Here is a 112,985-nt window from a genome sequence, read left to right as displayed (position 1 = left end):
CGGCGGCCTTGTTTTCCCCCCCCCCCCCGCGGGGGGGGGGGGGCGGGGGGCGGGGGGGGGGGGGGGGGGGGGGGGGGGGCCCGCCCCCCCCCCCCACTCCTCGGTCGATCAGGCGGGCACGGCTGATCAGACGCGCACGGGTTGGTCAGGCGTGCACGGCGGGGGCCAGGACGTTGACCACGTCACCGATGACGATCACGGCGGGGGGCTTGATCCGCTCCGCCTCGACGGTGGCCGCGACCGTGGCGAGGGTGGCGTCCACCCGGCGCTGGGCCGAGGTGGTGCCCTCCTGGACGACCGCCACCGGGGTGTCGGCCGGGCGGCCGCACTCGATCAGCTTGTCGGCGATCGCGCCGATCTTGTCGACGGCCATCAGCAGCACCAGGGTGCCGGTCATCCGCGCGACGGCCTCCCAGTTGGTCAGCGAGCGCTCGTCGGCCGGGCCGACGTGCCCCGAGATCACGGTGAACTCGTGCGTCATCCCGCGGTGGGTCACCGGCACGCCGGCCGAGGCCGGCACGCTGATCGAGCTGGAGATGCCCGGCACCACGGTGACCGGCAGCCCGGCCTCCGCGCAGGCCAGCAGCTCCTCGCCGCCGCGCCCGAACACGTACGGGTCGCCGCCCTTGAGCCGGACGACGAACTTGCCGGCCTTGGCGTGCTCGATGAGCGTCCGGTTGATCGCCTCCTGGGCCATGAACCGGCCGTACGGGATCTTGGACGCGTCGATCACCTCGACGTGCTCGGGCAGCTCGGCGAGCAGCTCGCGCGGGGCGAGCCGGTCCGCGACCACCACGTCGGCGTCGGCGAGCAGCCGGCGCCCGCGCACGGTGATCAGGTCCGGGTCACCAGGACCGCCGCCGACCAGGGCGACGCTCCCCGTGCCCGGCCGCCCGGCGGCGCCCCCGACCCCGTGCGAGCGGTACTGGCGGGCGGCCAGCGAGCCGTCCCGCAGGCCGTCCACGATGGCGTCGCGCAGGGCGGCGGAGTGCCTCGGGTCACCGGTGAGGACGGCGACGGTGGCGCCCGCGTCGCGGCCGCTGGCCGGGGTCCAGGCGGTGGCGGCGGCCGCGTCGTCGCTGCGGGCGCAGAACACCCGCTCGCGCTCCGCCTCGGCGCTGACCGCGGCGTTGACCGCCGGGTCGTCGGTGGCGACCAGCGCGTACCAGCTGTCGGCCAGGTCGCCGTCCCGGTAGCGGCGCTCGTGCCAGGTGAACTCCCCGGCGTCGGCCATCGCCTGGACGGCGGGCGTGGTGGTCGGCGATATCAGGTGCAGGTCCGCACCGGTGGCGATCAGCGCGGGGAGCCGGCGCTGGGCCACGTGGCCGCCGCCGACCACGACGACGCGGCGGCCGGCGAGCAGCAGGCCCACCGGGTACGGGGTCCGGCCCTCGGTGCCGGGGTGCGGGTGGGGCGCGGTCATGGGCAGGGCTCCTGAATCAACGTGAGGGTGCGGTGGGGGTACGGCGCGGCACCGCTCCGCGCGCCGGCGCGCCCTCGGGCCGGTTCACGGAGCGGTGCGGACGGTCGTCAGGCCTTCTCGGTGACCCCGGCGGAGTCGAACGTGGCTACATCGTGCATCGCCCGGGCCGCACTCTGCACCAGCGGCAGGGCCAGCAGGGCGCCGGTGCCTTCGCCGAGCCGCAGGTCGAGGTCGATCAGCGGACGCAGGCCGAGCTTGGCCAGCGCGGCCTGGTGGCCGGGCTCCGCCGAACGGTGGCCGGCGATGCAGGCGGCGAGCACCTCGGGCGCGATCGCCTTGGCGGCCAGCGCGGCCGAGCCGGCGATGACGCCGTCCAGGATGACCGGGGTGCGCAGCGAGGCGGCGCCGAGCAGGAAGCCGGCGATGGCCGCGTGCTCCAGACCGCCGACGGCGGCGAGGACGCCGATCGGGTCGGCCGGGTCCGGCTGGTGCAGGGCGAGCGCGGCGCGGACGACCTCGACCTTGCGGGCGTGCGTCGCGTCGTCGATGCCGGTGCCGCGGCCGGTGACCTCGGCCGGGTCCAGCCCGGTGAAGACCGAGATCAGGGCGGCGGAGGCGGTGGTGTTGGCGATGCCCATGTCACCGGTGACCAGGGCCTTGTTGCCGGCGGCGACGAGGTCGCGGGCGGTCTCGATGCCGATCTCGACGGCCTTGAGGGCCTCGTCCCGGGTCATCGCCGGGCCCTGGGTCATGTCCCCGGTGCCGGGCCTGACCTTGCGCGGCAGCAGGCCGGTGGTCCGGCCCTGCTGGATGGCGTCGGGGAGCTCGGCGGCGACGCCGACGTCGACCACGCAGACCTCGGTGCCGATCTGCTTGGCGAAGGCGTTGATCACCGCGCCGCCGGCCAGGAAGTTGCCGACCATCTGGGCGGTGACCTCCTGCGGCCAGGGGCTGACGCCCTGGGCGTGGACACCGTGGTCGCCCGCGAAGATCGCCACGCAGGCGGGCTCCGGGATCGGCGGCGGGCACTTGCGGGACAGCCCGGACAGCTGAGCGGAGATGATCTCCAGCATGCCGAGCGAGCCGGCCGGCTTGGTCATCCGCTTCTGGCGGTCCCAGGCCTCGCCGAGGGCCTTGGCATCGAGCGGGCGGATGCCGCGCAGGGTCTCGGAGAGCAGGCTGTGCGGCTCCTCGCCGGGCAGCGCGCGGTTGCCGTACTGCTCCTCGTGGACGACCCAGGAGAGCGGGCGCTTCTTGGCCCAGCCCTGCTGCTGGAGCTCCGGCTCGTCCGGGAAGGCGTCGACGTAGCCGACGCAGAGGTAGGCGACGACCTCCAGGTGCTCGGGCAGGCCGAGCTCGCGGACCATCTCCTCCTCGTCGAAGAAGCTCACCCAGCCGACGCCGAGGCCTTCGGCGCGGGCGGCCAGCCAGAGGTTCTCGACGGCCAGGGCGGCCGAGTAGGGGGCCATCTGGGGCTGGGTGTGCCGGCCGAGGGTGTGGCGGCCGCCGCGGGTGCGGTCGGCGGTGACCACGATGTTGACGGGCGTCTCGAGGATCGCCTCGATCTTGATTTCCTTGAACTGCTTGGCCCGGCCCTTGGGGAGCGAGTCCGCGTAGGCCTCGCGCTGGCGCTCGGCCAGTTCGTGCATCTTGCGACGGGTCTTGGCCGAGCGGATCACGACGAAGTCCCAGGGCTGGGAGTAGCCGACGCTGGGCGCGGTGTGGGCGGCCTCCAGGACGCGGATCAGCACCTCGTGCGGAATCTGGTCCGGGCGGAAGCCGTTGCGGATGTCGCGGCGCTCGCGGATCACCTGGTGGACGGCCTCGCGGCCGGCATCGTCGTAGCCGGGGGCGGCGGGGCCACGCGGCTCGGCGGGCTCCTCCGCGGGCTCCTCGGCGACGGGCTCGGCGGTGACGAGCTCGGCGGCTTCGGGCTCGGCGGCTTCGGCGGGGTCGGCCGCCTCGGCGGGCTCCGCGGCCTCGGTGCTTCCGGCCTCCGCGTCGGGGGCGGCGGCGTCGGCCCCGGCGGCCTCGGGCTCGGTCTCGGCGGCCGGCTGCTCCGCAGGGGTCTCTGGGGCCTCTGGGGCCTCTGCGGTTGCCTCGGGGGCCGTCTCGGGCTCCACCGGCTCCCCCACGGCCGCAGCCTCGGCGACAGCCCCCTCCGGGCCCGGAGCCGGGGCGGCGGCCTCGGCCTCCGCCGGGGCCTCCTGCGGCTGCTCGGGCTCCGCGACGGCGACGGCGACGGCCTGGCCGGACGGCATCTCGCCGGTGCCGACGGCGGTCTCGGCGGACTCCTCGGCGGCGGCCTCGGCCGGGCTCTCGCCTTCGGCAGGGGCCTGGCCCTCGGTGACGACCGACGCCTGCTCGACGGCGTCCGGCTCCTGGGGGGCCGGCGCCTGCTCGACGGCGGGCTGCTCGACAGCAGGCTGCTCAACGGCGACCGGCTCGGCGGCGGGCTGCTCCGGGGCGGTGTCCGGCACCGGCTCGGCGGCGGGCGCCTGGGCCTGCTCGGCGACCGCTATGGGGACGGCGTGCCGGCCCTCGCCCTCCGCGACGGCCTGGACCGGCTCGGTGCCCTCGACCTGCGGGAGGCCGTGCGGGGTCGGTGCGGCGAGGAAGGCGGAGATCCGGCGGGGCTGACCGGCCTGGGCGGCCGGCTGCTGCGGCGCGGCCTGGGCGGCGTCGGGCGCCTGCGCCTCGGCGGCCACGGGCTCGGCGACAGCGGGCTCGGCGACAGCGGGCTCGGCGGCAGCGACCTGATCGACGGCGACCGGCTCGGCGGCCACGGCCTCGGCGGGCAGGGCTTCGGTCTGCTCGGCGACCGGCACCTGCACCGGGACCTGCTCCACGACGGCCGCGGGCTCCACTACGGCGTCGGCGGCCGGCGCCGCGACGGGCGCCTCGGCGGTCAGCCCGGCGTCGGCGACCGGAGCGGCCACCTCCACCGCGTCCACCGGCTGCGCGGCCGGTTCGGCGTACTGCGGGGCCTGCGGGGCCTCCTGGACCGGCGGCACGGCCTGCGGCGGCTGGACCGGGGCCACCGGCTGCTGCGCCGGCGGGGCCTGCACGGGCGCGGCGGCCTGCGGCTCCGGCTGCCCGGCGAAGACCGGGATGCCGTGCGCGGGCGTGCCGCCCTGCGACGGGCCGCGGTCGGCGAGCGAGCGCACCGGGACCTGGCCGGTCATCAGCGAGGGGTCCGGGATCGGGGGCCCGGCGTGCAGCGGGCGGCGGGGCTGCTGAGCCGTCGTCAGCTGGTCCTGGCCCTGCGCCTGGAGCGGCGGCTGGACCTGCTGCGGCACCGCGGCCTGGAGCGGCACCGGCTGGACCTGCTGGGCGGCCGGGTCGGCCGCGCCGAGGACCGGCGGCTCCAGCGGCGGCCAGGACGGCTCGACCGGCGTACCGGGAACGGCCTGCTGCTCGGCGCTCTGCTCACCGGGACCGGCCGCCAGCGGCTCGCCCCAGGAACCCTGCGGACCGGGCATCAGCAGGACGTCGTCCTCGTCGTCGAGGGGGTCCGGCTGGTCCGGCTGGTCCAGGAAGTGGAACGCGGGGCGCGGGGCGCCCTGGTCGACCCCCCAGCCCTCGCCGGGCGCCTGGACGCCGTAGCCGGGCACGCCGAGCGGCTGCGGCTGACCGCCGGGGCCCTGCGCGGGAAACATGCCGATGCCCTGGCCCACCGCTCCGGGCAGGCCGTTCCCCGGCGCCGCCGGGTTCGGGATCAGGCCGCCGTCCGGTGCGACGCCCTGCCCCGGCGCGACAGTGGAGACGCCCTCCGGGCCGCCGAGAGGGTCGGGCCCGGCGAGCAGGTGCTCCGGCAGTCCCTCGTTCGGAACGTGGCCGCCATCGGTCATGTCAAAGCTCCTTCCAGGCCGCTGCCGCGCCCTTGGCGACGCGATCACCGACCGCAGCGCCCATCCGCACGGGCCGGGCCCTGGAACCGGACCCGCCCCTCAACCACATGCGGCCGCCGCGCCGAGGCGCTGCGGCCGAATTCCTTCCGGCGCGCTGCGGCACCCCGGCCCGCGCACCACCCGGGTGGGGAGGCGCGCCATCTGAGACAACGACAAGGCGGGGCGACCGGCAACGACCGCACCGGACCCTACGGCATTCTCCAGGTCCGGCACGCGGCCCGTCGAATTGCCCACACTCCGAGCCGTTCCGGGTTGCACCGCGTCAAAAAGGCGACAAACCGACCGGATCGGGCGGGCCCCCGGACGCCGCAGCCGTCCCGGACGCCACACTACCGGCCCGGCGCCGTCACCTCTCGAATCGGTGTCCGGATGCGACCTGGATCACCGCCGGACCCCGCAATCGCCACCGGGGCGGCCGGGCGACGGCACCCGGTCTTCACACGATCTGCTCACCCCAGAGCAGGAGCACGCCGGGCTCGCCCGCCGCGAGCCCCAGGCCGCCGTCCGCCCCGACCGGGTGCAGCGGCGCGGACTGGAGCAACGCGCCGTCGGCGCGGTAGCCAGCCCCGGTGACGGCGCGGCGGATCTCCTCGGCCTCGGCGAGGGTGCGGGCCACCGCCGCGAAGCGCTCGGGCCGGCGGGCCAGGACGGCGCGCACCACCTCGATGCCGCCGGCCTCGACGACGGCCGCGTCGGGCTCCGGCAGGCCGCCGAGCACCTCCGGGCCGGAGCCGTGGACGGTCTCCACCTCGACGCCGAAGCGGCGGGCGTTGACCGTCAGCCGGGCGCAGGCGGAGCGGGAGGCCTCGACCGCGACGACGGCCGCGCCGAACCGGGCGGCCTCCACGGCGAGGGCGCCGCTGCCCGCGCCGACCGACCAGACCAAGTCCCCCGGACGGACACCCAGACGGGCCAGTACGAGGGCGCGCGCGTGCGCGGGCAGCGCCTCCGGCGCGCCGGGCGCGTCCTCCGCGCGCCCGGCGCCCGTGTAGGCGTCGCCGGGGAGCGCCCAGCCGCGGTCCGGGCCGGGGTAGCCGACCGGGCGGCCGGCCAGCCAGCCGGCCGCCTCGCCCACCGCGGCCGCCTGCGGACCGCCGCCGTTGCCGCCGATGACCAGCACCACGTTGGGGTCGCGCCAGATGTGGTCGGCGACCCGGTCGGAGGTGAGGACGGTGACGTCCTCCTCGGGGGTGCCGAGGGCCTCGCAGACCACGAAGGTGCGGTGCACCCCGCGCAGCATCAGGGCGAGTTCGCTCGGTCCGGCGCCGGGTGCGGTGAGCACGGCGACCTTGGCGTTGGCCCGGCAGATGTTGGCGGCCCGGCGCAGCCGTCCGCCGTGGGCGCTGACCACCTGGGCGTCCTCCCAGGGCATGCCGGCCCGGGCGAAGGCGACGGCGACCGAGGAGACGGCGGGCAGGACTTCGAGTTCGAGGCCGTACTCGGGGCGGCGCAGGGTGCGCACGACGCCGAAGAAGCCCGGGTCGCCCTCGGCCACCACCACGGCGGCGCCGCGGTGTTCGGCGATCCGGCGGGCCGCGAGCCCGACGTTGCCGAGCACGAGCCGCTCCGCGCTCGGGGGCACCGGGAGGGCGTTGAGCTGGTAGGGGGCGCCGGCCACCAGGGTGGCCGCGGCGAGTGCCGCGCCGGCGGCCTCGGTCAGCGGGGTGCCGTCCCACCCGATGACCGTGATCCGGTCAGCCATCTGCGGCAGTTCTCCCTCGCCTCGGTGCGCCGACATGCCGCGCCCGCTTACGGCGCCGTGGGAGAGGCTACCGGGTGCGTTCCCCTCGGCGCCGACTTCTCGCACACATGTCCGCCGTTCGTCGGCCGCCGCTCCCCCGCCGGTCACCGTGCGGCCCACCGGTCACCGTGCGCCGGCTGGTCACCGTGCGGCCCGCCCGGGCCCGGACGACGGCGGGTCAGTCGCGCAGGACGTAGCGGTGGTCGTCGTGCCAGGCGCTCTCCGGCTCCGCCGGGTTCTCCATGTCCTCGGGGAGCAGGCTCCACAGGATGAGGTCGCTGCGGCTCTCGGCCGCGCTCCGGTGGCCGGACGGCACCTCCGCGGTGTGCGTACCGGCTCCGACGGACTCGGCCGGTTCGCCGCGCACTATCCAGGCGCTGCGCAGCACGCCCTCGCTGATGGCACCGACCTTCTGGGCGACCTGCTGGGCGGCGGTGTTGCCGGCGGCGGTGCGCATCTCCAGGCGCAGGAAGCCGCGGTCCTCGAACAGCCACTGGGCGGTGCCCAGGACGGCCTCGGGCGCGTAGCCCTCGCCGCGCGCCCAGGGGGCGGTGACGTAGGCGATCTCGGTGGAGCGCAGCCGCCAGTCGGTGTTGCGCAGCTCGACCAGGCCGACCAGGCGCTGGGTGAGGTGTTCGGTGACGGCGAAGACGATGCCGCGGCCGGCCGCCCGGTGGGCGGGGGCGAGGGTGCGGGCGAGTTCGGCGGCGTAGGCCTCGGTGAAGGGGTACGGGAGGTCGGTCCAGGCGAGGACGAGTTCGTCGGCCGTCATCGCGGCGAGGCCGGGGGCGTCGTTCTCCGCAAGGGGGCGCAGCAGCAGCCGCTCGGTGCTGATGGCGGTCTCGGGGAAGCTCGCTGCCATGCCGTCTCTCCTCGCCGGTCGTGGACACACCGTACGCCTCACCGGTACCCCGGATGTCGCGCGGTGCGCGGACCGCACGACGGTACGTCAGAACGCGGTCTGTCAGGGCGTCACTGGTGCATACTGCCCGACCGGGCCCCCGCCGAGGTGCGGCGGGGGCCCGGTCGTGGACGTGCGGTTCGGCGGTGCGGGTGGGTCCGCCGGTCAGAACGCCGGGATGACGGAACCCTTGAAGGTGTCGTCGATGTACTTCTTGACCTCGGCGGAGTGGAGCAGCTCGGCGAGCTTCTTGACCCGGGGGTCGTTCTCCTTGCCCTGCTTGACCGCGAGGATGTTGGCGTAGGGGTTGCCCTCGGCCTTCTCCAGCAGCAGCGAGTCGCCGGCGGGCTTGAGGCCGGCGTCGAGGGCGTAGTTGCCGTTGATCACGGCGGCGTCGAGGTCGTCGATGGAGCGGGGCAGCTGGGCGGCCTCCAGCTCCTTCCACTTGAGGTTCTTCGGGTTGCCGGTGATGTCCTGCGGGGTCGCGGCGGTGCCGACGCCGGCCTTGAGGGTGATCACGTTGTTGTCGGCGAGCAGCTTGAGCGCGCGGCCCTCGTTGGTGGCGTCGTTGGGCAGGCCGACGGTGGCGCCGTCCTTGAGGTCGCCGATCGCCTTGACCTTCTTCGAGTACACGCCCAGCGGCTCCAGGTGGACCGGCTCGACGGAGACGATCTGGGTGCCGTGCTTCTTGTTGAAGTCCTCCAGGTACGGCACGTGCTGGAAGTAGTTCGCGTCGGCCGAGCCGTCCTGCACCGCGGTGTTGGGGGTCACGTAGTCGGTGACCTCCTTGATGGTGAGCTTGAGGCCGGCCTTGTCCGCGAGGTTGTCCTTGACGAACTTCAGGACCTGCCCGTGCGGGGTGGGGCTGGCGACCACGGTGAGCGGGGCGTTGGGGTCGGAGGAGCCGGACGAGCCGGAGCTTCCGCAGGCCGCCAGCGAGAGGGCGATGCCGGCCGTGGCGAGGACGCTGGTGAACTTCAGGGCGTTGCGCACGAAAAGTGCCTTTCTGCGTGATACGGGGAGCCGGGTCCGGAATCGGACGCCGGGAGGTCTAGAGGGCGACGAGGTCCTCGTCGGGGGCGGCCGGGGTCGTGCCGCGCGGGCGGAGCAGACGGGTCCGGCCGCCGGTGCGCCCGCGGTTGGCGAGCCGGCCCACGGCCCAGTCGCCGAGCAGCTGCACCAGGGTCACGATGATCACCAGCTCCGCGACGATGATCCACATGAAGGCGGTCTCGAAGCGGAAGTAGCCGTAGTTGATGGCGAGGGTGCCGAGGCCCCCGCCGCCGACCACGCCGGCCATCGCGGAGTAGCTGATCAGCGTGATGACCGTGGTGGTGACGGAGGCGGTCAGGCCGGGCAGCGACTCCGGGAGCAGCGCCTTGCGGACGATGGTCCAGGTGGAGGCGCCCATGGCCTGCAGGGCCTCGACCAGGCCGCGGTCGACCTCGCGCAGGGAGGTCTCGACCAGCCGGGCGAAGAAGGGGATCGCGCCGATGGTGAGCGGCACGGTCGCGGCCTCCCAGCCGATGGAGGTGCCGACCAGCCAGCGGGTGAAGGAGATCAGGGCGATCATCAGGATGATGAACGGCACCGAGCGGACGATGTTCACGATCGCGCCGAGCACCTTGTTGACCGGCCGGTTCTGCAGCAGCCCGCCCTTGTCGGTGAGCACCAGCAGGACGCCGAGCGGCAGGCCGAGCAGGACGGTGCCGGCGGTGGCGACGCCGACCATCTGGAGGGTCTCCCAGGTGGCGGGCCACATCAGTTCCTGCATCTGGTCCCAGGTCATGCCACCGCTCCGCTCGCCTTGTCGATGCCGGTCGTGTCGAGCACGTCCACCTGCAGGCCCTGCTCGCGCAGGAACCCGATCGGCACCACGTTGTCCTGGTGGCCGCCGGGGAGTTCGACCCGCATCCGGCCGACCATGCGGCCGGCGATGGTCTCGACGGCGGCGCCGAGGATGTTGATGTCGATCTGGTAGGTGCGGGCGAGCTGGGAGACGAAGGGCTGGGCGGAGCTGTCGCCCTGGAAGGTGATCTCCAGCACGGTGCGGCCGGGGTGGCCGGTGCCGAACTCACTGAGCGGGAAGAGCTCGCGGGCGAGTTCCGAGCCGGGCTTGGCCAGCAGGTCGGTGAGCTCGCCGGACTCGACCACCCGGCCGCCGCGCATCAGGGCGGCGGAGTCGCAGACGGACTTGATGACGTCCATCTCGTGGGTGATCAGCAGGACGGTCAGGCCGAGCTGCTGGTTGAGGTCGCGCAGCAGCTTGAGGATCGAGCGGGTGGTCTCCGGGTCGAGGGCCGAGGTGGCCTCGTCGGAGAGGAGCACCTTGGGGTCGCCGGCGAGGGCGCGGGCGATGCCGACGCGCTGCTTCTGGCCGCCGGAGAGCTGGCCGGGGTAGCTGCGGGCCTTGTCGCCGAGGCCGACCAGGTCGAGCAGTTCGGCGGCCTTGCGGCGGCGCTCGGTGCGGTCCAGGCCGACGATCTCCAGCGGGAGCTCGACGTTCTGCTGCACGGTGCGGGAGGCGAGCAGGTTGAAGTGCTGGAAGACCATGCCGATCCGGCGGCGTGCCTCGCGCAGCTCCTTGCCGGCCCGGTTCTCACCGCCGGCGAGCGCGGTGAGCTCGACGCCGTCCACGGTGACGGTGCCGGAGCTGGGGCGCTCCAGCATGTTGACGCAGCGGATGAGGGTGGACTTGCCGGCGCCGCTGGTGCCGACGACTCCGTAGACCTCGCCGGGGCGCACGTGCAGGTCGACGCCGGCGAGGGCGGTCACCTCGCGGCCGCGGGAGCGGTAGACCTTGGTGAGGTCCGTGGTGGTGATCACAGCTGCTTCCGTGGGTCGGGGGCGGACGGCGTGGAGCCGCCGGACCGGGTTGCGGTCGGCGGGACGGACGGCGTCGCACCGGGGGGATCCGGACCTGCCACCCCTTGATCGTCGCCGCTGGGCGGCCGGGCCGCGCGACGGCGTGGCCCTAACGAGTCATCAGGGACGACCGCCGGCCCGTGGCCGGGCAGGCGGACGGAGCGGGTGGGGCTCCACAGGCTGGGGCGTGCTCGCACTGACGGGAGCAGGCCGGGCCTCGCTTCGGGGCGCGAGGGGGAGGGCCCCGGCCGACGGCCGGGGAGGGGACGGTGGCCCTCAGCGGTGACACATTCGACGACACATGGCGCGCTCACCTGCCGGCAGGGTGCCGGTGGGGGTCCATTTCGTCGTCGCAGTCATGTGAGCCAGTAAATCAGAAGGTTCGGTTTCGTCCCAACTATTCGGATTCGCTGTCCGCAATACGGACAGCCACCCCTGTGAGCTGCTGCGATGCACCTCGGCGCCGCCCCCGGATCGTCCGGATGATGGCGGCGCCGGGTAACGGCGACGGCGCGGGGCTCAGGCGGTCGCGGCGAGCGGCGCCACCGCGGGCTTCTCCAGGTGGACCAGGCCCGGCCCGCCGTCGACCTGCTCGACGGCGGTCTGGCGGTAGCCCTGACGGGTGTAGAGGCGCAGGTTGCCCAGGCTGCGGTGGCCGGTGAACAGGCGGTACGCCGTCACCGGGCGGCCGTCGGCGGCGAGGCGGCGCTCCAGGGCCTCCAGCAGGCGGCCGCCGAGGCCGTGGCGCTGCATCCGGGGGTGGACGACCAGGCGCCCTATCCGGCCGATGCCGTCGGGGCCGATCCGGCCGCGGACGGTGCCGACCACCTCGTCACCGAGCCGGGCGACCAGGACGTACTGCTCGGTGAGCTCCTCGCGCAGGCTCTCCAGGGTCTGCGTCAGCGGCTCCAGGCTCCAGTCGCCGTACAGCTCGGCCTCGCTCTGGTAGCCGAGGTACTGCAGCTTGAGGATCTGCTCCGCGTCCTCGGTGTCCGCCACCGAGATGATCACGCTCATGCCCATGTGCTGGGGCCTCCCCATCGTCGTGCCCGGCGCGCAGAGTGAGGGTGTCGCACCGGATGCCCTGCCGGAGATGTCCCGGCCGGGGATCGGTCCTGGCCGGGGGTGGCGCACGAACGCGCCCGTCGGGCGGCCCGGTGGGGCCACGGCGACGGCGACGCGCTCACGCTCAGTATCCGAGTGATCGCGCCGCCGTCAAGAGCCGCGTTCGCCAGCGCTCTACCCGCGCGTCAGCTGCTCTCAACCCTCCGGCCGTACGACGTGGCGAGGGTCACGTCGCACCGCCCGGGGCGACGGCCGCGGGCCCGGGCCGGCTACGGGAAGCGCTCGGCGTGCAGAACGGCCCGCAGGCAGGCGAGGCAGCGGGACCGGGTGGGGCCGATCGAGCCGCGCGGCATGCCGAGCCGCGCGGAGAGCTCGCGGTAGGTCGGCGGCGGGTCCTCGGCGAGGGCGGCGACGAGCTGCGGGCAGCGGCCCGGCAGGGCGGCCACCGCCGCCCGGACGGCGCGGCGCCGCAGCGCGGCGAGGACCTCGTCCTCGGCGGACGGGACGACGGGAAGGATGGTGCACATACCGTGCATGACCTGCTCCGGGCCGGGCCGGTTACGGCCGACCGGGCGTGAGCACCCGAAGGGGGCGCGGCGCTCGATCCGCCACGCCCCCTTCGAGGGGTACCGCTTCGGGGGTGTCAGCCCTGGACCCACTCCTCCTGGAGCGCCAGGTCGTCCTTCACCTCGGCGAGCTGGACGGCCACCGCCGAGGGGGCCGTGCCGCCGCGGCCGTTGCGCGAGGCGATCGCGCCGTGGACGCTGAGCACCGAGCGGACGTCGGGCGTCAGGTGCTCGGAGATCCGCGCGAACTGCTCGTCCGTCAGGTCGGAGAGCTCGATGCCCTGCTGCTCGCAGACCTTGACGCAGGCACCGGCGACCTCGTGCGCGACCCGGAACGGCACGCCCTGCCTGACCAGCCACTCGGCGATGTCGGTGGCGAGCGAGAAGCCCGCCGGGGCGAGCTCCTCCAGCCGGTCCCGGTGCACGGTGAGGGTGGCCATCATGCCGGTGAAGGCCGGCAGCAGCACCTCCAGCGTGTCGCAGGAGTCGAAGACCGGCTCCTTGTCCTCCTGGAGGTCCCGGTTGTAGGCGAGCGGCAGCGCCTTCAGCGTCGCCAGCAGGCCGGTCAGGTTGCCGATCAGCCGGCCGGACTTGCCGCGGGCCAGCTCGGCGATGTCCGGGTTCTTCTTCTGCGGCATGATCGAGGAGCCGGTGGAGAAGGCGTCGTGCAGGGTGATGAAGCCGAACTCCTTGGTGTTCCAGATGATCACCTCCTCCGCGATCCGGGAGAGGTTGATCCCGATCATCGCGGTGACGAAGGCGAACTCGGCGACGAAGTCGCGCGAGGCCGTCCCGTCGATGGAGTTGCCGACCGAGCCCCGCTCGAAGCCGAGGTCGGCGGCGACCGCCTGCGGGTCGAGGCCGAGCGAGGAACCGGCCAGCGCACCGGAGCCGTACGGGGACACGGCGGTGCGCACGTCCCACTGGCGCAGCCGCTCGGCGTCCCGGCCGAGGGCGTGCACGTGCGCGAGGACGTGGTGGGCGAAGAGCACCGGCTGCGCGTGCTGGAGGTGGGTGCGCCCCGGCATGGCGGTGTGCGGGTGCTCCTCGGCCAGGCCGACCAGGGCGTGCTGGAGGTCGAGGATCAGCCCGCCGATGATCCGGGCGTGGTCGCGCAGGTACATCCGGAACAGCGTGGCGATCTGGTCGTTGCGCGAGCGGCCGGCCCGCAGCTTGCCGCCCAGGTCGGCGCCGAGCCGCTCCAGCAGGCCGCGCTCCAGCGCGGTGTGGACGTCCTCGTCGGCGACGGTGCCGGTGAAGGTGCCGGCCTCGACGTCGGCGAGCAGCTGGTCCAGCCCGGCGAGCATGGCGTCGAGCTCCTCGGCGCTGAGCAGCCCTGCCTTGTGCAGGACGCGGGCGTGGGCCTTCGAGCCGGCGATGTCGTACGGCGCGAGGCGCCAGTCGAAGTGCACCGAGGCGGAGAGCCTGGCGAGCGCCTCGGACGGGCCGTCGGCGAAGCGCGCGCCCCAGAGGCGCAGCTCAGGAGAGTTACTGGCGGCGGTCTGGTCGGCAGGCATCGCTGGGCTCCTTACAAGGTGGCGGGTCGGGGGCGGCCCCGGCCGCGAGGGGGCGCGGCCGGGGCCCGGCAGGTGGTCGGACGACCGGGCGGTCGGCTCAGCCGAGGTCGCGGCGGGCGGCGATCTTCGAGGACATCCCGAAGATCTCGATGAAGCCCTTGGACATCGACTGGTCGAAGGTGTCGCCGGTGTCGTAGGTGGCGAGGTTGAAGTCGTACAGCGACTGGTCGGACTTGCGGCCGTCGACGACGGCCCGGCCGGCGTGCAGCACCATCCGGATCTCGCCGGTGACGTGCTGGTTGGCCTCGTTGACGAAGCCGTCCAGCGCCCGCTTCAGCGGGGAGAACCAGAGGCCGTCGTAGACCAGCTCGGCCCAGCGCTGCTCCACCTGCCGCTTGTAGCGGGCGAGTTCGCGCTCGACGGTGACGTTCTCCAGGGCCTGGTGGGCGGTGATCAGGGCGATCGCGCCGGGGGCCTCGTAGATCTCCCGGGACTTGATGCCGACCAGCCGGTCCTCGACCATGTCGAGCCGGCCGATGCCCTGGGCCCCGGCCCGCTTGTTGAGCTCCTCGATGGCCTGCAGGACGGTCACCTTGCGGCCGTCGATGGCGACCGGGACGCCGGCGTCGAAGGTGATGACCACCTGGTCGGCCTCGCGCGGGGTGGCCGGGTTCTGGGTGTACTCGTAGACGTCCTCGATCGGGGCGTTCCAGATGTCCTCCAGGAAGCCGGTCTCGACGGCGCGACCGAAGACGTTCTGGTCGATCGAGTACGGGGACTTCTTGGTGGTGGCGATCGGCAGGCCCTTGGCCTCGGCGAAGGCGATCGCCTTGTCCCGGGTCATCGCGTAGTCGCGGACCGGGGCGATGCACTTCAGCTGGGGGGCCAGCGACTGGATGCCGACCTCGAAGCGGACCTGGTCGTTGCCCTTGCCGGTGCAGCCGTGGGCGACGGTGGTGGCGCCGTGCTTCTGCGCGGCGGCGACCAGGTGCTTGACGATGGCCGGCCGGGAGAGGGCCGAGACCAGCGGGTACTGGCCCTGGTACAGGGCGTTGGCCTTGATGGCCGGGAGGCAGTACTCGTCGGCGAACTCGTCGCGGGCGTCCGCGACCTCGGCCTCGACGGCGCCGCAGTCCAGCGCCCGCTGGCGGATGACCTCCAGGTCCTCGCCGCCCTGGCCGACGTCGACGGCGACGGCGATGACCTCGGCGCCCGTCTCCTCGGCGATCCAGCCGATGCAGACGGACGTGTCCAGACCGCCCGAGTAGGCGAGTACGACGCGCTCGGTCACGGCTTTCTCCTTCACAACAGTGCGAACAGGCTTACGGCGATAGGCATAAGTATGCACTACACCGTATGGATTTCAAAACCCCTGCCGAGGAACGGGCGAACCGGGGTCACGGGGCGGTGCGTCGGGCGGGCGGAACGGGCGGGCCCGGGTCGGCCGGGCCCGGCCGGTGGCTACTGGGCCTTGGCCTGGGCGAGCTGCATCAGGTGGTCGGCGAGCGCCTGGCCGCCGGAGGGATCGCGGCTGATCAGCAGGACGGTGTCGTCCCCGGCGATGGTGCCGATGATCTCGAAGACCTCGGCCTGGTCGATCGAGGAGGCCAGGAACTGGGCCGCGCCCGGCGGGGTCCGCAGGACGACGAGGTTGCCGGAGGCGGTGGCGGAGACCATGAGCTCGCCGGCCAGCCGGGCCATCCGGCCCTCGCTGGCCGACTCCCCCATCGGTGCGCGCGGCGTGCGGTCGCCGCCCTCGGCCGGGACGGCGTAGATGAGCGCGCCGTCCCGGTTGCGGATCTTCACCGCTCCCAGCTCGTCCAGGTCCCGGGAGAGGGTGGCCTGGGTGACCACCAGTCCGTCGTCGGCGAGCAGCTTGGCGAGCTGGCTCTGCGAGCGCACGGGCTGGCGGGTGAGCAGGTCCACGATTCGCCGGTGGCGCGCGGTGCGGGTCTGCGGGACCTGCGGCGTCGGACCGGCGGCGGGCTGGTCGGCGTGGGGAACGGTCATGTGATTATTCTCCCGGACTACGCTCGGCTCGCATCGGCCGGGGCGTTCTCCCGCACCGTCCGGAGGATCTCCGGCAGCGCGGCCAGGAAGGCGTCCGCGTCCTGCTCGGTGAGCACCAGCGGCGGCGCGAGCCGGACGGCGTCCGGGACGGCGGCGTTGACCAGGAAGCCGGCCTCCTGGGCGGCGGCCTGGACCTTCGCGGCCACCGGCGCGGTCAGCACGATGCCGAGCAGCAGGCCGGCCCCGCGCACGTGCGAGACCAGCGGGTCGCCGATCGCCTCGACCCCGTGCCGCAGCCGCTCGCCGATCTTGCGGACGTGCTCCAGCAGGCCCTCGGACTCGATGGTGTCGAGCACCGCGAGAGCCGCCGCCGCGACCACCGGATTGCCGCCGAAGGTGGTGCCGTGCTGGCCCGGGGTGAGCAGCTCGGCGGCCTCCCCGAACGCGAGCACGGCGCCGATCGGCAGCCCGCCGCCGAGTGCCTTGGCGAGGGTGACCACGTCCGGCTCGACGCCCTCGACGGCCTGGTGGGCGAACCAGTACCCGGTGCGGCCGATGCCGGTCTGGATCTCGTCCAGGACGAGCAGGGTGCCGGTGGCCCGGGTGATCTCGCGGGCGGCCCGCAGGTAGCCGTCGGGCAGCGGGATCGCGCCGTTCTCGCCCTGGATCGGCTCCAGGAAGACGGCCGCGGTCTCCGCGGTCACGGCCGCGCGCAGCGCCTCGACGTCGCCGAAGGGGACGTGGGTGACCTCGCCGGGCAGCGGCAGGAACGGCTCCTGCTTGGCGGGCTGGCCGGTGAGCGCGAGGGCGCCCATGGTCCGGCCGTGGAAGCCGCCCTGGAGGGCGACCACATGGGTGCGGCCGGTCCGGCGGCTGATCTTGAACGCGGCCTCGTTGGCCTCGGCGCCGGAGTTGCAGAAGAACACCCGGCCGTCCCGGCCCGAGAGGGTCAGCAGCCGCTCGGCCAGCGCGATGGTCGGCTCGGCCATGAAGAGGTTGGAGACGTGGCCGAGGGTGGAGATCTGCCGGGTGACGGCCTCGACGACCGCCGGGTGGCCGGTGCCGAGGGCGTTGACGGCGATGCCGCCGAGCAGGTCGGTGTACTCCTTGCCGTCGGCGTCCCACAGCTTGGCGCCCTCGCCGCGGACCAGCGGGATCCGCGGGGTGCCGTAGTTGTCGGTGAAGGCGTGCTGCCAGCGGTCGGTGAGCCGCTCGTTGCCGGTCGGCTGCGCGCTGCCGCTGTGCTGTGCGTCGGTCGTCATGCCAGTCCCCCGGTCACGGTCGCTTCGTCGTCCGGCACGACCATCGTGCCGATGCCCTCGTCGGTGAAGATCTCCAGCAACAGGCTGTGCTGCACCCGGCCGTCCAGGACGCGGGCGGTGCCCACGCCGGATCGGACGGCCCGCAGGCAGCCCTCCATCTTGGGGAGCATGCCGCTGGCCAGCTCGGGCAGCAGCTCCTCCAGCTCGGTCGCGCTGAGCTGGCTGATCACGTCGTCGGAGTGCGGCCAGTCGGCGTACAGGCCCTCGACGTCGGTGAGGACGACGAGCATCTCGGCGCCGAGCGCCACCGCGAGGGCGGAGGCGGCGGTGTCGGCGTTGATGTTGTAGACGTGCCCGTCGGTGCCCCGGGCGATCGAGGAGATCACCGGGATCCGGCCGTCGGCGATCAGCGCCTTCACCGCGCCGGCCTCGATGTTGACGATGTCGCCGACCAGGCCGATGTCGACCTGCTCGCCGTCGACCACCGCGTACCGCTTGACGGCGGTCATGGTGTGGGCGTCCTCGCCGGTCATGCCGACCGCGAACGGGCCGTGGCCGTTGAGCAGCCCGACCAGTTCGCGCTGGACCTGGCCGGCCAGCACCATCCGGACCACGTCCATGGTCTCGGGGGTGGTGACCCGCAGGCCGTTGGTGAACGAGGACTCCAGGCCGAGCTTGTCGAGCTGGGCGCTGATCTGCGGGCCGCCGCCGTGGACCACGACGGGGTGCAGACCGGCGTAGCGCAGGAAGACGACGTCCTGGGCGAAGGCCGCCTTGAGGCTCTCGTCCACCATGGCGTTGCCGCCGAACTTCACGACGACGGTCTTGCCGTGGAAGCGCTCCAGCCAGGGCAGCGCCTCGATCAGCGTCATGGCCTTGGGCAACGCGGTGTTGTTGCGGGCCTGTTCGCCCTTGGGTGCGATCTGCACGTGTGTGGTCCCCGGCTCGGTCGGCAGGTGCGGCTGTGGCGGCTGTCAGCGGCTGTCAGGTGGAGTAGGCGCTGTTCTCGTGCACGTAGTCGGCGGTGAGGTCATTGGTCCACACCGTCGCGGCGGCCTCGCCGGCGTTCAGGCGGGCGGTGATGACGATCTCCCGGCCGGTCATGTCGACGAGGTCGCGGTCCTCCCCGACGCTGCCGTCCCGGCAGACCCAGACGCCGTTGATGGCGACGTCGAGGCGGTCCGGGTCGAAGGCGGCGTCGGTGGTGCCGATCGCGGCCAGCACCCGGCCCCAGTTCGGGTCCTCGCCGTGGAGGGCGCACTTGAGCAGGTTGTTGCGGCTGATGACCCGGGCGACGCCGACGGCCTCCGCCTCGGTGGCGGCGGCGGTGACGTCGATCCGGATGTCCTTGCTCGCGCCCTCGGCGTCACCGATCAGCTGCCGCGCGAGGTCGGCGCAGACGGTGCGGACGGCCTCGTCGAACCCGGCCTGCTCCGGGGTGATGCCGGAGGCGCCGGAGGCGAGCAGCAGCACCGTGTCGTTGGTCGACATGCACCCGTCGGAGTCGATCCGGTCGAAGGTGGTGCGGGTGGCGGCGCGCAGCGAGACGTCCAGGGCGGCGGCGTCGAGCGCGGCGTCGGTGGTCAGGACGACCAGCATGGTGGCGAGGCCGGGGGCGAGCATGCCGGCGCCCTTGGCCATGCCGCCGACCGTCCAGCCGTCCTTCGTCACCTGGGCGGTCTTGTGGACGGTGTCGGTCGTCTTGATGGCGATCGCGGCGGCCTCGCCACCGGCGGCGTCGAGCTGCCCGGCGGCGAGGGCGACACCGGGCAGCAGGATGTCCATCGGCAGGCGCAGGCCGATCAGGCCGGTGGAGGCGACGGCGATCTCGCCGGCGTTGAGCCCCAGCTCCTCGGCGGCCTTCTCGGCGGTGGCGTGGGTGTCCTGGAAGCCGAGCGGGCCGGTGCAGGCGTTGGCGCCACCGGAGTTGAGGACGACGGCGGAGACCTGACCGCCCTTGAGGACCTGCTCCGACCAGAGCACGGGCGCGGCCTTGACCCGGTTGCTGGTGAACACTCCGGCGGCGGCCAGCGACGGGCCGTCGTTGACGACGAGGGCGAGGTCGGGGGTGCCGGAGTCCTTGATCCCGGCGGTGACGCCGGCGGCCCGGAAGCCCCTGGCGGCGGTCACGCCGACGTTGACGTTCTTGGTCACGGTGCGACTCCGATCAGGGGAAGGCCGAGCTCCTCGGGCAGGCCGAGGGCGATGTTCATGCTCTGCACCGCGCCGCCGGCGGTGCCCTTGACCAGGTTGTCGATCGCGCTGATCGCGATGATCCGCCCGGCGCTCTCGTCCAGGGCGACCTGGACCAGGGCGGCGTTGGAGCCGTAGACGCTGCTGGTCTGCGGCCACTGGCCCTCGGCCAGCAGGTGGACGAAGGGCTCGTCGGCGAACGCCTCGGTGTAGGCGGCGCGCAGGGCCTCGCCGGTCACCCCGGGCTTCGCCTTGGCGGAGCAGGTGGCGAGGATGCCGCGCGGCATCGGCACCAGGGTGGGCGTGAAGGAGACGGTGACCGGCTCGCCCGCGACCGGGGTGAGGTTCTGCGACATCTCCGGGGTGTGCCGGTGCTGCCCGCCGACGCCGTAGGCGCTGACGTTGCCCATCACCTCACTGCCGAGCAGGTGGGTCTTGGCGGCCTTGCCGGCGCCCGAGGTGCCGGAGGCGGCGACGATCACGGCCTCGGGCTCGGCGAGCCCGGCCGCGTACGCCGGGAAGAGCGCCAGCGAGACGGCGGTCGGGTAGCAGCCGGGGACGGCGATGCGGTTGCCGCCCTTGAGCGCGGCGCGGTGGCCGGGCAGCTCGGGGAGGCCGTAGGGCCAGGTGCCGGCGTGCGCGGAGCCGTAGAACTGCTCCCAGTCGGCGGCGGCCTTCAGCCGGAAGTCGGCGCCGCAGTCGACGACCAGGACGTTCTGGCCGAGGGCCTCGGCGACGGCGGCGGACTGGCCGTGCGGCAGCGCCAGGAACACCACGTCATGGTCGGCCAGCACCTCGGGGGTGGTGGGCTCCAGGATCCGGTCGGCGAGCGGGATCAGGTGCGGCTGCAGGGTGCCGAGCCTGGTACCCGCGTTCGATCCGCCGGTCAGCGCCCCGATCTCCACCTCGGGGTGGCCGAGCAGCAGGCGCAGCACCTCGCCGCCCGCGTATCCGCTCGCACCGGCGACGGCGACTCGCAATGCCATGGCAGTTCCCTCCTTGGTCGGAGCATGAATATACGCATCACGGAACATTCATGCAAGGGAGTGCACGACGGACCGGCAGGCGGACCGCTCCACACCCGGGCGGCGGGGTGCGCCGTCCACCGCGGACGGCTCGCCACCCGTCGGCGCCATGAGCTTAGGTTACCCTTAGTTGATCGTCGGGCGGCGCGCTCCCGGCACCGTCGGCCCGGCCCCCGCCCGGGTCACCGGCGGACGGCCCGCAGCACCACGAACTTCGGGTTGCCCGCGACGACTTCGCAGTTCCCGAAGAGGCGGCGCAGCTTGACGTGGTAGCCGAGATGACGGTTGCCGACCACCCAGAGTTCGCCCCCCGGGCGCAGCGCCCGGCGGGCACCGGTGAACATCCGCCAGGCGGTGGCGTCGGTGGTGGCCTGGTGGGAGTGGAACGGCGGGTTGTTCAGCACCAGGTCGACCGAGCCGGCCGGGACGGCGTCCGTGCCGAGGGCGTCGGCGGTGAGGAACTCGGCGGGCGCCCGCGGGCCGAGGTTCTCCCGGAAGGTCGCCTCGGCCGAGGCGACGGCCTGGTGGGACTCGTCGACGAAGACCAGCTCGGCGCCGGGACTGGCGAGCGCCGCCGCGGTGCCGACCACGCCGTTGCCGCAGCCGAGGTCGACGACCCGGGCCCCGGGGGCGGCCACCGGCAGGTGACCGAGCAGGAAGCGGGTGCCGATGTCGAGCCGCTCGGCGCAGAAGGTACCGGCGTGGTTGACCACCGTGCGCCCGGAGGCCGGGCCGATGTCGCCGGGCAGCGCGTAGCGGTGCGGCCAGGGGTTGGGGCCGGGGTCGAGCGCCGGACCGGGGGTGCAGAAGATCAGCCGGGCCTTGCGGGCCGCGAGCGAGGTGCGGGTCGGGCCGAGGATCCGCTCGAAGAGCTGGAGGGTGGAGGTGTGGATCTCGGTGACCATGCCGGTGCCGATCACCACCGTGCCGGGGTGCACGGCGGGCGCGAGGCGGTGCAGCTGGTCCTCCAGCAGCGCGAGGCTCTTGGGGACGCGGACCAGCAGGACGTCGACCCGCCCGGGCGGGGTGTCGCGGGTGGTGAGCAGCCGGGCCGCGTCGGGGGCGGCGCCGGCCCGGGCGAGGTTGGCCAGGGTGGCCTGCCGGCCGAGGTGGGAGTCGCTGATCTGGACCGGCGCGGTACTCGGGGCGGGGGTCGGCGCGGTGGTCGGCGCCGAGGACAGCGCGGTGGTCAGCGCCGTGGTCAGCGCGCCCCAGCGGTCGCCGAGGACGACGACGGTGCGGCCGGTGAGCTCGGTGACCGCGCCCTGGGCGCTGTCCGCCTCCCCGGCGAGATGGCGCAGCAGGTACTCGTCGGCGGCGTCCCAGGCGCGCAGCCGCTCGCGCGGGTCCTCCGGGAAGCGGGTGAGGTCGAAGGTGCCCCACGGGGTGGTGAAGGGGGTCGCGGCGGTGGGCGTGCTGAGGCGGTTCATCGTGATCTCAGGCTAGCCGACCACCGGGCGCCGACCGTCCGGTCGGCCGATACTGGAGGGGCCCGACCGGAAGGTCCTGACCGGAAGGGGATTGGGCCATGGACTGGAAGCTCGAAGTGGTGGTGGTACCGGTGTCGGACGTGGCCCGGGCCAAGACCTTCTACGAGGAACAGGCCGGTTTCACCGTCGACCACGACACCCGGATCCGGGACGGGGTCCGGGTGGTGCAGCTGACGCCGCCGGGCTCCGGCTGTTCGATCGTGGTGGGCACCGGGATCACGGACGCGCCGCCGGGCTCGGTGAAGGGCCTGCAGCTGGTGGTGCCGGACATCGTCAAGGCGCACGGCGAGCTGGTGGCGCGGGGCGTGGAGGTGAGCCCGGTCCAGCACTTCGAGGACGGCGCCCGGGTGGACGGCCGCGGCGGGGCGTGGAACTCGTTCGTCTTCTTCAACGACCCGGACGGCAACGGCTGGGCGGTCCAGGAGTCGCCGCCCGGCTGACCCCGGCGCCCTCGCCGGCCCGGAAGCCCGCGCAGACCCCGGCGCGGCGCCGGGCCGGCCGTGGGTAGGCTCGGAGGATGGTCGAAGACGAGGGAAGCGTCCGGGTGGACAGCTGGATCTGGTCGGTGCGGCTCACCAAGACGCGCGCGCTGGCTGCGGCCGCCTGCCGGGCCGGACACGTCCGGGTGAACGGCGAGCGGGTCAAGCCCGCGCAGGCGCTGAAGGCCGGCGACGAGGTGCGCGTGCGCCAGGAGGGCTTCGAGCGGATCGTCGTGGTGAAGCGGCTGGTCCGCAAGCGGGTCGGGGCGGTCGTCGCGGCCGAGTGCCTGGTGGACAACAGCCCGCCGAGGCCGCCGCGCGAACTGCTGGCGGCGGCCGGCGAGCGCGACCGGGGCGCGGGCCGGCCCACCAAGCGGGACCGCCGCGAGCTCGACCAGCTGCGGCACGGCTAGCGGACGCGGCACGGCCGGCGGACCGCCCCCGGCCCGGCGGTCTCAGGCCGGGGTGTCGGTGAGGACCTTCGCCAGGAAGGCGTCCAGGTTCGCCACCGTGCGGGCCACCAGCTCCTCCTGCGACAGCGACTCCTCGGGCCGGCTGACCAGGGCGGACTTCTTCAGCCCGCGCAGGTAGAGCGAACAGGCCAGGTCGGCGCAGATGTAGGTGCCGACGGTGTTGCCCTCGCGGCCGGAGACGCCGGCCCGGCGGGCGGCCAGCAGCGCCACGCCCGAGCCCGCGTGGGCGGAGAGGCAGAGCGAGCAGACGTTGGTCTTGGTCAGGCTGCGGCGCACGGACGGCACCCGCAGTGTGACGCCGACCAGCTCGCCGCCGTGCTCGGCGACCAGGTAGCCGCGGTCGGGCGCGCCCTGGTCCCGCCAGCCGAGGAAGTCCAGGTGCTCCCACGGGAGTTCGGCCAGACCCCGGGGCAGGTTGAGCCGACGGGCCTCGCCCTTGGAACAGTTGACGAAGGAGCCGCGGATCTCGTTCTCGCTCAGGGGGTTCATGATTCGCAACGTAACACCGAGCGCGCCGGGCGGTCGCGGCATTTTCCACCGGAGCGTCCCGCCGTGCGCCACCCGATGCGGCCGCCCGCGGCCCGGAACGGGCCGGCCCCGGCGCCCGGCACGGGCACCGGGGCCGGCCGCCCGCACGGTGGTCGGGGCCGCACGGCGCGGGCCCCGACGGGTGGTTCAGGCCTTGAAGGCGACACCCGCGTAGGCGGAGACGTCCTGCCAGCCGGCGGGCAGCTCGTCGGTCGGGACGTGGCCGGCCCCGGCGCGCCAGAGCGGGAGCTGGACCAGACCGGGCCCGGCGAACCCGAAGTCGCCGAAGAAGGGCTCGACGGCGGCGCGCGGACGCAGCACCAGCGGCGCGCTGGCGCTCCGGTAGATCCGGGTGCCCTCGGCCGCGCTCTCCCGGGAGGCGAAGTCGGGGCTGCCGTGCGAGAGGATCAGCGCGCTGCCGGGCGCGAGCGCGTCGCGCAGGGTGCGGACGATCTCCTGGGCGCCGTCCTCGTCGCGGATGAAGTGCAGCACCGCGACCAGCATCAGGGCGACCGGCCGGTCCAGGTCGACGGCGGCGCGCAGGCCGGGGTGGTCGAGGATGGTCGCCGGCTCGCGGAGGTCGGCCTCGATGACGGAGGTGTGGCCGGCCTTGTGGCTCGCCAGCAGGGCGCGGGCGTGGGTGGCCACGATCGGGTCGTTGTCGACGTACACCACGCGGGCGTCCGGGGCGGCCCGGCGGGCCACCTCGCTGGTGGAGCCGACGGCGGGGATGCCGGTACCGATGTCGACGAACTGGCGGATGCCCTGGCCGGCCACGAACTCGACGGCGCGGCCGAGGAATTCGCGGTTGGTGCGGGCCAGCAGCGGCAGCGCGGGGTAGGCCGCTATCGCGGCCTCGGCGGCCTTGCGGTCCGCCTCGAAGTTGTCCTTGCCGCCGAGGTAGTAGTCGTACATCCGGGCGGTGTGCGGAACGCCGGTGTCCAGCTCGGTCGGCGGCTGCCAGTCCTCGGCCTTCACCCAGTCCCAGTCCGTACCGACGTCGGTCGTCGCGGTGTCCTCGTGCATCCTGCTTTCCGCCCCCTCAAGCCCACTGCCGGAATGCCTGCCCGTCACGGCGCCGGAGCGCCGCGCTGCGCGGGCGGCCCGGCCTGCCGGGCCCACCACGTGGCGCGCGGTGATCGTATCCGACGACACGCCGTGGAGACAGCGGGAGTTCAGGATTCCGAAGCTCCCCAGCCGTGGTGCGGGCACGTCCTCCCGGCGGGTCGGGTCGGCGCGCTCGAATCGCCCCGGGGTTTCACCGTCTCTATGCTGGCTGCCGATGACTGCCGACCGGATGACCGCCGACCGCCGCACCGTCCTGCGCGCCACCGCCAGGTTCGCCGCCCTGACCGCCGTCGGCGGCCTGCTCGCGGCCTGCGCCGGGACCTCCCCCCGCCGGGCCGACCCGGGGGCGCTCGCCGTCCACCCCGGCACCGTGGACCCGGCCGGCGGCGACCCGGCGGCGGTCGACCCCGCCTGGGCGGCCGGCGAGGGCGCCGCCTCCCCCGCCCCGGACCCCACCGCCCCGGCCGGACCGCAGGGGGCGGCCTCCCCCACCGCGGCCGCCACCACCGTGGCGCCGCCGGTCCCGCCCACCCTCACGCCGCTCGCCCCGGGCACCCCGGTCGAGGTCGCGTACGGACCGCGGACCGGCCGCAACGTCGCCCTGACCTTCCACGGCAGCGGCGACCCGAGGATCGCCACCGCCCTGCTGGAGATCGCCGAACAGCGCGGCGCCGCGCTCACCGTGATGGCCGTCGGCAGCTGGCTGGACCAGCAGCCGCAGATGGCCCGCCGGATCCTGGACGGCGGCCACGAGCTGGGCAACCACACCCAGAACCACCAGAACATCTCCGCGATGGGCCCCGACCAGGCGCGCGCCGAGATCGCCCAGTGCGCGGAGCGGCTGCAACGGCTCACCGGCTCGATCGGCCGCTGGTTCCGGCCGTCCGCCGCCCAGTACGCCACGCCGATGGTGCGCGAGCAGGCCCGGGCGGTCGGGTACGAGCACGTGCTCTCCTTCGACGTCGACCCGCGCGACTACAGCGATCCGAGCGCCGCGGAACTCCAGCGCCGGGTGCTCGCCTCGGTGAAGGGGGGCTCGGTGGTCGCTCTGCACATGGGCCACCAGTGCACGGTGGACGCGCTGCCGGGCATCCTGGACGGACTCACCAGGGCGGGGCTCGCGCCGGTCACCGCCAGCCGGCTCTGCGCCTGAGCCCTCCGGGCGGCGGGTGCGTCGGCACCCGGGCGCACGGGTCCCGTTACCCGGGCCCACCCCTTCCGAGCAGCGCCTGCGGACCCGGTTCAGCCTGGGAGGGGATGACCTACCGACGGGTACGGAGTAGTAACGTCGTCGGGGCGGTGCACCGGTGCACACCTATCGGTGCGCCCGCCCGCTGAACAGCAGCTTGCTGGGACACCTGTCGCTGGGAGACCCCCGGCACCACCGAAGGGCAACTGAGTGAGTGACATCGCGCGCGTCGGAGTGATCGGCTGCGGTCTGATGGGGTCGGGCATCGCGGAGGTGTTCGCCCGGGCGGGGCTGGACGTCCTGGTGTCGGAGGCGAGCGGGGAGGCCCTGGAGTTCGGTCGCACCCGGCTGACCAACTCCCTGGAGACGGCGGTCAAGCGGGGCAAGCTGAGCCCCGAGGACCGCGACGGGGCGATGTCCCGGCTGTCCTTCACCACCGACCTGGCCGACTTCGCCGACCGCGACCTGGTGGTCGAGGCGGTCGCCGAGCGCGAGGACATCAAGGTCCAGATCTTCCAGACGCTGGACCAGGTGGTCGAGCGCCGGGACGCCATCCTGGCCTCCAACACCTCGTCGATCCCGATCGTGAAGCTGGCCGCCGCCACCTCGCGCCCGGAGCAGGTGATCGGCCTGCACTTCTTCAACCCGGCGCCGGTGCAGAAGCTGGTCGAGGTGATCCCGACGCTGACCACCTCGGCGGCCACCACCGAGCGGGTCGAGGCCTTCGCCTCCGAGGTGCTGGGCAAGGAGCCGATCCGCGCCCGCGACCGGGCCGGCTTCGTGGTGAACGCGCTCCTGGTGCCGTACCTGCTGTCGGCGGTGCGGATGTTCGAGTCGGGCGTGGCGACCGCCTCCGACATCGACAAGGGCATGGAGGCCGGCTGCGCCCACCCGATGGGCCCGCTGCGGCTGTGCGACCTGATCGGTCTGGACACCATCGTGTCGATCGCCGAATCGATGTACGACGAGTACAAGGAGCCGCTGTTCGCCGCTCCCCCGCTGCTCTCCCGGATGGTCGACGCGGGCCTGCTGGGCCGCAAGTCCGGCCGCGGCTTCTACGACTACACCGCGAGCGCCTGAACCCGGGAACGGTGACGGGGCCCGGGAGCGGTATCCAGCTACCCGGGCCCCTGAGGTGCCACCCAATTGCTTGCACCGGCACGTTTAAGGGTGTGGGTCATTCTCACAGCATCGCGCTTTGCCATTGAAGCTACCGCGCCACGATAGAGGCGCAGACGGGAGTCGAACCCGCATCCGACGCTTACAGCACACACCCGGTCGATCCGGCGCTCGGCGGCGAATGCTGAGCCTGGAGCGAGAGTCTGAGTCTTACAGGGGCGCCTCTGCCATGTTGGGCCACTCCGGCGCGGAATGCCGGAGGGAGGACTCGAACCTCCACATTCTCCCCTGATATCAGCTTCAACCTCAGTATCAGCTTGCGCTCTTCGCGCCACCCCCGCTCTCATACGGGGGCGATCTGGGGGCTACCCGAACAGGTAGCCGAACACCGCCTCACCGACCCGGCGGTCGGTGACCTCCGAGCCGTTGGCCTCCTCGCGGGCGAACTGGACGGCCTGCTGGAGCTTCTCGACCCGCTCCAGGAGCTCGTTCACCCGCCGGGCCGGAAGGGCCCCGGAGAACTTGACCGTCGTCCAGTAGCCGACCGCGATGTCCTCGTAGTACACCTCGACCTGCGCCGGGTGCTTCTCCGTGGCCTCGGCCTTCACGTGGTTGCGCGGCACCTTCTTGGTGCGGATCGTGCGCACCGCCTCGGTCTTCCAGGAGTCCGTCGAGGCGTCGTGGTTCCAGGCCTCGGCGGCGTCCAGCACCGGCAGCTTCCGCACGAAGGTGCGCAGGTCGGTGAGCTGCTTCTCCAGGAAGAGCAGGTAGGTGACCGGCACCTGGGCCACCAGCGTCCGGCCGTCGACCACGACGTCGGCGCGGGCCTCGGTGTTGGCCCAGTCCTTCGTCGCGGTGACGTCGAACAGCCGGGACAGCGTCGCGGACGTGGTCCGCAGGACGTCCTCTGCCTTCACCTGGACGCGGGTGGACTCCGGGGGGAGCTGCTCGCCCTCCTCGTCCTTGGGCTGGTACGTCCGGGAGATGCCGGCCAGCAGCGCGGGCTTCTGCAAGTCCTGGTGGGACTGCGTCAGCTCCTGGAAGGACTTGGACTTGACGCCCTTTTCGACGGCGATGATCTGGTTCAGCTTTGCCACGTCGTCGAACGTATCAGCGATCGTGGCGGGGTGTCACCCGATAAACGGGGCGACCGCGGAGGCCGGGCGAACGGCCTCCGCGGTCGGCACGGGTCAGCTGTTGATGCTGTAGCTGTCGCCGTAGACCTTCCACTTGAGCGGGGGGTTGAGGTCGAAGTTCTTGGCGTTGAGGAAGACCAGCTGCTCGGTGTCGACGCGGCTGGTGTCGGAGTGCGCCTCCTCGGTCTTCATGGCGGCCCGGCGGGCGTCCAGGAAGGCCTTGAGGTAGGTGGCCTCGTCGCCGCCCTGGGCCGGGGTCTTGGCCTTCTTCATGGCGGTCTTGCGGATCCCGCCGAAGCTGGTCGAGCTGGTGCCCGGGCCGTGCATGACGATGGCGTCGTAGTAGGCGAACTGGCCGAGCGCGCGCAGACCGTCGGACTTGGCCTGGCTGACGGCGGGGTTGAAGTAGACGCGGTCGCGCTCGTCGTTCTGCGCCTGCTGGAAGACGCCGTCCTTGGCCGCGGTGGCCCAGTCCTTCTCGAAGGCGCTGCCCAGGCCCGCGTGCGACTCGGTGCCGTTCACCTTGCGCAGCGCCGGCAGGTACTTGGCGAGGACGTTGCCCGGCTTGAGGTCGGTGTAGTGCTCGACCAGGTCGAGCATGTCGCCGGTGCCCGAGCAGAAGCCGATGATGCCGGCGGTGTAGCCGCGGCCGTCACCGATGTCCTCGATGTACTTGTACTGCGACTTCCAGTCCAGCGAGGAGTTCTCGGCGCTGGACACCAGCTGCATCGCGATGTCCTTCTTGTGCGGGTCGTCCAGGCCGACGGCCTTGGCCTGGACGACGGCCGCGGTCGGCGCCGCGTGGGCTGCGCCGGCGGCCGCGACCGTGGCGGGCGCGGCCATCAGCAGGGCGGCGAGGGCTATCCGGACGGTGCGGTGCTGGGGACGGTGCATCTGACGCTCCGTGTTCCGTGGGGGGACGGCGGGGGGATGCCGTCGGCCGGGAGTTAGGAAACTTTCCTAACCAAGGAATAGCGCCCACGATCCCCGCTCCGCAAGGGTTTTGACGGAAACTCCTCAAAGAGCCAGGTCAGCCGCACCGGCCGGACCGCCGCCACCGGGACGACGAAGGGCCCCGCCGCCGGAAACCGGCGACGGGGCCCTCCACCCGGGATGCGCGTCAGGCGCCGCGGAGCACCGCGCCGGTCCGGGCGACGGCCTCGGCCACGGCCGCCTCACGGGCCGCGCTGGCCTCGTCGGCGGTCAGCGTGCGGTCGGCCGCGCGGAAGCGCAGCGCGTAGGCCAGCGACTTCTTGCCCTCGCCGACCTGCTCGCCGGTGAAGACGTCGAACAGCCGGATGGCCTCCAGCAGTTCGCCGGCGCCGGCCCGCAGCGCGGCCTCGACCTCGGCGGCCGGGACGGCGCCGTCGACGATCAGCGCCACGTCCTGGGTCGCGACCGGGAACGCGGAGACGGCCGGGCCGGAGACCCGGACGGCGCCGTCGGCGGTCAGCAGGTCGAGGTCGACCTCCATCGCGCTGGTGCGCTCGGGCAGACCGAGCGCCTTGACGACACGCGGGTGCAGCTCACCGGCGTGGCCGACCACCCGGTCGGTCCCGGCGACCACCAGCTCGGCGCAGCGGCCCGGGTGCCACGGGGCCAGCCGGCCCTGGCGGACGGCCAGTTCGACGCCGGCCGCACGGGCCACCGCACGGGCGGCCTCGATCGCGTCGGCCCAGGAGGCCGGGGCGCCCTTGCCCCACCAGCCCGACGGCACCCGCTCGCCCGCGAGGGCGGCGGCGATCCGGCGCGGCTGGTCCGGCAGCGCGGCGTCGAGGGCGGCGAGCTCCTCGTCGCTCGGACGGCGGTCGACGGCCGGGCGCGGCGCGACGGACTGCTCGTCCTTGGGCAGGAAGACGGTACCCGTCTCGAAGATCGCCAGATCGGTGTTGCCGCGGCCGACGTTGCGGCGCAGCGCCCCGAGCAGGCCCGGCAGCAGCGTGGTGCGCAGCGCCGGCTCCTCGTCGTTGAGCGGGTTGACCAGCTTCACCGTGCGGCGGCGCCGGTCGTCCTTCTCCAGGCCGAGCCCGTCGAAGGCGGCCTCGCCGACGAACGGGTAGTTGTTGACCTCGACGTAGCCGGCGGCGGCCAGCGCGACACCGGCCCGGCGGTGGGTGCGCTGGGCCTCGGTCAGGCCCTTGCCCGGCGGCACGGTGGGCATCCGGGCGGGGACGTTGTCGTACCCCTCCAGGCGGATGACCTCCTCCGCGAGGTCGTACGGGTCGGTGAGGTCGGGGCGCCAGGTCGGCGGGGTGACCTCCAGGACGTCGGCGCCCGCGACGGAGCAGCCGATCTCCTGCAGCCGCCGGGTGACGGTCTCCCGGCCGTAGGCGGTGCCGGCGACGCGGTCGGGCAGGTCCGCGGCGATGGTGATGGTGCGCACCGGGTGCGGGGCCGCGATGTCGGTGACCCCGGCCTCGGCGGTGCCGCCGGCGATCAGGACCAGCAGGTCGACGGCGCGCTGCGCGGCGGCGCGGGCGGCCTCCGGGTCGACGCCGCGCTCGAAGCGCTTCGACGCCTCGGAGGGCAGCTTGTGCCGCTTGGCACCGCGGGCGATCACGACCGGGTCGAAGTGCGCCGCCTCGATGATCACCTCGGTGGTGCCCGGACCGGCGGCCGGGTCGAGGATCTCGGTGGAGGCACCGCCCATGACACCGGCCAGGCCGATCGGGCCGCTGTTGTCGCAGATCAGCAGGTCCTCGGGGGAGAGCTTGCGCGCGACGCCGTCGAGGGTGGTCAGGGTCTCGCCCTGCTCCGCCCGGCGGACCACGATGGGGCCGTCCACGCGCTGCTTGTCGTAGGCGTGCAGCGGCTGGCCGACCTCCAGCATCACGTAGTTGGTGATGTCCACGGCCAGCGAGATCGGCCGGATGCCGGCCTTCTGCAGGCGGCGCTGGAGCCAGATCGGCGACTTGGCGGTCGGGTCGAGGCCGATCACCGTGCGGGCCACGAAGCGGTCGCAGCCGGCCGGGTCGGCGACCTTGACCAGGTAGCCGTAGGAGTTCGCCGGCGGCACGTCGAGCAGCGCCGGGTCGGCCAGCGGCAGCCCGTACGCGGCGGCGGCCTCGCGGGCCACCCCGCGCATCGAGAGGCAGTAGCCGCGGTCCGGGGTGACGGCGATGTCCAGCACCTCGTCGACGAGCTGGAGCAGCTCGACGGCGTCGGTGCCGGGCTCGTACTCCGGCGGGAGGACGATGATGCCGTCGTGGTCGTCGCCCATGCCCAGCTCGCGGGCCGAGCAGATCATGCCGGCCGAGGTGTGGCCGTAGGTCTGGCGGGCCGCGATCGGGAACGGGCCGGGCAGCACGGCGCCCGGCAGGACGACGACGACCTTGTCGCCGACGGCGAAGTTGGTCGCGCCGCAGACGATCTCCTGCGGCTCGCCGGTGCCGTTGGCGTCGCCGACGTTGACGAAGCAGTGCCGGATCGGCTTCTTGAAGCCGGAGAGCTCCTCGATGGAGAGGACCTGGCCGACCACCAGCGGGCCCTTGAGGTCGCCGCCGATCTGCTCGACCGTCTCGACCTCCAGCCCGGCCCGGACCAGTCGCTCCGCCACGTCGCGGCCGGTCTCGCCGACCGGCAGGTCGACGTACTCGCGCAGCCAGGAAAGCGGGACGCGCATCAGATCTCCATCCCGAACGGGAGGGTGAAGCGCACGTCACCCTCGACCATGTCGCGCATGTCGGCGACGTTGTGACGGTTCATCAGGATTCGCTCCAGGCCCAGGCCGAAGGCGAACCCGCTGTAGCGGCTCGGGTCGATGCCGCAGGCGACCAGCACCCGCGGGTTGACCACGCCGCAGCCGCCGAGCTCGATCCAGCCCTCGGAGGAACAGGTGCGGCAGGGCCGGTCCGGGTTGCCGACGCTCTCGCCGCGGCAGACGAAGCACTGCAGGTCGATCTCGGCGCTCGGCTCGGTGAACGGGAAGTACGAGGGCCGCCAGCGCAGCTCCAGGCCGTCCCCGATCAGCTTGGACACCAGCAGCTCGATGGTGCCCTTGAGGTCGGCGAAGGTGATGCCCTCGTCCACGGCCAGGCCCTCGACCTGGCGGAAGACCGGGGTGTGGGTGGCGTCCAGCTCGTCGGTCCGGTAGACCCGGCCGGGGCAGACCACGTAGATGGGGGGCTCGCGGTCGAGCATGGTGCGGGCCTGGACCGGGGAGGTCTGGGTCCGCAGCACCACGCCGGAGTCGGCGGAGCCGTCCGGGGCCTGGACGAAGAAGGTGTCCTGCATCGAACGGGCCGGGTGGTCCGGTCCCAGGTTGAGGGCGTCGAAGTTCAGCCACTCGGCCTCGACCTCGGGGCCCTCGGCGACCTGGTAGCCCATCGCGACGAAGGTGTCCTCGATGCGCTCGGCCAGCGTGGTCAGCGGGTGGCGGGCGCCGCGCGGGGTCCGGTCGTAGGGCAGCGTGACGTCCACCGCCTCCTCGACCAGGACGCGGGCGTCGCGCTCCGCCTCCAGCTCGGCCTGGCGCCGGGCGAGGGCCTGGTTGACGGCGCCGCGGGCCTGGCCGATCAGCTTGCCGGCGGCGGCCTTGGCGTGCGGGGGCAGAGCGCCGATCTCGCGGTTGGCGAGGGAGAGCGCGGAGCGGTCGCCGGTGTGGGCGACCTTGGCCTGCTTCAGCTCGTCGAGGCTGGTGGCGGCGGCGAAGGCCCGGACGGCCTCGTCCCGCGCCTGCTCCACCACCTCGGGCTTGAGGGCCTCGACCTCGACCGGGTCGTACGACTTGTTGGGTGCCGACATCTCTATCTTCCCGTGCTCCTGCTCGTCCGTGCTCAGGTAAGGGCTCGTGCCTTCGCGTGACGCCCGGCGTGGCCGGGGCACGGGCAGTCCCCGCCGCAGGTGCTCGGAAGGGGTGTCCGCGGCACGGCCGCGCAGGGCGTCCCACAACGCCAAAGGTCGAGTGTAGTCGCAGCGCATGGTGCGGCTGCCGTCAAGCCCGTCCGGCCTCCCGATCCGCACCGGGCCCAGGGGGTGGCGGCGCCGCCCCCGGAGCCCGCCGCGGCTGCCTCCAGGCTCCGTCAGAGCATGAAGTCGGGCACGCCGGCGGGCAGGATAAATCGGAACCGGGCGCCGCCGCCGGGCGCGCGGTCGACGCGGATCGAGCCGCCGTGGGCCTCCACGATGCCCTTGACGATGTAGAGGCCCAGGCCCGTGCCGCCGCGCTTGGAACCGCGCCAGAAGCGGGTGAACACGCGCGGCATCGAGTCCTCGGGGATGCCGGTGCCTTCATCGCTCACGGTGACCGCGGTGCCTTCCACAGTTCGGGGCGGAGTGCCGGAGCGCTCCCAGACGGGTGCCTCGACGACCTCCTTGGCCGGTGCCACCTCAATCGTGACAGTTCCCTCACCGTGGCGCACCGCATTTTCCAGCAGGTTGGCCAGCACCTGGTCCACCTTGTCCGGGTCGGCCCAGAGCACGGTGAGCGGCTCGCTGATCCGGATGTCGAAGCGGTCCTCGGGGATGCCGGTGGCGACCTTGCGGTCCACGTGCCGGCGCACCGAGACGGCCAGGTCGACCACCTGCTTGCGCAGTTCCAGCCGCCCGGCGTCGATCCGGGAGATGTCCAGCAGCTCGGCGATCAGCCGGGTGACCCGGTCGGCGTCGGCGTCGACGGTCTCCAGCATCAGCCGCTTCTGCCCGTCGGTGAACCGCTCCCACTTCGCCAGCAGGGTCGCGGTGAAGCCCTTGACGCTGGTGAGCGGTGAGCGCAGCTCGTGCGCGACGGTGGCGATCAGCTCGGCGTGGCTGCGCTCGGTCCGCCGGCGGGCCTCGGTGCCGCGCAGCGCGATCACCAGCCGCTCCAGCGGCGCCTGCGGGCGGGCCCGGACGTAGCGGGCGGACACCAGCACCTCGCGGCCGCCGGGGAGCAGCAGATTGCGCTCGGGCTGGCTGGTCCGGGTCGCCAGGCCGCCGTACGGGTCGGTCAGCTGCCACCAGCGGCGGCCGTCCAGGTCCTCCAGCGGGAGGGCGTGCTCCAGCGGGCTGCCGAGCGCGGCCTCCTGGAGGATGCCGGTCAGCCGGGCGGCGGTGCGGTTGAAGCAGACCACCCGGCCCAGGGCGTCGGCGACCACCAGGCCGTCCGGCAGGTCGTCCGGGTCGAGCTCTGGCCCGCTGCCGACCATGGGTGTCCTCCCCGATTACCCACCGTGTCTTTCCCCCCACCGAGGCAGACCCTAGCGTCTCGCGGCCCCCCGCAGTAGGGCCCGCGGCGTCGCGATGACGACTTCCGGGAGCGTCCGGGTACGGCCTACGCCCGCGCCCGGCAGCCGCCGGGCGAGCGCTGCGCCCGGGCGGAGGCGTAGAGGCAGACGGCGGCGGCCGTCGCGAGGTTGAGGCTCTCGGCGTGTCCGTGGATCGGTACGCGCACCACCTCGTCGGTGAGTGCGCGGGTCTCCTCCGGGAGCCCCCAGGCCTCGTTGCCGAACACCCAGGCGCCGGGCGCGCCCAGCGTGCCCTCGTCCAGCTCCTGGTCGAGGTCGCGCTCCCCCGCGCCGTCGGCGGCCAGCACCCGCACGCCGGCCTCGCGCAGCCGCCCGACCGCCTCCTCCACCGGCACGCCGACGGCGACCGGCAGGTGGAACAGGCTGCCGACGGAGGCGCGCACGGCCTTCGGGTTGTACAGGTCCACCGAGGCGTCGGTCAGCACCACGGCGTCCGCGCCGGCCGCGTCGGCGGTCCGCAGCACGGTGCCGGCGTTGCCGGGGTCGCGCACGTGGGCGAGCACCGCGACCAGCTTGGGGCCGGCCGCCAGCACCTCGGCGAACGGGGTGTCGATGAACCGGCAGAGCGCCACGATGCCCTGCGGGGTCACGGTGTCGCAGATGTCCGCGATGACCTCGTCGGTGGCGGTGAGCACCGGCAGCCCCTCGGCGCGGGCGGCGGCGACGATGCCGGCGTGCCGCTCGGCGGCCTCGGGGGTCGTGTAGACCTCGACCACGGCGTGGTCGGCCGTGCCCGGCAGCGTCCCGAACGCGACGGCCTCCCGGACGGCCTGCGGGCCCTCGACGAGGAACCGGCGCTCCTTGGTGCGCTGGTTCCGCTTGGCGAGCCGGCGGGCGGCGACGACGCGGGGCGAGCGCAGGGAGGTCAGCAGGGGGGTGTCGGTGCTCGACATGGTCTCGTCTCTGAGGCGGGGCGCCGGTGGCGTGCAGGGACTGTGGCGGGGAAACGCAAAACCGGACCCGCAGGGAGAGCCTGCGGGTCCGGTCGGTGCGACGAACCGATCCCGGGGGGATCAGGCCGATCCAGGAGGATCAGGCGGCGTCGGCGGCGGCCCTCGGGGCGTTGACGTCGGCCGGCAGCGCCTTCTGCGCGACCTCGACGAGCGAGGCGAACGCGCCCGGGTCGTTGACCGCGAGGTCGGCCAGCATCTTGCGGTCGATCTCGACGCTGGCGGCCTTCAGGCCCTGCACGAAGCGGTTGTAGGTGATGCCGTTGGCACGGGCCGCAGCGTTGATGCGCTGGATCCACAGCTGACGGAAGTCGCCCTTGCGCTTCTTGCGGTCGTTGAAGTTGTAGACCAGCGAGTGGGTGACCTGCTCCTTGGCCTTGCGGTACAGGCGCGAGCGCTGGCCCCGGTAGCCGCTGGCGCGCTCCAGGATGACCCGGCGCTTCTTGTGGGCGTTGACTGCCCGCTTGACGCGTGCCACTTGATTACTCCTTGGGTTGGACCACGGACTACTTCACGCGGTCCGTCATTCGAATGGGTCGGGAAGGATCAGCTGTCCCGCTCACGGCTCGCGCCGGGCGGGAGGGCGATCACTTGCCGAGAAGCTTCTTGATCTTCTTGGCGTCGGCGGGGGCCACCACGACGGTGCCGGCCAGCTTGCGGGTCAGCGTGGAGGGCTTGTGCTCCAGGAGGTGGCGGCGGCCGGCGCGCTCGCGCAGCACCTTGCCAGAGCCACTGATCTTGAAGCGCTTGCTGGCGCCACTGTGCGTCTTCTGCTTCGGCATTTCGCCGTATCTCCTCGTCGGTCCGTCCACGCCCGCGCGGTGTGCGCCGCGCGGGCGTGAAGGATGGATCTGCGATGACCGGGCGGACGCCCGTTCACCTTGGTGGCCGGTCTCCCGAACCGCCCTGGCCGGTGAAGGCTCAGGCGTCCTGGGAGGCCTCGGCCGGCTGCTCGACCTCGGCGGCGTCGTCCTCGGCGTCGGCGTCGTCGGCCTCCGCCTCGGCCGCGGCGTTCTCGGCCTCAAGCGCTGCGTCCTCGTCGGCCTCGGCGGCGTCGGAGCCGGGGGTGCGGCCCTGACGCTCGGCCTTGCGGGCGTCCGCGATCGCGCGGGCCTCGGCCATCGCCTCGGTCTTCTTCTTGTGCGGGCCGAGAACCATGATCATGTTTCGGCCGTCCTGCTTGGCCGAGGACTCGACGAAGCCCAGGTCCTGGACGTCGTTGGCCAGCCGCTGCAGCAGTCGGAAGCCCAGCTCGGGGCGCGACTGCTCACGACCGCGGAACATGATCGTGATCTTGACCTTGTCGCCCTGCTTGAGGAACCGAACGACGTGACCCTTCTTGGTGTCATAGTCGTGCGGGTCGATCTTCGGCCGGAGCTTCATCTCCTTGATGACCGTGTGCGCCTGGTTCTTGCGCGCCTCACGGGCCTTCATGGCCGACTCGTACTTGAACTTGCCGTAGTCCATGAGCTTGCACACCGGCGGCCGGGCGGTCGCCGCGACCTCGACGAGGTCGAGGTCGTACTCCTGCGCGAGCTCCAGCGCCTTGGCAAGCGGCACGATGCCGACCTGCTCGCCGCTGGGACCGACGAGTCGCACCTCGGGGACGCGAATCCGGTCGTTGATGCGGGGCTCGGTGCTGATGGGGCCTCCTAGGTTGCACCTTCTGCGATGCGGCCGTCGGACGGCGGTCGCACGTAGTGGACTCGACCACTGGGCGGGGCTTCATTCGTGCTGCGCTGCCTACCTTGCTGATGGGCACTGCATGCACCGCGACACGAAAAAAGCCCCGCTCGGTACAAGCGGGGCTCCACACAACCGGGGGCTGCACCCGGTGAGGGGTGCGGCGGGCGACTCGGCGCCTGGGCGCCCGTCGCGGACCGGGACCCGTCGACCGCGAGGCCGATCGGGTGGGAGACTTTCGCGGTTGCCCTCTCGGGCCTCCTGGGTGGAGCCTCCTCTTGCTGGCCGGGCGCTCCTCAGGAGCTCCTGGCCGGTCAGTCTCGAAGCATACAGCGTTTCGGCCGCGCCCGGTATTCCGCCCCTCGCTCCCCGCGGCCCGGCCCCCGGCCGGCCCCCTTGTACGCTCCTTGGGTACGGACACCGGCACGACGGAACGAGCCCCCCTTGAGCAGCGAGCCCACCCAGAACCCCGCCGCGGACGACGAGGCGATCGGTTTCGACGACCTCACCCGGGACATCGCCGAGGTCCCCGCCGTCGAGGTGATCACGACCGTCGCGGTGCACCTGATGAGCGCCGCCGCCGTGAAGTGCGGCCTGGCCGAGGGCGGCGAGGCCGACAAGGACCTCGACGAGGCGCGCAAGCTGATCACCGCGCTGGCCGGGCTGGTCACCGCCGGTGCCCCCGAGATCAGCAACTTCCACGCCGCCCCGCTGCGGGACGGCCTGAAGTCGCTCCAGCTGGCCTTCCGCGAGGCGTCCATCGTGCCGGACGCGCCGGGCACCGGGCCGGGCGAGAAGTTCACCGGGCCGGTCTACGCCTGAGCCCCACCGGGACACCGCGTGCCCTCTCGTCCACCGGGCGAGGGGGCACCCTCGCGTCCGGGCACCGCGCGCGGGCCGGGCCCCGCTAGCGGCGGTACAGCGGCTCGCCGGGCAGCGCGGAGTCGGCCGACAGCACGGCCAGGTTCAGGCCCCGGTCGAGCCGGACCCGCAGCACCGGGTCGGCCGCGACCGCCTGCCCGAGCCGCCGGGCGGCCGCCTGGACGGCCTCCTGGTCCAGCGCCCGGTCCAGCACCACCGCGAGCAGGCCGTCCCCCTCCTGGTAGGGCGCCAGCAGACCGCTCACCACCTGCGGCTCGGCCGCCAGCAGCGCACGGACGGCCTCGCGCACCTCGGGGTCGCGCACCGGCGGCAGGTACGGCCGGTTCTCCGCCAGCGCGCGCAACCGGGCCCCGGACAGCCGGTACGGCACCGGGCCGGCCGGGTCGATCAGCAGGGTGTCCGCGCGCTCGGAGTAGGCGACCATCGCGGCCTGCGGGGCGGCGACCGGTGCCGGGCGGGCGTCGGCGCGCCACCGGGTCAGCGCCTCCATCGAGGTGAAGGCCGGCAGCGCCCGCCGGCCGTCCGCGGCCTCGATCACCGGGACGGCCATGTCACTGGTCTTCTCGTGCTTGTGCCCGTGCTCGTCCAGCTCCACCTCGCCGAGGACGGCGACGATCGGGACCATCAGCCGGGTCGGCGTCAGCGCCGCGAGCACCTCCGGCTCGGCCCCGGGCTCCTGCGACCAGCGCGCGAGCGCCTCGGCGAGCGCCGGGTCGGCGGTGCCGTCGTCGGCGGCGAATCCTGGGTTCGGAATGTTCTTGCGGTCCACCCGGCCGACCCTATGCCACCTCACACCCGCCGCCGGGGCGAGGCGGAGCCGCGCCGTCGGGGTGGATCGTCGGCCGCAGGCCTACCCACCGGTAGCGGGGTGTGGCACTCTGCGCCCATGGCCACGCTCGAAGCTGCTGCCCGTACCGCCGCCGTGCCCTCGCCGGCCGCCGACCGAGCCCGGTACGACCGGGCCACCGCCCATCTCGACGGCCCGGTGGCCGTCGTCGACCTCGCGGCCTTCGACGCCAACGCGGCCGACCTGGTCCGCCGGGCGGCCGGCAAGCCGGTCCGGGTGGCCAGCAAGTCGGTGCGCTGCCGCGCCCTGCTGGAGCGGGTGCTGGCCATGGACGGCTTCGCCGGGGTGATGAGCTTCACCCTCGGCGAGTCGCTCTGGCTGGCCCGCACGGGCGTCCGCGACGTCCTGCTGGCCTACCCCTCGGCGGACCGCTCCGGCTTCGCCGAACTGACCTACGATCCGGAGCTGGCCGCCGCCGTCACCGTGCTGGTCGACGACCCGGCCCAGCTCGACCTGATCGACGCGGCCCGGACCGGCCCCGCCGAGGTCCGGGTCTGCCTGGAGCTGGACACCGCGCTGCAGCTGTTCGGCGGGCGGGTGCGGGTCGGCGCCCGGCGCTCGCCGATGCGCACGCCCGAGGACCTCGGAGCCTTCGCCGAACTGGTGCAGCGCCGCCGCGGGTTCCGGGTGGTCGGGCTGATGGCCTACGAGGGACACATCGCCGGGGTGGGCGACAGCGTGCCCGGGCGGCCGGTGCGCTCCCGGATGATCCGGCTGATGCAGGCGAAGGCCCGGGCCGAGCTGGCCGAGCGGCGCGCGGCGACGGTCCGGCGGCTGCGCCGGGTGACCGAGCTGGAGTTCGTCAACGGCGGCGGCACCGGCAGCGTCGAGTCGACCGTGGCGGAGCGGGCGGTCACCGAGGTGGCGGCGGGCTCCGGGCTGTACCTGCCGCGGCTGTTCGACAACTACCGCTCGTTCCGGGGCCGGCCGGCCGCGCTGTTCGGCCAGCCGGTGGTGCGCCGGCCCGGCCTCGGGGTGGTGACGGTGCTCGGCGGCGGCTACCCGGCCTCCGGCGCGGCCGGGCCGGACCGCTCGCCGGTGCCCCACCTGCCGCCGGGGCTGCGCTACGACCCGATGGAGGGGGCCGGCGAGGTGCAGACCCCGCTGCTCGGCGCGGCCGCCGACGACCTGCTGATCGGGGACCGGGTCTGGTTCCGGCACGCCAAGGCGGGCGAGCTGTGCGAGCGCTTCGCCGAGCTGCACCTGATCGAGGGCGACCGGGTGGTGCGCACCGTCCCGACCTACCGGGGCGAGCAGCGGACCTTCCTCTGACCACCGGGTACGCCACCACGGCCGAACGGGCCGCCGCGGTGCCCTCGTTGCCCTACCGTGGTTCTCGACAGGACCGGACGCGACGTCAGGGGGCGCCATGGAGGCCGAGATCGTGCAGGGGCTGGTGACCTCGGGTGCCACCACCCTGGTCGGGCTGATGGCCACCGAGGCCTGGACCCAGGCGCGTTCGCGCTTCGCGGCGCTGTTCGGGCGGGGCGAGACCGACGAGGCGGAGGCCGCGGCCCTGGAGCGCTCGCGGACGGTCATCGCCCGCGCCCGGGAGACCGGTGACACCGGGGCCGTCGACGACCTGACCGGCACCTGGCGGGGCCGGCTCCGCCAGGCACTCCTGGAGAACCCCGAGGTGGCCGACGAACTCCGCGCCATCCTGGCGGAGTTCGAGCTGCGGCTGCCCGCACGGGGCGGCGAGTCCCTGGAGAACACCTTCAACGGCGGAACGACATACGGCATGGTGATCCAGGCCAAGAACGTGCACGGGGGCGCGCACTTCCACCAGTACGGGCAGGACCCGGGCCGGCCTTCCGGCGGCCGCTGACCTTTTCCCGGCCTTTCCCCCACCTTAAGAAGGCCCGAGGGGCGCCCGGACTCCGGCGCCTCTCGGGCCTCTGTGCTGCGCGTACGGCTACAGTCCGTCAAAAAGTACGCCACAACGGGCTATTGCCAGTTGGTCTAGTCCAATCATACGCTCAGCCCGGGCCCCGCGCGCCGGGCCGGCGGGCCCCGGGCAGACGTGCCCACTCCCCCACACTCTCGGCCCGGAACACGGTCAAGGAGTCCCCACCCCATGTCCATCAAGAGAAGTGCTCTGTCCCTCGGCGTCATAGGCGCCGCGGTCCTCGCCGTTTCGACGACCGCCGCCGGCACCGCCAGCGCCCACGGCGCCATGACCAACCCGGTCAGCCGCATCGCGGCCTGCTACGCCGAAGGGCCGGAGACTCCCAAGTCCCAGGTCTGCAAGGACCTCGTGGCGATGAGCGGCACCCAGCCGCTGTACGACTGGAACGAGGTCAACATCGCCAACGCGAACGGCAACCACCAGGCGCTGATCCCGGACGGCAAGCTCTGCTCGGCCAACCGCGACAAGTACAAGGCGCTCGACATGCCCCGCACCGACTGGCCGGCCACCCCGGTCAGCGCCGGTTCGTTCGCCTTCAAGTTCCGCGTCACCGCGGCGCACGTCGGCACCCAGACCGTCTACATCACCAAGGCCGGCTACGACCCGACCAAGCCGCTGAAGTGGTCCGACCTGGAGTCGGCCCCGGTCGCCCAGGTGCAGGTCACCCGCACCGCCACCGACGGCTACTACACCTACACCGGGACGCTGCCGCAGCGCACCGGCCGCCAGCTGCTGTACATGGTCTGGCAGCGCAGCGACAGCCCGGAGGCCTTCTACAGCTGCTCCGACGTCGACTTCGGCAAGACGGCGGCCGCCGTCGACCAGCCCGTGTCGGCGCTCGCCGCGCAGGCCCCGGCCGCGCCGAGCGAGGCTCAGATCGCCGCCGGCCAGTCCAAGTCCACCGTTTCCCACAACGGGCACGGCGGCAACGCGAACGAGCCGGCGGGCGCGGTGGTGCCGACCGCCAGCGCGGCCGTCGGCGGCTCGCCCACCGGTCCGCTGCTGCTGGCCGGCGCCGCCGCGATCAGCGTCGGCTGGGCCGGCATGGTGCTCCGGCGCCGTCGCTTCGAGGCTGTTCGACGCGACTCCTGACCGCCGGAGGCCTGGGCCGGACCGCACACCGCCCCCCGTGCGGTCCGGCCCAGGCGATCCCCAGCTCGGCGTGTGAACACGGCGGCGGCCCACCCGGACGTGTCCGGGCGGGCCGCCGTACGTGAGCGGAGCGGTGCGATCAGGTGGTGGCGGTACCGGTGCCCCCGCCGGGGCCGGCGCCGCCGCCCGGGAAGGCGGGCAGCTTGCCGGTGTAGGCGGCGATGCCCTTGACGATGGTGTCCATCACGGCGACGTCGGGCGCCTTGTCGGCGATGTCGAAGCCGAGGTGGACGGAGATCAGCGACTTGCCGTCGGCGGACGGGAACACCACGGTCTGCACGTAGCCGTCGTTGCCCTTCGCCGCGTCGACCTTCCAGCGGACCAGGTAGCCGTCCCGGCCGTCGACCTTGACCGCCTCGGACTTCAGCTCCTGGTGCGAGTTGAGGTCGTTGTACGAGTCCTTGGCGGCCTTCTCGATGTCGGCCTTGGCCGCCGCCTGGACGTCGGTGCCACCGGTGACCACACCCGTGTTGGCGCCGCCCAGCGAGCAGCTGCCGCCCCCGTCGCAGGTGTAGGCGCCGACGCTCAGCGCGGCGAAGCCGTCCGGGGTGGTACCGCCCTGCCAGCCGGAGGGGACGGGCAGGGTGATCCGGTTCACCAGGTCGGCGGCGGTGTCACTGCCCTGGGAGGTGCCGCCGTTCCCGCCGCTGCCCTGGCCACCATTGCCCTGGCCGCCGTTGCCCTGACCGCCGTTGCCCTGACCGTTGCCGCCCTTGCCCCGGCCCTGGCCGTTGCCCTTGCCGCCGTTGCCGTTGCCGTTGCCCTGACCGTCGCCGCCGTTGCCGCCGTTGCCGCCCTGGCCACCGTCGTTACCGGGGCCGCCCAGGTCGGGCAGACCGCCCCACGGGCCTTCCTCGCCGATCGGCGGGGCCTGCCGCGGGGTGCGGTGCGTGGCACGCGGCTCGCCGTGGCCGTCCATCGCCAGGTAGGTGATCCCGGAGCCGGCGCCGAGGCCCAGCAGGGCCGCGACGGTGGCCGCGATCACCAGCTTGGACGGCCTGCGCCTGGTCCTGGGCGCCGGGGGTGCGATGGCGCCGTAGGCGGCGCCGAAGGGGGGCGGCTCCGGATAGCGGACCGTCGGCCCGCTCCCCAGCACCTCCCCCTCCAGCACCCGGGTCTCGGCGGTCTCGTCCGACCCCGGGGCCGCGGGAGCCACCGGCTCCGGCGGGGCGTCCGAGGGTGCGGGCCGAGTGTCGGCCGTCCAGCCCTTACCGTCCCACCAGCGCTGCGGTCGCGGATCGCTGGTGGTGTCCTTCGGGTCCGGGTACCACCCGGCGGGAATCTGCTCGCTCACGTCAGAGAATCTAAAGGCAGCCGGATAAACGCGATATCAGCGCGACCGCCGATTCCCGGCATTCTCCATGAGATTACGGTGAGAAGGCCGAACGAAGGCCCCGATCGGCCCCGGATCAGCCCCCGGTCGGCCCCGGACCGACTCTAGACCGGGGTCACATAGGCACCGGCGATGCCTCCGTCGACCAGGAACTCGCTCGCCGTGATGAAGGACGAATCGTCGCTGGCGAGGAAGGCGACCGCGGCCGCGATCTCCTCGGGCCGGGCGAAGCGGCCGAGCGGAATGTGCACCAGCCGGCGGGCCGCCCGCTCCGGGTCCGCGGCGAACAGCTCGCGCAGCAGCGGGGTGTCCACCGGCCCCGGCGAGAGCGCGTTGACCCGGATGCCCTCGCGGGCGAACTGCACGCCCAGCTCGCGGGACATCGCCAGCACCCCGCCCTTGGAAGCGGTGTAGGAGATCTGCGAGGTGGCCGCGCCCATCCGGGCCACGAAGCTGGCGGTGTTGATGATCGAACCGCGCCCGTGCCTCCGCATGTACGGCAGCGCCGCCTTGCAGCAGAGGTAGACCGAGGTCAGGTTGACCTCCTGGACCCTGTGCCAGGCGGCCGGCTCCGTGGTCAGGATGGAGCCGTCCTCGGGCGGCGAGATGCCCGCGTTGTTGAAGGCGACGTCCACGCTGCCGTACGTCTCGTAGGCCTGGTCGAAGAGCGCCTCGACCATGTACGGGTCGGTCACGTCGGTGTGCACGAAGAGGCCGCCGACTTCCTGGGCGGCCGCCTTGCCGGTCGCCTCGTCGACGTCGGCGCACACGACCTTCGCCCCCTCGGAGGCGAGCCGGCGGGCGGCGGCCAGGCCGATGCCGCTGCCCGCGCCGGTGATCACGGCGGTACGGCCGACCAGGCGCCGGCAGACCGGGCCGTCCTTCCCGGCGGCGGCAGGCTTCTCGCTCATGGCTGGCTCCTACTCCTCGCTCCGGATGAACACGTTCTTGGTCTCGGTGAAGGGGACCAGCGCGTCCGGCCCGAGCTCCCGGCCGATGCCGGACTCGCCGAACCCGCCGAAGGGCGTCCAGTACCGCACCGAGGAGTGCGAGTTGACCGAGAGACTGCCCGCCGCGACGCCCCGGGCCAGGCGCAGCGCGCGGCCGACGTCCCGCGTCCAGATGGACCCGGAGAGTCCGTAGCGAGTCCCGTTGGCCAGCCGCAGGGCGTCCGCCTCGCCGTCGAAGGGGAGCACCACCGCGACCGGGCCGAAGATCTCCTCCGTCGCCGCGGGCACGGTCGGGTCGGTGGGCGCGAGCACGGTCGGCGGGTACCAGAAGCCGGGGCCGTCGGGGACCGCGCCGCGGGCCAGCACCGGCAGCTCGGGGGTGACGTAGGAGGCGACCCGGCGGACCTGGGCGGCGGAGATCAGCGGGCCGAGCTCGGTGGCCGGGTCGGCCGGGTCCCCGGTGCGGACGGCCTCGACGGCGGGCAGCAGCAGGGCGAGGAAGTCGTCGAGGGCCTCGCGCTGGACCAGGATGCGGCTGCGCGCGCAGCAGTCCTGACCGCTGTTGTCGAGGAAGGACATCGGGTCGGCGGCGCGGGCGAGGTCGGCGTCCGCGAAGACGATGTTGGGGCTCTTGCCGCCGAGTTCGAGGGTGACCCGCTTGGCCTGGGCGGCGCACCGGGCGGCGACCTCCTTGCCGACCAGGGTCGAGCCGGTGAAGACGATCTTGCGGACGGCGGGGTGGTCGACCAGTGCCCGGCCGGTGGTGGCGCCGGCCCCGGGGACGACCTGGAACAGGCCCTCCGGGAGCCCGGCGGCGAGGGCGAGTTCGGCCAGCCGCAGCGCGGTGAGCGGGGTGGCCTCGGCGGGTTTGAGGAGGACGGCGTTGCCCGCAGCCAGGGCCGGGGCGAAGCCCCAGGCGGCGATCGGCATCGGGAAGTTCCACGGGGCGATCACCCCGACCACGCCGATCGGCTCGTGGAAGGTGACGTCCAGGCCGCCGGCCACCGGGATCTGGCGGCCGGTCAGCCGCTCCACCCCGCCGGCGGCGTACTCCAGCAGGTCGCGGACGTTGCCGGCCTCCCGGCGGGCGTTGCCCACGGTGTGCCCGGCCTCGCTCACCTCCAGGGCGGCCAGCTCGGGGATGTGCACCTCGACCTGGTCGGCGAAGCGGCGCAGCAGCCGGGCACGTTCGCCGGGGGCGAGCGCGGCCCAGCCCTGCTGGGCCTTGAGGGCGAGCTGGACGGCGGCGTCCAGCCGCGCCGGGCTGGTGTCCGGGACGGTGCCGAGCACCTCCCCGGTGGCCGGGTTGAGGACGGTGCTGACGGCGGGACTCCCCACGCGGCTCACATCCGCTCGAAGGAGCGGTAGCGCTCCCAGTCGGTGACGGCGCTGTCGTACGCGGACTGCTCGACCCGGGCCATGTGCAGGTAGTGCTCCACGACGTCGCTGCCGAAGGCGGCGCGGGCGAGCTCGCTCCGCGACCAGCGGTCGGCGGCCTCGCGCAGCGAGCCGGGCACCCGGGTGTACTCGTCGGCGGCGTAGGCGTTGCCCAGGCAGGGCGTGGGCAGTTCGAGCTTCTGCTGGAGACCGTGCAGACCGGCGGCGATCATGCCCGCCACGGCGAGGTACGGGTTGACGTCGCCGCCGGGGACGCGGTTCTCCATCCGCAGGCTCGGACCGCGGCCGACCACCCGGTAGGCGCACGTCCGGTTGTCGCGGCCCCAGGCGACGGCGGTCGGGGCGAAGGAGCCGGGCCGGTAGCGCTTGTAGGAGTTGATGTTGGGCGCGTAGAGCACGCTGAACTCGCGCAGGGCGACGAGCTGGCCGGCCAGGAAGTGCCGCATGGTGTCGGTCATCCGGCCGTCGCGGTCGGCGAAGGCCGGGGCGCCGCCCGGGACGCGGAGGTCCCGCAGCGAGAGGTGGATGTGGCAGCTGTTGCCCTCGCGCTCGTCGTACTTGGCCATGAAGGTGAGTGCGCAGCCCTGCTGGGCGGCGATCTCCTTGGCACCGGTCTTGTAGACGCTGTGCTGGTCGCAGGTGGTGAGGGCGTCGGCGTAGCGGAAGGCGATCTCGTGCTGGCCGAGGTTGCACTCGCCCTTGGCCGACTCGACGACGAGGCCGGCGCCGGCCATCTCGTTGCGGATCCGGGCGAGCAGCGGCTCGACCCGGGCGGTGCCGAGCAGCGAGTAGTCGACGTTGTACTGGTTGGCCGGGGTGAGGCCGCGGTAGCCGCCGAGCCAGGCCTGTTCGTAGGTGTCGCGGAAGACCAGGAACTCCAGCTCGGTGCCGATGTCGGCGGCCAGGCCGTACTCGGCGAGGCGCTCGATCTGGCGCCGCAGCACCTGCCGGGGCGCGGTGTCGACGGGGTGGCCGCCGTGCCGGGCGAGGTCGGCGGTGACCTGGGCGGTGCCGGGCTGCCAGGGGGTGAGCCGGAGCGTGCCGAGGTCGGGGCGCATGGCGAAGTCGCCGTAGCCCGTCTCCCAGGAGGACTGGGCGTAGCCGTCGACGGTGTTGAGGTCGATGTCGACGGCGAGCAGGTAGTCGCACGCCTCGGCGCCGTGCTCGGCGACCTCGTCGAGGAAGAACCGGGCGGCGAAGCGCTTGCCCTGGAGCCGGCCCTGCATGTCGGTGAAGGCGAGCGCGACGGTGTGGATCTCGCCGGCGTCGACCAGCGTGCGCAGCTCGCCGAGGGTGAGCGGCGCGCGCGGCCGCGCGTCCGCGGCGGTGTTGTCGGGCATGACGGGACCCTCCCCTTCGCTCACTCAGCGAGATCACACGGTCACAGCGAACCGTACGGCCTGCCACGGACAGCGCGGAAGAGGGCGGACGGGTGTGGCGCGCCGATACGCGTGGTTGACGGGGTAGCAGACGGGGCTGGAGGAGAATGCCCGCCATGGATCGCAGGCCTTTCATCGGCGTCAGCACCTACCAGGTGGACGTGAGTTGGAGCGACTGGCGGAACCGCCCGGTGGCACTGGTGCCCGAGCGGTACACCGCGTACGTGCGGGATTCGGGCGGGATCGCGCTCCTGCTGCCACCGGACTCCCCGGAGCGCGCGCCGGAGGTGCTCGCCCGGCTGGACGCCCTGGTCATCACGGGCGGACCGGACATCGACCCGGCGTACTACGGGCAGCCGCCGCACCCGCTGACCGAGGCGGACTCGCCGGAGCGGGACCAGTGGGAGTCGGCGCTGCTGCGGGCGGCCCTGGCGGCGGGCATGCCGCTGCTGGGCATCTGCCGGGGCATGCAGGTGCTGAACGTGGTCTGCGGCGGCTCGCTCGTCCAGCACCTCCCGGACGTGGTGCACCCCGACGTGCACGCCGGGACGCCCGGCAGGTACGGGACGCACACGGTGCGGCCGGTGCCCGGGACGCTCCTCGGCGGACTGCTGCCGGAGAGCGAACTGACCGTGCCGACCTTCCACCACCAGGCGGTGGACCGGCTCGGCGCGGGGCTGCGGGTGAGCGCGCACGCGCCGGACGGCACCGTGGAGGCGGTGGAGGGGCCCGGGTTCACCCTCGGGGTGCAGTGGCACCCCGAGCAGGGGGACGACCTGCGGGTGATGCAGGCCCTGGTCCGGGCGGCGACGGCGGCCCGGACGGTCCCGCTGGAGCCGGCCGGCGCACTGGGTTAGACCCACCCGGCCCGCGGGCGGTCACGACCACCGGTCCGGCGGGCCCGCGGTCACGGCGTCGGCCGCCACGGCGGCCCGGGCGGGGCCGAGCCGTCCGACCTGCCCAATTCCCGTCTTCCCTGCTCAGCGGTGGCGCGGCGGCACCGGGCGGGGGTCGCGCCGCGGCAATGACAACGGTCTCCAGTGCAGTCTTTGGATCTTCCCTCGATCTGCGGTTCACTTCGACTGCGGGGCGTTCGCCTCCCTGCCTCCACCCCCGCACGTCCAGGAGAGGACTTCGATGGCCGGGCACGACCACTCCCACGATGATCATGCGCATGACCACCGGCACGGCGACGGGCCCGCGCGGAGCGGGCACGGCGGGCACGGTCACGGCGGGCACGGTCACGGCGGGCACTCGCACGGCGTGGCCGCCGACGCCGACCGCCGCTGGCTGGTGAGCGCCCTCGCGCTGATCGTGGTGTTCATGGCCGGCGAGGTGGTGGTCGGCTTCGCCGCCGAGTCGCTGGCGCTGATCTCCGACGCGGCGCACATGCTCACCGACGCCGCCTCGATCGTGCTGGCCCTGGTGGCGATGCGGCTGTCCGCCCGCCCGGCCCGCGGCGGCTACACCTACGGGCTCAAGCGCGCCGAGATCCTCTCCGCCCAGGCCAACGGCGTCACCCTGCTGGTCCTCTCGGCGTGGCTGGGCTACGAGGCCGTCACCCGGCTGATCGACCCGCCGGACGTGACCGGCTCGCTGGTGCTGGTCACCGCGCTGATCGGGATCGTGGTCAACCTGGCCGCCGCCTGGTGCATGTCCAAGGCCAACCGCAGCTCGCTCAACGTCGAGGGCGCCTTCCAGCACGTGGTCACCGACCTCTACGCGTTCATCGCCACCGCCGTCGCCGGCGCGGTGATGCTGACCACCGGGTTCGCCCGGGCGGACGCGATCGCCTCGCTGATCGTGGTGGCGCTGATGCTGAAGGCCGGCATCGGCCTGGTCCGCGCCTCCGGGCGGATCTTCCTGGAGGCCGCCCCGGCCGGCGTCGACCCGGACGCGGTGGCGGACCGGCTGGTCGCCCAGCCGCTGGTGGAGGAGATCCACGACCTGCACATCTGGGAGATCACCTCCGGCCAGCCGGCCCTGTCGGCGCACATCCTGGTCACCCCGGGCGGCGACTGCCACGCCGTCCGCCGGGAGCTGCAGCGCCGGCTGGCGGGCGAGTACGGGATCACCCACAGCACCCTCCAGGTCGACCACGTCGGCGAGGACGAGGCGGGCGCGCTGCTGCAGATCACCACCCCGGCCGGCGACCTCCCCGAGCACTGCGCCGACTCGCACGGCCCGGTCCACCGCGCCGGACCGCACGAGCACTGAGCCCGGGGCGCCGCAGCCGGGACAGCGGCCCCCGGGAGCGCCGGAACCGGCGGGCTGTCGGCCGGGTACGGCATGATCTGAGACGTGACCGCACCGCGACTGATGCTGCTCGACTCCGCCAGCCTGTACTTCCGGGCCTACTACGGCGTGCCGGACTCCCTGCGCTCCCCGCAGGGCGAACCGGTCAACGCCGTCCGGGGCCTGCTGGACTTCATCGCCCGACTGGTCCAGGACCACCGGCCCGACCAGCTGGTCGCCTGCATGGACGCCGACTGGCGCCCCCAGTGGCGGGTCGACCTCGTGCCCTCCTACAAGACGCACCGGGTCGCCGAGGCGGCCGTGGACGGCGAGGAGGAGGTGCCGGACACCCTCGCCCCGCAGGTACCGGTGATCGAGCAGGTGCTGGACGCGCTCGGCATCGCCCGGGTCGGCTCCCCCGGCTACGAGGCGGACGACGTGATCGGCACCCTCACCGCCCGGGCCGAGGGCCCGGTGCAGATCGTCACCGGCGACCGGGACCTCTTCCAGCTGGTCGACGACGCCCGCGGGATCACCGTGCTCTACCCGGTCAAGGGGATGGGGAACCTCCAGGTCACCGATGACGCGCTGCTGCTGGAGAAGTACGGCGTGCGCGGCGCGCGGTACGCCGACATGGCCGCCCTGCGCGGCGACCCCAGCGACGGCCTGCCCGGCGTCAAGGGGATCGGCGAGAAGACGGCCGCTCAGCTGATCAACGAGTACGGCGACCTCCCGGCGATCCGGGCCGCCGCCCTCGACATCCGCTCGAAGCTCACCCCGGCCCGCCGGCGCAACATCGTCGAGGGCGCGGCCTACCTGGACGTCGCCCCGACCGTGGTCCGGGTCGCCGCCGACGCACCGCTGCCGCCCTTCGACCCGGCCCTCCCGCGCGAGCCGCTGGACCCGATGACCCTGGAGGAGCTCTCCGCCCGCTGGGGCCTCGGCACCTCCCTGGAGCGCGTCCTGGCCGTCCTCGCGGCGCGCTGACACCCCGGCAAGCACGAAGCTGACACCCCGGCAAGCACGAAGCGGGCCCGTCGTCGATGACGACGGGCCCGCTTCGGCGTACGACCCTCAGCCCACCGAGGAGTAGGCGATGATGCCGCGGCGGAGGCCGTCGACGGCCTTGCGGGCCGTCCGGCGGAGCTCGGCGTCCTCGCCGGCGGCGTCCTGGATCTGGCCGAGCACGTCGATCAGCTGCTTGGTCCAGCGGACGAAGTCACCGGCCGGCATGTCGGCGTCGCGCAGCACCGAGTCCAGGTTGTGGCCGAGGGCCCAGCGGTACGCGGCCCAGGCGAAGCCGACGTCCGGCTCGCGCTGCCCGACGCCCTCGGCGGTGTTGATCCGGTGCTGCTCCTCCAGGGCGTCCAGGTGGCCCCAGATCCGGATCATCTGGCCGAGCGCCTCCTTGGTGCCGCCCTCGGGCACCCGGGGGGCGGCGGCGTCGTCGGACTGCCGGGACTCGTAGACCAGCGCCGAGGCGCAGGCCGCCAGCTCGGCGGCGGCCAGACCGCTCCAGACGCCCTCGCGGATGCACTCGGAGGCGAGCAGGTCCAGCTCGCCGTAGAGCCGGCCGAGCCGCTTGCCGTCGTCGGTGACGGTGTCGCCCCGGAGGTAGCCGAGGTCGGTGAGCAGGCCGCAGACCCGGTCGAAGGTGCGGGCGATGGTGTGGGTGCGGGAGCGCATCCGGCGCTCCAGCTGCTCGGTGTCGCGGTGCAGCCGGTGGTAGCGCTCGGCCCAGCGCGCGTGGTCCTCGCGCTCGTCGCAGCCGTGGCACGGGTGCTGGCGCAGGGCGGCGCGCAGCCGGCTGATCTCCGCGTCGTCGGCGGCGGCCGCGCGGCCCTTGCGGAACCGCTCGGGCTCCAGGTGGCCGGCCTTGGTGCGCAGCGCGGAGGCGAGGTCGCGCCGGGACTGCGGGCTGCGCGGGTTGAAGGACTTGGGGATGCGCACCCGCTCCAGGGCGGCGACCGGGTGCGGGAAGTCGATCATGGCGAGCCGCTTGACCTGCCGCTCGGCGGTGAGCACCACCGGGCGCGGGCCGTCCTGGAAGTCGGGGTGGCGCGTGCCGACCCGGCCGTTGCGGCTGACCGGCGGCAGGCCCGGGTCGAGGACGAGCGCGAGACCGGCGAACTTGCCGGTGGGGACGTGGATGACGTCGCCCGGCTTGAGCTGCTCGATGGACTCGACGGCGGCCGCGCGGCGCTGGCTGCTGCCCTCGCGGGCCAGCTCGTTCTCGCGGTCCTTGAGCTGGTGGCGCAGGCCCATGTACTCGTCGAAGTCGCCCAGGTGGCAGGTCATGGACGCGCGGTAGCCGTCCAGGCCCTCCTCGTTGCGCTGGACCTGGCGGGCGATGCCGACCACCGAGCGGTCCGCCTGGAACTGCGCGAAGGACGTCTCCAGCAGCTCGCGGGAGCGGTGCCGGCCGAACTGCGAGACCAGGTTGACGGCCATGTTGTACGAGGGCCGGAAGGACGACTTCAGCGGGTAGGTGCGGGTGCCGGCCAGGCCGGCCAGCGCCTCCGGATCGAGCCCGCGCTGCCAGAGCACCACGGCGTGGCCCTCGATGTCGATCCCGCGGCGGCCGGCCCGGCCGGTGAGCTGGGTGTACTCGCCGGGGGTGATGTCGGCGTGCGTCTCGCCGTTCCACTTGACCAGCTTCTCCATGACCACCGAGCGGGCGGGCATGTTGATGCCGAGGGCCAGCGTCTCGGTCGCGAAGACGGCCTTGACCAGACCCTTCACGAAGAGCTCCTCGACCACCTCCTTGAACCGCGGCAGCATCCCCGCGTGGTGGGCGGCGATGCCGCGCTCCAGCCCGTCGAGCCACTCGAAGTAGCCGAGGACGTGCAGGTCCTCGTCGGGGATGTCGGCGCAGCGCTCCTCGACGATGGCCCGCACCCGGCCCCGGTCCTCCTCCTTGTTGAGGCGCAGCCCGGAGCTGAGGCACTGCTGGACGGCGGCCTCGCAGCCGGCCCGGCTGAAGATGAAGGTGATCGCGGGGAGCAGGCCCTCGGCGTCGAGCCGGTCGATGACGTCGACCCGGCCGGGCGTCCAGACCTTGCCCGGGCGGCCGTTGGGCATCGAGCGGCCCCGGCCGCGGCCGAACCGGTCGCGCGGGTTGCGGTCCAGCTCGGAGCGGGCGAGCCGGACCAGCTCGGGGTTGACGGCCTTGGCCGGGTTGCGCGGGGCGTCCTTGGGGCGGCCGTCGCGGTCCGGGTTGGCGAACAGGTCGTACATCCGGTTGCCGGCCATGACGTGCTGCCACAGCGGCACCGGGCGGTGTTCGGAGACGATCACCTTGGTGCCGCCGCGCACGGTGTCCAGCCAGTCGCCGAACTCCTCGGCGTTGGAGACGGTCGCGGAGAGCGAGGCCAGCACCACCGACTCGGGGAGGTGGATGATGACCTCCTCCCAGACGGCGCCGCGGAAGCGGTCGGCGAGGTAGTGCACCTCGTCCATCACCACGTAGCCGAGGCCGTTGAGCGAGGAGGAGCCCGCGTAGAGCATGTTGCGCAGCACTTCGGTGGTCATGACCACCACGGGGGCGTCCCCGTTGACGCTGTTGTCACCGGTCAGCAGGCCGACCTTGGCCGCGCCGTAGCGCTTGACCAGGTCCCCGTACTTCTGGTTCGAGAGCGCCTTGATGGGCGTGGTGTAGAAGCACTTGCGCCCGGACTGGAGGGCGAGGTGCACGGCGAACTCGCCGACGATCGTCTTGCCGGAGCCGGTGGGCGCGGCGACCAGCACGCCGTCGCCGCCCTCCAGCGCCCGGCAGGCCTCCAGCTGGAAGTCGTCCAGCGGGAAGTCGTAGAGCTGCTGGAAGCCGTACAGGGCGCTGGCCTGCTCCTTGGCCCGGCGGCGGAAGGCCGCGTACGCCTCGGCGGGGCTGAGCTCCCGGTCTTCGGGCTGCTCGGGCTCAGGGGTGTTCATCGCCGTCCGGGTGTGATTGGTGTGATCTCGCATCTCAGCGAGAGGTTACCCGGGAGGACTGACATCGATAGCACCGATTTTTCGCGCTACCGGATCGGTTCTCTCTCACATCCATAGTTGCAAATGTCTTCAAGCAGCGACGAAGCGGCCATCTTCGAACGTCTCCGGTCATTCCCGGTGCCACGCCGTCCCCTCTCCCTACATTCGGTCCCACAGCCACCACGCAGGGGAGTCCCCCGCTCACAGGAGGAGAAGACGATGGCGAACCTGGAGACCTCGCTCAAGGAGGCCATGGCGATCGAGGGCGCGATCGGCGTGGCCCTGGTCGACTACGGCAGCGGCATGGCGCTCGGCACCCTCGGCGAGGGCGGCGAGCTGGACCTCAACGTCGCCGCCGCCGGCAACACCGACGTGGTCCGGGCCAAGATGCGGGCCATGGAGCTGCTCAACCTCCATGACAACGAGATCGAGGACATCCTGGTCAGCCTCACCAGCCAGTACCACCTGCTCCGGCCGCTCACCATGCCGAACGGCCGGGGGCTCTTCCTGTTCCTGGCGCTCAACCGCAGCCGCGCCAACCTGGCGATGGCCCGCCACCACCTCAAGCGGATCGAGGTCGGACTGGAGATCTGACCGGGCCGGGCACCAGGAAAGGAGCGCTGTGGCGGTCGCGCTGTACCAGGCCAAGGCCGAGTTCTTCCGGATGCTCGGCCACCCCGTCCGGATCCGGGTGCTGGAATTGCTGCAGGCCGGACCGACGCCCGTCCGCGACCTGCTGGCCGAGCTGGCGATCGAACCGTCCAGCCTCTCCCAGCAACTCGCCGTGCTGCGCCGGTCCGGCATCGTTACCGCCACCCGGGAGGGCAGCACGGTGGTGTACGCGCTGTCCGGGACCGAGGTCGCCGACCTGCTGCTCACCGCCCGGCGGATCCTCACCGGGCTGATCGCCGAGCAGAGCGTCCTGCTCGCCGAACTCCGCGCCGACGCCGACTGACGCCCGGCCCGACGGCCCCAGGAAGCCGCATCACCTCACATCGGCAGGTGATGTGTGACATTTCACATGACGCCCTACTGGTCCGGGGAGGCACCTCCCGGCGACCATCGGGCCGTGACCCTCACCGATCCCTTCCTCGACCTCAGCGCCCGCACCGGCCGCTTCGGCCACGGCGCCCCGCGCGCGCTCACCCTCAGCGAGGACGGCACCCGACTGCTGCTGCTCCGCTCGGCCGGCCCGCAGGACCGGGTCGACCGGCTCCACCTCCTCGACCTCGCCACCGGCAAGGAACGCCTGGTCGCCGACCCCGCCGTGCTCGCCCCGGGCCGCGGCGGCGACCGCGACGACCTGCCCGCCGTCGAGCGGCGGCTGCGCGAACGGACCAGGCTGACCGCCGCCGGCATCGGCACCTTCGCCGCCACCGCCGACCTCGCGGTCGCCGTGTTCACCCTGGACGGGCGGCTGTTCCGCGCCGACACCACCGCCGGCACCTGCGCCGAACTCCCGGTGGCCGGACCGGCCTTCGACCCGCGCCCCGACCCGGCCGGCCACCGCGTCGCCTACGTCGCCGACGACGCCCTCCACGTCACCCCGGCGCCCGCCCCGCTGAGCCCCGCCGACGGCGCCCGCTGGGGCGTCGCCGAGTTCGCCGCCGCCGAGGAGCTGGGCCGCGCCCGGGGCCACTGGTGGCGCCCGGACGGCGGCGCGCTGCTGGCCACCCGGGTGGACGAAGCCGCCCTGCCCCGGCGCTACTTCGCCGACCCGGCCCACCCGGACGAGCGGCCCGAGGACTTCGCCTACCCGCAGGCCGGCGGGCCCAACGCGGACGTCCAGCTCTGGGTCCTCGACCTGGACGGCGCCCGGACCCGGCTGCGCTGGGACGCCGAGGCGTTCCCCTACCTCTGCGCGGCCGAGTGGGCCGGCACCGGGGAGGTCCTGCTCACCGTCGCCGACCGCCTCCAGCAGAACGTGCTGCTGCTCACCGCCGACCCGGCCACCGGCACCACCCGCGAACTCTCCCGCACCACCGACGAGTTCTGGGTGGACGACCTGCCCGGCACCCCCGCCCGGCTGGACGGCGGCCGGCTGCTCACCGCCCACGACACCCCCGCCGCACGCGGCCTGGCCGTGGACGGCAAGCCGCTGGACACCACCGGCCTGCAGATCCGCCGGGTGGTCGGGCGGCTGCGCGGCAGGCTGCTCTGCGAGACCGGCCAGGGCGACCCCGCCGACCAGTACGTCCACCTGGTCGACCCGGACGGCGGCGCCCCCGAGCCGGTCAGCTCCGGCCCCGGCGTGCACTCCGCGCTGGCCGCCGCCGACACCCTGCTGCTCGTCTCGGCCGGCCCCGACGGCGTCCGCCGCCGGCTGACCGGCCCCTGGGGCGAGGCGGCGCCCACCGACCTGTCCGCCGCCCTGCCGTACCGGGTCGAACCGCGGCTCGCCCGGGTCACCGAACACGGCCTGCCCACCGCCGTGGTGTACCCGCGCGGCCACCTGCCCGGCCGGCGGCTGCCCGTCCTGCTCGACGTCTACGGCGGCCCGGGCTACCAGGCGGTGGCCAACGAACCGCGCCGCTGGCAGCTCCGCCAGTGGTGGGCCGACCAGGGCTTCGCGGTGGTCACCACCGACAACCGGGGCACCCCGTTCGTCTCCCCCGCCTTCACCCGGGCGATCTTCCGCCGCTTCTCCGCGGCCGCGCTGGAGGACCAGGTCGCCGCGCTGCACGCGCTCGCCGCGGACCACCCCGACCTCGACCTGGGCCGGGTGGGCGTGCGCGGCTGGTCCTACGGCGGGTACTTCGCCGCACTCGCCGTGCTGCGCCGCCCGGACGTCTTCCACGCCGCCTGCGCGGGCGCGCCGCCCACCGACTTCCGCCGGTACGACACCGCGTACACCGAGCGCTACCTCGACCTGCCGCAGCACAACCCCGAGGGCTACGCGGCGGACTGCCTGATCGACGACGCGCCGTCGCTCACCCGGCCGCTGCTGCTGATCCACGGCCTGGCCGACGACAACGTGCACCCCTCGCACACCCTGCTGCTCTCCCGGGCGCTCACCCGGGCGGGCCGCCCGCACAGCGTGCTGCCGCTGCCCGGCGTCACCCACATGACCCCGGACGGGGTGGGCGAGCAGGTCACGGCGGCCGAACTCGCCTTCCTGCGGGGCGCCCTGGGGTAGCGGCGGCGGGGCACGCCGGGGCGTCGACGCCCGGGTGCCCGCCACCGCAGGACCACGACCGGCCGCTCCCACGGGGGCGGCCGGTCGCGCGTCCGGCCCGTCGCCCCGTCCCATCCCTTCCGTGTGACCCATGACATGTGAAATATTACCTGCGCTCCATCGACTGTTTCCCGACTCCCCAGACTCCCCCGACCACCCACCGTCCGGAAAGGACCGGTCAGTTGCGCAGACTGTCCGCGGCACTCGCGGCCGCGCTCACCACGAGCGCGATAGCGGCCTCCCTCCTCGGCACCCCCGCCCAGGCCGCTCCCCCCTCCCCCGCCCTCACCACGGCCGCCGCCGCCCAAGGCGCCGAGGAGGGCGGCGCCGAGGCCCCGCCCGGCCCGCTCGCCCCCCAGGAACGCGAGCGCCAGTCGCTTCGCACCAAGGCCCTGGAACAGGTCAACAAGGGCTCCGTGGCCAAGACTTCGCAGAAGCGGGCGCCCGCCAGGGTGAAGATCGGCAACGACTACGTCCAGCTCGCGCAGCAGCGCACGGACAAGGTCTTCGTGATCCTCGCCCAGTTCGGCGACCAGGTGGACAACACCACCGAGTACAACGGGCAGCCCCGCTACGGCGGCACGCCCGGCCCGCAGCACAACGCGATCCCCAAGCCGGGCAGGAGCGACAACCACACGCTCTGGTCCAAGGACTTCGACCGCGACTACTACCAGCAGTTGTTCTTCGACGACGCGCCCGGCGCGGTCTCGATGCGCAACTACTACCGCACCCAGTCCTCCGGCCGCTACGACGTCGAGGGCACGGTCAGCGACTGGGTCACCGTGCCGTACAACGAGGCCCGGTACGGCAGCAACAAGGGCCCCCAGGGGTCCGGCGCCTGGACACAGGGGCAGGAGTTCGTCCGGGACGCGGTCAAGGCCTGGTACGACGGCGAGATCCGCAAGGGCCGCTCCGCCGCGGACGTCAAGGCCGAGCTGGCCCAGTACGACGTCTACGACCGCTACGACCACGACAAGGACGGCGAGTTCAGCCAGCCGGACGGCTACCTGGACAACGTCATCGTGGTGCACGCGGGCGTCGACGAGACCTGGGGCGGCGGGGCGCAGGGCGCCGACGCCCTCTGGGCGCACCGCAGTTGGGCCTTCCCGGACCCGGCCGGCCAGACCGGCCCGGTGGGCAACCGGATCGGCGGCGCCCCGGTCGGCGACACCGGCCTGTACGTCTACGACTACGTGCAGGGCGGCGAGAACAGCGGCGTCGGCCTGTTCGCCCACGAGTTCGGCCACAACCTCGGCCTGCCCGACCTGTACAGCACCACCGGCGGCGACAACAGCGTCAACTTCTGGTCGCTGATGTCCTCCGGTTCGTACCTCGGCAAGGGCAGGAACACCACCGGCGGCTACCCCGGTGACCTCGACGCCTGGAGCAAGCTGCAGTTCGGCTGGCTCGACTACGACGAGGCGCAGGCCGCCACCCGCTCCAGCCACGCGCTCGGCGTCAGCGGCTACAACACCGACCAGGCCCAGGCGGTGCTGGTGCACCTGCCCGACGGCACCACCAGCACCGACCTGGCCGACCCGGACCAGGGCGCCAACCACTGGTGGAGCGGGACGGGCGACAACCTGGACAACTCGCTGGCCCGGACGGTCGACCTGCGCCCGGTGAGCGGACCGGTCACGCTGACCGCCGCCACCTGGTACGACATCGAGCAGGACTACGACTTCCTCGCGGTCGAGGCCTCCACCGACGAGGGGAAGACCTGGAAGGCGCTCGGCGGCACCGTCGACGGCACGCCGATCGGCAACACCACCGCCAACACCCCCGGTCTGACCGGCACGTCCGGCGCCTACCGGCAGCTGTCCGTCCCGCTGGACGGCTACGCGGGGCAGCAGGTCCGGCTGCGCTTCCACGTCACCTCGGACAACAACACCCACGGCCGCGGCGTCCTGGTCGACACCGTCCGGGTCGCCGCCGGCGCCACCGAGCTCTTCGCCGACGGCGCCGAGAACGGGTCCAACGGCTGGACCGCGACCGGGTTCTCGGTGGTCACCGGCCGCACCGCGGTCACCTCGCACCCGCGCGCCTACCTGGTGGAGAACCGCCGGTACGCGGGCTACGGCGCCTTCCTGAAGACCGGCCCGTACAACTTCGGGTACACGGGCGTCGACGGCAAGAAGGACATCGTCGACACCTACCCGTACCAGGAGGGCGTGCTGGTCTGGCTCTGGGACACCGGGTACGGCGACAACAACACCAAGGACCACCCCGGCGGCGGGCTGATCCTGCCGGTCGACGCCCACCCGGCGCCGATCCGGTTCGCCGACGGCACGCTGGTCAACGCCCGCGCGCAGACCTTCGACGCGACCTTCTCGCTGAAGCGGACCACCGGCTTCACCCTGCACAAGGCCGGCGTCCCGGTGCGGATCGGCGCCGAGCCGGCCGTCGCCGCCTTCAACGACCGCACCGGGGTCTACTCCGACCCCGCCACGCCGCAGCTCGGCGTGAAGGTGCCGGACACCAACACGAAGATCGAGGTCGTCCGCGAAGCCCAGGACGGCCGGATCACCACCGTCCGGGTGGGCCCGGCCTCCTGAGACCCGCCCCCGCACGTACCGCACCACGGCCGTGGCCCCCGGATCCGTCCGGGGGCCACGGCCTCGCGTCGTCCGGGGCCGGGCGCGACCGCGGGGGCGGCCGGGCTCCGCGACCCGCCGGCCGCCCGGCCCGGTCCGCACCGACCGCACCGGGCACGCCGGGCACCGCGTCCGCACCGACCGCACCGGGCACGCCGGGCACCGCGTCCGCACCGGGCACCGCGTCCGCACCCGCCCCCACCGGCCGGCCCCGACGCTCCCGACCGGCCCGCGAGACCCCCCGCGCCCCGACCGCAGAAGGCCCGTACCCAGCAGCGGGTACGGGCCTTCGAGACGTTGGAACCCGGTCGGACGCGGCCCTCAAGAGGTTCCCCGCCGCGCCCGACCGGGGGTCGGGAGGAGGGCCCGCGGACGGGCCCCCGGGGTGCCGCCGGACGGCCCGGCCCACAGGCGGGCAGGGGTGGTCCGGCGGCCGGGGCGTCAGGCCTCCGGGAAGTGGCAGGCCGCCTGCCGGGTGCCCGGTCCGGCGATCCGCAGCAGCGGACGCTCCGTCCGGCAGAGCTCCTGGGCCTTCGGGCACCGCGGGTGGAAGCTGCACCCGGACGGCGGGTTGGCCGGGCTCGGCGGGTCGCCGAGCAGCACGATCCGCTCGCGCGCCCGCTCGGCGGCCGGGTCCGGCAGCGGCACCGCGGAGAGCAGCGCCCGGGTGTAGGGGTGCGCGGCGTTGCCGTAGACCTCCGCCTTGTCGCCGATCTCGACGATCCGGCCGAGGTACATCACGGCGACCCGGTCGCAGACCCGCTTGACCACCGAGAGGTCGTGCGCGATGAAGACGTACGCCAGGCCGAGCTCGTCCTGGAGCCGCTCCATCAGATTGACCACCTGGGCCTGGATGGAGACGTCCAGCGCGGAGACCGGCTCGTCGGCGATGACCAGCCGGGGCGAGGTGGCCAGCGAGCGGGCGATGCCGATCCGCTGGGCCTGGCCGCCGGAGAACTCGTGCGGGTAGCGGTCCAGGTGTTCGGGGATCAGCCCGACCAGCTCCATCAGCTCGGCGGCCCGCTTGCGTGCCCCGGCCGCGCCGGCGCCCTGGACCAGCAGCGGCTCGGAGATGATCCGGGCCACCGTCTGGCGGGGGTTGAGCGAGGAGTACGGGTCCTGGAACACCATCTGGAGGTGCCGCCGGTGCGGGCGCAGCGCGGCCTGCGACAGGCCGCCGATCTCGGTGCCGTCGAAGGTGACGGTGCCCGCGGTGGGGTCGAGCAGCCGGACGATCATCCGGCCGGTGGTCGACTTGCCGCAACCGGACTCCCCGACCAGGCCGAGCGTCTCGCCCTGGGCGACGTCGAAGCTCACGCCGTCGACGGCCCGGATCGGGGCGCCGGCCCGGCCGGTGCGGCTGCGCCGGCCGGGGAAGGTCTTCACCAGGTCCCGGACGGACAGCAGCGGCTCGGCGGAGCGCGGCCGGTCGGCCGTCAGCGGTCGGTCGTTCATGAGCGGGCTCCCAGCGGCACCAGCGGCAGGTGGCAGGCGGCCTGGTGGCCGGGGGCGAGCGGGCCGAACGCGGGGCGCTCGGCCAGGCAGCGGGCGTGCTCCTCGGCGGTGGCGGCGCTGGTGCGGGCGCAGCGCGGGGCGAAGGTGCAGCCGGGGGCGGGGGCGATCAGCGACGGCGGGCTGCCGGGGATGGCCCGCAGCGGGGCGTCGTCGGTGTCGTCGAGGCGGGGCAGCGAGTCGAGCAGCCCGCAGGTGTACGGGTGCGCGGGGGCGCCGAACAGCCGGTCGACCGGGGCCTGTTCGGCGGCCCGGCCGCCGTACATCACCAGCACCTCGTGGGCGACCCGGGCGACCACGCCGAGGTCGTGGGTGATCATGACGACGCCGAGGCCGCGGTCCTGTTGGATGCGGGCGATCAGGTCGAGGATCTGGGCCTGGACGGTGACGTCCAGGGCGGTGGTGGGCTCGTCGGCGATCAGCAGGTCGGGTTCGCAGGCGAGCGCCATGGCGATCATCACGCGCTGGCGCATGCCGCCGGAGAACTGGTGCGGGTACTCGTCGACCCGGCGGGCCGGCTCGGGGATGCCGACCTCGCCCAGCATCTCCACGGCCCGGGCGCGACCGGCCCTGCGGTCGGCCCTGAAGTGCACCCGGTAGTGCTCGGCGATCTGCTCGCCGACGGTGTAGAAGGGGTGCAGGCTGGACAGCGGGTCCTGGAAGATCATGGCGATCCGCCGCCCCCGGACGGTGCCCAGCTGCCGCTCCCCCAGGCCGTTCAGCTCCTGTCCGGCCAGCCGGATCGAGCCGGTGACGGCGGCGCCGCGGTGCAGGCCCATCACGGCCAGCGAGGTGACGGACTTGCCGCTGCCGGACTCCCCGACCAGGCCGAGGGTCTGCCCGGACGCGACGGTGAAGGAGATGCCGTCGACGGCCCGGACGGTGCCGCGCGGGGTGTCGAAGGAGACGGCGAGATCCTCGACCTCCAACAGTGCCATCAGTACCTCACTCTCGGGTCGACGTAGGCGTAGAGCAGGTCGACCAGCAGGTTCGCCGCGACGATGAAGAAGGCCGCGAGCAGGGTGACGCCGAGGATGACGGGCTGGTCGGAGCGGATCAGCCCGTCGTAGAAGAGCCGGCCGACCCCGGGCAGACCGAAGATCGACTCCGTGATGACGGCGCCCGCGAGCAGTCCGCCGAGGTCCATCCCGAAGATGGTGAGGATGGGCGTCATCCCGGAGCGCAGCCCGTGCTTGACCGTCACGGTGAGCGCGGGCAGGCCCTTGGCGCGGGCGGTGCGGATGTACGGCTCGGCCATCGTCTCGATCATCGAGTTGCGGCTCTGCCGGGCGTACATGGCCGCGTAGAGCAGGGCCAGCGCGATCCAGGGGAGCAGCAGGTTGGAGGCCCAGCCGAACGGGTCCTCGGTGAGCGCGTGGTAGGACGGGTAGGGCAGCAGGCCGGCGGTCCGCACGACGCCCCAGATCAGCATGATCGAGGTGAAGTAGACCGGCAGCGAGGCGGTTCCGACCGACAGCACCATCAGGGTGCGGTCGGTGAGGCCGCCCTTGCGCAGGGCCGAGGTGATGCCGGCGCCGAGGCCGAGGACCAGCCAGAGCGCCGCCGCGCCGAAGGCGAGCGAGACGGAGACCGGCAGGCGGTCGGTGAGCAGGTCCCAGACCGGCAGCCCGTACTCGTAGGAGTAGCCCAGGCAGGGGAAGCCGCAGTGCACGGCGCTCGGGCCGCTGCCGTAGTCGCGGCCGGCGAAGATGCCGCCCAGGTAGCTGCCGAACTGGTCCCAGACCGGCGCGTCCAGGCCCATCGCCGCCTTGACGGCGGCGAGCCGCTCGGGGCTGCAGGTCTTGCCGCAGGCGGCCGCGGCCGGGTCGTTGGGCAGCAGGTAGAAGATGGTGAAGGTGATGGCGCAGATGGCGAGCATGATGCCCGCGACGCCGATCAGCCGGCGGCCGAGGTAGATGATCACGACCGGCCTCCCCGGGGGTCGAGGATGTCGCGCAGCGCGTCACCGAGCAGGGTGAAGGCGAGCACCGCGATGAAGAGGAAGACCGTCGGGATGAGGAAGTAGGTCGGATCGGTCTCGTAGTGGAGGATGCTCTCGGCGATCATCTGGCCCCAGGACGCGGTGGGCGGCCGGACGCCGACGCCGAGGTAGCTGAGGGCGGCCTCGGTGGCGATCATGCCGGGGATCAGCAGCGTGGTGTAGGCGATGATCGGGCCGGAGACGTTGGGCAGGATCTCCCGGGTGAGGATGCGCCAGGAGCGCGCTCCGCCGACCTTGGCGGCCTCGACGTACTCGCGGTGCTTGAGCGAGAGGGTCTGGCCGCGGACCACCCGGGCGATGCCGGGCCAGCCGAACAGGCCGATCACCAGGGTCATCAGCAGGATCCGGTTGACGTCCTTGGCCACCGACATCATGGCGATCATGAAGATCAGCGAGGGGAAGGACATCGTGAGGTCCATCAGCCGGGAGAGCGCCGCGTCGACGCGGCCGCCGAAGTAGCCGGCCACGATCCCGGCCAGGGTGCCGGCGATCACGACCAGCGCGGTGGCGGTGAACGCGATCAGCAGGGAGACCTGCCCGCCGTGCAGCACGCGGGCGAACAGGTCGCGGCCCGAGCCGGGTTCGACGCCGAACCAGTGCCGGGTGCCGATCCCGCCGAAGGCGCCGATCGGCGTGCCGCCCATGTAGGGGTCGATGGCGCGCTTGTCGAACTCCTCGGGGGTCCAGCCGCCGAGCGAGCTCAACGGGCCGGCCAGGGCCGCCGCCAGGACCAGCACGGCGACGGTGATCAGGCCGAACCGGGCCGAGCCCTGGGCCCACAGCCGCTCCCCGACGAGCCGCCAGGGCCCGCGCCCGGCGGCCTTCACGGGGCCCGCCGCCGTGTCCTCCACGGCGGCGGGGTCAGTGGTAGTACTCATCGCTGACGTTCCCTCAGCCCTGGCTCTTCGCGGGGTCCTTGAGGCCGACCACAGCCATGTCGATCATGCCGGCGTAGCCGGAGTTGCCGAACGCGCCGGCCACGTTGGTGCCGACCAGCAGCGGGCGGCGCTGCCACATCAGCGGCACGGCGGGGGCCTTCTTCACCAGGTCCTCGTCCAGTTGCTTCCAGGCGGCGTTGGCCTCGGCCAGGTCGGTCATGGCCGCGATCTGGTCCATCCGGTCCATCGTGGCCTGGTCCCGGAACTGGCTGTAGTTGCCCTGGTTGCCCTTCTCCTTGATGGTGCGGCCGTCGAAGAGGAAGGGCAGGAAGGTCGCGGCGGACGGGTAGTCCGGGCACCAGCCGTTGATGGTCAGCTCGGGGGCGTTCTTGGTGTCGCCGACGGTGTCGGAGAAGGCCGACGCGTCCACGGTGTTGACGGTGACCTGGACGCCGGCCTTGGCCAGCGACTGCTGGAGCGCCTCGCCGCGGCTCTTGTCACCGATGGACACGAGGAGCGAGACCTTGAGGTCGGTCTTGCCCGCCGCCTTGAGCAGGTCCTTGGCCTTCTCCGGGTCACCGGCGGCCGGGATCTTCAGCGGATCGGCCTTGGCCCCGGCGGTCAGCGAGGGCGGCAGGAAGGAGGTCGCGACGTCCGCCATCGCCGGGCCGCCGAAGGCGGTGACCTGGGCCTCGCGGTCGACGGCGTACATCATCGCCTCGCGCACCTTCGGGTCGTCGAAGGGCGCCTTGGCGGTGTTCAGGTACAGCATGTCGGTGCAGCCGGTCTGCTCGGCCACCATGCGGGCCTTGACGTCCGCCTTGGGCAGCACCTTCGAGACGGACTCGTGCTGCATCCACGGCATCTCGATGGTGGAGGCGTCGGCGCCGTCACTCGCGATGACCCGGTCGTCGGCCTGACCGCCCTTGAGGCCCTGGGTGACCACGATCTTGTCCGGGTACGCCTTGCGGACCGTGTCGGAGGCCTGGTCCCAGTTGGTGTTGCGGACCAGCACGAGCTGCTTCCCGCGGTCGTAGGAGGCGATCTTGTACGGGCCGGAGGAGAACGGCCGCGAGTCGTACTGGGTGCCCTTGTCCTGCGACTGCGGCACGGGCGAGAAGGTCGGCAGGGTGGCGGTGTACGAGAACTCGGCGACCGGGCGCTTCAGGTGGAAGACGATGGTCTTGTCGTCCGGCGTCTCGATGCTGGGCAGGTGCTCGCCGTTCAGCGGGCCCTTGTAGTTCTCGCCGCCGGCCAGGTACTGGATGGCGTAGTCGGGGCCACCGGTGAGGTCCGGGGCGAAGGACCGCTCGACGTTGTACTTGACGTCGGCGGACTTGATCGGGCTGCCGTCCTCGTACGTGAGGCCGTCGCGCAGGGTGAAGGTCCAGGTCTTGCCCCCGTCGGAGGACTTGCCGAGGTCGGTGGCGAGGTCCGGGACGATCTCGCTGCCGGCACTGCCCGGCTCGGACTTGAAGGTGACCAGCGTGCGGTAGATCAGCCGGGTGCCGAAGTCCATGTGCGGCAGCACCCAGTTGCGGGCCGGGTCGAGGTGCGCGAAGTCCTGGTTGGTCAGCACGGTGAGCGTGCCGCCCTTGACCGGGGAGCCGCCGACGATGGAGCCGGCCGCCGCGCCCGGGCCCTTGGTTCCGGCGGCCGTGGTGTCACCGGCGGTGTCGCTCTTGTCGTTCTTGCAGGCCCCGAGGCCGAGGGTGAGTGTCGCCGCGAGGGCCGCCGCGAGGGCGGCGTGGGTGCGCCTGTTCATGTGCAACTCCGCAGTGGGGGGCCGCCGTTGATGGCCCGTCGTCCGACCCCGGAGGTGATCCGGGGATCGACCGGGAGGGCGCCTCGACAGGTCTGGCCGCTCCGCGGTGTGACCCGTAACATAGTAATGTGAAATTGCACTGCACAAGAGATGACGCGTCCCGTTATCGAGCTGTGTCCGTGCCACCCCGCCGCCCCGCATAGGAGTCCCCCCGGTGACCTTCCGTCAGACCGGTCTCAACACCAGCAGCCACGACCTGCCGACCTCCCCCGCCCTGGAGGCCTACATGGCCACCGCCTGGGCCCCCACCCCGCTCACCGACGACCGGCGCGTCCCCGGGTACGCCGCCATGCCCGGCCGCCGCGACCGGCTCTCCGCCGCCTTCCCCGGCGAACGCCTGATCGTCCCGGCCGGCGAGCTCAAGGTGCGCAGCAACGACGACGACTACCGGTTCCGCCCGCACAGCGCCTACGCCTGGCTCACCGGCCTCACCGGCGAGGACCAGCCCGGCCACGTCCTCGTCCTGGAGCCCGCCGGCCCCGAGGGCCACGAGCCCGTCCTCTACCTGCGTCCCCGCTCACCGCGCGGCGGCGACTCCGCCCGCGGCGGCGAGTTCTACCGCGACCGCCGCTACGGCGAGTTCTGGGTCGGCCGCCGCCCCGACCTCGCCGAGGCCACCCGCCTCACCGGCCTGCGCACCGAGCACCTCGACGACCTCGACAAGCTGCTCACCGGACCGCAGCCCGCCACCCGCGTGCTGGCCGGCGTCGACACCGCCCTGGACGCCGCCACCGACCGGCCCGGCTCACCCGCCCGGCGCGCGGACGACGCCGCCCTCGCCTCGGTGCTGTCCGAGCTGCGCCTGGTCAAGGACGCCTGGGAGGTCGAACAGCTCCAGCTCTCCGTCGACCACACCGTGCTCGGCTTCCAGGACGTCGTCCGCGCCCTCCCCGCCGCCCTGCGCCACCCGCGCGGCGAGCGCTGGATCGAGGGGATCTTCAACCTGCGCGCCCGCGCCGAGGGCAACGGCACCGGCTACGACACCATCGGCGCCTCGGGAGCCCACGCCTGCGTCCTGCACTGGATCCGCAACGACGGCGCGCTCGACCCGAACGCCCTGCTGCTGCTCGACGCCGGCGTCGAGACCGACACCCTGTACACCGCCGACATCACCCGCACCCTTCCGCTGAGCGGCACCTTCAGCCCCGCCCAGCGCCAGGCCTACGACCTGGTGCTGGCCGCCCAGGACGCCGGCATCGCCGCGCTGCGCCCCGGCGCGCGGTTCCGCGACTTCCACCTCGCCGCGATGCGGGTCTTCGCCGAGGGCCTCGCCGACTGGGGCGTGCTGCGGATCCCCGCCGAGCAGGCCCTCGCCGAGGACAGCGGCCTCTACCGCCGCTACACCCTCTGCAGCAGCGGCCACATGCTCGGCCTGGACGTGCACGACTGCGCCAAGGCCCGCGCCGACACCTACCTCGACGGCGTCCTGGAGGAGGGCCACGTCCTCACCGTGGAGCCCGGCCTCTACCTCCAGCCCGACGACGAGACCCTCCCGCTGGAACTGCGCGGGCTCGGCATCCGCCTGGAGGACGACCTCGTGATCACCGCCGACGGCGCCCGGCTGATGTCCGAGGCACTCCCCCGCACCGCCACCGCCGTCGAAGCCTGGATGGCCGAACTGCTCGCCTGACCACCACCGCGCCACGGGCAGGGGGCCGGCTCAGGCCACCTTGATCGTCCGGTCCCCCTGCCGCACGGTGACCTCCACCTCGCCGCCGATCGCCGCCGCGTAGACCCGCAGGTGTCCAGGCTGTCCACCTGCCCGTGCTCGATCTGCGACACCCGCGCCTGGCTCACCCCGAGCAGCCCCGCCACCTCCTTCTGCGTCAGCCCCACCTTCCGCCGCAGCTCCGCCAGCTCGTGACCACGGATCCGCGCCAACGACTCCTGCCGCATCCGCGCCCGCCCCGCCTCCGCCTCCGGCGTCGCCAGCGCGGGATCGCGCCGCTGCGCCTCGGCCCCCACCTCGGTCCAGCCACGACCCTTCATGCGCGCGCTCCCTCACCGGCCCATTCCCCCCACACCGGCCCGGCCGTAGCGCGGCTCCGCCGTCCCGCCACCCTCTCGGGGGACGACCCGGCCGATCCCTCGCGCCCCCGGTGTGCGCCCGGTGGGGGCGAGTGGCCGTCCGCCTCAGCTCCGGGCCGCCCGCCACAGCTCGCCGACGATCTCCGCGGCCGGGCCGCCGCGGGCCGCGCGGTGGCCGGTGCCGGCCCACAGGTGCATCGCCGCGGTGTCCGCCCGGGCGGCCGCCGCCGCCCGCAGCGGCTGGGTGAGGTGGTGCACCTCCGGGTAGGCGGCCGGGGCGTACGGCTCGTACCGGTCGATGAACGCGTTGCGCAGCCCGCGCGCCGGGCGGCCGGTGAACGCGCGCGTCACCACCGTCTCCGGGAGTTCGGTCAGCGCGGCCCGGTGCGCCGCGTTCGCCCCGGACTCGTCCGCGCGCAGCAGCGCCGTCCCCACCTGGACGGCCACCGCCCCGGCCCGCAGCGCGGCCGCGACCGCCGGCCCGTCGGCGAGCCCGCCCGCCGCGATCAGCGGCAGCGCCGTCACCGCGCCCACGGCGGGCAGCAGCCGGAGCAGCGGGACGTCCCCCGGCCGGTCCGCCACGCCGTGCGTGGCCCGGTGGCCGCCCGCCTCCGGGCCCTGCACGCAGAGGGCGTCCACCCCGACCGCCTCGGCGCGGCGCGCCTCCTGCGGCGTGGTCACGGTGGCGACCTGGTGGATCCCGGCCGCCCGCAGCGCCCGCGCCTCCTCGGGCGAGGGCAGCCCGAAGGTGTACGACACCACGGGGACGGCCGGCGCCCCGGCCAGCAGTGCGGCGATCTTGGCGTCCCAGTCGTCGCGGTCCGGCGCGATCTCCTCCGGCAGGCGGACATCCAGGCGCCGCGCCTCCGGCAGCAGCCGCGCGCGGTAGGCGGCGACGGCCCGCGGATCGCCGGGCGCGGCGGGCACGAAGAGGTTCACGCCGAACGGCCGGTCGGTCAACTCGCGGACCCGGTCGATCTGTTCGACCATCGCGGTGGCGCTCCGGTACCCGGCGGCGAGGAACCCCAGGCCCCCGGCCGCGTTCACCGCGGCGACCAGCTCCGGGGTGGTCGCCCCGCCCGCCATGGGCGCGGCGATGACGGGCACGGCGAGTTCGTCGAGGCGGACGGCCATTCCGGGTTCCTCCACTGCGCGTGACGGCTTCGGGCTCCGCCCAACCCTACGCCCGCGACCCTCAGGCCCCCCGGCGGATCAGCCCCCGCGCCCGTGCCTCGCGGACCGCCGCCGTCCGCGAGTCCACCCCCAACTTGGCGTAGACGTGCACCAGGTGGGACTTCACCGTGGCCTGGCTCAGATGCAGCCGCTGGCTGATCCCCTGGTTGGTCAGCCCGTCCGCGACCAGTCCCAGCACCTCCGTCTCCCGCGCGCTCAGCGCCGCCGACGGCGTCCGCATCCGCTCCAGGAGCCGGTCCGCCACCGCCGCCGCCAGCGCCGTCCGCCCCTGCGCGGCCGAGCGGACGGCCCGGGCCAGCTCCTCCGGCGGCGCGTCCTTCAGCAGGTACCCGGTGGCCCCGGCCTCCAGCGCGGGCAGGGTGTCCGCGTCGCTGTCGTAGGTCGTGACGATCAGCACCCGGGGCGCCGCCGCCCGGGCCGTGATCGCGGCGGTGGCCTGGGCGCCGTTCATCGCCGAGCCCGGCCCGAACTGCAGGTCCATCAGCACGACGTCCACCTCGACCTCCGCCGCCAGCTGCACGGCCCGTTCGGCGGTGGCGGCCTCGGCGACGACGACGAAGTCCCGTTCGCTCTCCAGGACGGCCTGCAGCCCGGCCCGGACCACCGGGTGGTCGTCGGCGAGCAGCAGGCGGATCACGGCGTCGGTCACGGGGATTCCTCGGTGGTGGGGGCGACGGGCAGCAGTACGGCGAGCGCCGTCCCCTCTCCCGGGGCGGACTCCACGGCGAAGGTACCGCCCAGCGCCCGCGCCCTGGCCCGCATGGACGGCAGGCCGAAGCCGCCGTCCCCGCCGGCGTCGGCGGCCGCCCGCGCCGGGTCGAAGCCCGCTCCGTCGTCGAACACGTCCAGCGCGACCTCGCCCTCCATGTAGCTGAGTGTCACCTCGGCGTGCGAGGCCTTCGCGTGCCGCACCGTGTTGCCCAGGGCGGACTGCGCGATCCGCAGCAGCGCGACCTCGTGCGGCACCGGCAGCCGCACCGGGTCGCCCGAGACGTGCAGCCGGACGGGCAGGCCGGCGTGCGCGGTCGTGGTGGCGCAGAGCCGTTCGAGGGCGCCGGCCAGCGAGCCGCTCTCCAGATCGGGCGGGGTCAGCGCGCGGACGAAGCGGCGGGCCTCGGCGAGGTTGTCCTGGGCGGCCCGACGGGCCTGTTCGACGTAGTCGGCGGCGGCCTCGGTCCGGTCGGGCAGGGCCCGCTGGGCGGCCCGCAGCAGCAGTTGGATGCTGGACAGGCTCTGGGCGAGGGTGTCGTGGATCTCCCGGGCGAGCCGTTCGCGCTCGGCCAGCACACCGGCGGTGTGGTGGGCGGCGTCGAGGCCGGCCCGGGCGGCGGTGAGCTCGTCGATCAGCCGGCGGCGCTCCTCGCTCTCCCGGTAGAGCGCCTGGTAGCCGAAGACGGTGACGACGGCGACGGCCGCACCGAGCGTGGGCCCGATCGCCGCGGCGAAGCCGACGGTGTGCTGGTGCCAGGACCACGCGACCACCGCGGTGACGGCGGTGACGGCGACGGCCACCAGCCCGCCCCGGCGGCCGAGCAGGTGCAGCTCCAGGAAGTACAGCGGGAAGGCGAGCCAGACGCCGTCCTGGGTGGTGGTCAGCACTCCCACCCAGGACACACCGAGCACGGCCAGCCAGAGGACGGTGGACCACCGCGACCGCCGGACGGCCCCGACCAGCGGCCCGGCCGCGTACACCGCGGCCATCGCGGTACCGGCGGCGACGACGGCCGCCGCCTCGGCGCCGCGGCCGACCACGGCACGGGCCACGGCGAGTGCGAGCAGGCCCGCCACCAGCAGGTGCAGGCAGACCTGGAGCACGCGGGCGACGGGGGTGGTTCGAGGTCGTTCGGTCGCCATCCGTCCAGCCTAGGGTCCGTACCGCCCGGACGGATCAATCGAAAGGTTGAACTCCGCCTCTCCCCTTCGATGCCGAGGTTCCAATCCCGCGCGCGATGCCCGACTGCCCCCTTCCGCGGGACGGTGGTGAGCGTCGCCGCCGCTGCGCGAGCCGCGGCGGGACCCGAGGAAGAGGAGAGCCCGGACGTGTTCGTCGCCTGGAGGGACCTGCGGTTCGCGAAGGGGCGGTTCGCCCTGATGGGAACCGTCGTCGTGCTGATCACCGTACTGGTCGGCCTGTTGTCCGGCCTCACGGCCGGGCTCGGCCGGCAGAACGTCTCGGCGATCACCGGCCTGCCCGCCGACCACCTCGCCTTCGCCGTCCCCGCCGACGGGCAGCGGCTCTCCTTCACCGACTCCCAGGTCACCCCCGAGCAGTGGCAGGGCTGGGCGCGGGCCCCCGGGGTCACGGCCGCGCAGCCACTCGGGATCACCACCACCAAGGCCGCCGCCGGGCAGCGCACCACCGCGCTCTCCGCCTTCGGCGTGCCGGACGGCTCGCCGCTGGCCCCGCGGGGCGAGGCGGTCGGCCCCGGCCGGGCCGTGCTGTCGCAGGCCGCCGCCGAGGAGCTCGGCGGGCTGCGTCCCGGCGCGGCCTTCACCCTGGCGGGCCGCCCGCTCCAGGTCGCGGCGGTGGCCGGCGACGCCTCCTTCAGCCACACCCCGGTCGTCTGGACCAGCCTCACCGACTGGCAGGCGGTCGCCCCGGGCGGCGCCGGGCACGCCACCGTGATCGCCCTGACCACGGCCCCCGGCGCGGACCTCGGCACGGCGGACGCCCGGTACGGCACCGAGACCCGGAGCCGGACGGACGCGCTCGCCGCGATCGGCTCCTACACCTCGGAGAACGGCTCGCTGCAACTGATGCGCGGCTTCCTGTTCGCCATCTCGGCGCTGGTGATCGGCGCCTTCTTCACCGTCTGGACGATCCAGCGCAGCGGCGACGTCGCGGTACTGAAGGCACTCGGCGCCTCCACCCGCTACCTGCTCACGGACGCGCTCGGCCAGGCGGTCCTGCTGCTGGTGCTGGGCACGGCCGCCGGCACCGCGATCGCGGTCAGCGCCGGCACCCTGCTCGGCTCGGCGGTGCCGTTCGTCCTGGACGCCCCGACCGTCCTCGTCCCGGCCGTCGTGATGATCGCGCTCGGCGCGGTCGGCGCGGCCCTGTCCATCCGCCGGATCACCTCCGTCGACCCGCTGACCGCCCTGGGGAGTGCCCGATGAGCCTGCACCTCGACCGCGTGACCCTCACCTACCCGGACGGCGAGGGCCGGCTGACCGCGCTGGACGACGTCTCGCTGACCGTGCCGAAGGGCTCGATCACCGCGGTGGTCGGCCCGTCCGGCTCCGGCAAGTCCAGCCTGCTGGCGGTCGCCGCCACGCTGACCGCCCCGGACACCGGCCGGGTGGTGGTGGACGGCGTCGAGACCACCGGACTGAACCGCGCCGAGCTGACGGCGCTGCGTCGCGGCCGGATCGGCATCGTCTTCCAGCAGGCCAACCTGCTGCCCTCGCTCACCGCCGCCGAACAGCTCCAGGTGATGGCCCACCTCGACGGCCGCTCCCCGCGCAGCGCCCTCCCCCGCGCGCTGGAGCTCCTGGCCGCCGTCGGACTGCGCGACCAGGCGGCGCGCCGGCCGCACCAGCTCTCCGGCGGCCAGCGCCAGCGCGTCAACATCGCCCGCGCCCTGATGAACGACCCGACGGTGCTGCTGATCGACGAGCCCACCAGCGCGCTGGACCACGAGCGCGGCGCCGCCGTGATCGACCTGATCACCGAACTCACCCACCGCCGCGCCACCGCCACCGTGCTGGTCACCCACGACCGGGCCCACCTCACGGCCGTCGACCGCGTCGCCGAGGTCCACGACGGCCGGCTCACGGCGCCGGCGGCGGTGTGAGCCGCTTCTTCGTGGTGAGGACGTCGTCCACCGAGAGCGTCACCGAGGCCCCGATCGACTCCGGCAACGTGAACGACTGCCCGGGGTGGTGGACGGCGTGCACGCGGTACTCGCCGTCCGACGGCTCGGTCAGCACCCTCACCCGCTGATCGGTCCGGTCCACGATGACGTAGACCGGCAGCCCGGCGGAGGCGTAGGCGGCGGGCTTCTTCGTCAGGTCGTCGCCGAGGTTCGAGGAAGTGACCTCCAGCACGAGGCGGAAGGCCGCGGGGTCGTAGCAGTTGAGCCCGGCCAGTCGGTCGTCGCTGTCCGCGTCGAGGACCGCCAGGTCGGGTACGGCGAAACCCGACGGCTCGTCCGGCAGCCGGACGGCGACGCCCTGGAAGACCTCCGCCTCCCCGTCGTCCAGCCCGGCCGCGACGAGCCTGCGCGTGAGCCTGGTCAGCGATCGCCCGTGCCGCAGGTCCGACGGCGGCGTCACGGTGATCCCGCTCCCGATGATCTCGACCCGGTAGCCGGCGAGCCGGGCCGAGATCAGCTCGGCGGCTTCGAGCAGCATCAGCCGCTCACCGGGCTCTTCCACTGCGGCGGACATGGAGGTCCTCCCGACTGCCGATGTCGAGAGCATCATCGTAGAGCGCCTGCCCCGCCCGCCGCCCGATCGTCGGTCTTCACCCGAACGAGCGGTCCGGGGCCGTTACCGGGCCCGCAGCCGCAGGGCCGGGCGGGCCTCCTCCTCCGCCTCCTCCTGGCCGGCCGCCCAGAGCGAGCGGACGTGGCCGAGGTGGCGGGACATGCAGGCCTCGGCGGCCTCCGCGTCGCCGGAGAGCATCAGGTCGAGCAGCTCCAGGTGCTCCTCGGCGGAGGAGACCAGCTCGCCGCGCTGGTCGAGGCGGTTCAGGCCGTAGAGCCGGGAGCGCTTGCGCAGGTCCCCGACGACCTCCACCAGGCGGGCGTTGCCGGCCAGGCCGAGCAGGTCGAGGTGGAACTGGCGGTCCGCCTCCAGGTAGCCGATCAGGTCGTGCTTGCGGGCGGCGGCCACGATCGCCTCCGCCTGCGGACGCAGCGCCTCCAGCTGCTCGGCGGTGGCTGTGCGGGTGACCCGGCCGACGGTCGGGACCTCGATCAGGGCGCGGATCTCGGTGAAGTCGTCGAGGTCGCGTTCGGTCAGCTCGGTGACCCGGAAGCCCTTGTTGCGGACGGCCTCGACCAGGCCCTCCCGGGCGAGGTCGAGCATCGCCTCGCGGACGGGGGTGGCGGAGACGCCGAAGTCGGCGGCGAGCGCGGGCGCGGAGTACACCACGCCGGGGCGCAGCTCGCCGGAGATCAGTGCGGCGCGGAGGGCGTGGGCGACCTGGTCGCGCAGCCGCTCCTGCACGGAGATCAGGGTGCGGGCTTTGAGGTCGGCCATGGTGTTCCTCCGGATGGGTCGCAGAACACCAGCGTACAATGTCACGTTACGTTGAGTGTGCAACATTTCGTGATTCGGACAGCCGGCGGCGGCCCCGTCCCGGCGGGCCCATCGTGGCAGTGGCCGCCGCCCGTCGCAACGGTCGGCGGCCACCCCGCCGGTGGACCTCCGCCGCCGCCCGGCTCAGCCCCGCCGGTGGACCTCCGCCGCGACGGCGAGGTCCTGCCAGGCCATCCCGACGCTCTTGAAGAACCGCGGCCGGTCGCTCGGCACCGGCACCTCGCCGCGCACCAGCTCGGCCAGGTTCCAGAGCGGACCGGCGCCGGTGACCCCCGCCATCAGCAGGTCCCCCGCCTCCCGCAGCGCGGCCGCCCGCGCCTCCACGTAGAGCTCGGCCCGGCCGACCAGCACCGCGTCCACCTCCCGCGCGTCCGGCTCGTGCGAGCCGACCGCGGCCACCGCCGCGTGGTCGGGCACCAGCGCGCCGTCGAACAGCGGCGTACGCGCGGTGGTGCAGCAGACCACCAGGTCCGCCTCGGCCACCGCAGCGGCCGTGCCCACCGTGGCCCCGAGCCCGAGCCGGCGCGCGTACCCGGCCAGCGCCTCGGCGGGCGCCTCGCTGCGGGCCACCACGGTGACCCTGGTCAGCGGCCGGACGGCGAGCAGCGCGTCCAGGTGCCCGTACGCCTGCGGGCCGGCCCCGAACAGGACCAGGTGCGCGGCGTCCGGCGCGGCGAGGCGCCGCAGCGCAACGGCGGTGACGGCGGGCGTGCGCAGCGCGGTGAGCGCCGCGCCGTCGAGCAGGGCGACGGGCCGCAGGGTCGGGCCGTCCAGCAGCAGGTAGCTGCCGGTGATCCGGGGCAGGCCGAGGGCGGCGTTCCCGGGGGCCACCCCGGCGATCTTCACCCCGGCGTACTCGGCCGTGGCCGCCGGCATCAGCAGCAGTTCGCCCGCCGGCACCGGTACCGCCGACCGGGCGGGCCCGGCCTCCGGGTCGAGCCCGGCCAGCAGCACCCGCTCGATCGCCTCGGCCGCCCGGGCCGGGCCCAACGAGCCGACCGCGCCCGGCCCGACGACGTGGACCGGCCCGGCCTCGGAAACAGACCCGGTTTCGGAAACCGGGCCGGCCTCGGAAACAGGCCCGGCCGCGCCCGGCCGGTCGGAGCCCGGCGCGACGCGCTGGAGCGGCTCAGCCGCCGCGCCGGGCAGCAGGAGGGGTTCGGGACGGCGGGCGGTCACAGCAGGAACCCCGTCCCCAGCGTGTCGTCCGGGTCGAGCAGGAAGGTGTGCTCACCGGTGCGGTGGGCGGTGCCCGTGACCTCGGTGACCACACCGGCGCCGAGCGGGTCGCCGCCGGGCAGCACCCGGCCGGTGAACACCGTCCCGATCAGCGACTCGTGGCGCAGTTCCCCGCCCGGGGCCAGCCGCCCCTCGGCGGCGAGCACGGCGAGGCGCGCCGACGTCCCGGAGCCGCACGGCGAGCGGTCGATCTGGCCGTCCGCGAAGACGGTGACGTTGCGCTGGGCGGGCCCGGCCGGGCCCTCGGGCAGCTCGTCGTGGAGGATCACCCCGTAGACCCCCGAGAGCCGCGGGTCGGTCGGGTGCCGGACTGCCGGCGAGTCGGCCAGGGCGGCCCGGATCTCCCGCCCGACGGCGGTGAGTTCGGGCAGCAGACCGGGCTCGACGGCGAGCCCCAGCGCGGCCGCCGGCACGCTGGCGTAGCAGGCGCCCGCGTGCGCGACGGCCACCTCCACGGTGCCGCGCGAGGTCCGCACCGCCAGCTTCGGCGCGCTGACGACGGCCGGTACGTTGCGGAAGGTCACCCCGGTGGTCCGCCCGCCGGCGCGGTGCACGGCGGCGGTGACCCGCCCGGACGGCACGTCGATCCGCACCCGGGCCACCCCGTCGTCCGGGGCCCGGACCAGCCCCGAGTCCACCGCCCAGGCGCCGAGCGCGATGGTGCCGTGGCCGCAGGCGGTGGAGTAGCCGTCCTTGTGCCAGAAGAGCACGCCGAGGTGCGCCTCGTCGTCGTCCGGCGGCACCAGGAAGCCGCCGTACATCCCGGCGTGCCCGCGCGGCTCCCGGACGAGCAGTCGCCGCACCTCGTCGAGCGGGCCCGGCCGGGGCGCGGTGGCCGTGCCGCCCGCGCCGATCGCGACGGCCCGCCGCTCGGCGACGCTGTCCCCGGGCACGCCGGGGGCGCCGCCGACGACGATCCGGAACGGCTCGCCGGCGCAGTGGTAGTCCACGGCGCTGACCCGCATCACGCGCCACCGGCCGGGAGGACGCTGACGGTACGGCTCGCGGTGTAGAAGTCGAGCGCGGCCGCGCCCTGTTCCCGCTCCCCGTGGCTCGCGCCCTTGGCGCCGCCGAACGGCAGGTGGAAGTCGACGCCGCTGGAGGGCGCGTTGATCCGGATCATGCCCGCGTCCAGCCGGTCCGCGGCGGCCAGCGCCACGTCCAGGCTGCGGCTGTGCACCGAGGTGGCCAGCGAGTGCGGGGTGTCGTTGGCGAGCGCGATCGCCTCGTCCAGGTCCGCGGCCGCCAGCAGGACGGCCACCGGTCCGAAGAACTCCTCGCGCCGCAGCGGGTGTTCGGCCGGTACGTCAGCGAGCAGGGTCGGCTCGACGTACCAGCCGGGCCGCTCCGGGACGCCCCCGCCGGTGAGCACGGTGGCCCCGGCGGCGCGGGCGGACTCGACGGCGCCGGTGAGCCGGTCCCGGGCGGCGGCCGAGATGACCGGCCCGCAGGCCGCGTCGTCGACCAGGCCGAGCGCCTTCACCAGGGCGGCGCGCAGCGGCTCGTGGGCCGCGCCGACGGCGATCACCCGGCTGGTGGCGGTGCACTTCTGCCCGGCGTACCCGGCGATGGCGGCCGCCAGGTGGGCGGCGGCCTGCTCGGGGTCGGCGTCCGGCAGCACCAGGGCGGCGTTGAGGCCGCCCAGCTCGGCCTGGACCGGGACGCCGCGTTCGGTGGCGGCCCGCACCACGGCCCGCCCGACGCCCGTCGAGCCGGTGAACGACACCACGTCCGCCGTGTCGACCAGCGCCGCGCCCTCCTCCGCCCCACCCGGCAGCACGGTGAACACGCCCTCGGGCAGACCCGCCGCCGAGGCCAGCTCCGCCAGCCGCAGCGCGCAGGCGGTGGCCTCCGGCGCGGGCTTGAGCGCCACGGTGTTGCCGACCGCCAGCGCCGGCGCGGCCTTCCAGGCCGGGATCGCCAGCGGGAAGTTCCACGGCGTGATCAGCCCGGCCACCCCGTACGGGCGGCGGCGGGTGAGCAGCAGGCCCTCGCCGGCGGCGGTCTCGTGGACGGCGCCGGCGGGCGCGTACGGCGCCTGCGCGTAGTAGCGCAGGATCGCCGCGGTGCGGCCGACCTCGCCGCGCGCCTCGGCCACCGGCTTGCCGACCTCGCGGACGATCAGCGCCGTCAGCTCCTCGGCGCGCTCCTCGACCGCCCCGGCGAACCGGGTGAGCGCGGCCGAGCGCGCGGCGGCCCCGGCGGCGAGCCAGCCGGGCTGCGCGGCCCGGGCCCGCCCGACGGCGGCCCGGACGGCCTCGGCACCGGGCGCGTCGACCTCGGCCACGAGGTCCTCGGGATCGGCGGGGTTGTACGAAAGGATCGTCACAGCAGGAAGCCCTTCGGGGTGTTCAGGCGGTTCAGAGCAGGAACCCGGCCGGGAACGGGTCGCTCGGGTCGAGGAAGTACTGGGCGGTGCCGGTGATCCAGGCCCGGCCGGTGACGGTCGGCACCACGGCGGGCCGTCCGGCCACCTCGGTCTCCTCCACCAGGCGGCCGGTGAAGGTCGTCCCGATGAAGGAGTCGTTGCGGAAGTCCCGCCCGAGCGGGAGTTCGCCCCGGGCGTGCAGCTGGGCCATCCGCGCGGAGGTGCCGGTGCCGCACGGCGAGCGGTCGAACCAGCCGGGGTGGATGGCCATCGCGTGCCGGGAGTGCTCGGCGGTGGAGCCGGGCGCGAGCAGTTGGACGTGGTGGCAGCTGTGGATCGACGGGTCCTCGGGGTGCACCGGCCGGTCCGGGCCGCCGTTGACGGCCTCCATCAGGGCGAGTCCGGCGTCCAGGATGTCCTGCTTGCGCTCGCGCTCGAACGGCAGCCCGAACTCGGCGAGCGGCAGGATCGCGTAGAAGTTGCCGCCGTACGCGAGGTCGTAGCCGACCGTGCCGTACCCGGGCACCTCGATCTTGCGGTCCAGGGCGACCGCGTACGAGGGCACGTTGCGGATGGTCACCGCGGTGGCGGCGCCGTCCTCGACCCGCACGTCGGCGGTCACCAGCCCGGCCGGGGTGTCCAGCCGCACCGTGGTGACCGGCTCGACCACCGGCACCATGCCGGTCTCGACCAGGACGGTGGCCACGCCGATGGTGCCGTGGCCGCACATCGGCAGCAGGCCGGAGACCTCGATGTAGAGCACCCCGAAGTCGGCGTCCGGGCGGGTCGGCGGCTGGAGGACGGCGCCGCTCATCGCGGCGTGGCCGCGCGGCTCGTACATCAGCAGCGTCCGGAAGTGGTCGAGGTGCTGCTGGAAGTGCACCCGGCGCTCGGCCATGGTGGCACCGGGGATGACACCGAAGCCGCCGGTGACGACCCGGGTCGGCATGCCCTCGGTGTGCGAGTCGACGGCGTGGAACACGTGGCGGCTGCGCATTTGGTGGCGACTCCCGTCGGGGGTGGGTGGGGTGGTGGGCCGGGCCGGCTGCCCCAGCAGCCGGCCGCACCCGGTGGCAGCGGGGTCGGTTACCCGAGCCCCTCGGCCAGTGCCTTCTCGGTGGCCGCGCGGACGGCCGCCTCGATCTCCGGGCCGAGCGGCAGCCGCGGCTCGCGGGTGGGACCGCCGGGGCGGCCGACGATGTCCATCGAGAGCTTGATCGCCTGGACGAACTCGGTCTTGGAGTCCCAGCGCAGCAGCGGGTGCAGGGCCTTGTAGAGCGGCAGCGCGACGTCCAGGTCGTGGGCGACGGCGGCCTGGTACAGGGCGACGCTCGCGGCCGGCAGGGCGTTCGGGTACCCGGCGATCCAGCCGACCGCGCCGGCCAGGGCCAGCTCCAGCAGCACGTCGTCGGCGCCGATCAGCAGGTCGAGCCCGGGGGCCAGCTCGGCGATCTCGTACGCCCGGCGGACGTCGCCGCTGAACTCCTTGACGGCGACGATCGAGCCCTCGCCGTGCAGCCGCGCCAGCAGCGCGGGGACGAGGTCGACCTTGGTGTCGTACGGGTTGTTGTAGGCGACGACCGGCAGGCCGGCCTTGGCCACCTCGGCGTAGTGGGCCCGGACGGCGTCGTGGTCGGCGCGGTAGGCGTTCGGCGGCAGCAGCAGGACGGAGCCGGCGCCCGCCTCGGCGGCCTGCTCGGTCCAGCGGCGGGACTCGGCACTGCCGTACGCGGCCACCCCGGGCATCACCCGGGAGCCGTCGCCGGCCGCCTCGACGGCGACCTCGACGACCTTGGCCCGCTCCTCGGCGGTGAGCGTCTGGTACTCCCCCAGGGAGCCGTTGGGGACGACGCCGTCGCAGCCCGAGTCGATCAGCCAGCGGACGTGCTCGGCGTAGGCGTCGTAGTCGACGGAGTGGTCCGGGCGCAGCGGGATCGTGGTGGCGACCATGATGCCGCGCCAGGGACGGGTGGTGTCGTGCGGGGTGTGGGACACAGCTGACTCCTTGGTGAGGTGTGACATTTTATTAGACGTCGCAGGCGGAGACAAGAGCCCCGCGCCACGTGTTCAGGGGGCCGGCGGACCGGCCGCGAGCTGCGAGAGCGGGACGGGGCAGGACAGCGGGCGGCTGTCCGCCCGCGACTCGCCGGCACCGGAGAGGCAGGCCACCGCCGGACCGCACATCCGGCCCTGGCACCAGCCCATCCCGGCCCGGGTGAGCAGCTTGACGGTCCGCGCGTCGCCCGCGCCGAGCTCCTCCACCGCCTCGGTGATCCGGGCCACCGGCACCTCCTCGCAGCGGCAGACGTCGGTGTCCGGGCGCAGCCACCCCGTCCAGCCGGGGCCGGGCCGGTGCGCCGCCGCCATCAGCTCGGCGAAGGCGCGCAGCCGGGCACGGCGGCGCAGCAGCGCCGTCCGGGCCGGGGCCCCGGCGACCGCGTGGGCCGCCAGCTCCCCCTCGGCGATCGCCAGGTCGGCGCCGCCGACCCCGCAGGTCTCGCCGGCCGCCCAGAGGCCGGGGAGGGTGGTCCGCAGCCGGGCGTCCACCGCGAGGGCGACGGCCCCGTCGGGCGTCGTCCTGGTCGCGGCGCCCAGCTCGGTGGCCAGCTCGATCTGCGGCAGCAGCCCGTGGCCGACGGCGAGCGCGTCGCAGGCGATCCGGCGCTCGGTACCGGGCACCGGCCGCCAGTCGGCGTCCAGCCGGGCGACGGTGACGGCCGTGACCCGGTCGGTGCCGTGCGCCTCGACGACGGCGCTGCGCCGGCGCAGCCGGACGCCGTGGCGCAGCAGCGCGGCGCCGTGGCCGGCGCCCTCGACGAGCTTGGCCGGGACGGCGGCCAGCACGTCGGGGCGCCGCGCGTAACCGAGGTAGCCGGTGGCCTCGACCACCTCGGGCACCTCAGCCCCGGCGGTGACCAGCGAGGACGCCGCCGCGAGCAGCAGCGGCCCGCTGCCGGCCACCACGATCCTCCGGCCCGGCAGCACCAGGCCCGCCTTGAGCATGGCCTGCGCCCCACCGGCGGTGACCACCCCGGGCAGCGTCCAGCCGGGGAACGGCAGCTGCCGCTCATAGGCGCCGGTGGCCAGCAGGACGGCGGCGGCCCGGACGGTGGCCCGCTCGTCGGCGGCCGGCCCGAGGGTGGCGTGCACCGCCCAGCCGGTGTCGGCCGGGCGCTCCAGGGCCCAGACCTGGTGACCGCCCAGGAGGTCCACCCGGCCGGTGCGGCGGTGCGCCGCGAGCCGGTCGGCCAGCCCGGTGTAGACGGACCAGCCGTGGTGCAGCCGGTCGGGCCGGGTGGCGCCCAGCCCGGGCGCGGGGTGGCGGTAGTACTGGCCGCCGGTGCGCGGGCCGGCGTCGAGCAGGGCGCAGCGCAGGCCGAGGTCGGCGGCGGCCACGGCCGCGGCGAGGCCCGCCGGGCCCGCACCGATCACGGCGAGGTCGTAACCGCCCCGCTCGGCGGGCCCGGACGCCGCGGACAGCCCGGACGGCTCGGACGCTTCGAACGCATCAGACGGTTCAGACGGTTCAGACGGCGAGGTCGGCACGGCCGTTGCCCTCCTGGGTGGTGACGACGGTACCGGGCTCGGCCGGCACCAGACAGGTGCGCTGGTTGGGGCGGCCGTCCACGACGGCCAGGCAGTCGAAGCAGGCGCCGATCCCGCAGAACGCCCCGCGCGGCCTGCCGCCGACCCGGGTGGTGCGCCAGGCCAGCACGCCGTCCGCCCAGAGCGCGGCGGCGATCGACTGGCCGGGCAGGGCCGGCACCGGCCGGCCGTCGAAGTCGATGGTGTGGGCGGGCCCCGGCTCCGCCCCGACCAGCGCGGCCGGGGTCCGGCGTCGCATCGGCGGGTTCATCCGCGCGTTCTCCATTCCGAAGTTCCTCTGATCCGCCCGCGCGGTCCTGCACCGCTCGGCCGCCCCACCCGGCCCGTCCGTCCCTGAGCCCGTCCGTCCCCGAGCCCGTCCGTCCGCGGACGGGCTCACGCCCCGACCGGGAAGCGGTCCGCCCGGAACGGCGCGAGGTCCAGCTCCGGCCGCTTGCCGGTGAGCTGCTCGCTGATCAGCAGCCCGGTCGCCGGGGCGAGCCCGATGCCCGCCCCTTCGTGGCCGCAGGCGTGATGGAGCCCCGGCACCCTCGGGTCGGCGCCGATCGCGGGCAGGTGGTCCGGCAGGTACGGGCGGAACCCCCGGTAGGCGCGGACCACGCTGACGTCGGCGAGCACCGGGAAGAGCGCGGCGGCCTGCGCGGCGAGCCGGTGCAGCACCTCCACCGAGAGGGTCCGGTCGAAGCCGACCCGCTCCCGGCTGGCGCCGATCAGCACCGGACCGCCGGGGGTGCCCTCGACCACCGCCGAGGTCTGCAGTGCGGCCGAACCGCTGGCCACGTCCGCGACGTAGTCGGCCGCGTAGACCTTGCGCCGGACGATCCGCGGCAGCGGCTCGGTCACCAGGACGAAGCCCCGCCGGGGCAGCACCGGCAGGTGCACGCCGGCCAGCGCGGCCAGCTCGCCGCCCCAGGTGCCGGCGGCGTTGATCACGGCCGGCGCCGCCAGCCGGCGCCGGTCGGTGACGACGCCGCGTACGGCGCCGTCCGGCCCGGTGGTCACCGCCCGGACGGTCTCGCCGGTGTGCAGGACCGCGCCCGCGCGGCGGGCGGCGCGCAGCAGGTGCGCGGCGGCCAGGGCGGGCTGGACCTGGGCGTCCTGGGGGTAGAGGAACCCGCCGGCCAGCCCGGGGGCGAGGTGCGGTTCGAGTTCGCGCAGCCGCTCGCCGGGGATCTCCTCGGCGGTGACGCCGACCGTCCCCTGCTCGGCGGCGAAGGCGCGCAGGGCGTCCTGGCGGGCCGGGGTGTCGGCGACCACCAGACCGCCCTTGGGCTCGTACTCGACGGCGGCGCCGAGCTCCTCGGCGAGCTCGCGCCAGAGCCGGGTGGACAGCAGCGCGAGGTCGAGTTCCGGCCCGGGCTCCTTGTCGGAGACCAGCAGATTGCCCTCACCGGCGCCGGTGGTACCACCGGCGACCGGGCCCCGGTCGATGACGGCGACGGCGAGCCCGGCGCGGGCGGCGTAGTAGGCGCAGGCGGCACCGACCACGCCGGCGCCGACCACGACGACATCCAGGGGAGGTCTCTGAGGCGTGGACACCGCAGTAATATGTCACATGCCATCGTGCCTGCCAAGAGCGCCCCGCCGACCGGTCAGCTCCGGGCCGGGAGGCCGGCCCCGGAACCCCCCGCACGGCGCCCCACCGGCGGCTTCCCTCGACGGCGGGGCCCACGCGAAAGACCCCGGCCCCGCCGGGAGACGGCGGGGCCGGGGTCTTTCGAGGCGGGTCAGCCCATCACGTGATGTCGTCCATCTGCTCGTGCCGGGCGGCTGTGACCGGCGCCGGGATCACCGGCGTGCCGGAGGCCTCGACGGCCTCCGTGCCCCCCACCGGCTGCACCGAGAGGTCCAGGTGCGAGGCCTCCTCGTCGTCCAGCCCGAGGTCCGGGTTGCGACGGGCCTTGCGCCGGTCGTTCACGATGGCGATCCCGACCGCGACGAAGTACAGCGCCCAGATCGGCGCGGCCAGCACCAGCATGCTGACGGGCTCGGCGCTCGGCGTCGCGAAGGCGGCGAAGACGGTGATCGCCAGCACCATTCCGCGCCACCAGCCGAGCAGCCGCCTGCCGGTGACCATGCCGACCATGTTCAGCATCACCAGCAGCAGCGGGAACTCGAAGGCGAGGCCGAAGACCAGCACCATCCGGGTCGCGATGTCGAGGTAGTCCTCGGGCGGCAGGATCGGCGTGGTGTTGTTCGGGGTGAACGAGATCAGCACGTCGACCGTGGTCGGCAGGACCAGGATGGCGCAGGTCACGCCGGCCAGGAACAGCGGCGCCCCGCAGGCCATGAAGATGATCGTGTACTTCTTCTCGTGCCGGTGCAGACCCGGCGCGACGAAGGCCCAGACCTGGTAGAGCCAGACCGGCACGGCCGCGACCACACCGGCCGTCAGCGACACCTTGAGCATCCAGGTGAAACCGGCGGTCAGACCGATGTTGGAGACCTGGGCGCACTTGCCGTGGTACTGGTCGGCGGTCTCCACGGTGCAGTGCGGCAGCGGCTTCAGCAGGAAGTCTTCGAGCTGCTTGTGGTAGATCGCAGCGACGATCGTGATGACCACGATCGCCAGGACCGACTTGACCACCCGGTTCCGCAGTTCCCGCAGGTGGTCGGCGAGGGCCATCCGCCCCTCAGGATCCTTGGACGTCTTCGACGCCTTCGAGAGCTTGCTCAACCCCGGTCCTCAACTCGTGCGTCGAGCCCCGCCGGTCGACGGGCCTCACTAGTCGCTTGCGTCACGTGCACCCCGTGCGCCGCGGACCGCTCAACGCGGGCCGCCACCGTCCGTTCCCGTCCCGGTGGGCTGCTCGGCCACCGGCCGGGCCGTCCCGGACGCCCCCGGCGCGGCCTGGATCGTCTTCGCGGGGTCGGCCGCGACGGCGGGCGCGGGCTGGGCCGGCGCGCTCTCGTCCGCCGCACCGTCCGAACGCATCGCCTTGGTCTCGCTCTTCAGGATCCGCATGGACTGGCCGAGCGAGCGCGCCAGGTCGGGCAGCCGCTTGGCGCCGAAGAGCAGAATGGCAAGAACCACGATCACCAGGATCGCGGTCGGCGAGATCCGCATGTTCGACCACCTTCAGTCATGGCGGCACACCGGCAGGCCACCGCTGCGGGGATGGTAACCGCTGCGAGTGACGCCCTGACGACGGCCGCCCGAACAGGACAGCGGCCCCCGTCGCACTTCAGGAGCCTGCTGAGAGCGTAACCCGCCCGAACCTCCGGGCAGCAGCCCCCGTACCCCCGAAGTCCTCGCGACGGTCAACCGTCACCGGCCGCCCGCCCGGGCCGGCCGCCCGCTCAGCGGCCCGGAACCGCCGCGGCGAGGTCGCCGGCCGCCTCGGCCAGCGCCCGGGAGGCGGTGTCCACTCCCTTGGCCAGCGTCCGCACGTCCAGCCAGAGCCGGATCGCGAGGACACCGAGGACCAGCAGACCGGCGGTGGCGAGCAGGACGGCGGCGACGAGCATCCAGGACATGGCCCCCACCCTATCCGCCGGCTTCGGCCCGACCCGTCCCGCCCGACGGCAGGACGGCCCCCGCCGCACCCGGCCCCCCGGCCGGGACGAGGCGCATCGTCCGCACCCCGGCGCCGGTCAGCGCCGCCACGATCTTCTCCCCCGCCTGCTTGCGGACCGAGGCGCCGCAGAGCGGGCAGCCGAAGCTGTAGTGCGACTGGGCCGGCGTCCGGCCCAGCGTGAGGCGGAACTCCTCGGCGGGCAGCTCCACCTTCTCCCGGCACTCCGAGCAGTAGACCTTGAATCTGGTACCCGGCTCCACGGCTCAGACCTGCCCCTCCCCGTAGCCGGCCAGCGCCTCCAGCGCCGCCGACCGCGCCTGCTCGGCGAGCGCCGGCGGCGAGACGATCCGCCCGTCCCGGCCGAGCCGCAGCGCCAGCGGGCGCAGCTGGGACGGGTCGGCGCTGCGCAGGGTGATCCGCAGCCCGCCGTCGGGCAGTTCCTCGGCCCGGTCGTGGGTGTAGTACTCGGCCACCCAGCGCCCGCCGGAGGACACCTCGACCACCACCTCGGGGTCGGTCGCGGACGGGTTGACCAGCCCGCCCGAGAGGTCGCGCGGCTCCCGCCTGGGCGGGTCGGAGGGGATGTCCAGCACCTTGATCTCGGCGACCCGGTCGAGCCGGAACATCCGGTGGTCCTCGGAGGTCCGGCACCAGGCCTCCAGGTACGTGTGGCCCTCGGTGAGCAGCCGGATCGGGTCGACCTCGCGCTCGGTCATGCCACCGCGCCCGTGCGAGTAGTACCGCAGCCAGAGCCGCCGGCCCTCGCTCAGCGCACGGTCGATGTCCGCGAAGACGTGGCTCTCCGCCTCGAAGGTGACACCGACCCGGGCGCTGCCCTCGGCGCTGTCCCCGGCGGCGTTCTCGATCTTGGCGACGGCCCGGGTGAGCGCCTCCCGGTCACCGGCCCGCAGACCGGGCAGGCCCGCCACCGCGCGGGCGGCGACCAGCAGCGCGGTCGCCTCGTCCGCGGCCAGCCGCAGCGGCTGGGCGACGTCGTCGACGTTGTGCCACCAGATCCGCTCGCCGTCGGTGTCGATGTCGAGCAGGTCACCGCCGCGGAAGCTGGTGCCGCACATCGGCAGCACGTTGAGGTCGCCGATCAGCTCGCGCTCGGTGATCCCGAAGGCCCGGGCCACCTCGGCGACCTCGGCGCCGGGCCGCTCGCGCAGGTAGGTGACCAGCGAGAGCATCCGCCGGGTCTGGTCGATCGCGTTGCTCATGCCCGCACTCCTTCAGCACTCTCCACCGCGGCGCCCTCGGCGCCGCCCGCCCCGGCCACCGCGCGCAGCCGCTCGATCACGTCGGCGCGCAGTTCCTCGGGGCCGATCACCAGCACGTCCGGCCCGAACTCGGCGAGGTCGGCGCCGAGCCCGTTGCCGTACGGGATCTCCAGCTCGTCCCAGCCCTCGTCGGCCGCGGACTGCGGCCGGGTGCTCAGCGCCTTGGTGCGCAGCGGGAAGCCGGCCCCGCGGCGGACCCTGACGACCGCCGTCGCGGTGGCGCCCTCACCGGCGAACTTGGCGACCGTGGCACGGACGTCGACGTGCTCGGGGACGGTGCCGAGGAACGCCCCGGAGCGGGTGCGGACCTTCCCGGTGATCCGGCTGAGCCGGAAGACCCGGGCGTCGGAGCGGTCGCGGTCCCAGCCCGCCAGGTACCAGTGGCCGCGCCAGCACTCCAGCGCCCAGGGCTCCACGGTGCGCTGCTCGGCGGCGGCGGCGCCGGCCTTGCGGTACTCGAAGGTGACCGGGCGGCGGTCGCGGGCGGCGGTGAGCAGCGGTTCGAACGCGGCCTCCCGGGCGGGGATGCGCGGTTCGAGGGCGCTGCGGCTCTCGGTCTCGGTGAACGGGACGCCGGCGGCGCGCAGCTTCTGCAGGGCGCCGCTGGCCGCGCCGGACATCTTGGCCTGCTGCCAGACCCGGGCGGCGAGGGTGAGCGCGGCGGCCTCCTCGGCGTCGAGGGCGATCTCCGGCAGCCGGTTGCGGTCGGCGCGGGCGAGGTAGCCGAGCTCGCCGTCCAGGGCGTTCTCGTCGACGTCGATGACCAGACCGAGTTCGCGCAGGTCGTCCTTGTCCCGCTCGAACATCCGGTTGAAGGCGTCCTCGCTGCTGTTCTGCCAGGCCTCGCGGTACGCCTCGATGGATTCCCGCAGCTCCTTCTTGGAGAGCGGACGTCTGGTGTTCATCAGGCACAGGGCGAGATTCATCAGCCGCTCTGCCTTGGCGATCGCCATCGCTGACCCTTCCGGTGTGCCGCGCCGCGCGCGGGGTGCGCCCGCCGGGCGGTGGTCGACCCGGCGGGACCGACCGTACCGGTAGCGGTACGCACTGCAAAAGCCGAGTCCGCGAACGCGCGAGGGCCGCACCCCCGGGGTGGGGGTGCGGCCCTCGGTCACGACCGGCTCAGACGCCCAGCAGGTCGACGACGAAGATCAGGGTCGAGCCCGCCGGGATCAGCGGGGACGGCGACTGGTTGCCGTACGCCAGGTGCGCCGGGATGACCAGCTCGCGGCGGCCGCCGACCTTCATGCCGACGACGCCCTGGTCCCAGCCCTTGATGACGCGGCCGGCGCCGAGCGGGAACTTGAAGCTGCTGCCGCGGTTCCAGCTGGCGTCGAACTCCTCACCGGACTCGAACGTGACGCCGACGTAGTGCACCTCGACGACCTGGCCCGGCTTGGCCTCCTCGCCGGTGCCGACCTCGATGTCGCGGATCTGCAGCTCGGTGGGCGCGTCGCCGCCCGGGAAGTCGATCTCCGGCTTCGTCTTGTTGCTCACATCTGCCTCTTCTCGCGGTTGGTTCGGTTCATGACCAGGCGGCGGGCACCCGTACCCGGTCCGTTACCCGGACCACGGTACGGGCGCCCGCCGCCCGTGCGGGCTCGGCCACGCGGCCGGTCCCGAAGGTCACACACCCACCATTGTCACCCGAAAGTGGATCAGCCCTGACCCGCATCGAGAATGTCGACGACGAACACCAGGGTGGAGTTGGCCGGGATGTCGCCCTGCGCCTGGTCCTTGTAACCCAGCGAGGCGGGGATGACCAGCTCGACGCGGCTGCCCACGGTCTGGCCCTCCAGACCCTGGTCCCAGCCCGCGATGACCTGGCCGCCACCGACCGGGAACGAGAACGCCTGGCCCTTGCTCAGCGAGGAGTCGAAGACCTTGCCGTCCTTGAACAGCGCGCCGGTGTACTGGACGACGACCTTCTCGCCCTTCTCCACCTTCGGGCCGGTGCCCTTGATCAGGACGTGCGACTTCAGCTCGGTCGGGTCGGCGGCGCCGGGGACCGGGGTGATGTCGGCCGGCTTCTTGCCGTTGTCCTTCACCTGCGGGAAGTCCGCGGGCGGCGGGGTCACGGTGCCGCTGAGCACCGCGTCGGGCGCGTTGCTGTTGCGGATGTCGATGACGAAGACCAGGTTGTCCTTGGCCCCGATCGACATGTTCGGGTTGCCCTGCGCGCCGAACGCGGCGGCCGGCGGGGCCACCACGAGCACCCGGCTGCCGGCCTTCTTGCCGACCACGGCCTGGTCCAGCGCCGGGATCAGCGCGTCGGTGCCGGCCTGGAAGATCTGCGGCTTGCCCGCGTCGTCGTACGAGCTCGGGATGTCCTTGCCCGTCGTCCAGTCCTTGGCGGTGTAGTCGACCGAGGTCCAGGAGTTCTTCTCGACCTTGGGGCCGGTGCCCTCGGAGAGGACCTTGACCACGAAGCTGCCGTCGGCCTGGTCGCCGGGCACCTCGATGCCGGCCTTCTTGCCGAACTCGCCGGTGATGGTCGGCAGCACCTTGGCGGTGTCCTTGATCGGCGGCACCGGCTCGGCGGACGGCGTCGGCGGCGCGGACTTGGCCGCGTCGGCCTGCGTGGTGGTGTCCGACTTGGACCCGCCGTCGCGATTCACCACGTACAGCGTGATGCCGCTGCCGACCAGCAGCAGGGCCAGCACGGTGCCGAGCACCACGCCCAGCCTGCCGACCCCGGGCGGGTTCTCGTCGTACCCGGCCTCCGAGGTGTCCTGGCGGCGCACGTTCGAGGCGAAGATCTGCGGGGCCTCGTCGGTCTTCGTCCCGCCCGCGGCCCGCTTCGCCTGGGCCTCGTCCGGCCGCACCCAGCCGGGCGAGTGCTTCAGGATCGACGGCGGGACGACGATCGACTCACCGTCGCCGGGCAACGGGCCACCGGGCCGCGAGTCGGCCGGGTCACCGGCGGAGTTTCCGTTCGCGGTGCCGGCCCCGCCCGGGCTCGACGCTTTCTCAGACATGACTCCCCATCCATCTCGCCACGAGGTCTTCGAGGTCTTCGGCCGGCGTGGTGAGCGCCGGAGTGCTGTCGCACTGCCGCCCGGAACCCGGACGCCGACGGCGCCTACCACAGTGCGAGGGCAGTATGACAGGTCAGGATGAGGGCGGACGCTTCCGTGTGCGAGCGCCCGCCCAAGCGTACGGACCCCACCCGTCACTTCCTAGGGTCTGCCGGCACCCAGGGCCGGCCGGGGCGCCCGGTCAGACCGCCTCAAGGATGTCGATCACGAAGACCAGCGTCGAGTTCGGCGGGACGGAGCCCTGCGCCTGGTCCTTGTACCCGAGGGCCGGCGGCACCACCAGCTCCACCCGGCTGCCGACGGTCTGGCCGACCAGCCCCTTGTCCCAGCCCTCGATCACGCTGCCGGTGCCGATCTGCAGCGCCTGCGCGCCGCCGTGGCTCCAGGACGAGTCGAACTGCTGGCCGTTGCTCCAGAGCACCCCGGTGTACTGCACGACCAGGGTCTGGCCGGACTTCACCGGCTTGCCCTCGCCCTTGATCAGCACGGCCTGCTGGAGGTCGGTGGGCGCGGCCTGGCCGGGCGGGATGGTGATCGTCACAGCGGCCTTGCCGTTGTCCTTCACCTGCGGGAGGTTCGCCGGCGGCTGGGTCATCGTGCCGGAGAGCGTGGAGTCCTGCGGCAGGCTCTCCATGATGTCCAGCACGAACACCACGGTGTCGCCCGGCGCCACCCCGAGCTGGTTGTTGCCCTGGGTGCCGAACGCCGCGGCCGGCGGGGCCACCACCAGCAGCCGGCTGCCGACCTTCTTGCCGATCACGCTCTGGTCGAAGGCGGGCACCAGCTGCCCGCTGCCCGCCTGGTACAGCTGCGGCTTGCCGCCCTCGTCGTAGGAGCTGGGCAGGTCCTTGCCCGTCGTCCAGTCCTTCGCCGAGTAGTTCACCGTCACCCAGTCGCCCTTGTTGACCGTGGAGCGGTCGCCCTCACTGACGGTGTTCACCACGAACTGACCGCTCGGCGCGCCGTCCGGGATGGTGATGGTGGCCTTGCTCCCGAACCCGCCGCCCGACAGGGTCGGCATCGGCGAGGCCTCGTTCACGGGCGCGGGCACCGTGGGGGCCGCGCTGGACGCCGTGGGCGTCGCCGGGCTGGTCGCCTTGGTGGAGCTGCTGCAGGCGACCGCCAACAGCAGGGGCAGGGTGAGAAGCAAACCGGCGGTGCGGCGCACGGTGTTCCTAACTGTCGGTCAAAGTCGGTTCTCCGGACTCGACGGACAGCGTATTCCCCGACGTCGTCCGGCCCCGGTAGACACCACCGGGGCCGGACACCGCAAAGATCACATCGGGACGGGCCCTCACATGCCCGCGATCAGCTTCTCCACTCGCTCGTCCACCGAACGGAACGGGTCCTTGCAGAGCACCGTCCGCTGGGCCTGGTCGTTCAGCTTCAGGTGCACCCAGTCGACCGTGAAGTCCCGGCGCTGCTCCTGCGCCCGGCGGATGAAGTCGCCGCGCAGCCGGGCCCGGGTGGTCTGCGGCGGCACGGACTTGGCCTCGAAGGTCTTGAGGTCGGTGGTCATCCGCTTCGCCTGGCCCTTGCCCTGGAGCAGGTAGAACAGGCCGCGCCGGCGGTGGATGTCGTGGTACGCGAGGTCGATCTGGGCCACCCGCGGGTTGGACATGCTCATCTGGTGCTTCTCGCGGTAGCGCTCGATGAGCTTGTACTTCATGATCCAGTCGATCTCGGTGGCCACCCCGTCCAGCCGGTCGGTGCGGATCGCCTCCAGGGTGCGGCCCCAGAGGTCCAGCACCAGGGCGATGGTGCCGGTGTTGATGCCCTTGCGGTCGGCGAACTCCAGCGCCTTGCTGTAGTACTCCTCCTGGATGTCCAGCGCGCTGGCCTCCCGGCCGTTGGCGAGCCGGACCTGGTGGGTGCCGGTGAGGTCGTGGCTGACCTCGCGGATCGCCCGGATCGGGTTCTCCAGGGTGAGGTCGCGCATCACCACGCCGGCCTCGATCAGCCGGAGCACCAGGTCGGTGGCGCCGACCTTGAGCAGCGTGGTGGTCTCGGACATGTTGGAGTCGCCGACGATGACGTGCAGCCGGCGGTAGCGCTCGGCGTCGGCGTGCGGCTCGTCGCGGGTGTTGATGATCGGGCGGGAGCGGGTGGTCGCGGAGCTGACGCCCTCCCAGATGTGCTCGGCGCGCTGGCTGACGCAGAACACCGCGCCGCGCGGGGTCTGCAGCACCTTGCCGGCGCCGCAGATCAGCTGGCGGGTCACCAGGAACGGGATCAGTACGTCGGCCAGCCGGGAGAACTCGCCGTGCCGGGCCACCAGGTAGTTCTCGTGGCAGCCGTAGGAGTTTCCGGCCGAGTCGGTGTTGTTCTTGAACAGGTAGACGTCCCCCGCGATGCCCTCCTCGTGGAGCCGCCGCTCGGCGTCCACCAGCAGTCCTTCGAGGATGCGCTCGCCCGCCTTGTCGTGCGTCACCAGCTCGACGACGTCGTCGCACTCGGGAGTGGCGTACTCGGGGTGGGAGCCCACGTCGAGGTAGAGGCGGGCGCCGTTGCGCAGGAACACGTTGCTGCTGCGGCCCCAGGAGACAACGCGGCGGAAGAGGTAGCGCGCCACCTCGTCCGGTGACAGCCGTCGCTGACCCCGGAACGTGCAGGTGACGCCGTACTCGTTCTCCAGCCCGAAAATTCGACGGTCCATGGCACCTTCTCTCGAAGGAATCACCGGTTTCGGCCGGTGCGCGGATCGGGATCCTGAACTCTGCGGCACCGGGCCGCAGCTGGCCTTGTAGGCCGATCCCCTGCTTCGGCAACGGGCAGGGCTCGTCCGGGGGCGCCGGCCGTCAGGTCGGCGTGGAGCCCCACGGTCTCGACCGCTGGGGAGGAGTCACGAGGCGTCCGTTCTCTGCGTGGGCCACCGGAGGGGGCCCGTACGGCGGCGGGCGACGGCCGCCGTACGGGACTCCTCCGCACTGCTAGTCGGACTGGTCCGGTACGTCCGACACGTCCGACCGGTCGGCCGGCGGCTTGGCCGCCGGCTTCTCGTCCTCGTCCGCCTCGGCGGACTCGTCGCCGTCGAGCAGCCGGGCGAGCTGGCCGCCCAGGATGCGCTTGAACTTGCGCTGCTGGAAGCGCTGGCGGTCCAGGACCGCCACCTCCAGCTGCTCGGGGGTCATGGTCCGCGGGGTGCCGCCGTTGGGGTCCCGGGCGAGCGAGTCCACCGCGACCTTGATCGCGTCGGTCAGGGACAGCCCGCTGCGGTGCCGCTGGCCCAGGTAGTTGCCGATCGAGTCGGCGTTGCCGCCGACCACCACGTAGTTCTTCTCGTCGACGACCGAGCCGTCCGGGGTGAGCCGGTAGATCTGGTCCTCGTCCGGGGTGCGGCCGACCTCGGCCACGATCAGCTCGACCTCGTACGGCTTCTCGCCGACCGAGGAGAAGATGGTGCCGAGCGTCTGGGCGTAGACGTTGGCCAGGCCCCGGGCGGTGACGTCGGCCCGGTCGTAGGAGTAGCCGCGCAGGTCGGCGTAGCGGACGCCGCCGATCCGCAGGTTCTCGAACTCGTTGTAGCGGCCGACCGCCGCGAAGGCGATCTTGTCGTAGATCTCGGAGACCTTGTGGAGCGCCCGGGAGGTGTTCTCCGCGACGAAGACGATGCCGTCGGCGTAGGTGAGCACGACCACGCTGCGACCACGCGCGATGCCCTTGCGGGCGTACTCCGCGCGGTCCGCCATGGCCTGCTGGGGCGAGACGTAGAACGGTGTCGACACCGGCGGTCGTCCCTTCCTTGGTAGGTGTGGCTAGAGCAGCGGGGCCTGCGGGCCGTTGGGGCGGATGAGGCGCTCGTCGGTGATCGAGACGGCGATCGCGGAGACCTCGGCCTCGGTGAGCCGGCGGAAGCCGTCCTCGGTGATCAGCGAGACGATCGGGAAGATCTTCCGGGCGAGGTCCGGACCGCCGGTGGCGGAGTCGTCGTCGGCCGCGTCGTAGAGCGCCTGGACGACCAGGGTGGCGGCCTGCTCGGCGGTCAGGTCCGCGCGGTAGAGCTTCTTCATCGAGCCGCGGGCGAACACCGAGCCGGAGCCGGTGGCGGCGAACCCGCGCTCCTCGGAGCGGCCGCCGGTGACGTCGTAGGTGAAGATCCGGCCGCGACCGAGGTCGAGGTCGTAACCGGCGAAGAGCGGGACGACCGCGAGGCCCTGCATCGCCATGCCGAGGTTGCCCCGGATCATGGTGGTGAGGCGGTTGGCCTTGCCCTCCAGCGAGAGCACGGTGCCCTCGATCTTCTCGTAGTGCTCCAGCTCCAGCTGGAACAGCCGGACCATCTCGACGGCGAGGCCGGCGGTGCCGGCGATGCCCACCGCGCTGTACTCGTCGGCCGGGAAGACCTTCTCGATGTCACGCTGGGCGATCACGTTGCCCATGGTCGCCCGGCGGTCACCGGCGATGACCACACCGCCGTCGAACACCGCCGCGACGATCGTCGTCCCGTGCGGGGCCTCGACGACCGCTCCCACGGGCAGCTCGCGGCGCCCGGGGATCAGCTCCGGCTGGTGGTCGGCCAGGAAGTCGAGGAACGACGAGGACCCCGGGGTCAGGAAGGCAGCCGGTAGACGCCCGGTGCCACGAGTGTTGGCTTCCACACGATTCCTTCCAGGTAGCTTGAAGCGCACGCTGCCCGCACCCTACCCGCCGACGATCACCGTCCATGCGTGGTGGGCCGGACCGGGGCGGACGGGCGGCCGTTGCCGCCCGTCCGCCCTCGGCGGTCGCGACCGTGAATTCCCTGAATGCCCGAACGGGGCTACTCGCCGCCCTTTTGCACGAATTGGCGTACAAAATCCTCGGCATTCGACTCGAGGACCTCGTCGATTTCGTCGAGAACCGCGTCGACGTCGTCGCCGAGCTTTTCCTGGCGCTCCTTGAGGTCGTCGGAATTCTGCGCTTCCGCGGCCTGCTCCTCGACCTCCTCGGAGGAGCGGTTCGCCCGCTGCTGGCCGCCGTCGGTGTCCTTGCTCGCCATTTCCCTCACCCCGCTCGATCTGTCTGGCACGGTTTGGTCGCTGCTTGCTGCACCGACCCTATACACAGGGCGCGGCTACCGCTTCCGGTTTGCCGTGGCGCTTCCTGTCCAACACCCGCTGTCACCCCGGATGATTCCCATTCGGCGGACGTTCACCCGTGGTGATCGAAAAGTTACCCGCCGGCCAGCACCCGGAGCAGGTCCTCGGCCGTGCGGCAGCGGTCCAGCAGCTCCTTGACGTGGTTGCGGGTGCCGCGCAGCGGCTCCAGCGTCGGGACCCGCTGGAGCGAGTCGCGGCCGGGCAGGTCGAAGATCACCGAGTCCCACGAGGCGGCTGCCACGTGGTCCGCGTACTGCTCCAGACAGCGCCCGCGGAAATAGGCCCTGGTGTCCTCCGGAGGCTTGGAGACGGCCCGCTCGACCTCCTCGTCGGTCAGCAGCCGCTCGAACCGCCCACGGGCCACCAGACGGTTGTACAGGCCCTTCTCGGGCCGTACGTCGCTGTACTGCAGGTCGACCAGGTGCAGCCGGGAGTTGTCCCACTCCAGCGCGTCGCGGCTGCGGTAGCCCTCCAGGATCTCCCGCTTGGCGATCCAGTCCAGCTGCCGGGAGAGCGACATCGGATCGCGCTCCAGCCGCCCCAGCACGTCCTCCCAGCGCGCCAGGACGTCCACCGTCTGCTCGTCGGCGTCGGTGCCGAAGCGGTCCTCGACGTACTTGCGGGCCAGCTCGAAGTACTCCAGCTGGAGCTGGACGGCGGTGAGCCGGCGCCCGTTGCGCAGCGTGATGAGGTGCTTCAGCGACGGGTCGTGGGAGATCCGGTGCAGGGTGCGCACCGGCTGGTCGACGGCGAGGTCGGCGGCGATGAAGGAGTCCTCGATCATCGCCAGTACCAGGGAGGTGGTCCCGAGCTTGAGGTAGGTGGAGATCTCGGAGAGGTTGGCGTCCCCGATGATCACGTGCAGCCGGCGGTACTTCTCGGCGTCGGCGTGCGGTTCGTCGCGGGTGTTGATGATCGGCCGCTTGAGCGTCGTCTCCAGGCCGACCTCGACCTCGAAGTAGTCGGCGCGCTGGCTGATCTGGAAGCCGTTCGCCGAGCCGTCCTGGCCGATGCCGACCCGGCCGGCGCCGGTGACCACCTGGCGGGAGACGAAGAACGGGGTGAGGTGGCGGACGATGTCGGCGAACGGCGTCGCCCGCTTCATCAGGTAGTTCTCGTGGGTGCCGTAGGAGGCGCCCTTGTTGTCGGTGTTGTTCTTGTACAGGTGGATCGTCTGCCCGTTGGGCAGTTCCAGGGCGCGCTGGGCGGCGGCCGCCATGATCCGCTCGCCGGCCTTGTCCCAGAGCACGGCGTCGCGCGGGTTGGTCACCTCGGGCGAGCTGTACTCGGGGTGCGCGTGGTCCACGTAGAACCGCGCGCCGTTGGTGAGGATGATGTTCGCGAGGCCGATGTCCTCGTCGGTCAGCTGGCTGGCGTCCGCCACGTCGCGCGCGAGGTCGAAGCCCCGGGCGTCGCGCAGCGGATTCTCCTCCTCGAAGTCCCAACGGGCCCGCCGTGCCCGGTGCATCGCCGCCGCGTACGCGTTGACGATCTGGGACGAGGTGAGCATGGCGTTGGCGTTGGGGTGCCCGGGTACGGAGATCCCGTACTCGGTCTCGATGCCCATCACGCGCCGTACGGTCATGCGGCCCTCCTTGCCCGGTGTACCGCCCCCCACGGGCGGAACACGCTGACGTACCGCTGAACAACACCGACGCGGGCCGTGTGCCCGCGAACGGTGGGTCGAGCCTAGAACGCGGCACCGACAGGCGGGCCCCGAGACGCGCCGTCCGGCTGCGGGGCCGCGAGGCGCCACAGCCGGACGGGGTGCGTGCTGGTCCGGGGTCCGCTGCCGGCGGCCCGGAGTGGTGCGGTTACAGGTACTGCCCGGTGTTGGCGACGGTGTCGATGGAGCGGCCGGACTCGGCGCCCTGCTTGCCGGTGACGAGCGTGCGGATGAAGACGATCCGCTCGCCCTTCTTGCCGGAGATCCGGGCCCAGTCGTCCGGGTTGGTGGTGTTGGGCAGGTCCTCGTTCTCCTTGAACTCGTCCACGCAGGCGGCGAGCAGGTGGGAGACGCGCAGACCGCGCTGGCCGTGGTCGAGGAAGTCCTTGATGGCCATCTTCTTCGCACGGTCGACGATGTTCTGGATCATCGCGCCGGAGTTGAAGTCCTTGAAGTACAGGACCTCCTTGTCACCGTTGGCGTAGGTGACCTCCAGGAAGCGGTTCTCCTCGGTCTCGGTGTACATCCGCTCGACGACCGCCTGGATCATCGCCACCACGGTGGCCTCGACGGAGCCGTCGTGCTCCTTGAGGTCGTCCGGGTGGAACGGCAGCGAGCCCTTGAGGTACTTGGAGAAGATGTCCTTCGCGGCCTCGGCGTCCGGGCGCTCGATCTTGATCTTGACGTCCAGGCGGCCGGGCCGCAGGATCGCCGGGTCGATCATGTCCTCGCGGTTCGAGGCGCCGATGACGATGACGTTCTCCAGGCCCTCCACGCCGTCGATCTCGGCGAGGAGCTGGGGGACGATGGTGTTCTCCACGTCCGAGCTGACGCCCGAACCGCGGGTGCGGAAGAGCGACTCCATCTCGTCGAAGAAGACGATGACGGGGGTGCCCTCGCTCGCCTTCTCCCGGGCCCGCTGGAAGACCAGGCGGATCTGCCGCTCGGTCTCGCCGACGTACTTGTTGAGGAGCTCGGGACCCTTGATGTTGAGGAAGTAGCTCTTGCCCTGGGGCCGGCCGGTGACCTCGGCGACCTTCTTGGCGAGCGAGTTGGCCACCGCCTTGGCGATCAGCGTCTTGCCGCAGCCGGGCGGGCCGTAGAGCAGGACGCCCTTGGGCGGGCGCAGCTCGTACTCCTTGAAGAGCTCGGCGTGCAGGTAGGGCAGCTCGACCGCGTCGCGGATCTGCTCGATCTGGTTGCTGAGACCGCCGATCTGGCGGTAGTCGATGTCGGGGACCTCTTCGAGGACGAGCTCCTCGACCTCGGACTTGGGCACGACCTCGTAGACGTAGCCCGAGCGGGGTTCGAGCAGCAGGGCGTCCCCCGCCCGGATGGTGAGCTCGCGCAGCGGTTCGGCGAGGCGCACCACCCGCTCCTCGTCGGTGTGGCCGATGACCAGGGCGCGTTCGCCGTCCTCCAGGACCTCCTTGAGGGTGACGATGTCGCCGATGCGCTCGAAGGCCATCGCGTCCACGATGTTGAGGGCCTCGTTGAGCATCACCTCCTGGCCGCGCCGCAGCTCGTCGAGGTCGACGTTGGGGCTGACGTTCACGCGGAGCTTGCGCCCCCCGGTGAAGATGTCGGCGGTGCCGTCCTCGTTCTGGCTGAGGAAGGTGCCGAATCCGGCCGGGGGCTGTGCCAGCCGGTCCACTTCCTCCTTGAGGGCCACGATCTGGTCGCGGGCCTCTCGCAGGGTGGAGGCGAGCCGTTCGTTCTGGGCGGACACGCCGGCCAGGTTGGTCTGGAGCTCGACGATCCGCTCTTCGAGGATTCTCGAATTGCGCGGCGAGTCGGCGAGCTTGCGGCGCAGCACGGCGATTTCCTGCTCAAGGTACGAGACCTGAGCGGCCTCGTCGGAACCACGAGCGGGCCGGCCGGTGCTGCGGTTGTAGTCGTCATCGTGGGCTGCCACGGTCCTCACCTCCTCCGGGGAGCTGGACGCTTCCAGACCCTACCTGGGACCAGGGGTCCGTAAACCCCTAGATCAAGAAAGATGGAACGGGCGTGTCCGATCTTCGCCCTCGCGTGCTTCCCCTCTGCTTAGGGGATACCCAGCGCGCACCACCCAAAGCCGACCAGATGTATCGTCGAACGAGTCGATATCCGATCGCGACCGAGGGTCGCGGTCAGATCGTTGTACGAATGGCGGGATTGCCTCCCAATTGGGGGCGACCCGGGACAGAAACGGCAGGGGACCATGTCGGTGACCGAAGAGGCGAAGGCCGGCGAGGCGCTGGAGGTGTGGATCGACCAGGATCTGTGCACCGGCGACGGCATCTGCGCGCAGTACGCGCCCGAGGTCTTCGAGCTGGACATCGACGGCCTCGCCTATGTGAAGGGCTCGGACGACGAGTTGCGCCAGCAGCCGGGCGAGACCGTGCCGGTGCCGCTGACGCTGCTTCAGGACGTGGTGGACTCGGTGAAGGACTGCCCGGGCGACTGCATCCACGTGCGCCGGGTCTCCGACCGGGCCGAGGTCTACGGCCCGGACGCCGAGTAGCCCGGGCCGGCGGGCACCCGCCCTGAGCCCGGCGGTCACCCGCCCCGAGCCGAAGGGGCGCGCCGGTGCCGAGAGGGAGAAGCGAGGACGCCCCGAGGAACGAGGGGCGTTGGAGCGCCGACCGTCGGCGCCGGGTCAAGCGCCCCGGAGGCGAGCGGGCGAAGACCAGTCAGGCCTGCGCCAGTGGAGCGGTGGTCTGGGAGCGGACCCAGCCGGCGTCCTTGCGCGTCCAGGTGAGGTCGAGTGAGATGTCCGGGCTGAACCGCGGCACGTCGTCGCCGGAGTACCCCTGCGCGTGGCCGGTGATGGTGCCGTCGCTGCGCAGGCCGAGCCTGCCGACGGTGAGGTTCTCGCGCTCGGAGAGCAGGGTGGCCACCACGACGGGCCGGCCGTCGGGTCCGGGGCCGAGCAGGTAGACGGCGTCCGGCGGGGTGCCGTTCTCGGCCGCGCAGTGCGCGGCGGCGACGGTACCGGGCCGGCCGTCGCCGAGGTCGGCGGCGAAGCTGACGGATATCTTGACCGGGAACGGGCCGCAGTCCAGCGGGAGTTCGGCCTTGGCCGGATCGGGCGCGGCGGCGGCCGGGAGGGCCTTCACGGTGGGGCGGGCCGGTTTCGGCGTCCCGGTGGCCGGATCCGCGGCGAGCACGGTGGCCACCACGGCGGCGCAGCCGCCGATCGCGAGGGCCCAGTGCCAGGGGGCCGATCGGGCGTGTCCGGGCCCGCTGCGGGCCTGCGGTGTCTGCTGCTCAACCCTCGCCGTGACCGCGGTCTCCACCAGGCGTCCCCTCCAGTGGGTCGGTGTGAGCGAGCATCGTCCCACACCGGCGTGGACGGGGGGTGGCGCGGGTGCGGGGGTAGCACGAAGGGGTGGTACGCGGGCGCGGAACCCGCCGTACCACCCCTGGTGGACGTACCGTCAGCCGAGCTGCTCCGGCTGCTCGACGTCGCCGGTGCGGGCGGCGGCCCGGGCGGCGGCGCGCTCCTGCAGGCTCGGCTCGGCCGAGCCGTTGTCGTAGTCCTCGCCGTACGCGCCCTTGGCGGGGCGGCGGCGGCGCAGCGGCGGCTCGACGCCGTCGGCGAGGCGGCGGGAGGTGAGCAGGAAGCCGGTGTGCCCGATCATCCGGTGGTCCGGGCGGACGGCCAGGCCCTCCAGGTGCCAGGTGCGGACCATGGTCTCCCAGGCCTGCGGCTCGGTGAAGGTGCCGTGCTCGCGCAGCGCCTCGACGGTCTTCGACATCTGCGTGGTGGTGGCCACGTAGCAGCAGATGAGGCCGCCGGGGACGAGCGCCTTGGAGGCGACGTCCAGGCACTCCCAGGGGGCCAGCATGTCGAGGATGACGCGGTCGACGTCGGACTCCACCAGGTTGTCCTGGAGGTCGCCGACGGTGAGCTTCCACGCCGGGTGGGGCCCGCCGAAGTAGCGCTCGACGTTGCTCTGGGCGATGTCGGCGAAGTCCTGCCGGCGCTCGTAGGAGGCCAGCATGCCGGTGTCGCCGACGGCGCGCAGCAGGTAGGTGGAGAGCGCGCCGGAGCCGACGCCGGCCTCGACCACGCGGGCGCCGGCGAAGATGTCGGCCATGGCGAGGATCTGCCCGGCGTCCTTCGGGTAGATCACGGCGGCGCCGCGCGGCATGGACAGGACGTAGTCGGGGAGCAGGGGGCGCAGCGCGAGGTACGGGACGTTCCCCGTGGTGCGCACGACCGTGCCCTCGGGGGCGCCGATCAGCTCGTCGTGCGGGAACGCACCCTTGTGGGTGTGGAACTGGTTCCCGGCCTGGAGCGTGAACGTGTAGTGGCGGCCCTTCGGGTCGGTCAGCTGGACCTGGTCCCCGACCTGGAAGGGCCCGCGTCGGCGGGTGGCACCGGTCGGTTCGGACATGCGGACAATCCTAAGGGAAGCAGGCGCTCCGCCCGACCACGATGATCACCGGCCGGCGATCGCGGCGGTCAGCCGCCGCTCGATGTCGCTGAGCGTGGCGACGCCGTAGACCCGGCCGTCGGCCTCCACCACCAGGTACTCGGTGGCCGGGTGGGCCCGCAGCGCGCGCAGCAGGTCCTCGCCGGCGAGTTCGACGGGCAGCCGCAGACCCGGTTCGAGGTCGCGGGCCAGTGCGCCGACGGCGATCCAGGGGCGGCGGTGCTCGGGGACCTCGCGGACCTGGGACTCGCGGACCAGGCCGATCGGGTCGCCGCGGCCGTCGACCACGACGACGGCGCCGGCCTGCTGCTCACGGACCCGGCGCAGCGCCTCGCCCAGCGGGGTGTCCGCGCTGACCTCGACGCCCCGGCGGACGAGGTCGCGCAGCCGCAGGTCGGGCAGCACCTCCTTGAGCCGGGCCTGCTGCACGCCGGCGCCGGCGCCGTTCCAGATGATCACGGCCAGGACGGCGGCCAGCACGGCGTCGATCAGGGTGTCGGTGGTGGTCCGGTCGGCGCCGCGGGCGGCGCCGAGCAGCGGCAGGCCGATCAGGACGGCGACGGCCAGCACGCGGCCGGCCCAGGCGGCGGCGACGGTGCCGGTCATCGGCCGGCCGGTGACGGCCCAGACGACGGCGCGCAGCATCCGCCCGCCGTCCAGCGGGAGGCCGGGCAGCAGGTTGAAGGCGGCGACGACGAGGTTGGAGACCATCAGGCCGGTGAGCAGCACCCCGGGGACGCTGGAGAGCTCGACGGCCTGGACGGCGAGGTAGAAGACGCCGCCGAGGAGCAGCGAGAGCAGCGGGCCGACGAAGGCCAGCCAGAACTCCCGCCAGGGGCTCTCGGCCTCCTTCTCGATCTCGGAGACGCCGCCGAGGAACTGCAGCCGGATGCGGCGGACCCCGAGCCGGTAGCGGAGCGCGACCACGGTGTGGGCGAGCTCGTGGATCAGGACGGAGCCGTAGAACGCCACCGCGAAGAAGAACGCGACCAGGTAGCGGTTGGCGCCGAGCCCGGGCAGGACGTTCTCCAACTGGCCGCCGAAGACCCAGGTGATCAGCGCGGCGATGACGAACCAGGAGGGGGTGACGTAGACGGGTACGCCGAAGGGCCGGCCCATCAGGATGCCGTTGCGGCCCTCCGGCTCCTCGGGCGGCCGGGGACCGGGCCGGGAGTCGCCGTCCTGCGGGGGCCGGTCGGAGGTCTGACGCCCCCTGCTGTCGCTCACCGTGATCCCTTCGGTCGGTTCACTGTCGTGCGCCGTGCGCCGGTGCGCCCACGCTACGTGATCAGGGCCGGGTACCGTCGCGCGCCCCTCTCGCAGGGCTCATACCCACTGGGAGGCCGGTGTGGCAGCACCGTGGCAGCGGGATGACAGCTCAGGGCAATAGGGTCGGGGTATGCAGCAGACCGACACCAGCAGCGCCGTCGTGGCCCCGGCGCGTCCACCGGCGCCGCCGACCGGCCTGTCCCCGTCCCGCGCGGGGGACTTCCTGACCTGCCCGCTGCTGTACCGGCTCCGGGTGATCGACAAGCTGCCGGAGCCCCCGAGCGCGGCGGCGACCCGGGGCACCCTGGTGCACGCGGTGCTGGAGCGGCTGTTCGACAGCCCGGCGGCCGACCGGACGCCGGAGCGGGCCCTGGGGCTGCTGCGGCCGCAGTGGGAGCGGCTGCTGGGCGAGCGCCCGGAGCTGGTCTCGCTGTTCCCGGAGGACCCGGACGGCGCGGCGCTGACCCGCTGGCTGGCGGACGCCGAGAAGCTCGTCGAGCGCTGGTTCCGGCTGGAGGACCCGACCCGGCTGCATCCGGTGGAGCGGGAGCTCTACGTGGAGACGGCCCTGGAGTCGGGGCTGCTGCTGCGCGGCTACATCGACCGGGTCGACGTCGCGCCCACCGGCGAGGTGCGGCTGGTGGACTACAAGACCGGCCGGGCGCCCTCGCGGGACTTCGAGGGCAAGGCGATGTTCCAGATGAAGTTCTACGCGCTGGTGGTGTGGCGGTGGAAGGGCGTGATCCCCAAGCGGCTGCAGCTGGTCTACCTCGGCGGGGGCGGGGACGTGGTCAGCTACGACCCGGACGAGGCCGACCTGCTCGCGGTGGAGCGCAAGCTGCAGGCGCTCTGGGAGCGGATCGGCGAGGCGGTGGCCACCGGCGACTTCCCCGCGACCCGCAACCGGCTCTGCGACTGGTGCGACCACCAGGCCAGTTGCCCGGAGTTCGGCGGCACTCCCCCGCCGTACCCGCTGCCGCTGGCGCTGCCGACGGCACGAACGTCTGACGAGGACGATCCCACGGGGGATCCGATGAGCAAGGAGTCCTAGGTGACGATCCGAGTGCTGCTGGTCGACGACCAGCCGCTGCTTCGCACCGGTTTCCGGATGATCCTGGAGGCCGAGGCCGACCTGGTGGTGGTCGGCGAGGCCGGCGACGGTCAGCAGGCGCTGGACCAGGTCCGGGCACTGCAGCCCGACGTGGTGCTGATGGACATCCGGATGCCCCGGATGGACGGCGTGGAGGCGACCCGCCGGATCGCCGGCCCGGGCCGCGACGGCCCGGCGAAGGTCCTGGTGCTGACCACCTTCGACCTCGACGAGTACGTGGTCGAGGCGCTGCGCGCGGGCGCCAGCGGCTTCCTGCTGAAGGACGTGCCGGCCGAGGAGCTGGTGCAGGCGATCCGGGTGGTCGCGGACGGCGCGGCGATGCTCGCGCCGAGCATCACCCGGCGGCTGCTGGACATGTACGCCACCAAGCTGCCCTCGGGCGAGGAGGCGCCGCCGCAGGCGCTGAACGCGCTGACCGAGCGTGAGCTGGAGGTGCTGAAGCTGGTGGCGCGCGGCCTGTCGAACGCGGAGATCGCGGCGGAGCTGTTCGTCAGCGAGACCACGGTGAAGACGCACGTCGGCCATGTGCTGACCAAGCTTCAGCTGCGGGACCGGGTCCAGGCCGCGGTCTACGCGTACGAGAGCGGGCTGGTGCGCCCCGGCGCGCTCTGAGCCCGGACCGGTCCGGACATGACGGTGGCCCGTCCGCTCCCCTTGCACCCTGGGGGGAGTGGACGGGCCACCGTGCTGAGGGTCACCCGGTGGAACGGGTCACTTGCCGAGTCGGCCGATCTCCCAGAAGCGGAAGAAGCCGGTGGTGTCCACGGTCGACTCCACGCCGGTGATGTTCGAACGCGAGGCGAAGAAGGCCTTGTTCTGGAACAGCGGGATCAGCGGCGCGTTGTCGGCGACGATGCCCTGGATCTGCGCGTAGGTGGCGGCCGCGGCGGCGCGGTCGGCCTGCTTGAGGCTCTCGGGCACCAGCTTCTGGCTGATCCGCGGGTCGTCCCAGCCGTGGTGGTAGGCCCCGCCCTCGACGATCAGCGGCGCGACGTAGTTGTCCGCGTCCGGGTAGTCGGCGAACCAACCGATGGTGTAGGCCTGGTACTTGCCCTCGACCCAGCCCTTCTTGTAGACGTCCCAGTCCGCCTCGTGCTGGACGGTCACCTGGAAGACGCCGCCGGCCTCCAGCTGCTTCTTCAGCGCGTCGGCCTCGGCGCCCTCGGCGCGCGAGCGCGACCAGGTGAGGTTCAGCTTGACCGGCATCGGGACCTTGGCCGCGGTGAGGATCGCCTTGGCCTTGGTGACGTCCTGGTCGCCGTACTTGTCGAAGAAGGCGGTGTTGTGGCCGGCGACACCGGCCGGGACCATCGAGTACAGCGGCTGGACGGTGCGCGCGAAGACGTCGCGGGCGAGCGACTTGCGGTCGATCAGCTGGGCGGCGGCCTGCCGGACGGCGACGTTGCCGCCGGTCGCGTCCTTGGTGTTGAAGACCAGGTAGCGGGTGTCGTTGCTGTCGCCCTCGACGACCTGCAGGTCGCTCTTGCCGCCCTGCTGGTCGGACAGGACCTGGGCCGCGGTGTTGGGCTCCAGGCTGTTGTCGGCGAGGTCGATGTCGCCCTTGTCGAGCGCGGCCTTCAGCTCGGCCGGCTTGTCGAAGTACCGGAGGGTGAACTTCTTGTTCCGGAGCTTGGCGTCGCCGGTGTACTTGTCGTTCGGGGACAGCGCGACCTTGCCGGGGACCTTGGCACCGCCCTCGATGGTCGTGGTCTCGATCGAGTCGATCTTGTACGGGCCGGAGCCGACCAGCTTGTCGTTGGCGAGCAGCTTGTCGGCCGGGAAGACCTCCTGGTCGACGATGGCGCCCGCCGGGCCCGCGAGCTTCGCGGGGAGCGTCGCGTCCGGCGCCGAGAGGTGGAAGACCACCTCGGTGTCGCCCTTGGCCTCGACCGACTTGATCGACTCCAGCAGGCCCGCCGGGCCGCTCTGGTCGGCGATCTTCTTCGTCCGGTCGATGGAGAAGGCGACGTCGGCGGCGGTCAGCGCGTGGCCGTTGGAGAACTTCAGGCCGCCCTTGAGCGTGCAGTGGTACTGGGTGACGTCGCCGGCGGTGAACTCGCAGGACTGCGCGGCGTCCGGGCCGGGGGTGCTGGAGGCGGCCGGGTAGGACAGCAGCGACTGGAAGGTGTTGCGCAGCAGCAGCCAGGAGCCGGCGTCGTACGCGCCGGCCGGGTCCAGCGTGTTGGTGACCGAGGTGGTCCCCATCGTGATCGCCTTGTCGCCGTCCCCCTTGACGGCGTCGGTGACCGAGCCGCAGCCGGCCACCGAGACGGCCACCAGGCCGGCGCAGCCGAGCACTGCCAGTCGTTCAGCTGAAGTCTTCACGGGTCGCGTCCTTCGGGTGCGGTCCGGCCGGGGGCCGGCGGCCCGCGCTCGGTTGATCCTCCGGGGTCGTGGAGGTCGTGCACGGACCGGGCGCCGTGCGACCGCGGGCAGGACGGGGTTGCCCGTCAGCGGCGATGGCAGGGCTCGGGGGTGGGGAACGAACTGGAGTAGCGTGCCATATCGAACAGACCCCACCGATACCCGTACAGGTGACAGTTGGGACACGAGGGGGCGGTGTGGGCGCGACCATTCGACGAGTTGTCAGGCAATGCCCGTTTTCTCCCCGGGGACTCGCCGTGAGCGGACGGGGCCTACCACGTACCGGGCGGTAAGCGGTCTCCGCAATGAGACGACAATCACACTCGCGAGGCGACGAGCGAGCGGAGCAGTTCAAGATCGACGCTCTCCAGCGAGGGCAGCACCAGCCGCCCGGGGGCCGGCTCGATCGGCGCCACCGACGGCACCGCGATCACCGGGCAGCCGGCCGCCTCCGCCGCGCGGACACCGGTCGGCGCGTCCTCCACCACCACGCAGCGGCCCGGCGCCGCCCCCAGTCGCCGCGCCGCCTCCAGGTACGGGTCCGGGTGCGGCTTGGTGCGCGGCACCTCGTCCCCGGCGACCGTGAAGGCGAAGTGGTGGGCGCCCAGCGACCGCAGCACGATGTCGATCACGTGCCGGTGCGAGGCGGACACCAGGGCGGTCGGAACGCCGTGCGCGGCAAGGGTGTTGAGCAGTCGCTCGGCGCCCGGCATGAGTGGCACGCCGCCGCCCAGCAGGTCCACGAAGCGCTGGTTGATCAGGACGGTCAGATCGGCCGGCGCGAGGTCCACGCCGGTGGCGGCCAGCAGGTAGTCGATCACCCGGCTCATCGGGCCGCCGACCACGTGGGCGCGGTCGTTCTCGTCGAGCGTGTAGCCCAGCTCGGCGAAGAGCGAGGCCTCGGCCTGCCACCAGAGGTTCTCGGTGTCGACCAGCGTCCCGTCCATGTCCAGCAGCACCGCCTGGAGGCCCCGGCCGTCGCCGTGGTCGAGGGTCCGGGTGGCGGTGGAGATGGTGGTCATGGCGCGGGTCCTTCCGTCCGTGCCCCGGGGCGCTGCCCCTGGGGATGGCACAGGCCGGCCCGCTGGTGAGCGGACCGGCCCGTTCAGGATGATCCAGGATACGCCCCGCTCCGCCGAAAGGAACGAACGGTGCGCGACGCGGGGGTTACCGCGCGTTGAAGTACTTGGCCTCCGGGTGGTGGATCACGATCGCGTCCGTGGACTGCTCGGGGTGCAGCTGGAACTCCTCCGAGAGCACCACGCCGATCCGCTCGGGCCGCAGCAGCTCGGTGATCTTCGCGCGGTCCTCCAGCTCCGGGCAGGCCCCGTAGCCGAGCGAGAACCGGGCGCCCCGGTACTTCAGCGCGAACATGTCCTTGACGTCCTGCGGGTCCTCGCCGGAGAAGCCCAGCTCGAAGCGGACCCGAGCGTGCCAGAACTCGGCCAGCGCCTCGGCCAGCTGCACCGAGAGGCCGTGCAGCTCCAGGTAGTCGCGGTAGGAGTTGTTGGCGAACAGCTCGTTCGCCGCCTCGGAGATCCGGTTGCCCATGGTGACGACCTGGAGGCCCAGCACGTCCCGCTCGCCCGACTCCTCCGGGCGGAAGAAGTCCGCCAGGCAGAGCCGGCGCCCGCGCCGCTGGCGCGGGAAGGTGAAGCGGGTCCGCTCGGTGCCGTCCTCGTTGTGGACGATCAGGTCGTCGCCCTTGGAGTTGGCCGGGTAGTAGCCGTAGACCACGGCCGGCTCCAGCCAGCCCTCGGTCTGCAGCCGGTCCAGCCACATCCGCAGCCGCGGCCGGCCCTCGGTCTCCACCAGCTCCTCGTACGAGGGGCCCTCCCCGGTGCGCGCGGCCTTCAGGCCCCACTGGCCCTTGAACAGCGCGTCCTCGTCCAGCCAGGAGGCGTAGTCGGCGAACGGCACGCCCTTGACGATCCGGTCGCCCCAGAACGGCGGCTCCGGCACGGTGTTGTCGACCGAGACGTCCGAGCGGACCTGGCCGAGGTTGACCTCCTCCGGCTCCTCGACCTCGACCCGGGCGTGCCGGCGCTGCTTGAGCTCCGGCAGGGCCGCCCCGGGCACGCCGCGCTTGACCGCGATCAGCGCGTCCATCAGCCGCAGGCCCTCGAAGGCGTCCCGGGCGTAGCGGACCTCGCCCTCGTAGATCTCGTGCAGGTCCTGCTCGACGTAGGCCCGGGTGAGCGCGGCGCCGCCGAGGATCACCGGGTAGTCGGCCGCCAGCTTGCGCTGGTTCAGCTCCTGCAGGTTCTCCTTCATGATCACGGTGGACTTCACCAGCAGGCCGGACATCCCGATGACGTCCGCCCGGTGCTCCTGGGCGGCGTCCAGGATCGCCGAGACCGGCTGCTTGATGCCCAGGTTGACCACGGTGTAGCCGTTGTTGGACAGGATGATGTCGACCAGGTTCTTGCCGATGTCGTGGACGTCGCCCTTGACGGTGGCCAGCACGATGGTGCCCTTGCCCTCGTCGTCGGACTTCTCCATGTGCGGCTCCAGGTGGGCCACCGCGGTCTTCATCACCTCGGCGGACTGGAGCACGAACGGCAGCTGCATCTGGCCGGAGCCGAACAGCTCGCCGACCACCTTCATGCCGGCCAGCAGCGTGCTGTTGACGATCTCCAGCGCCGGGCGCTGCGCCAGCGCCTCGTCCAGGTCGGCCTCCAGGCCGTTGCGCTCGCCGTCGATGATCCGGCGCTGCAGGCGCTCCTCCAGCGGCAGCGCCGCCAGCTCCTCCGCCTTGGACGCCCTCATCGAGGTCGAGGAGACGCCCTCGAACAGCTGGAGCAGCTTCTGCAGCGGGTCGTAGCCCTCGCTGCGGCGGTCGTAGACCAGGTCCAGGGCGACGTCGCGCTGGTCCTCCGGGATCCGGGCCATCGGCAGGATCTTCGAGGCGTGCACGATCGCGGAGTCCAGGCCCGCCTCGACGCACTCGTTCAGGAAGACCGAGTTGATCACCATCCGGGCCGCCGGGCTCAGCCCGAAGGAGATGTTGGACAGGCCCAGGGTGGTCTGCACGTCCGGGTGGCGGCGCTTGAGCTCGCGGATCGCCTCGATGGTCTCGATGCCGTCCCGGCGGGACTCCTCCTGGCCGGTGCCCAGGGTGAAGGCCAGGCAGTCGACCAGGATCGAGCCCTCGTCGATGCCGTACTCGGTGGTGAGCTGCGTGATCAGCCGCTCGGCGATGGCGACCTTGGTCTCGGCGGTACGGGCCTGGCCGTCCTCGTCGATGGTGAGGGCGATCAGGCCGGCGCCGTGCTCGCGGGCCAGCGAGGCGATCCGGCCGAACCGGGTGTCCGGGCCGTCGCCGTCCTCGTAGTTGACCGAGTTGAGCACCGCGCGGCCGCCGAGCGCCTCCAGACCGGCCCGCAGGACCTCCGGCTCGGTGGAGTCCAGCACGATCGGCAGGGTCGAGGCGGTGGCCAGCCGGCCGGCCACCTCCTTCATGTCGGCGACGCCGTCGCGGCCGACGTAGTCCACGCAGAGGTCCAGCAGGTGGGAGCCGTCCCGGATCTGCTCGCGGGCGATCTCCACGCAGGCCTGCCAGTCACCGGCCAGCATCGAGTCGCGGAACTTCTTCGAGCCGTTGGCGTTGGTGCGCTCGCCGATCGCCAGGTAGGAGGTGTCCTGGCGGAACGGCACCGCCTGGTACAGCGAGGCGGCCGAGGGCTCCGGGCGCGGGGTGCGGGCGACCACCGGGCGGCCCTGGACGCGCTCGACCACCTGGCGCAGGTGCTCGGGCGTGGTGCCGCAGCAGCCGCCGACCAGCGAGAGGCCGTACTCCCGGGTGAAGACGTCGTGCGCCTCGGCCAGCTCGGCCGGGGACAGCGGGTAGTGGGCGCCGTCCTTGCCCAGCACCGGCAGGCCCGCGTTCGGCATGCAGGAGAGGCCGATCTTCGCGTTCTTGGCCAGGTAGCGCAGGTGCTCGCTCATCTCGGCCGGGCCGGTGGCGCAGTTCAGGCCGATGTAGTCGACGCCCAGCGGCTCCAGCGCGGCCAGCGCCGCGCCGATCTCCGAGCCGAGCAGCATGGTGCCGGTGGTCTCGACCGTCACCTGGACCAGGACCGGCAGGTCCAGCCCCGCCTCGGCGAGCGCGCGCTTGGAGCCGAGGATCGCGGCCTTGGTCTGCAGCAGGTCCTGGCTGGTCTCCACCAGCAGCGCGTCGGCGCCGCCGGCGATCAGGCCGGCCGCGTTCAGCTGGAAGCCGTCGCGCAGCACCTCGTACGGGGCGTGGCCGAGGGTGGGCAGCTTGGTGCCGGGGCCGATCGAGCCGAGCACCCAGCGGGTGCGGCCGTCGGTGAAGGAGTCGGCGGCTTCCCGGGCGATCCGGGCGCCCGCCTCGGACAGCTCGAAGATCCGCTCGGGGATGTCGTACTCGCCGAGCGCCGAGAAGTTGGCGCCGAAGGTGTTGGTCTCGACGCAGTCCACACCGACCGCGAAGTACGCGTCGTGGACCGAGCGGACGATGTCGGGCCGGGTGATGTTGAGGACCTCGTTGCAGCCTTCCAGGTTCTGGAAGTCCTCCAGGCTCGGGTCCTGGGCCTGGAGCATGGTTCCCATCGCCCCGTCGGCCACCACCACCCTGGTGGCGAGCGACTCACGCAGCGCGTTCGCGCGGCTCTGCTGGGTGACGGACGGGTCGGCTGCAGTGGCCATGGGGCTTCTCCCTGGGTGCGACGGCTGTCGGCTTTGCACGCCCGCTGAATCGGGCACGCACGTCGCCAGGGTATCCGGCCGGTGCCATGGATCGGGTGACCATTTCGTATCCTGAGCACTCGCCGCGACGGGGGAGCGACTGCATGGCGGGTCGAAGCGCACGGATACGACGGCTCGGACGGGCCCTGGGGGCGGCGCCACGGGCGCTGCGGGCGCGCTGGCGGGGGTGGTCCCGTTGGCGCAGAACCCTTGCCGTGGCGCTGGTCGTCCTCGCCGTCGCCCTGCTGCCGATCGGCTCCGCGGCGCTCGCCCTGCGGCTCCAGTACGCCGGTGAGCCCTCCCCCGAGGCCCGGACCCGCGGCAAGGACGCGGTCTGGCTGGGCCACGCCTGGGTGGACGGCCGAAAGGGTGACGCCGACGTCGCCGACCTCGCCCGGCGGCTCGCCGAGACGGGCGTGCGCGACCTCTACGTCCACACCGGCCCGCTGGAGCACGACGGCTCGCTGCCGCCCGCCGTCCACCCCCGGGCCCAGTGGTTCACCGAGGCCGCGCACCGCGCGCTGCCCGGCATCCGGGTGCAGGGCTGGCTGGGCGACGAGGTCAAGCCCGAGAAGGACGCCCTGGACCTGGAGGACGCGCCCACCCGGGACCGGGTCACCGCCGCCGCCCGCCAGGTGCTGGACCTCGGCTTCGACGGGGTGCACTTCGACATGGAGCCGATCCGCCCCGGCTCGGCCGGCTGGCTCGCGCTGCTGGACCAGGTCCGCCCGGTGACCGCCGGCCGCGGCGCCCGGCTCTCGGTGGCCGCGCCGCAGATCGACCCGCTGCCCTTCCAGCACGACATCGCCATCGCGCTCACCGACCACGGCAAGTGGTGGGACCAGGCGTACTTCGCCGAGACCGCCCGCCGGGTCGACCAGATCGCGGTGATGACCTACGACTCCAGCATGCCGACCGCGTCGCTCTACGGGGGCTACAACGCCTACCAGACCGAGCTGGCCCTGGAGGCCACCCCCGAGGACGTGGACCTCCTGATGGGCCTGCCGTTCTACTGGGAGGACAAGTGGGGCCACTGGGGGCACGCCGAGACGGTGGACGCCGGCATCCGGGGCATCCGTCTCGGCCTCGGCCGGTACGACCTGCGGCGGGAGAACTTCGGCGTCGGGCTGTACGTGGACTTCGCCGCCACCGAGCAGAACTGGGCCGACTACCGGCGCGGCTGGGTCCGCTGAGGCGCCGCCCTCACGCCATCCGGTGCGCGAGGGCGCCCAGGTAGCGCCGGACGGTGGCGTCCTCGCCCAGCACGTAGTGCGAGAGGGCGCGGTGGAGCGGCCGGTGGACCTCGCCGCGCTCGGTGACCGTCAGGCTGCAGCCCTGTCCGGCCGGCGTCAGCACGAGGGTCCAGGTGCCGCCGTAGGGCAGGTCCGGGTCGGCCACGCCGGTCACCAGCCGGTGCGGGGCCTCGCTCTCCAGCACCTCGTAGGTGGCGTGGCCGTGCGGGCCGTACTCGCGCCAGCGCGGCCGGCCGCCCGCGCCCTCCGGCAGCCGCTCGACGTGGGACAGGCCCGGGCGCCACGCCGGATAGAGGTCGACGTCGGTCACGACGTCCCACACCGCGCCCGGCGGCTGGTCGAGCTCCAGGCCGCCCTCGGTCACGTGCTCCACCGGCAGGCGCCGGCCCGCCGCCAGGGCCGCCAGCACCACCGCGCCGGCCCCGGCGGCCGCCACCACGCCGATGCCGATCCACCACCGTCCGTCCATCCGCCCGGCTCCTCACGCCCTGTCCGGCCCCTTCCTCCATCATCGCGCCGCCCCGCCGCGCGGGCGCGCCACGACTCTGCGTCACCAATCCGATACGATCCGTGCCCGATGGGCCGAGGCGGACCGCGCCCGGCCACCGGACCCCGGAGAACCGCCGTGCAGCGCCACCCGCTCCTCGCCGCCCTGGCCGCCGTCCCGCTCCTGCTCTGCGCCGCGCCGGCCGCCGCCGCCGCGCCCGCCGACGCCCCGCCCCGCTACGCCGCGCTGGGCGACTCCTACGCCGCCGGGGTCGCGGCCGGCGCCTACGACCCGGCCGCCGGCGACTGCCACCGCAGCGCCAACGCCTACCCGGCGCTCTGGGCCGCCGACCACGGCGCCACCGGCTTCCTCGCCGCCGCGTGCAACGGCGCGACCACCGCGGACGTCCGCGGCGGACAGCTCCCGAAGGTCGGCGCGGACACCACGGTGCTCACCCTCACCGTCGGCGGCAACGACCTGGGCTTCGCCGGGGCGGCCGCCGACTGCCTCCAGCCGCTGACCACCGAGGCCCGCTGCGCCGCCACCCTGGACGAGTCCGGCCGCCGGCTGCGGGAGGAGCTGCCCGGCCGGCTCTCCGCCCTGTACGACGACGTGCGGACCGCCGCCCCGCGGGCCCGGGTGGTGGTCACCGGCTATCCGCACCTGCTGCGCACCGGCACCACCTGCCTGATCGGCACCGATGCCCGCCGGCAGCGGTTCAACGCGCTCACGGACGAGCTGGACGAGCTGATCCGCCGCGAGGCCGAGGCGCGCGGGTTCGCCTTCGCCGACGTCCGGACGGCGTTCGAGGGCCACGGGGTCTGCGCGGGCGCGGGGCGGGAGTGGATCACCGGCATCGTGCTCCCCCGGCTCTGGGAGTCCTTCCACCCCACGCCCGAGGGGCAGTCCCTCGGCTACCTGCCGGCCGTCACCGCCGCGACCGGACCGCGCTGACCCGCCCCGGCGCCCGGCGGCCGCCCCGCGGTCCTTCCCGGGGCGCCCTGGGCCCGGCGCGGCGATAACCGCTGGATCCCGGCGCCCCGCTCCCCCAGACTGTCCCGGTGCCCCGCCGGGAGGCGCATCAAAGCCCGTAGGCTGGGCAGGTAGGGAACCATGGAGCGAGGCGTTCCATGGGTGACGAGAGGTTCGACAGTCGGCAGCCGGACCGCCGGCGCCTCGGCAGGCCGGCCGGGGCGGGTACGTCCGACCGCCGACCGGAGGGAGACGCTGGGTGATCGAGCTGGAAGATGTTCCCGAGTTGATCGACCCGGTCATGGTCTGCGCCTTCGAGGGCTGGAACGACGCCGGGGACGCGGCCTCCGCGGCCCTGGCGCATCTGGACGACACCTGGGGCGGCAAGGTGTTCGCCGCCCTGGACGCCGAGGACTACTACGACTTCCAGGTCAACCGCCCCACGGTCTGGCTGGACGGCGGCATCCGCCGGATCACCTGGCCGACGACCCGGCTCTCGGTGGTCCGGGTGACGGAGCCCGCGACCAGGGACATCGTCCTGGTGCGCGGCATCGAGCCCAGCATGCGCTGGCGCTCGTTCTGCAACGAGCTGCTCGGCTTCGCGCACGAACTGGGCATCGAGCTGGTGGTGATCCTGGGCGCGCTGCTCGGGGACACCCCGCACAGCCGTCCCGTCCCGGTCAGCGGGGTCACCTCCGACCCGGAGCTGGCCCAGCGGCTGGACCTGGAGGAGAGCCGCTACGAGGGCCCGACCGGGATCGTCGGGGTGCTCCAGGAGGCCTGCACGCACGCCGGGGTGCCCGCCGTGACGCTCTGGGCGGCGGTGCCGCACTACGTCGCGCAGCCGCCGAACCCGAAGGCCACGCTGGCGCTGATCAACAAGCTGGAGGACCTGCTGGACCTGCGGATCCCGCCGGGCGAGCTCGGCGAGGACTCCCGGGCCTGGCAGCTCGGCGTGGACCAGCTGGCCGCCGAGGACACCGAGGTGGCCGAGTACGTCCAGCAACTGGAGGAGGCGCAGGACACCGCCGAGCTGCCGGAGGCCTCGGGCGACGCGATCGCCCGGGAGTTCGAGCGCTACCTGCGGCGGCGGGAGAACGTCGGCCCGGCCGGTGAGAAGCCCGTCGCCGGGCACGCCACGGCGGAGCGGCCGAGCGAGCCCGAGCCGCCGGCCGCGCGGGAGAGCCAGGACGGCAACGAGGAGGACTGACCCCGCGGCAGCGGGAACGCCGGAGGGCGCCGGGACCAGCTGGTCCGATC

98 protein-coding genes and 1 pseudogene are annotated in these 112,985 nt (G+C 73.4%); 24 read left to right on the top strand and 75 right to left on the bottom strand.

Going from position 1 to position 112,985, the window contains the following annotated elements:
• Positions 1-145: 145 nt before the first annotated feature.
• From cobA to ABT263_RS15630, 17 genes are all read right to left on the bottom strand, one after another.
• On the bottom strand, positions 146-1,423 hold the full coding sequence (cobA, locus tag ABT263_RS15710; protein ID WP_352290998.1) for a uroporphyrinogen-III C-methyltransferase: 1,278 nt from the start codon (positions 1,421-1,423) through the stop codon (positions 146-148).
• Between the two features lie 107 nt (positions 1,424-1,530).
• The gene (gene cobT / locus ABT263_RS15705) at positions 1,531-5,274 is read right to left on the bottom strand and encodes a nicotinate-nucleotide--dimethylbenzimidazole phosphoribosyltransferase (protein ID WP_352290997.1); all 3,744 of its coding nucleotides are present in this window, start codon (positions 5,272-5,274) and stop codon (positions 1,531-1,533) included.
• Positions 5,275-5,770: 496 nt separating this feature from the next.
• Positions 5,771-7,036, bottom strand: a complete 1,266-nt coding sequence (cbiE, locus tag ABT263_RS15700; RefSeq protein WP_352290996.1) for a precorrin-6y C5,15-methyltransferase (decarboxylating) subunit CbiE — start codon at positions 7,034-7,036, stop codon at positions 5,771-5,773.
• Positions 7,037-7,253: 217 nt separating this feature from the next.
• Positions 7,254-7,937 (bottom strand): GNAT family N-acetyltransferase, encoded by a 684-nt coding sequence (locus ABT263_RS15695; protein ID WP_329486852.1) that lies wholly within the window; start codon positions 7,935-7,937, stop codon positions 7,254-7,256.
• Between the two features lie 204 nt (positions 7,938-8,141).
• Positions 8,142-8,969, bottom strand: a complete 828-nt coding sequence (locus ABT263_RS15690) for a MetQ/NlpA family ABC transporter substrate-binding protein (RefSeq protein ID WP_352290995.1) — start codon at positions 8,967-8,969, stop codon at positions 8,142-8,144.
• 58 nt (positions 8,970-9,027) lie between these two features.
• On the bottom strand, positions 9,028-9,765 hold the full coding sequence (locus ABT263_RS15685) for a methionine ABC transporter permease (RefSeq protein WP_329486854.1): 738 nt from the start codon (positions 9,763-9,765) through the stop codon (positions 9,028-9,030).
• Positions 9,762-10,802: a methionine ABC transporter ATP-binding protein gene (locus ABT263_RS15680; RefSeq protein ID WP_329486855.1), complete on the bottom strand. Its 1,041-nt coding sequence runs from the start codon at positions 10,800-10,802 to the stop codon at positions 9,762-9,764. Before ABT263_RS15680 ends, ABT263_RS15685 begins: the two co-directional genes overlap by 4 nt.
• Positions 10,803-11,360: 558 nt before the next feature.
• On the bottom strand, positions 11,361-11,864 hold the full coding sequence (locus ABT263_RS15675) for a GNAT family N-acetyltransferase (protein ID WP_329486856.1): 504 nt from the start codon (positions 11,862-11,864) through the stop codon (positions 11,361-11,363).
• A gap of 311 nt (positions 11,865-12,175) precedes the next feature.
• A complete protein-coding gene (locus ABT263_RS15670; protein WP_352290994.1) occupies positions 12,176-12,433 on the bottom strand; it encodes a hypothetical protein in 258 nt (85 codons plus the stop codon).
• A gap of 116 nt (positions 12,434-12,549) precedes the next feature.
• A complete protein-coding gene (gene argH, locus ABT263_RS15665; RefSeq protein WP_352290993.1) occupies positions 12,550-13,989 on the bottom strand; it encodes an argininosuccinate lyase in 1,440 nt (479 codons plus the stop codon).
• A 97-nt stretch (positions 13,990-14,086) separates the two neighbouring features.
• Entirely contained in the window at positions 14,087-15,280 is a 1,194-nt protein-coding gene (locus ABT263_RS15660; RefSeq protein WP_329486859.1) for an argininosuccinate synthase, read from the bottom strand.
• A gap of 170 nt (positions 15,281-15,450) precedes the next feature.
• Positions 15,451-15,999, bottom strand: a complete 549-nt coding sequence (locus ABT263_RS15655) for an arginine repressor (protein ID WP_329486860.1) — start codon at positions 15,997-15,999, stop codon at positions 15,451-15,453.
• A 17-nt stretch (positions 16,000-16,016) separates the two neighbouring features.
• Entirely contained in the window at positions 16,017-17,261 is a 1,245-nt protein-coding gene (locus ABT263_RS15650; RefSeq protein WP_352290992.1) for an acetylornithine transaminase, read from the bottom strand.
• On the bottom strand, positions 17,258-18,133 hold the full coding sequence (gene argB, locus ABT263_RS15645; protein WP_329492049.1) for an acetylglutamate kinase: 876 nt from the start codon (positions 18,131-18,133) through the stop codon (positions 17,258-17,260). The genes ABT263_RS15650 and argB overlap by 4 nt, the downstream gene beginning before the upstream one ends.
• Before the next feature lie 112 nt (positions 18,134-18,245).
• Positions 18,246-19,415, bottom strand: coding sequence for a bifunctional glutamate N-acetyltransferase/amino-acid acetyltransferase ArgJ (gene argJ / locus ABT263_RS15640; protein ID WP_352290991.1), 1,170 nt, complete (start codon positions 19,413-19,415; stop codon positions 18,246-18,248).
• A complete protein-coding gene (argC, locus tag ABT263_RS15635; RefSeq protein ID WP_329486863.1) occupies positions 19,412-20,440 on the bottom strand; it encodes an N-acetyl-gamma-glutamyl-phosphate reductase in 1,029 nt (342 codons plus the stop codon). The genes argJ and argC overlap by 4 nt, the downstream gene beginning before the upstream one ends.
• 221 nt (positions 20,441-20,661) lie before the next feature.
• A complete protein-coding gene (locus ABT263_RS15630; protein ID WP_352290990.1) occupies positions 20,662-21,909 on the bottom strand; it encodes a methyltransferase in 1,248 nt (415 codons plus the stop codon).
• A gap of 98 nt (positions 21,910-22,007) precedes the next feature.
• Here ABT263_RS15630 and ABT263_RS15625 point away from each other — a divergent pair, with 98 nt between their 5' ends.
• A complete protein-coding gene (locus ABT263_RS15625) occupies positions 22,008-22,409 on the top strand; it encodes a VOC family protein (protein WP_352290989.1) in 402 nt (133 codons plus the stop codon).
• A gap of 77 nt (positions 22,410-22,486) precedes the next feature.
• A complete protein-coding gene (locus ABT263_RS15620) occupies positions 22,487-22,861 on the top strand; it encodes an RNA-binding S4 domain-containing protein (protein ID WP_329486866.1) in 375 nt (124 codons plus the stop codon).
• 42 nt (positions 22,862-22,903) lie between these two features.
• Here the strand turns inward: ABT263_RS15620 and ABT263_RS15615 are convergent, their stop codons facing one another.
• Together ABT263_RS15615 and ABT263_RS15610 are read right to left on the bottom strand one after the other, a co-directional pair.
• Entirely contained in the window at positions 22,904-23,410 is a 507-nt protein-coding gene (locus ABT263_RS15615; protein WP_329486867.1) for an FBP domain-containing protein, read from the bottom strand.
• Between the two features lie 186 nt (positions 23,411-23,596).
• Positions 23,597-24,475: an SAM-dependent methyltransferase gene (locus ABT263_RS15610; RefSeq protein ID WP_329486868.1), complete on the bottom strand. Its 879-nt coding sequence runs from the start codon at positions 24,473-24,475 to the stop codon at positions 23,597-23,599.
• A 256-nt stretch (positions 24,476-24,731) separates the two neighbouring features.
• Here ABT263_RS15610 and ABT263_RS15605 point away from each other — a divergent pair, with 256 nt between their 5' ends.
• Positions 24,732-25,670, top strand: coding sequence for a polysaccharide deacetylase family protein (locus ABT263_RS15605; RefSeq protein WP_352290988.1), 939 nt, complete (start codon positions 24,732-24,734; stop codon positions 25,668-25,670).
• A 246-nt stretch (positions 25,671-25,916) separates the two neighbouring features.
• The gene (locus ABT263_RS15600; RefSeq protein ID WP_352290987.1) at positions 25,917-26,786 is read left to right on the top strand and encodes a 3-hydroxybutyryl-CoA dehydrogenase; all 870 of its coding nucleotides are present in this window, start codon (positions 25,917-25,919) and stop codon (positions 26,784-26,786) included.
• A 404-nt stretch (positions 26,787-27,190) separates the two neighbouring features.
• Here the strand turns inward: ABT263_RS15600 and ABT263_RS15595 are convergent, their stop codons facing one another.
• From ABT263_RS15595 to infC, 9 genes are all read right to left on the bottom strand, one after another.
• The gene (locus tag ABT263_RS15595; protein WP_329486871.1) at positions 27,191-27,922 is read right to left on the bottom strand and encodes a DUF7873 family protein; all 732 of its coding nucleotides are present in this window, start codon (positions 27,920-27,922) and stop codon (positions 27,191-27,193) included.
• Positions 27,923-28,015: 93 nt separating this feature from the next.
• Positions 28,016-28,855: a chitosanase gene (locus ABT263_RS15590; RefSeq protein ID WP_380387938.1), complete on the bottom strand. Its 840-nt coding sequence runs from the start codon at positions 28,853-28,855 to the stop codon at positions 28,016-28,018.
• A 226-nt stretch (positions 28,856-29,081) separates the two neighbouring features.
• A complete protein-coding gene (gene pheT / locus ABT263_RS15585) occupies positions 29,082-31,583 on the bottom strand; it encodes a phenylalanine--tRNA ligase subunit beta (protein ID WP_352290986.1) in 2,502 nt (833 codons plus the stop codon).
• Positions 31,583-32,704, bottom strand: a complete 1,122-nt coding sequence (pheS, locus tag ABT263_RS15580; RefSeq protein ID WP_329486873.1) for a phenylalanine--tRNA ligase subunit alpha — start codon at positions 32,702-32,704, stop codon at positions 31,583-31,585. The genes pheT and pheS overlap by 1 nt, the downstream gene beginning before the upstream one ends.
• A 278-nt stretch (positions 32,705-32,982) precedes the next feature.
• Positions 32,983-34,086: a sensor histidine kinase gene (locus tag ABT263_RS15575; RefSeq protein WP_352290985.1), complete on the bottom strand. Its 1,104-nt coding sequence runs from the start codon at positions 34,084-34,086 to the stop codon at positions 32,983-32,985.
• Between the two features lie 125 nt (positions 34,087-34,211).
• A complete protein-coding gene (locus tag ABT263_RS15570) occupies positions 34,212-35,078 on the bottom strand; it encodes a TrmH family RNA methyltransferase (RefSeq protein WP_352290984.1) in 867 nt (288 codons plus the stop codon).
• Positions 35,079-35,217: 139 nt separating this feature from the next.
• Positions 35,218-35,613: a 50S ribosomal protein L20 gene (gene rplT / locus ABT263_RS15565; protein ID WP_329486876.1), complete on the bottom strand. Its 396-nt coding sequence runs from the start codon at positions 35,611-35,613 to the stop codon at positions 35,218-35,220.
• A 109-nt stretch (positions 35,614-35,722) separates the two neighbouring features.
• Positions 35,723-35,917 carry a 50S ribosomal protein L35 gene (gene rpmI / locus ABT263_RS15560; protein ID WP_329486877.1) on the bottom strand — a complete coding sequence of 65 codons (195 nt, stop codon included), beginning with the start codon at positions 35,915-35,917 and terminating at the stop codon, positions 35,723-35,725.
• A 139-nt stretch (positions 35,918-36,056) separates the two neighbouring features.
• On the bottom strand, positions 36,057-36,779 hold the full coding sequence (gene infC / locus ABT263_RS15555) for a translation initiation factor IF-3 (RefSeq protein WP_352291000.1): 723 nt from the start codon (positions 36,777-36,779) through the stop codon (positions 36,057-36,059).
• 483 nt (positions 36,780-37,262) lie between these two features.
• Here infC and ABT263_RS15550 point away from each other — a divergent pair, with 483 nt between their 5' ends.
• A complete protein-coding gene (locus ABT263_RS15550; RefSeq protein WP_329486878.1) occupies positions 37,263-37,640 on the top strand; it encodes a DUF1844 domain-containing protein in 378 nt (125 codons plus the stop codon).
• 85 nt (positions 37,641-37,725) lie between these two features.
• Here the strand turns inward: ABT263_RS15550 and ABT263_RS15545 are convergent, their stop codons facing one another.
• The gene (locus tag ABT263_RS15545; protein WP_352290983.1) at positions 37,726-38,469 is read right to left on the bottom strand and encodes an SseB family protein; all 744 of its coding nucleotides are present in this window, start codon (positions 38,467-38,469) and stop codon (positions 37,726-37,728) included.
• A gap of 117 nt (positions 38,470-38,586) precedes the next feature.
• Here ABT263_RS15545 and ABT263_RS15540 point away from each other — a divergent pair, with 117 nt between their 5' ends.
• From ABT263_RS15540 to ABT263_RS15530, 3 genes are all read left to right on the top strand, one after another.
• Positions 38,587-39,819 (top strand): amino acid deaminase/aldolase, encoded by a 1,233-nt coding sequence (locus ABT263_RS15540; protein ID WP_352290982.1) that lies wholly within the window; start codon positions 38,587-38,589, stop codon positions 39,817-39,819.
• Positions 39,820-39,916: 97 nt separating this feature from the next.
• Positions 39,917-40,375 (top strand): hypothetical protein, encoded by a 459-nt coding sequence (locus ABT263_RS15535; protein ID WP_352290981.1) that lies wholly within the window; start codon positions 39,917-39,919, stop codon positions 40,373-40,375.
• Positions 40,376-40,624: 249 nt separating this feature from the next.
• A complete protein-coding gene (locus tag ABT263_RS15530) occupies positions 40,625-41,548 on the top strand; it encodes a lytic polysaccharide monooxygenase auxiliary activity family 9 protein (RefSeq protein ID WP_329486882.1) in 924 nt (307 codons plus the stop codon).
• Between the two features lie 139 nt (positions 41,549-41,687).
• On the opposite strand, the gene ABT263_RS15525 is transcribed toward ABT263_RS15530, so the two are convergent.
• The 4 genes from ABT263_RS15525 to ABT263_RS15510 all read right to left on the bottom strand — a co-directional run bounded on the left by ABT263_RS15525 (position 41,688) and on the right by ABT263_RS15510 (position 46,629).
• Positions 41,688-42,902: a DUF2510 domain-containing protein gene (locus ABT263_RS15525; RefSeq protein WP_352290980.1), complete on the bottom strand. Its 1,215-nt coding sequence runs from the start codon at positions 42,900-42,902 to the stop codon at positions 41,688-41,690.
• Positions 42,903-43,045: 143 nt separating this feature from the next.
• Positions 43,046-43,852 carry a 3-oxoacyl-ACP reductase gene (locus ABT263_RS15520; RefSeq protein ID WP_352290979.1) on the bottom strand — a complete coding sequence of 269 codons (807 nt, stop codon included), beginning with the start codon at positions 43,850-43,852 and terminating at the stop codon, positions 43,046-43,048.
• Positions 43,853-43,861: 9 nt separating this feature from the next.
• Positions 43,862-45,229: an aldehyde dehydrogenase family protein gene (locus tag ABT263_RS15515; RefSeq protein WP_352290978.1), complete on the bottom strand. Its 1,368-nt coding sequence runs from the start codon at positions 45,227-45,229 to the stop codon at positions 43,862-43,864.
• A gap of 5 nt (positions 45,230-45,234) precedes the next feature.
• A complete protein-coding gene (locus ABT263_RS15510) occupies positions 45,235-46,629 on the bottom strand; it encodes a glutamine synthetase family protein (protein WP_352290977.1) in 1,395 nt (464 codons plus the stop codon).
• Positions 46,630-46,784: 155 nt separating this feature from the next.
• On the opposite strand from ABT263_RS15510, the gene ABT263_RS15505 reads away from it, so the two are divergent.
• The 3 genes from ABT263_RS15505 (at position 46,785) to ABT263_RS15495 (ending at position 49,890) form a co-directional block, all read left to right on the top strand.
• On the top strand, positions 46,785-47,525 hold the full coding sequence (locus tag ABT263_RS15505; RefSeq protein ID WP_352290976.1) for a gamma-glutamyl-gamma-aminobutyrate hydrolase family protein: 741 nt from the start codon (positions 46,785-46,787) through the stop codon (positions 47,523-47,525).
• Between the two features lie 280 nt (positions 47,526-47,805).
• Positions 47,806-48,885 carry a cation diffusion facilitator family transporter gene (locus ABT263_RS15500; RefSeq protein WP_352290975.1) on the top strand — a complete coding sequence of 360 codons (1,080 nt, stop codon included), beginning with the start codon at positions 47,806-47,808 and terminating at the stop codon, positions 48,883-48,885.
• Positions 48,886-48,987: 102 nt separating this feature from the next.
• Positions 48,988-49,890 (top strand): 5'-3' exonuclease, encoded by a 903-nt coding sequence (locus ABT263_RS15495; RefSeq protein WP_329492052.1) that lies wholly within the window; start codon positions 48,988-48,990, stop codon positions 49,888-49,890.
• An 87-nt stretch (positions 49,891-49,977) separates the two neighbouring features.
• Here the strand turns inward: ABT263_RS15495 and ABT263_RS15490 are convergent, their stop codons facing one another.
• Positions 49,978-52,833 (bottom strand): DEAD/DEAH box helicase, encoded by a 2,856-nt coding sequence (locus ABT263_RS15490; RefSeq protein ID WP_352290974.1) that lies wholly within the window; start codon positions 52,831-52,833, stop codon positions 49,978-49,980.
• Positions 52,834-53,091: 258 nt separating this feature from the next.
• Here ABT263_RS15490 and ABT263_RS15485 point away from each other — a divergent pair, with 258 nt between their 5' ends.
• The 4 genes from ABT263_RS15485 (at position 53,092) to ABT263_RS15470 (ending at position 58,602) form a co-directional block, all read left to right on the top strand.
• Positions 53,092-53,466 carry a hypothetical protein gene (locus ABT263_RS15485; protein WP_329486893.1) on the top strand — a complete coding sequence of 125 codons (375 nt, stop codon included), beginning with the start codon at positions 53,092-53,094 and terminating at the stop codon, positions 53,464-53,466.
• Between the two features lie 28 nt (positions 53,467-53,494).
• Entirely contained in the window at positions 53,495-53,827 is a 333-nt protein-coding gene (locus ABT263_RS15480) for an ArsR/SmtB family transcription factor (RefSeq protein WP_352290973.1), read from the top strand.
• A 114-nt stretch (positions 53,828-53,941) separates the two neighbouring features.
• Positions 53,942-56,008 carry a S9 family peptidase gene (locus tag ABT263_RS15475; protein ID WP_352290972.1) on the top strand — a complete coding sequence of 689 codons (2,067 nt, stop codon included), beginning with the start codon at positions 53,942-53,944 and terminating at the stop codon, positions 56,006-56,008.
• A 221-nt stretch (positions 56,009-56,229) separates the two neighbouring features.
• A complete protein-coding gene (locus ABT263_RS15470; protein ID WP_352290971.1) occupies positions 56,230-58,602 on the top strand; it encodes an immune inhibitor A domain-containing protein in 2,373 nt (790 codons plus the stop codon).
• A gap of 480 nt (positions 58,603-59,082) precedes the next feature.
• Here the strand turns inward: ABT263_RS15470 and ABT263_RS15465 are convergent, their stop codons facing one another.
• Genes ABT263_RS15465 through ABT263_RS15445 form a run of 5 tightly spaced genes read right to left on the bottom strand, consistent with a single transcriptional unit; the run spans position 59,083 to position 64,798 of the window.
• Entirely contained in the window at positions 59,083-60,096 is a 1,014-nt protein-coding gene (locus tag ABT263_RS15465) for an ABC transporter ATP-binding protein (RefSeq protein WP_329486897.1), read from the bottom strand.
• Positions 60,093-61,091, bottom strand: a complete 999-nt coding sequence (locus tag ABT263_RS15460; RefSeq protein ID WP_352290970.1) for an ABC transporter ATP-binding protein — start codon at positions 61,089-61,091, stop codon at positions 60,093-60,095. The genes ABT263_RS15465 and ABT263_RS15460 overlap by 4 nt, the downstream gene beginning before the upstream one ends.
• Positions 61,091-62,077 carry an ABC transporter permease gene (locus ABT263_RS15455; protein ID WP_329486900.1) on the bottom strand — a complete coding sequence of 329 codons (987 nt, stop codon included), beginning with the start codon at positions 62,075-62,077 and terminating at the stop codon, positions 61,091-61,093. Before ABT263_RS15455 ends, ABT263_RS15460 begins: the two co-directional genes overlap by 1 nt.
• A complete protein-coding gene (locus tag ABT263_RS15450) occupies positions 62,074-63,033 on the bottom strand; it encodes an ABC transporter permease (protein WP_352290969.1) in 960 nt (319 codons plus the stop codon). The genes ABT263_RS15455 and ABT263_RS15450 overlap by 4 nt, the downstream gene beginning before the upstream one ends.
• A gap of 13 nt (positions 63,034-63,046) precedes the next feature.
• Positions 63,047-64,798, bottom strand: coding sequence for an ABC transporter substrate-binding protein (locus ABT263_RS15445; protein WP_352290968.1), 1,752 nt, complete (start codon positions 64,796-64,798; stop codon positions 63,047-63,049).
• Positions 64,799-65,012: 214 nt separating this feature from the next.
• On the opposite strand from ABT263_RS15445, the gene ABT263_RS15440 reads away from it, so the two are divergent.
• Positions 65,013-66,488 (top strand): aminopeptidase P family protein, encoded by a 1,476-nt coding sequence (locus ABT263_RS15440; protein ID WP_352290967.1) that lies wholly within the window; start codon positions 65,013-65,015, stop codon positions 66,486-66,488.
• 173 nt (positions 66,489-66,661) lie between these two features.
• On the opposite strand, the pseudogene ABT263_RS15435 reads toward ABT263_RS15440, so the two are convergent.
• The 4 genes and pseudogenes from ABT263_RS15435 to ABT263_RS15420 form a co-directional block, all read right to left on the bottom strand.
• Positions 66,662-66,754 (bottom strand): annotated as a pseudogene (locus ABT263_RS15435) (hypothetical protein); the annotation flags it as partial.
• Between the two features lie 237 nt (positions 66,755-66,991).
• The gene (locus ABT263_RS15430; protein ID WP_352290966.1) at positions 66,992-68,020 is read right to left on the bottom strand and encodes a nitronate monooxygenase; all 1,029 of its coding nucleotides are present in this window, start codon (positions 68,018-68,020) and stop codon (positions 66,992-66,994) included.
• Positions 68,021-68,081: 61 nt separating this feature from the next.
• On the bottom strand, positions 68,082-68,729 hold the full coding sequence (locus ABT263_RS15425; RefSeq protein ID WP_352290965.1) for a response regulator: 648 nt from the start codon (positions 68,727-68,729) through the stop codon (positions 68,082-68,084).
• Positions 68,726-69,934: a sensor histidine kinase gene (locus ABT263_RS15420; protein WP_352290964.1), complete on the bottom strand. Its 1,209-nt coding sequence runs from the start codon at positions 69,932-69,934 to the stop codon at positions 68,726-68,728. The genes ABT263_RS15425 and ABT263_RS15420 overlap by 4 nt, the downstream gene beginning before the upstream one ends.
• 186 nt (positions 69,935-70,120) lie before the next feature.
• Here ABT263_RS15420 and ABT263_RS15415 point away from each other — a divergent pair, with 186 nt between their 5' ends.
• Together ABT263_RS15415 and ABT263_RS15410 are read left to right on the top strand one after the other, a co-directional pair.
• The gene (locus ABT263_RS15415; protein WP_352290963.1) at positions 70,121-71,197 is read left to right on the top strand and encodes an ABC transporter permease; all 1,077 of its coding nucleotides are present in this window, start codon (positions 70,121-70,123) and stop codon (positions 71,195-71,197) included.
• Entirely contained in the window at positions 71,194-71,874 is a 681-nt protein-coding gene (locus ABT263_RS15410; RefSeq protein WP_352290962.1) for an ABC transporter ATP-binding protein, read from the top strand. The genes ABT263_RS15415 and ABT263_RS15410 overlap by 4 nt, the downstream gene beginning before the upstream one ends.
• Here the strand turns inward: ABT263_RS15410 and ABT263_RS15405 are convergent.
• The 25 genes from ABT263_RS15405 to arc form a co-directional block, all read right to left on the bottom strand.
• Positions 71,852-72,469, bottom strand: a complete 618-nt coding sequence (locus tag ABT263_RS15405) for a Uma2 family endonuclease (RefSeq protein ID WP_352290961.1) — start codon at positions 72,467-72,469, stop codon at positions 71,852-71,854. The two genes, ABT263_RS15410 and ABT263_RS15405, sit on opposite strands and share 23 nt — an antisense overlap.
• A 102-nt stretch (positions 72,470-72,571) precedes the next feature.
• Positions 72,572-73,285, bottom strand: a complete 714-nt coding sequence (locus ABT263_RS15400) for a GntR family transcriptional regulator (protein ID WP_352290960.1) — start codon at positions 73,283-73,285, stop codon at positions 72,572-72,574.
• A 183-nt stretch (positions 73,286-73,468) separates the two neighbouring features.
• Positions 73,469-74,335, bottom strand: a complete 867-nt coding sequence (locus tag ABT263_RS15395; protein ID WP_352290999.1) for an ornithine cyclodeaminase family protein — start codon at positions 74,333-74,335, stop codon at positions 73,469-73,471.
• Positions 74,336-74,520: 185 nt separating this feature from the next.
• Positions 74,521-75,549 carry a proline racemase family protein gene (locus tag ABT263_RS15390; protein ID WP_329486914.1) on the bottom strand — a complete coding sequence of 343 codons (1,029 nt, stop codon included), beginning with the start codon at positions 75,547-75,549 and terminating at the stop codon, positions 74,521-74,523.
• On the bottom strand, positions 75,549-76,913 hold the full coding sequence (locus tag ABT263_RS15385) for an aldehyde dehydrogenase family protein (protein ID WP_352290959.1): 1,365 nt from the start codon (positions 76,911-76,913) through the stop codon (positions 75,549-75,551). The genes ABT263_RS15390 and ABT263_RS15385 overlap by 1 nt, the downstream gene beginning before the upstream one ends.
• Positions 76,914-76,944: 31 nt before the next feature.
• On the bottom strand, positions 76,945-77,949 hold the full coding sequence (locus ABT263_RS15380) for a proline racemase family protein (RefSeq protein WP_329486915.1): 1,005 nt from the start codon (positions 77,947-77,949) through the stop codon (positions 76,945-76,947).
• A gap of 89 nt (positions 77,950-78,038) precedes the next feature.
• Positions 78,039-78,902 (bottom strand): dihydrodipicolinate synthase family protein, encoded by an 864-nt coding sequence (locus ABT263_RS15375; protein ID WP_380387401.1) that lies wholly within the window; start codon positions 78,900-78,902, stop codon positions 78,039-78,041.
• A 117-nt stretch (positions 78,903-79,019) separates the two neighbouring features.
• Positions 79,020-80,384 (bottom strand): FAD/NAD(P)-dependent oxidoreductase, encoded by a 1,365-nt coding sequence (locus ABT263_RS15370; RefSeq protein WP_352290958.1) that lies wholly within the window; start codon positions 80,382-80,384, stop codon positions 79,020-79,022.
• A gap of 94 nt (positions 80,385-80,478) precedes the next feature.
• A complete protein-coding gene (locus ABT263_RS15365; protein ID WP_329486918.1) occupies positions 80,479-80,823 on the bottom strand; it encodes a (2Fe-2S)-binding protein in 345 nt (114 codons plus the stop codon).
• Positions 80,824-80,933: 110 nt separating this feature from the next.
• Positions 80,934-82,097, bottom strand: a complete 1,164-nt coding sequence (locus ABT263_RS15360) for an NAD(P)/FAD-dependent oxidoreductase (RefSeq protein WP_329486919.1) — start codon at positions 82,095-82,097, stop codon at positions 80,934-80,936.
• Between the two features lie 196 nt (positions 82,098-82,293).
• Positions 82,294-83,184, bottom strand: a complete 891-nt coding sequence (tatC, locus tag ABT263_RS15355; protein ID WP_380387404.1) for a twin-arginine translocase subunit TatC — start codon at positions 83,182-83,184, stop codon at positions 82,294-82,296.
• A gap of 141 nt (positions 83,185-83,325) precedes the next feature.
• Positions 83,326-83,625, bottom strand: a complete 300-nt coding sequence (gene tatA / locus ABT263_RS15350) for a Sec-independent protein translocase subunit TatA (protein ID WP_329486921.1) — start codon at positions 83,623-83,625, stop codon at positions 83,326-83,328.
• 233 nt (positions 83,626-83,858) lie between these two features.
• Entirely contained in the window at positions 83,859-84,035 is a 177-nt protein-coding gene (locus ABT263_RS15345) for a hypothetical protein (RefSeq protein ID WP_329486922.1), read from the bottom strand.
• A 10-nt stretch (positions 84,036-84,045) separates the two neighbouring features.
• Positions 84,046-84,336, bottom strand: a complete 291-nt coding sequence (locus ABT263_RS15340) for a hypothetical protein (RefSeq protein ID WP_352290956.1) — start codon at positions 84,334-84,336, stop codon at positions 84,046-84,048.
• A 3-nt stretch (positions 84,337-84,339) separates the two neighbouring features.
• On the bottom strand, positions 84,340-85,296 hold the full coding sequence (locus ABT263_RS15335; protein ID WP_352290955.1) for a helix-turn-helix transcriptional regulator: 957 nt from the start codon (positions 85,294-85,296) through the stop codon (positions 84,340-84,342).
• Positions 85,293-86,309 carry a helix-turn-helix transcriptional regulator gene (locus ABT263_RS15330; RefSeq protein WP_329486925.1) on the bottom strand — a complete coding sequence of 339 codons (1,017 nt, stop codon included), beginning with the start codon at positions 86,307-86,309 and terminating at the stop codon, positions 85,293-85,295. Before ABT263_RS15330 ends, ABT263_RS15335 begins: the two co-directional genes overlap by 4 nt.
• A gap of 169 nt (positions 86,310-86,478) precedes the next feature.
• The gene (locus ABT263_RS15325; RefSeq protein WP_329486926.1) at positions 86,479-86,853 is read right to left on the bottom strand and encodes an FKBP-type peptidyl-prolyl cis-trans isomerase; all 375 of its coding nucleotides are present in this window, start codon (positions 86,851-86,853) and stop codon (positions 86,479-86,481) included.
• Positions 86,854-87,014: 161 nt separating this feature from the next.
• The gene (locus ABT263_RS15320) at positions 87,015-88,334 is read right to left on the bottom strand and encodes an FKBP-type peptidyl-prolyl cis-trans isomerase (RefSeq protein ID WP_329486927.1); all 1,320 of its coding nucleotides are present in this window, start codon (positions 88,332-88,334) and stop codon (positions 87,015-87,017) included.
• 241 nt (positions 88,335-88,575) lie between these two features.
• A complete protein-coding gene (locus tag ABT263_RS15315; protein WP_329486928.1) occupies positions 88,576-89,562 on the bottom strand; it encodes an FKBP-type peptidyl-prolyl cis-trans isomerase in 987 nt (328 codons plus the stop codon).
• Between the two features lie 126 nt (positions 89,563-89,688).
• A complete protein-coding gene (gene pafA / locus ABT263_RS15310; protein WP_329486929.1) occupies positions 89,689-91,050 on the bottom strand; it encodes a Pup--protein ligase in 1,362 nt (453 codons plus the stop codon).
• 274 nt (positions 91,051-91,324) lie between these two features.
• Complete coding sequence (gene prcA / locus ABT263_RS15305; protein WP_352290954.1) at positions 91,325-92,119, bottom strand: proteasome subunit alpha; 795 nt, start codon at positions 92,117-92,119, stop codon at positions 91,325-91,327.
• 30 nt (positions 92,120-92,149) lie between these two features.
• On the bottom strand, positions 92,150-92,992 hold the full coding sequence (gene prcB, locus ABT263_RS15300) for a proteasome subunit beta (protein WP_352290953.1): 843 nt from the start codon (positions 92,990-92,992) through the stop codon (positions 92,150-92,152).
• Between the two features lie 161 nt (positions 92,993-93,153).
• Positions 93,154-93,372 carry a ubiquitin-like protein Pup gene (locus ABT263_RS15295; protein WP_329486932.1) on the bottom strand — a complete coding sequence of 73 codons (219 nt, stop codon included), beginning with the start codon at positions 93,370-93,372 and terminating at the stop codon, positions 93,154-93,156.
• A gap of 173 nt (positions 93,373-93,545) precedes the next feature.
• Positions 93,546-95,057, bottom strand: a complete 1,512-nt coding sequence (gene dop, locus ABT263_RS15290) for a depupylase/deamidase Dop (RefSeq protein WP_352290952.1) — start codon at positions 95,055-95,057, stop codon at positions 93,546-93,548.
• A gap of 229 nt (positions 95,058-95,286) precedes the next feature.
• A complete protein-coding gene (arc, locus tag ABT263_RS15285; protein WP_329486934.1) occupies positions 95,287-97,053 on the bottom strand; it encodes a proteasome ATPase in 1,767 nt (588 codons plus the stop codon).
• 285 nt (positions 97,054-97,338) lie between these two features.
• Here arc and ABT263_RS15280 point away from each other — a divergent pair, with 285 nt between their 5' ends.
• On the top strand, positions 97,339-97,641 hold the full coding sequence (locus ABT263_RS15280; RefSeq protein WP_329486935.1) for a ferredoxin: 303 nt from the start codon (positions 97,339-97,341) through the stop codon (positions 97,639-97,641).
• Positions 97,642-97,810: 169 nt separating this feature from the next.
• Here the strand turns inward: ABT263_RS15280 and ABT263_RS15275 are convergent, their stop codons facing one another.
• From ABT263_RS15275 to ABT263_RS15265, 3 genes are all read right to left on the bottom strand, one after another.
• Positions 97,811-98,416, bottom strand: a complete 606-nt coding sequence (locus tag ABT263_RS15275) for a hypothetical protein (protein WP_352290951.1) — start codon at positions 98,414-98,416, stop codon at positions 97,811-97,813.
• Positions 98,417-98,557: 141 nt separating this feature from the next.
• On the bottom strand, positions 98,558-99,520 hold the full coding sequence (locus tag ABT263_RS15270) for a tRNA (adenine-N1)-methyltransferase (RefSeq protein ID WP_352290950.1): 963 nt from the start codon (positions 99,518-99,520) through the stop codon (positions 98,558-98,560).
• Positions 99,521-99,565: 45 nt separating this feature from the next.
• Positions 99,566-100,786, bottom strand: a complete 1,221-nt coding sequence (locus ABT263_RS15265; protein WP_352290949.1) for a site-2 protease family protein — start codon at positions 100,784-100,786, stop codon at positions 99,566-99,568.
• 172 nt (positions 100,787-100,958) lie between these two features.
• Here ABT263_RS15265 and ABT263_RS15260 point away from each other — a divergent pair, with 172 nt between their 5' ends.
• Together ABT263_RS15260 and ABT263_RS15255 are read left to right on the top strand one after the other, a co-directional pair.
• Positions 100,959-101,879, top strand: a complete 921-nt coding sequence (locus tag ABT263_RS15260) for a RecB family exonuclease (RefSeq protein WP_352290948.1) — start codon at positions 100,959-100,961, stop codon at positions 101,877-101,879.
• Positions 101,880-102,551, top strand: a complete 672-nt coding sequence (locus tag ABT263_RS15255) for a response regulator (protein WP_329486940.1) — start codon at positions 101,880-101,882, stop codon at positions 102,549-102,551.
• Positions 102,552-102,650: 99 nt separating this feature from the next.
• On the opposite strand, the gene ABT263_RS15250 is transcribed toward ABT263_RS15255, so the two are convergent.
• The 3 genes from ABT263_RS15250 to metH all read right to left on the bottom strand — a co-directional run bounded on the left by ABT263_RS15250 (position 102,651) and on the right by metH (position 108,974).
• Positions 102,651-104,264 (bottom strand): ABC transporter substrate-binding protein, encoded by a 1,614-nt coding sequence (locus tag ABT263_RS15250; RefSeq protein ID WP_329486941.1) that lies wholly within the window; start codon positions 104,262-104,264, stop codon positions 102,651-102,653.
• A gap of 356 nt (positions 104,265-104,620) precedes the next feature.
• Positions 104,621-105,325, bottom strand: coding sequence for an HAD family hydrolase (locus ABT263_RS15245; RefSeq protein WP_352290947.1), 705 nt, complete (start codon positions 105,323-105,325; stop codon positions 104,621-104,623).
• 145 nt (positions 105,326-105,470) lie between these two features.
• Positions 105,471-108,974 (bottom strand): methionine synthase, encoded by a 3,504-nt coding sequence (metH, locus tag ABT263_RS15240; RefSeq protein ID WP_329486943.1) that lies wholly within the window; start codon positions 108,972-108,974, stop codon positions 105,471-105,473.
• Positions 108,975-109,228: 254 nt separating this feature from the next.
• Between metH and ABT263_RS15235 the strand changes: the two genes are divergently transcribed.
• Positions 109,229-110,206, top strand: a complete 978-nt coding sequence (locus ABT263_RS15235) for a glycoside hydrolase family 18 protein (RefSeq protein ID WP_352290946.1) — start codon at positions 109,229-109,231, stop codon at positions 110,204-110,206.
• 10 nt (positions 110,207-110,216) lie between these two features.
• Here ABT263_RS15235 and ABT263_RS15230 read toward each other — a convergent pair whose 3' ends face one another.
• On the bottom strand, positions 110,217-110,735 hold the full coding sequence (locus ABT263_RS15230) for an SRPBCC family protein (RefSeq protein WP_352290945.1): 519 nt from the start codon (positions 110,733-110,735) through the stop codon (positions 110,217-110,219).
• 156 nt (positions 110,736-110,891) lie between these two features.
• Here ABT263_RS15230 and ABT263_RS15225 point away from each other — a divergent pair, with 156 nt between their 5' ends.
• Both ABT263_RS15225 and ABT263_RS15220 read left to right on the top strand, forming a co-directional pair.
• Positions 110,892-111,707 (top strand): SGNH/GDSL hydrolase family protein, encoded by an 816-nt coding sequence (locus ABT263_RS15225; protein ID WP_352290944.1) that lies wholly within the window; start codon positions 110,892-110,894, stop codon positions 111,705-111,707.
• A gap of 277 nt (positions 111,708-111,984) precedes the next feature.
• On the top strand, positions 111,985-112,935 hold the full coding sequence (locus ABT263_RS15220) for a PAC2 family protein (RefSeq protein ID WP_329486947.1): 951 nt from the start codon (positions 111,985-111,987) through the stop codon (positions 112,933-112,935).
• The last annotated feature ends 50 nt before the right edge of the window (positions 112,936-112,985 follow it).

This window comes from Kitasatospora sp. NPDC001603 (assembly GCF_040298365.1).
Classification (GTDB): Bacteria; Actinomycetota; Actinomycetes; order Streptomycetales; family Streptomycetaceae; genus Kitasatospora.
Note: the sequence above shows the minus strand (reverse complement) of the source record. Positions and strands in the feature narration are given on the sequence as shown.

Bases quoted from the DNA above. Each gene is read 5' to 3' on its own strand.
- ABT263_RS15420 (WP_352290964.1), bottom strand. From the start codon at position 69,934: ATGGCGACCGAACGACCTCGAACCACCCCCGTCGCCCGCGTGCTCCAG.
- ABT263_RS15570 (WP_352290984.1), bottom strand. From the start codon at position 35,078: ATGTCGAGCACCGACACCCCCCTGCTGACCTCCCTGCGCTCGCCCCGC.
- ABT263_RS15330 (WP_329486925.1), bottom strand. From the start codon at position 86,309: ATGGCGATCGCCAAGGCAGAGCGGCTGATGAATCTCGCCCTGTGCCTG.
- ABT263_RS15460 (WP_352290970.1), bottom strand. From the start codon at position 61,091: ATGGCACTGTTGGAGGTCGAGGATCTCGCCGTCTCCTTCGACACCCCG.
- ABT263_RS15390 (WP_329486914.1), bottom strand. From the start codon at position 75,549: ATGCGGGTCAGCGCCGTGGACTACCACTGCGCCGGCGAGCCGTTCCGG.
- pheS (WP_329486873.1), bottom strand. From the start codon at position 32,704: ATGTCGGCACCCAACAAGTCGTACGACCCGGTCGAGGTCGAGGCCCTC.
- ABT263_RS15630 (WP_352290990.1), bottom strand. From the start codon at position 21,909: ATGAACCGCCTCAGCACGCCCACCGCCGCGACCCCCTTCACCACCCCG.
- ABT263_RS15245 (WP_352290947.1), bottom strand. From the start codon at position 105,325: ATGACCACCATCTCCACCGCCACCCGGACCCTCGACCACGGCGACGGC.
- ABT263_RS15280 (WP_329486935.1), top strand. From the start codon at position 97,339: ATGTCGGTGACCGAAGAGGCGAAGGCCGGCGAGGCGCTGGAGGTGTGG.
- tatC (WP_380387404.1), bottom strand. From the start codon at position 83,184: ATGGCCCTCGCCGACCACCTGCGGGAACTGCGGAACCGGGTGGTCAAG.
- argB (WP_329492049.1), bottom strand. From the start codon at position 18,133: ATGACGCTGATCGAGGCGCTGCCCTGGCTGGAGCGCTTCCACGGCAAG.
- ABT263_RS15380 (WP_329486915.1), bottom strand. From the start codon at position 77,949: ATGCGCAGCCGCCACGTGTTCCACGCCGTCGACTCGCACACCGAGGGC.
- ABT263_RS15540 (WP_352290982.1), top strand. From the start codon at position 38,587: ATGGCCACGCTCGAAGCTGCTGCCCGTACCGCCGCCGTGCCCTCGCCG.
- ABT263_RS15375 (WP_380387401.1), bottom strand. From the start codon at position 78,902: ATGGTCGCCACCACGATCCCGCTGCGCCCGGACCACTCCGTCGACTAC.
- pafA (WP_329486929.1), bottom strand. From the start codon at position 91,050: ATGGACCGTCGAATTTTCGGGCTGGAGAACGAGTACGGCGTCACCTGC.
- argC (WP_329486863.1), bottom strand. From the start codon at position 20,440: ATGGCATTGCGAGTCGCCGTCGCCGGTGCGAGCGGATACGCGGGCGGC.
- ABT263_RS15520 (WP_352290979.1), bottom strand. From the start codon at position 43,852: ATGAGCGAGAAGCCTGCCGCCGCCGGGAAGGACGGCCCGGTCTGCCGG.
- ABT263_RS15320 (WP_329486927.1), bottom strand. From the start codon at position 88,334: ATGTCTGAGAAAGCGTCGAGCCCGGGCGGGGCCGGCACCGCGAACGGA.
- dop (WP_352290952.1), bottom strand. From the start codon at position 95,057: ATGACCGTACGGCGCGTGATGGGCATCGAGACCGAGTACGGGATCTCC.
- ABT263_RS15615 (WP_329486867.1), bottom strand. From the start codon at position 23,410: ATGAACCCCCTGAGCGAGAACGAGATCCGCGGCTCCTTCGTCAACTGT.
- ABT263_RS15450 (WP_352290969.1), bottom strand. From the start codon at position 63,033: ATGAGTACTACCACTGACCCCGCCGCCGTGGAGGACACGGCGGCGGGC.
- pheT (WP_352290986.1), bottom strand. From the start codon at position 31,583: ATGCGCGTCCCGCTTTCCTGGCTGCGCGAGTACGTCGACCTGCCGGTC.
- ABT263_RS15465 (WP_329486897.1), bottom strand. From the start codon at position 60,096: ATGAACGACCGACCGCTGACGGCCGACCGGCCGCGCTCCGCCGAGCCG.
- ABT263_RS15625 (WP_352290989.1), top strand. From the start codon at position 22,008: ATGGACTGGAAGCTCGAAGTGGTGGTGGTACCGGTGTCGGACGTGGCC.
- ABT263_RS15495 (WP_329492052.1), top strand. From the start codon at position 48,988: ATGCTGCTCGACTCCGCCAGCCTGTACTTCCGGGCCTACTACGGCGTG.
- ABT263_RS15260 (WP_352290948.1), top strand. From the start codon at position 100,959: ATGCAGCAGACCGACACCAGCAGCGCCGTCGTGGCCCCGGCGCGTCCA.
- cbiE (WP_352290996.1), bottom strand. From the start codon at position 7,036: ATGGCTGACCGGATCACGGTCATCGGGTGGGACGGCACCCCGCTGACC.
- ABT263_RS15230 (WP_352290945.1), bottom strand. From the start codon at position 110,735: ATGGACGGACGGTGGTGGATCGGCATCGGCGTGGTGGCGGCCGCCGGG.
- ABT263_RS15510 (WP_352290977.1), bottom strand. From the start codon at position 46,629: ATGCCCGACAACACCGCCGCGGACGCGCGGCCGCGCGCGCCGCTCACC.
- rpmI (WP_329486877.1), bottom strand. From the start codon at position 35,917: ATGCCGAAGCAGAAGACGCACAGTGGCGCCAGCAAGCGCTTCAAGATC.
- ABT263_RS15410 (WP_352290962.1), top strand. From the start codon at position 71,194: ATGAGCCTGCACCTCGACCGCGTGACCCTCACCTACCCGGACGGCGAG.
- ABT263_RS15670 (WP_352290994.1), bottom strand. From the start codon at position 12,433: ATGTGCACCATCCTTCCCGTCGTCCCGTCCGCCGAGGACGAGGTCCTC.
- ABT263_RS15345 (WP_329486922.1), bottom strand. From the start codon at position 84,035: ATGTCCTGGATGCTCGTCGCCGCCGTCCTGCTCGCCACCGCCGGTCTG.
- ABT263_RS15620 (WP_329486866.1), top strand. From the start codon at position 22,487: ATGGTCGAAGACGAGGGAAGCGTCCGGGTGGACAGCTGGATCTGGTCG.
- ABT263_RS15530 (WP_329486882.1), top strand. From the start codon at position 40,625: ATGTCCATCAAGAGAAGTGCTCTGTCCCTCGGCGTCATAGGCGCCGCG.
- ABT263_RS15505 (WP_352290976.1), top strand. From the start codon at position 46,785: ATGGATCGCAGGCCTTTCATCGGCGTCAGCACCTACCAGGTGGACGTG.
- ABT263_RS15365 (WP_329486918.1), bottom strand. From the start codon at position 80,823: ATGGAGAACGCGCGGATGAACCCGCCGATGCGACGCCGGACCCCGGCC.
- ABT263_RS15430 (WP_352290966.1), bottom strand. From the start codon at position 68,020: ATGGCCGTCCGCCTCGACGAACTCGCCGTGCCCGTCATCGCCGCGCCC.
- ABT263_RS15605 (WP_352290988.1), top strand. From the start codon at position 24,732: ATGACTGCCGACCGGATGACCGCCGACCGCCGCACCGTCCTGCGCGCC.
- argH (WP_352290993.1), bottom strand. From the start codon at position 13,989: ATGCCTGCCGACCAGACCGCCGCCAGTAACTCTCCTGAGCTGCGCCTC.
- ABT263_RS15575 (WP_352290985.1), bottom strand. From the start codon at position 34,086: ATGGTCGGCAGCGGGCCAGAGCTCGACCCGGACGACCTGCCGGACGGC.
- ABT263_RS15500 (WP_352290975.1), top strand. From the start codon at position 47,806: ATGGCCGGGCACGACCACTCCCACGATGATCATGCGCATGACCACCGG.
- ABT263_RS15610 (WP_329486868.1), bottom strand. From the start codon at position 24,475: ATGCACGAGGACACCGCGACGACCGACGTCGGTACGGACTGGGACTGG.
- ABT263_RS15445 (WP_352290968.1), bottom strand. From the start codon at position 64,798: ATGAACAGGCGCACCCACGCCGCCCTCGCGGCGGCCCTCGCGGCGACA.
- cobA (WP_352290998.1), bottom strand. From the start codon at position 1,423: ATGACCGCGCCCCACCCGCACCCCGGCACCGAGGGCCGGACCCCGTAC.
- ABT263_RS15270 (WP_352290950.1), bottom strand. From the start codon at position 99,520: ATGTCCGAACCGACCGGTGCCACCCGCCGACGCGGGCCCTTCCAGGTC.
- ABT263_RS15485 (WP_329486893.1), top strand. From the start codon at position 53,092: ATGGCGAACCTGGAGACCTCGCTCAAGGAGGCCATGGCGATCGAGGGC.
- ABT263_RS15405 (WP_352290961.1), bottom strand. From the start codon at position 72,469: ATGTCCGCCGCAGTGGAAGAGCCCGGTGAGCGGCTGATGCTGCTCGAA.
- ABT263_RS15490 (WP_352290974.1), bottom strand. From the start codon at position 52,833: ATGAACACCCCTGAGCCCGAGCAGCCCGAAGACCGGGAGCTCAGCCCC.
- ABT263_RS15535 (WP_352290981.1), top strand. From the start codon at position 39,917: ATGGAGGCCGAGATCGTGCAGGGGCTGGTGACCTCGGGTGCCACCACC.
- cobT (WP_352290997.1), bottom strand. From the start codon at position 5,274: ATGACCGATGGCGGCCACGTTCCGAACGAGGGACTGCCGGAGCACCTG.
- ABT263_RS15655 (WP_329486860.1), bottom strand. From the start codon at position 15,999: ATGACCGTTCCCCACGCCGACCAGCCCGCCGCCGGTCCGACGCCGCAG.
- metH (WP_329486943.1), bottom strand. From the start codon at position 108,974: ATGGCCACTGCAGCCGACCCGTCCGTCACCCAGCAGAGCCGCGCGAAC.
- ABT263_RS15650 (WP_352290992.1), bottom strand. From the start codon at position 17,261: ATGACGACCGACGCACAGCACAGCGGCAGCGCGCAGCCGACCGGCAAC.
- ABT263_RS15695 (WP_329486852.1), bottom strand. From the start codon at position 7,937: ATGGCAGCGAGCTTCCCCGAGACCGCCATCAGCACCGAGCGGCTGCTG.
- tatA (WP_329486921.1), bottom strand. From the start codon at position 83,625: ATGCGGATCTCGCCGACCGCGATCCTGGTGATCGTGGTTCTTGCCATT.
- ABT263_RS15335 (WP_352290955.1), bottom strand. From the start codon at position 85,296: ATGAGCAACGCGATCGACCAGACCCGGCGGATGCTCTCGCTGGTCACC.
- ABT263_RS15675 (WP_329486856.1), bottom strand. From the start codon at position 11,864: ATGGGCATGAGCGTGATCATCTCGGTGGCGGACACCGAGGACGCGGAG.
- ABT263_RS15590 (WP_380387938.1), bottom strand. From the start codon at position 28,855: ATGCACCGTCCCCAGCACCGCACCGTCCGGATAGCCCTCGCCGCCCTG.
- ABT263_RS15400 (WP_352290960.1), bottom strand. From the start codon at position 73,285: ATGGCCGACCTCAAAGCCCGCACCCTGATCTCCGTGCAGGAGCGGCTG.
- ABT263_RS15295 (WP_329486932.1), bottom strand. From the start codon at position 93,372: ATGGCGAGCAAGGACACCGACGGCGGCCAGCAGCGGGCGAACCGCTCC.
- ABT263_RS15685 (WP_329486854.1), bottom strand. From the start codon at position 9,765: ATGACCTGGGACCAGATGCAGGAACTGATGTGGCCCGCCACCTGGGAG.